The sequence below is a fragment of the Bradyrhizobium viridifuturi genome, assembly GCF_001238275.1.
Classification (GTDB): Bacteria; Pseudomonadota; Alphaproteobacteria; order Rhizobiales; family Xanthobacteraceae; genus Bradyrhizobium; species Bradyrhizobium viridifuturi.
Genome location: NZ_LGTB01000010.1, coordinates 1 through 115,343 on the forward strand (window position 1 = coordinate 1; position 115,343 = coordinate 115,343).

The window sequence follows — 115,343 nt, forward strand, 5'->3', positions numbered from 1 at the left end:
TCTCGCGGCTGGTCCAGCCCCCCTGACTTAGCGTCATTTCCCCCAGACGATCCAATCTCGTTGTTAACGTGATTCCGCGGTGCGCTCGCGATCTGGCTATCATCGCCTGTGGCAGGAGCAAGCGAGCCGTCTGCTCGGACGACCATCTTGCGAGAGAGAGGCACGTCACGCGGCGGAGCAACTGATCGCTCGACTTTCAGCGGGCAGCAGCGAGCAAACGCTGCGATCAGGCGTTGGCGCTGGCGAGCCTTCTCGACAGCCGCCTCTATAGCCGCCTCTTTGGCACGTAGCGCGGCCCGGTGTGCCCTTTGGCGCTTGCGATACCAGACCTGTACTTCAGTTATCGGCCAATGCGCATCGCCGTTCAAAGCCGTCGCACGGGGAAAATTCGGCATTTGCGCCCAACGGGCGATCGTCGCTGGCGTCCTCCTAAATTGCGCAGCGAGCTCGGTCGCTGTCATGTACCCCCCCTCCAGGTCAATTGGAGGCTGTGCAACGTTCTTAGTCTCGATCCCGTCCGTCATTATGTGGATGCCATCACGCTTAACACGATATAAGAAGATCCAAGCTTGCGACGGAATGCACCTGATCGAATGCCACTACAAAGCGAGAAATCATGCTTGCAAGCACCTGGCGTATTAATCCAGACGACGATGGGATCGCCGTGACGGCGCCAGGGCATGCGGTGCGTCTCCAGCGAAGCGATTGGCGGCGACGTCTCGCATCCGACGTCAGGCGCTTGCATTTGACAAGTTCCGTAGGTTCCGGTTGATATCGTAACGAGCGTTAACGCCGCTGCTCATGCTGCCACTTCACCGCGCAACCAACGCAGACGGCCTCAAAAGCTTAAGTTGTAGCGATCCTAGAGGTAACTGCTTGTTCTGGTAGTAGGCAAGGCAGTCATCGCTTTGACCCGGCGCTTCGAACGTATGGTTGCGCGGTTGAGGGCTCAAGCAGCGATAGACGCGCCGAGTCTTACGGCCATAGCGTCAGCCTTCACGACGCAACAGGGCGTGAACCCGCCGATCATCTTGAGCAGCTTAAGGAGCGTAAGCGTATTCTTGCGCACAAGATGCTCGCCACCGTAAATTTATCAGGACCCCGCGCTCGCGGATGGCCTCTCGAAGTTCGGCCAGCTTGGCGGGATCGGCAGATCGAATAGCGACCTCGAAAGCGGGTATAAATTTGAGCCTGTCCATTGGCTGCAGGCCTCCCTGAGTGATCGTCGGAGCCAACCGATGAAGAGAGCGTCCGTTCTGGACGCCCTTCTCGCCATAAGCTCCGCAATCGTGGTAAGTGCGATGTTCATTGCGGTCTGCCCTCAGACCATTCTCGGAGCACCGCAATGGCATTCTCGAAAGCGTGGAACAGGTCATAGCATGATCTCCACGAAGGGGAGCTTTCGCCGTGCGGCTGACTACTCGCGCTTTCAGAAAAGCGCACGGACGATGGGGAGGTGCCGTCCGTGCGAAGTCTCCGGTCGTGACTTGGCCGCCTCGGCGACGACCTCACTCAGGAAGCCAAGCCACAGATGTCCCAGCAACCCACGTGCCATTCGAACTAGAATGCAATGGAGAAAGAGAACAGCGGCTACTAATCGCAGAACTTCCGACGTGGCTATCGTTAAGCCGGCGCGGTTGAGCTGGCTTTCTGTTTTCAAGACGGGCTAGGTAGCGATATGGTGCTTTGAAGCTCTGCAAGTTTGTCAAGCGCGTCGGTCATCAAGATGTGCCATTCGTCGAGCGTCTCTTTGGCTTTCGTAGAGGCTTCATTACGACTAATCACGGCAATTCCTCCGAGGACGTACCGCTGAAAAAATGCACGGGCGGCCGCGTCGAAGAACCGCCCGTGCGAGGCTGCGCACAGAAGAGCTTGGCTGTCTCATGGGAGGTCAACGTATGAGCATTTAAACAATGCATGCCTCAGCAATAATCATGCTAAGCCATTGCAGGATGCATGCGGTAGGATGGTGCGCCTAATCCCGCGTCGGGCGCTGCTCACAGCCATTCTTTGGCGGCTCCGGACAGGCTGCCCGTCATCAGTCAGACGACTGAATGAGATCGCACGAAGGGATCGGCACTAAGCCGTCCCTCCTGGGCAGCCACGCAAGTTTGTCGAGGATGTTCTGCGGTGCTCCTTCTTTGATCTCTACGCCGTACCCGTAGACCAGCCCATCCTCGTTGGCGATCTCGTGTATAGTATACTCGATTTCATTTTGCTCATCGGGCTTGAGGTCGTAAGCGGCAAAGAGACCCCGTCGGGCGCAGGGGGTTGAGCAATCGGCTATCGGCTGCTGAGTTTGTGAGCCGATGAGCGCTTCTATGTTTACGCCTAGTTCTGGAACTAGAACCCTCCGTATGATCGAAGCGGTTGCCGACTGTCTTGAGGGAGCGCCGCGGCAGCTTCGCCGACGCTGGTCGTACGAGTTTAAGGCCCAAGTCGTGATTGAGGCGCTGGAGCCAAGCGCTAGCGTCTCGGCGATCGCCCGGCGGATCGGCATTCACCCGTGCAGCTGTTCGCCCGGCGTCGCGATGCTCGGCCCGAACGACATTATCGCTCGCGGCACTCGAGTTGCGAGGGTGTGGTGGTGTCTGCGACAGGCGCAGTGATCGAAATTGCTATTAGCGAGATGATCGTGCGCGCCGGCGCGGACGTCGACGAGACGCAGTTGCATCGGGTGATCCGGGCGGCCCGTTCGGCATGATCCCCTCCGGCGTGAAGGTGTACCTGGCCAGCCATCCAGTCGCCTTCCGCAAGGGAATCGACGGCCTTGTTGCGCGCTGGTGCGCGATGCGGGCTCAGATCCGTTCGACGGTGCGCTTTATGTGTTCCGGGCCAAAAAAAGGGCCGACAGAATCAAGATCGTATGGTGGGATGGCTCTGGCGTGTGCCTCTATTTAAAACGGCTTGAGAAGGCGAGGTTCTGCTGACCGCGGATCGGACATCATCGGGTGCAGCTGAATGCTGCGCGGTTGATGGCACTGGTGGATGGGATGGACTGGAAGCGGGTCCGGACCGCGGCGTCGAGCCGCCGGAGATTGTTGGGTAAAAGCACTGCGGCGAAGTGACCAGCGGCCTGAAAGGGCAAGAGAAGCGGAGCAAGATGTGCTCTGGTCGGGTTAATGACGCCGCCCGATCTCAGCCTCCCGAATGACCTAGAGACGCGCTGAAGGCCATGGTACTTGCCATGGCCGAGAAAGCGGCCCACGCCGCTGCTCTGGAGAACGAAGTCGCCGATCTCAAGGCCCGCAATGCCGATGTCGATACGCGCGAGCGACTGACGCAGATCCTGAAGGCTTTCGACCGCGCCCGGTTCGGCCGACGATCGGAAAAGCTCGGCGGCCACCGACGACGATGAACAACAGGCCTTCGTCTTCGAGAAGATCGAGACCGGCATCGCTGCGATCAAGGCCCAGGTCAGCAAAGGCCGTGCGCAAGCGGATAGTAAGCGTGCACCGCGTTGGCGCAAGGGCTTTGCGCTCCATCAGGAGCGGATCGAAACTGTCATTGAGCCGCAAGAGCTGGCGGAGCATGCCGGCAAGCAGAAGGTGCTGATCCGCGAGGACGTGTCGGAGCGCCTGGATGTGGTGCCGGCGAAGTGCCGAGTGATCGTCACGCGCCGTCCCAGGTATGCCTTCAAGAACGCGGACGGTGTGATCCAGGCGCCGGCCCCGGCCCACATCATCGAAGGAGGCATTCCGACGGAAGCGGTTCTGGCCCAGATCGCGGTCGCCAAACATGCCGATGGCCTGCCGCTCTATCGGCAGGAGGCTATCTACGCCCGCGACAAGATCGAGCTCGACCGCCAGCTGATGGCGCAATGGATGGGCAAGCTCGGCTTCATGGCCGACTACATCTCCAGCGAGGTCAAGAAGGCCGAAAGGTCTCTGCCGACGAAACCACCTTGCCGACGCTCGCTCCGGATCGACCAAGACGGCCTACTTATGTCGGGTGGACGCCCCGCCGACGGCATCGATGTGCCAAAGTGGAGTTGTTGAGAACCACTTAAGGGAGGCGCCCGTGTCAAAGGTTGTCACAATCGGTCTGGATATCGCCAAGCATGTTTTTCACGCTCACGGGGCGGATGGGCGGGGTTGCGCGATATTCAGCAAGCGGATCAGCCGGGGAAAGCTGCTGGATTTCTTCGCGGCGCAGCCGAGTTGCACGGTAGCGCTGGAGGCGTGTGGTGGAGCGCATCACTGGGCCCGTCAGCTTACCCAGCTTGGTCATAAAGTTCGGCCGATCCCACCCGCCTATGTAAAACCGTTCGTGAAGCGGCAAAAGAACGACGCGATCGATGCCGAGGCAATCTGCGAAGCTGCCCAGCGGCCGAGCATGCGGTTCGTGGCCGTTAAGAGCGAAGAGCAGCAGGCGGCCGGTCTAGTGTTTAGAACCCGAGACCTGTTGGTACGGCAGCGAACCCAGCTCATCAATGCGATCCGGGGGCATCTCACAGAACATGGCTGGATTGCGCCCAAAGGACCGTCGCATGTGGTGAAGCTTGCCGATTTGATCGAGGGGGAAGAGATGGCCAGTTCGCTTCCCGAAGCGGCCCTCGCCATGTTCCGATTGATGCTAGACCTGCTCGCGGGACTCATCTGCAAGGATTTTCACGGCTGCTTCTTTGGATCGCATCCACGCCGCTTCGGTGAACCTGCTCTCCGAGAAATACTCGAAACAGGTGCGAAACGTCAGAGCACGGCCGATGACCTTATGGTTTGGTAATCCCGTCTCACCGAGCCATCGGCGCAAATGGTCGCACCATTCCTTGTTGCTGAAGTCGAGAAGATTGCATTCTTCGAAAATCAAAAGCGCCGCCATGCCAGCGATTTCACATTGTACGTCCTCATTTTGTTTTTCGAACCATTCGCGGATTGCTTGCAAGGGCGTCCTCGGCATCTCGGCCGCGCCGGTCCGTTTGAACGGGACGACGTTTTCCAGTGGGGGCACGCGCGGCCAAGGCTTCCCCTTTGCGTCCCATAAGACCCAACGCTCTGCGATCGCTTTTGCTTCTTCCGGTGATCTGGTCCGCCAAAGCTCCTTGAGCGCCTCGTCGACGTAGTATGAAACATCCGTCTTCAGGCCACGTGTACGCGCGATTGCTGCTAGGCGTCCGGCGTCAAGGAGCCGGGCCGCGAAGTTGTTCTCTGCGTTCATTTTCCGAGGTCTTTCGCGCCCTCTCCAGCGCGTCCCCTTCATTCTGCTCTAACCGTACAAGCCTGCAATTCACCCCGTTGAAAGTTAGCGGCGACGTGACAAGACGCCCGCCGGTATCGGCCGAGCAGACGCCGTCTGCCTTATGTTACGCACTGCTAACTTCAGTGGCCAGCCACGGCCGCAACTTGCGATAGTAGCCATGCCCGGAAAGCCCCTGGGCATGGCTAGGGGTGTGCATTCTTTCGTGCCAAGCAATAGTCGACAGTTTGGATGACGTTTGAGTTGGGTTTGTCTGCTTCCCGACATACTAACGTCTCGATGCTAGCAGTAGAGCTTGTCCGCAGCGGGCTCATCTTGATGCTGCCGTCTTTGCAACCACGCGAGCGACGTCGCTGGTGGATCAAAAAGCCTTCTGTTTTCGCTTTTGGCGCTTTAAATCGGCACCCCTGCAACAGCGCTGGGTTCCCTCATGGTTAGTTTAGTCCGCCCAGTTCGTAAAAAATTCCTGCTCCAAGCTGGTTGCGGTCACTCTTAGCCGGAACCGCCGATCTTCCGATAACCGAGGTTTAATGAGGATCGATGGCCGTCATACGATACCTTGAGACAGCAAGTTCGTGCATTCGATGCGCTTCAGGAAAAGACGGCCAGAAACAATCTGGCCGCCTCTCACGATCGAAACCATCCGCCATGACCTGCGAAGGTGTTTGCACGGTTAAAGGATCAAGGTTTCGAAGCGCGTCCCCCTGCGCTGTTCTCTTCGTTTACCAGATGAACTTAGCGCCATCCGGCAGTTCGCAGATGAATTCGCCCTGGTTCACGAGTTCGGTGGTCCCGACGACAAGCTTCGAAGCCCGCACCGTGAGCCTGCCTTCGCGGCTCAGGCTATGGCGGATGTACTCGGTCACGGCATGCCCGGAGCTGTCCACCGTTTGGTGGGCGTTGGCGAAGCTAATGCCGTTCTGGGGGGTCACCCTGAAGGCATTGATGACCAGACCAGCCTGTGTTGCCGACGCAGCTTTGCCACCCTCCGCGGCTGTACAGTGGCTCATGTCCAGTACGAGCTTCACATTCTTGCCGGTCTGCAGGGCATGGAGCACCTCGGTGTATTTCGGCGAGGGCTCATCGGCTCTCGTCATCGTGCTCACGCCTACGGTCGAAAGCAAGGACAATACGATCGCCAGTCCTTTGCCACTACACTTCATACGCTCATCTCCCTCGATAAGTACCACAGATCGCACGTTGCAAGACGTCGTGTAAGCCGATTGGCGGATTTAAGACATCAAGCGTGCCTGCGACAAAGACAATTTGCCGCAACTAGGCGCAAGTGGTTGTAACGGCTATTCCGACGTCACAACCTCGTAGGTCAGGTTTGCTAAAGCGGCTCGCCCTCGTGCAAAATCGACTAGCTAGAACGATTCGATCGAGCGTCGGCCGCTTGGAAACTACAAAACGGTAACCGGTCGCGCTCGTCCATTGCAGGTCCGACGGCTCCGAGAGGATGCCGTTCTTGCATCTTTGTAAGCAAACGACTTGAAAAGAACACGGCGGCCCGTCGCATCCGCCAGCTTGTCCATGTGATAGCCGGGCAAGGACTGCTGCCCCAGAGGGCGTACCCGCAAAGAGGTGGTGGTGGAGCGAACCTGGCGCGGCGGTCCGAACGAGCTCAGTCAAAGGACACGATCTCGGCCCACTCGAAACAGCAACGACAGAGAGCACGAGACAGCGCCGACTTGTGATCCCTGGCTTTGCGCGTCTTCCTTCTGGCTGACGATCGCCTCACTGACCAAATCCATCCGGCTCCCCTCAAAGGCCAAGGCAAATGGCTTCCTTCCTGGTCCGTCAGCTTCTCGAAAGCTGCGCCTGCAATAGTTTGCGCCAATAGCCGGCACTCGAATGGAGACTGAAATGAATGTTGATCCCCGGAATGCCGCCGACACTCCATTCGGGGTTCACGACGTGCTGCAGCAGCCGAGCCGGATCGACAGGCAGGCTGGCATATGCGCGGCCAGACGACCACATCTGCCTTGGTATCGTTGGTCGAGGATCCGGAAACATTCGCCGTTTCGTGCGATACTTGGGCGAGAGCGATCGCCAACAATGCGGACGCGCTGCACACCTATACGGTACCGACGTCCGCGGTCTGAACGCCTGACGACGTGCTGAGCAGCATCGGTCTTGGAATGAATGCCGACGATCCGGACCACATCGACGGGGACGTCTATTTGATTTGCTCACTCGGCAGAACTCCAACCCGAGAGACTGAGCGCCTGTTCCTGGGCGGCAACTTGGAGAGCTACCGGGCCGCCAGCGAAGCAAATCCCTACAAGCGCGGGAGTAATGCATCGATACTCTGTCGACCGCGCCATTTAGTATGGTTCGTTTTGGTTCATGCACCAAGACAACCACCTCATGGTAGACCTGGAGCACGGCACACCTCACGCGTAACAGTTTGAGCAGGCGTGGCGCGACCGATGTCTGATCAACTCGCCGATCGAACGGGGCAGCCCCCTACGCAATGCGCTACGGGCGGTGAGGGCTCCGAGAGAGAAAGTCGCACTACGACGGAGGAGCTGGCCGTTCGGGGCATCTTGGTATCTTGGCTACGTTCCGACATCGCACTGCATCAATTTGTTAGTGGCCATCACGCGTGGCCGGAGGCGTGACGAAGTAAACCTCTGAACGCGAAGTATCGCCCCTTTTAGCTAGCACGACCTGACATTGAAGCGCGATCAACGCTTTGGCCGCGACCGCTTCAGCTATTCACTCGTCTGCGACAGGCGATACTGTTGCAGCAGGGCCGATCCGTCACCTGGATGTGTTCCATCAAAACAATCGATTTTGCTGATCGCACCAAAGCCCCTCATAGTCGACCGCGATCTATGGAGGCAGCATTCAAAATGACGTCTGGCAATCGATTCTCTCCTCAGTTCCTTGATGATCAAATTGGCTCGCGCGATCGCTCGTCCGCATCTCGGCTGTTAGCCCATGCCCGTCACGCGAACGCATACCCGCCCCGGTCTTCCCGCAATATTGCCACGCATGAGGCGGATCCGTCGATCGTCCGATTGTGATGCCATGGCTTTGCCCAAAGCCTGGCACGAACGACTGGCTCTTCGTGCACATCCATGGCTCTGGCGCTAAGCTTGATCGGACGGCGAAATGCTCACGACCTGGATAGCGCAAGACCGCCATGCGCAGGTCGATGGTCTGGTCTAAACTGTATCGCCGCTATCTCACGAGGCTTTCGAGCCTGATGGCGCCGCTACAAGAAGTCGTCAAAGCGCTTGAATCTCACCTAGCGTCAGATTGTAGGATTTACGACAGTCTCGCGACAGAGCCCGCTCGCGTGAACTCTTCCTGACAGGTAGCAAGAATTGCGAACGTCTCAAAAACTCAATGCACGGCCGCTCCGCCTCGTTACACTCGATGGCTTCTCTTCAGAGCGTACATCGTGCATCGCTTCTGCGCACAGCGTAGGACGACTCGCCCCACGCGTAGCCAGGCCAGGATCCAGCGGGCGAGAAGAACGCGAGCAGTCACAATTTTGTCTGCCGGTCATACGCCGAGTTCCGGATCAGATCATTGTCTCGTGGTTTAGCCGTGTGACGACACGGAGCCTGGGCAACCACCTCAGGCGATGCGCGCTCGCAACGCCGGACTCGATTCCTCCTTCGTTCGCTGCATTCGCTCCGCGGCGGCATGGGAGGACTCCGGCGCGACCGCACTTTGGACGATTGGCACCTCGCGCGGCAATCACCGGCCAACGAGAGGATGTCTATCCAGCCAACAGGCGTATTGATCTTTCGTCGTGCATCTCGGCTTCTTCCAACACATCGGCCAGATGCACAGCGCGTGAACTGTCTTAAAAAACGCGAAAAACCTTGCATTGCCGTGGCTTGACGACACTACAGGCTCAACAGCCTAGCAGGACCGACCGCGGATTAAGACGAATTGAGGGAGTTTCAAAATGTCAGCTTCGCTAGTTTGTTCGGCCAATTCAGCCGCTCTCACTTGCGATTTCGTTTCACTCGCGCGGTTTGGCGTAATCGCTCCTGCCGGCGGCGGCCTCGGCCCACAGATGCATCAGCGCGCTGCCAAGGCTTTCAACCTTGTTGGAAATAGCGGAGCTCTTGCTGACATGCAGGGTCTTTTGAACGGTGTCGCCGGCGGACGCGATGCGCGGCAAGCCGCCTATCCGATGACGATAGACCGGCAAACATTGATCGCCTGCCACTATGCTCCATCCTGGCATTTCCGACTTTTCGAATTCACGTCAAAGCGGCCGCCCACCGAGCCACATGGTCAACCGTGACACGCTCAAGTCCTGCCGAGGATGGACGAGAGGCAATGAATGCGAATTCTCCTGGTTGATCATCATGCGGACTTTGGCCGCGCCGTGAAGGAAGCGCTCTTGAATTGCGGCTTCGCCGTCGATGTGACGCGCACACTGGATGAGGCGTCGGCCGCGCTGGAATGCGCGAACTACCACATGGTCCTGCTGGAATCTGTCTTGCCCGACGGAGACGGACTGGATTGGCTGAAGCAGTTGCGGCGCGAGCGACGATCAATGCCGGCGATGATGATGAGCAGTCTCAATGATCTCAGCCGCCGAATTGCAACTTTCAATGCAGGTGCGGATGATTTCCTGCCCAAGCCCGTGTCTATCGACGAACTCATCGCCCGCATGCGGGCCATCCTGCGACGATCGACGCAAATGACGGCGCCGGTGGTGACATTCGGCAATCTGCATTTCGACCCTATCGCAAGGCAAGTCTCGGTTGGCGGCCGGATACTGAGAATTGCGCGGCGCGAAGTGTGCATTCTCGAACATCTGCTCAACCGCGCCGGCCGCACCGTGCCGCGCACATCGCTGGAAGATAGCTTGTATGCGTTTGACGACGAGGTCTCGACCAACGCGCTGGAAGTCGGGATCTATCGCTTACGCGCGCATTTGAACCAGGCCGGTGCGACGCTCAGGATCAAGACCGCGCGCGGGGTCGGCTACACCCTTGAACTCGTCGGCGCGGCATCGGCTGCCTAGCAATCTAACTTGAAAGCAACAATCCCTTGAAGGTCGTCAAGAATGCTGCCGGCGCCAATCTGCCGCTCATGGTCATGATAGCGCAACGCTCTGCCGCTCTGCCGCGCTTGTGCTATGTCCTGTGCGGACTTGCTCTGCTATTTCCGCTTGCAGGCGCAGCCGAGACAAAACGGGACAGCAAAGGAGAGCCGCCACATTCGGCGCCTGGCAGCACCACCGGCACGCTCAATCTCACCTCCTCACAGGGCAAGACGGTTCATCTGAACGCGCCGGCAGCGAGCATTTTTGTTGCCGACCCGGCGATCGCCGACTATCAGGCGCCATCGAGCAGCACGATATTCGTATTTGGCAAAAAATCCGGACGAACCAGCCTGTTCGCGTTGAACGACAACGGCGAGGCTCTCGCCGAGCTGCGCGTCGTCGTCACCCAGCCGATCGAGGACCTGCGTGCCACGCTGAAGGCTGAGATCGGCGATTATCCGATCCAGGTCAGCTATACCCCACGCGGCGCAATCCTTGGCGGCACGGCTCCCAACGCCGATATCGTCGAGACGGCCAGGAAGGTGACCGAGCAGTTTCTCGGTCCGGGTGCGCTGGTCGTCAATAAGATTCAGGTGGCAGGTTCGCTGCAGGTGAATCTGAGTGTGCGGGTGGCGGAAGTCTCCCGCAGTGCCGTCAAGGACCTCAATATCAACTTCACGGCTTCCGGTCCGAACGGCGCTTTCCTTGCCACGGGAAAAAGTGGCGGTTCCGGATCGGCCCGCGGCGGCGGCACGATCGGCATCGGGTACAGCGCTGGCAATATCAACCTGAGCGCTGTTCTCGACGCACTCGCCAGCGAGCACCTCGCCTCGATCCTGGCTGAACCGAACCTGACCGCCATGTCCGGGGAATCCGCAAGTTTTCTGGCAGGTGGCGAATTTCCGATTCCGGTGATGCAGGACAACCGGCAAGTCTCGGTCCAATTCCGACAATTCGGAATCAGCCTGGAGTTCATCCCAACCGTCCTCAGCAATAATCAGATCAATATCCATGTGAAGCCTGAAGTCAGCGAACTGTCGAAAGAAGGCGAGGTCAGCGTCAACGGAATATCGGTGCCCGGCCTCTCCACGCGTCGTGCCAGTACTGTCGTTGAGCTTGCCAGCGGTCAAAGCTTCGCCATTGGGGGGCTTATCAGGCGCAATTTCAGTACCGACATCGGCACTTTTCCTTGGTTAGGCGATGTTCCGATCCTTGGTGTGCTGTTTCGCTCCTCTTCATTTCAGAAGCAGGAGACCGAACTGGTCATCATTGTCACTCCCTACATCGTCCGACCGGGATCTAGCCCGGCCAAGATGAGCGCTCCAACTGATCGCATAGGGCCGCCTTCGGACGCAGGGCGCACCCTGACGAATACGCTGGCTGGTTCGTCGAAGGGCCATGAGGCGGCGCCCGCCACGGCCAGATCGGGTGCAACCGTCGGTGCCGGCTTTATCATAGAATGAGGACTGCCAATGACCTTGCGACACCTATGTCTTTTGATCCCAGTTGCGGCGGCCCTTGGCGGATGTGCAAATAGTGCTGCGATTTCTTCCGGACCGGCTGGACAAGCGGCTCGGGTGGAGCAGAAGACCAGTGTCCTGCTGCTTCAAAATCTTCGTCGCAACGACAAGTACGGCCTGCGGGATTTCATTGCGAATGCCAGCCGCGGCCGGCGCGATGCACTCCAACTCGACGTCGCCGGCTCACCGCGGCTCGTAGCGCAGGTTGCCCATGAGGCGCGCGCGATGGGCGTTGCCCCCTACAATATCCGCCTGTCCGCCTCTCCCGTCGATCTACCCGCACATTTCGGGGTCCGGATCGAGGCAATTACCTACGAGGCACATCCTGCCGTCTGTCCGCCGCTCGCTGTCACGGGCCCTTCTCTAGGCGACAATTCGTTTGATCCAACGCTTGGCTGCTCAGTCCGCAATAACCTCGCCGTCATGGTCAACGATCCTGGCGACCTGCTAGGCAATGGCGCCGTCATGCCGACCAGTGGTGATCGTGCAGTGCTTCCCATCACAGCTCGTGGGCCCGCGGCGACCGGCAATCGCAGCAATTTGGAGGATGGAACCCAAAACAGGGGGGCGCCAGAAACCCAATAAGCGGCTCGCAACATCCGGGCAGGACGAACGACGCTGGACACTCTGGTTTCCATATCAGTCTTGCGATGGGCCGACGAGGCTCCTGGAGTCCTGTCTTTGCTCAGCCGTCGTTTTTGGATCGCGCAGCTTGTACCAGGTTCTGCGACAATAGGGTCTTTGCGCGAAGGTCTGAGCGTATCGACACTATACAAAGCCGGCGGCAAACACCGCCTTTGCGACTCTCTCAAAACAATCCATCGGAACGGCCTTACCCATCCCACCTTTGCGGATCAGCTGCCGCGCCAACACATGATCCTCGACAATGCTCAGACGCTGGGCGCGCGCCTGCGCCAGTAACTGTGCCGCCACCGCGCCTTCACCGCGGCACACCAGAACCGGGACGCCTGTCTCGCCCCGAACGTAGCGCAGGCCAATCACCGTCGCCGGTCCACTCAATATCAATGTTGCCCGGTGGATGCCGAGCGGAGACTCGTTCGCCGACTCGCGACGGATCCTGCGGTGTTGACCCTTGATGTGCGGATTACCATCCTGTTCCTTGGACTCGCGCTTGGCCTCGCTCTGCGTCATGCGCATGTCGCGCAGGAACAACCAACGCTGAATGAGCAGATCGGCCAGCCCACCAATCAAAAAGGCGCCGGCAGCAATCGTTATCAGTACTTTCAGCTCGTTAAAGACAACACCAAGGCAGCTCAAATCGCACACCGGCAAATAGACCAGTGCCCTCCAACCTGCGAGCACAGTGAAGAGGAACGTGGCACCAAGAACCAATACTTTGACGAGGGACTTTCCAAGCTCGACAAGCGAGCGCTGGGAGACAATCCGCTTCAGCCCTTTCACCGGATCCAATTTCTCAAAACTGGGTTTCAACGGCTCGACGGAAATCGTCAACCCGCCGTTGGCCAAGACGCCGGCCAAGACGGCCGCAACCAACGCCGCACCCAGGATGGGAGCTACGGCTGCCATAGAAAGGTCCACCAATCCGACCAACGCCTGCCCGACCGCGCTGTTGAACGGCTGGCCCTGCAGCTTGTCGGTGAGCTGCACGGCTTCGCGCCATGCGTCTACGATCGGGCCCCCCCTGAGGCAAAGGCAGCCGAAACCAGCGCAAAGGCTTGCCGCGGTCACAAAATCGGCGCTGCGCGGGCTCTGCCCTTTCTTACGCGCGTCCCTCAGCTTCTTGTGGCTTGGTGGAAGCTTTTTCTCTTCACTCGTGTCGTTCATTTCAAGAACTTCTCGAGCCACTCCAGCACACCGTCGAACTGAACGATCTCGGCTCCCATATATTCGATCAGGAAGACGGCGTAGCTCACCATGATGATGCCAAAGGCGGCATTCTTGATAGTCGGAGAAAGATCGTTCAGCTTGATTTGCGGCGCAAAGCGCCCGAGCAGCATGAGGGATACGTCAATCAGAAGCAGCAGAGCCAGCACGGGCCCGGCGACCACGAGGGTCGTGTGCATGATATGGTCGAGAAGCTTGATAAACTCCATTGCCCCCTGCTCGGTCAGGGGCGGTAGCAGTCGATACACGGGCCAGATCAGATAACTTCCGTAGAGGCACCTGATCATTGTGTTCAGGCCCCCCGATACAACGAAGATCGTAACCGCCGCAGTTCCGAGAAAGAGCCCCATTGCGGAGGTTTGACTGCGCGTCGCAGGATCGTCTACGTGGCTTGAGATGCCGCGCTGGGTATCAATGATGTCACCAACTGCTTGGATGCTCCAAAGTGGTATGCTGAGCAGAAAGCCGAATAATAGGCCGATAAATATCTCCTTCACGCCGAGGAGCGCGACCGCAATCATACGGGTGCCGGGATCCAGCGTCTGCAAGCCGCTCTTGATTTGCATCAAGCAAGGCAATCCAATCACAACCGTCGCGCTTGCACGGATCATCCCGCTAATGTGCGGCCGGGTGAATACCGGATGAACCAGCATAATGCCAAGCGCCCGGGCCGCGCCAAGTCCGGCCGCAACGACGAATTCGACGGCAGTCTGAACCAGACTTTGCGTCTCGGTGGGTGACAACGCATCCATTTGAGTCCAGCTCGCCGCTCGCTTCAAGCCAATCTAATCGCCCGTGCCTCGCCATGATGCAAGGCGTCAAGCACTCTGCTGGTCATCTACCTCGTGTCCTAGCGGTTGCAGAGCGACATACCTAGCGCCAGGCCAGGTCGTGCGCTTCAACTCTCAGCATCCACGGCTGTCGCCAATAAGGTATGACCATTTCAAGATAGGACCCGCCGAATAGCGCCGCTGCAAGGCCAGCAACCCAAGCTCCTTCGGGTCTCACTGGCCGCAGGGCGGTGCTGATGATCTGGCGCTTCGGAGCTTCCATCAATTCAACAGTTTGTGGCGATCAGTCTCGGGCGGCACCTTCATCGCGGCATGATCCATCAGAACGTCAAAGCCGTGCGGCCGCTTGAGATCAAAGCGGTTCGCCTGTCTCCTAGTTGATAACTCGCCAGGTTAGACATCGAGGGCCAGGCCTTACCGCAGGTCATTCCATCGTGAGCAAGATTTGAATCGAGTGGATGTCAATTTCAGATGAGATCATTCTTCCTCCGAAGGCCCATCGAGCCGAACAGGACAGTTCGGATTCATCTGTCCCATGCTAGTGAGGCGAGCTTTCGGTAAGCTGACGAAACTCCCCTCTTCTGGTCACGGTTCACAATGAGGACAGACAAACGCGACGCCATAGCTTTAGGCTTGGTCAGCCTTGCGTTCCCGCACTAATACCTCGCTGTGAGCGCGGGGAACTCAGTGAAGATATGCTGGGCTTGTTCGATTAGCGGCGCGCTCAGCACCGGGGCAAACAGAACGAGCACCGCGACGACAACGAGGAGCTTGACTGTCAGTGGCAAGGTTTGATCCTGCAGCTGGGTTGCTGCCTGCACGATGCCGATACCCAATCCCGCCACGAGAGCTGCCAGGAGCGGCGGCAGAACCCAGATCATGAACAGGACAAGTGATCGGCTCACGTGGGTGAGGATGCTGGCTTCGTCCATCTCAACCTCCGGGCGTTGCGTAGCTTAACACCAATCCGTGCATGAGCCGCGACCAGCCGTCGATTGTGACGAACAGAAAGAGCTTGAAAGGAACGGATATCATTGTTGGTGACACCATCGACATGCCCATGGCCATCAGAATTGTCGTCACGATCAGGTCGATCGTGATGAACGGAAGATAGAGAAGGAAGCCAATCTCAAATGCACGCTTAAGTTCCGAGATCAAAAAGGACGGCACGAGAATTGCTAAATCATCGGCTGATGCGTTGCCGCGCATCTCATCCGACCAGATATGTTCCGTCGATGACAGGAAGAACGTGCGCTGTTCCTCAGTGGTGAACTTTTTGAGGTGGGCGCGCAGCGGCTCGCTGCCCTCCTTGGCGGCGATCACCCAGTCGTCGGCGGTCTGATAGCGAAGTTGCGGATCGGTCACGCGATTGTAAGTCTGCTCGAACACTGGAGCGCTTATAAACACGGTAAGAATCAATGCAGCGCCATACAGGACGATATTCGGCGGTATGGACTGAGTTCCGAGCGCGTTGCGAACCAGGAAGAGAACGACAGAAACCTTTATGAAGGCGGTCGTTGTGACGACTGCGAATGCCAGCAGGCCAAGGCCGACCGTCGCCGCGAGAAGCGCAAGGACGCTTGGTTGAATGTCAACCATTGACTGCCAACCTGCTACGTAGCCGGATCCCAAGCGCCTCACCGATGCGCACGATGTCGCCCCGGCCGATCAATTGACCGTTGGCGACAATATCGACTGGACCGTCCAGCGGCCGCCCAAGTTCGAACACGTATCCCTCGTTGATGCTTCTCAACGTACCCAGCGGGATAGGCAAGCGGCCGCATTCAAAGACAAGCGTGATCTCAACACTGTCGATGTCGGCTTCCGAGGGCAGGATTGCTTGTTCCGTTTGGGAGCGTATCGTCATATCTACATACCTTAGAGGATGGGGCTGCAGGCGGAATGGTCCGCGAAGGACAAGTCTGTCGTCTGCGGCCTGCGCCGGCGCCCACAACTTGTCCGCCGTGAGGATCAGCTGGCTATGGGCAAACGGAATGACGTCGGGCAGCAGTGCGTCGCCGGGCTGTGCTTGGCGAAGGAGCATGACAGGCGCCCGCAGCGAGCCGATCTCTCTCGCAATCACGACCGGCAATTCCGACGAAATCTTGCCTTGCTCTCGCGGTAATTGGCCAATCAACTCGCCCAACAAGCGGAACGCAGAAGGAATCAGACCGTCGAGAGGCGCGAACAAGAACAGGCGGGCTTTTCCTGCCAGCGCTCCGGTGGCAACATCGAGCTCCAGATAGGGGCCTTTCGCCGTTGCGTCTTCGATGCGGATCAGCTGCACATTCGATGCGAGCACGTTCTCTAATCCAACGATCCAGGGTGCCAGCGCAAGCTCTAGAACGAGCGAGCAGGTTGGGTCGGAGGGTAAAGTAAGGCCCTGCTGGACTGTTGAAATCAGTGTCTCGACGAGAAGGCGAGGCAAGGACAAAACAGCTGTCTCGCCTCCGGCCCGAAATACGCAGTCGACCATCGACATGGCATATGGCTCGGCCTGCCAAACAAGCCGGCTCACGCGGATGGATAGCGGCTTGTCGCCAAGGCGGCTCTGCAGGACGCTGCGCCGTGCGGAGATCTCGTTGACCCACGAGACCACTTCATGTGCCAGCTTCACCGCTGGCTGAAAGAGTGCGGGTTCAGCCACGGCACTTACCGACAGGTTGCACGGGCGCAGTTCGCGACGTCATAACTGAACCAGCCATTAGAATGCTCCGCCGATCGTCTGGCTGCGCGAACCACCCTGATATCGGAGCAAAACTTCATCGTCGGCGTCGATTTCGGCCGCAGACTCCGAACGGACGGCGGTCGCGCGCTGGATATTTCCCTCAATCTCTTGCCATTTCTGGCTCGCCGCCGAACGCCCGGCCCATAGTGCCCGCGCTTCATTCACCGCCCGCTGGGTCTCCTCGTGCGCGATGCGTGCCTGCACAAGCGCCTGACGCGCCGATTCGACCTTTGCTGCCAGTCGCCCAAGGACGAGATGACATCGTCGATCGAGTTCGGTCACGGACGTTGTCTCGAGCTGCGCCAGTTCCCAATAAAGTTCAGCTTCAACCTTGGCGCGATGCTTCTGCGTGGCTTCAAGATCCTCAGACGCCCGCTGCAGCGCGTCGGCTGCAATTCGGCGCTTGTCTTCCAAGCTCGACAATTCACGAAGCGCGCTTCGTTCCCTCATGTCTTTCACCAGCCGCAATTTCGACGCTTGCACGGGATTCAGGCCGTGAGACGCGACATCCATGAAACGGTCTCCTCAAAGCTGGACGGCTCGTCCTGGCCCTGACGCAAGAATGCGCGCAGTTCCTCGATTGACTCGATTGCCCGATCAGTCAGTGGGTCGCTGCCGGGCTTGTATTCACCGACTTTGATCAGGAACTCAGCTTCATTGTAGCGCGAGAGCAGATCGCGGAAGACGGAGGCCGCCTTGCGATGTGGCGCGGAGGCGACCGCATCCATGACACGACTCCGGCTCGACAGCACGTCGATAGCGGGAAAATGCTCGCGCGAAGCCAGTGCGCGCGAAAGAATGATATGACCATCGAGAATACCGCGCGACTCTTCGGCGATCGGATCGCCCGTACCGTCACCTTCGACAAGCACTGTATAGAATGCCGTGATGGAGCCCCGCTCTCCCATACCGGCACGTTCCAACAGACCGGGCAGCAGCGCAAAGACGGAAGGAGGAAAGCCGCGCCGGGTCGGAGGTTCTCCCGCGGCGAGGCCGATTTCGCGCATGGCACGGCTAAAGCGCGTCAGCGAGTCCATCATTAGGACGACCTGCAGTCCTTGATCACGAAAATACTCCGCGAGTGCGGTCGCCATATGAGCGCACTGCGCCCGCTCCATTGCGGATCGATCGGATGTCTCAACGACAACGATCGTGCGCGCAATAGCATCTCCAAGATGACGCTCAATGAATTCACGCACCTCACGGCCGCGCTCTCCTATGAGTGCAACTACGGTGACATCAGCGGCCGCCCCTTTTACAATTTGCGACATCAGCGTCGACTTACCGCACCCAGCATCTCCATAGATTCCGATCCGCTGACCTTCGCCACACGTCAGAAGCCCATCCAACACGCGAACGCCGAGAGGAAATGGTTGCTCGATGCCACGCCGCTTCATCGGGTTGGGTGCCCTGCCGCGGAGCGGACAAGCATGGACCGTCTTTATGGGCCCCTTGCCATCGAGTGGACGGCCGAAGCTGTCGATCACGCGACCGAGCAGGCCGGGCCCGACTGACACTTCCTGCATGCGCCCGGTTGGGACCACTTCCGCGCGGTGTGACAGGCCCACCATATCGCCGATAGGCGTCAGCAGAACCCCATCCGGCAACAAACCGATGACTTCGGCCTCAAGCGCCCATCCGGATGCGTGATCCTGCAACAGGCAAAGTTCTCCGACACGGGCCCCTGGTAATACGGCATGAAGTAACGTGCCGATCGCCCGCGTGATCCGTCCCCGCACAGCACGCGTATCGACGTCCTTTGCTGCGGACCTTACCGATGCCAGCGCCGCATGCAAATCTGCTTCTCCGGCCGCTTGATCATGGTCTGATCGTTGCATCGTCACGATTCGCCTTCCTGAGAGGACGGATCAAGCCTGAGACGTAATTTGCGGAGCTGTGCGGCAAGCCCTAAATCCACATTGCCGAACTCGCTCCACAGAACGCACTGGTCAGGCCCCATAGCCGGGTCCGGATCAATTCTGACTCTCGGCCGACCATCCGTCCCGTCGAACGCCTGGAATTCATGTCTTAGTGCATCAGCGTTCACAGGAGACACGTGAAGGCATACTTCTGCGCTGCCATATCTTTGCTCGACGGCGTGACGAACGGTTCTTACCAGCATCTCGCCGGGATCAAAGGAGCCCAGCAGGTCGGTCAATATCTCAAGGACGAGCTGTGGCAACTCCTGCTGCAGAACGGCTTTTCGCCGAGCCACATCGGAAGCAGCTCGGGCGATCAGCTGTGCCATTTCGTCCGATCCTGACCTAAGACCCTCGCTGTGGCCGCGCTCCCGCTCTTGCTGATAGGCTTTCCTTGCCCAACTGCGAACCTGCCGCAGATAGCGGTCGGCCAGCGCACGCGTCTGCACCGCATCGTACCAGATGCCCAGTTCCGCGGCTGGTATGAGTGGACCAAGCGGCCGTATCCGTGGGCTATTTGGCCGGGCTATTTCATCGGCCGTCATACCGCTGGCGCCTCGCTGGCCAAGTGGGCTACCACCGAAGACAGCAAACGACTCGCTGCGTTGTGGTGTTCGGCTCCTGGGGATTCGGCGGCGGTCCCCACAGGTAAACGGAAAAGGACCCGCACACGGTCAAGCTCTGATGCGTCCTTGAGCCAGGCACCAAGGCACGCATGTCCGTCATGTTCAATCTGGCTCGATAGTTTATGCGGATCGACAATCGATGTGGTCGCGACCGCGCCAGATAAGTGTCGGATTGAGAACGCATGCGCTTCCGCACCAATATTTTCGATCAGAATCGCCACATCATGCTTTGACACAAGCTTCAGCACCGAGCGGGCGTGCCAGATACTGCCAGCGAGCAGGGCCGCCCGACGCGGATCATGCCCGAGCAGAACGTCCCTGCCCCAGTCAGTTCCGTTCGAGGCCTCCTCACTTTTCAGCAGCAATTCGGCCAGTCTTTGCTGCAGCCTCGGAGTCTTCTGCAACTGCTGTACTGTGGCCTCCGACAGGAGCCCATCAAGATGGCCGGCCAAACGGCTGGGATGGATCACGGCGGCAAGCTCACGCAGGCGATCGGAATGCGCGTTGAGCAAATGATTTTGGTCGGGGGATACCATCGATACGGACCTGAATGCCTACCTACTTCGCATCGGAGGGGAGCTTTTTGCCAACGGACTGGACCGATGGCTTGCTTGCACCACTGCCGCGATTCATCAGCTTGCGCCAGGATTGGCGAAGTCGGCCACCACGTACGCTCAGCAGTACGCAAGATAGGATGCCCAATACACCGAGCGCACCTCCTGCGCCGATCGCAATGGGAGCCGAGACGAACCTGGTTGACTCTTGCGAAGCTGCCGCCGGCGCAACCGAGACATCATGCTGAGTCCGCTCAACGGGCACGAACACGACCGCCACCTTGTCGTATGATAGACCTTCGATGCTGTTGGCGACGAGCATCTTTATCTGCGGCAGCAAGGCTGACAGCTTCGCGTTGGAAGCATGCCGAATGAAAACCGACGCCGAGGACGGGGTTGCATCCTGCCGCAAAAGATCATTCTTCGGCAAAACGACATGAACACGGGCGGAGAGAACCCCATCAATATCGCTGATCGTGCGCGACAATTCTTCGCTGAGAGCATAGACGTAGCGGGCCCGCTCCTCGACCGGAGAGGCAACAAGCCCCGACCCCTTGAACACCTCGCCAAGGCTCTTGAAGGGCTGGCGCGGCAAGCCTGGTCATTTAGCAACTCGATGGAATAGGCGAGCTGCTTTTCTTCCACCTGAATGGTGCTCGTCCCATCCTTGCCGATAACCCGGATGGCATCGACACCCCTGCTCAGCAGCAGCCCAAGCATCTCGTTGGCGTCACGCTCCTGAACTTTGGTATACAGATCGGTTTTGCAACCGGTGAGCATCGGTAAAAGCAGCAGCAGAACAAGAGCATGAAGCCGCTTGCTCGCGGGCCGACCGTTACCGATCTTGCCTTTCGTCAAGACAGCCAACGGCTCGCTCAGCCTGCCGATAGAAGCTTATTCAGAGATGAACTGACGGCACCTGTCCCTTTGGAGATGAGCGAAACCTGGACAACACCGTTGTAAACATCGCGCAAATTCGTCAGCGCCGAATCGAAATGATCCGCGCCTTCCGGCTTGCCCGCCGAATGCACCTCGACTTGCTGCGGCCACAGGAGCGGTTGCGCGGCCGGCCCAAGCTGGACACTCTTTGCGGGCTCAGGGTCGCCGACGAGCGTCGGCGAAACTGCACCTCCAGGAAATGGTTTGCCCTGGTGGATAGCAGAAATGCCCTGAAGGACGCGATCGCCAAGCGGGCTCGCCGGCGTGACTGCGCGCTGCACTTCCGGCACCAATGACACCGGCGCGCGCTCGGTCACTGAAGAGATCCCCCCCTGTTTCAAGGCGGCCTGCGCGAGACTCTCGTGAAACTGAGCGTGTGCCAGCGAACAGCCGCTGGAGGCACACTCGACGGGGTTGGCGGAGACCGTCGCAATTCCAAGCCACATGGGAGAAATCATTTCTGTCACGTTGTGAGATTAGCCATTCGCTCGCATGAATGGGCTGGCACCCTAGAGAGGCAAGCTGACCAAAAGCTGACGAGCACCTGTCATCGAATGATCACGGTTGGCCTCCAATTTCCGGCGAAGCGTCGGCCTCCAAATTTTGGGACGAATTCCAGTGCTTAGTCTCAAGTAGAAGAAAATCGCAGAACTGCTCATCTCGTCTACAAGGCTGCATATCTTGAAGAAAGTTCTCTATGTTGGTGTTTTCATTTGCTTGGGCGCCATCAAGGCGCTCGGCGCCCCGCTGGCGTTGCCGTCGACGCCGTATAGTTACACAGTGCTGGATCAGGACCTCGCGGCCGCGCTGCAGGAGTTCGGCAACAACCTCAATATCAGAGTCGATATCAGCACCGGGGTGAAGGGACGAATTCGCGGGCGAATGCCGGATCTCCCACCGCGCGAGTTCCTCGAACGGTTGACCAATCTCTACAATCTTCAGTGGTACTACGATGGGCTGGTGCTCTACGTATCTGACGCGCATGAGGTGCAAAGCCGCCTTCTGGTCTTGAGTCCGATCAGCTTTGACGCATTCAAGGCAGCGCTCGACGCACTCAACATCTCGGACGACCGCTACCTCGTGAGAGCCGTACCGGGAGATGGCCTCGTCTTCGCGTCCGGTCCGCCTCGCTTTATCGCGCTTGTGGAGCAGACACTCAAAGGACTGGTGGCGGAGGCACAAGCGCGACGAAACCCGCATGGAGCCGAACAGCCACCGCATGAGTCGGTTTTGATGCTATTTCGCGGATCTTCCAGCGTGGTCGTTCGCGAAGGACGCCCCAATGACGTTCCTTCGCCCGCACTATCACATCAAGACGGCGCGGTTCACGCACCTGATACCGGTAAGAAATGAACGGATGATAACAGACAGGTTGGGAAGAGGTCTAATTTCTACTTATGCCCTCTGTCAGCTTTTCGAAAGCCGGTGCTGTTATGATTAGAGGGCGGCCGTCCAGCGGCGATGCCGCAGGCCAGGCAATAAACGTCCGGGCCCGCACCACGGGATGCGCGAGCCGGATCCGGGCAAGCAGTATCCGTGACCTGCTTTGCAGCCTTAGCGCTTCATGCGAAGCCTTTGAGATGCTCTACGAAGTCCGTCATGGACTTCGTCGCGTCGGTTGAGAGCCGTTTTGTTGTGCAAAAGGAGAAACAGGATGGACTTCAATGCGCTAAGCGGAGCAGACAAGAGCCCACCACCCCCACTCGGCCTCATCGCCCGCCGATCGAAGTGAGTTTGAGCGTGAGCTGATGGCGTTGCATGAGATGCCGAATACAACCAGGACCTGATTTGGCAGGAGCTGGGAGGCCAATCATCGCGCTGCGAGCCGTCATTGATCGACCGCGAGCGGTCCAATTCCCAACAAGCGGCCGCTCAAGATCGCGCGGAAGCCTCCGATTTCGGCAACGACCCTGTTTGGTAAGATCTTGCGCCTGGACTCCTACGAGTGGGGTCGCCTCACCCAGGACCGGTCCAAGCGGGACCCGCGTTGCCTGCACGCGGCGCGCCGCCGGAACTTGGCGATTTCGTCATGGCGAACGGATATTTCGCCAGGGACAACCCGTCTTCATCGGCCAAACAGCTACGCCTGCTCAGATCGAGATGCTGAGAGGCCGTGACGTCATGCCGAGCAGAAATGTCCGGAGTACAACGTTCACCATCCTGGTGTGTGCCTCACACCGCGCAATGGCGAGCAGAAGGGCTCATTCGTCTCGAACCGTCGCTGGACGCCGCCTTTGAGCCTGCTGGTTCGGACGAACACTCGCCAGGTGACCAAGCATCCGAGATCCGAGGCGTCCGCAGTACCATGCGCCGCTCAACTTTTGGGCGATGGATCAATTCGTGCGTCCACCCCGGCAATCTGATCCGATCATGCTGCATCGTCCCGATCGGGCAGATGCCAACACATTTTTTTGACACACAGGCGCGAGCTGGCTGAGCGCTGGTGAGTTGCCGAGCGATGCTGCGGAAGCGGGGATGTGTTGCATCAATCAGCACACGCGAGTCCTGCGAAGAGCGGCAGACTCGTTGACCTGGCTGTCGCAGAGGCGAGCGACCGAGCACCCATGCAAGCTGATGCTGAATTGAGGACACGTCGTCGCCTTGAGCGACGCCATTTCGCAACTCATTGTGAAATCATTTGAGCGCCGTCAGCTTCTCGAAAGCTAATCGCTCCTACCATACGGCGTGAATATCTAGACGGCGATATGCCTATAGATTGTAGCCAAACTGAGCGCTGGGAGCGCTGTGCAATCGGAAGCAAGCGGTAGGAGCCGTTGAGCGCTATTGACATTGCTTGCTCGTTGTTCGCCGCGATCTCAGGCTGCGCCACATGGCCAGCTTGTGGTGCGATCTCAAATCAGAGGACGTATGATGTCAGTCAACAATCTGCCGCTAACCACCAGCTCGAATTTGGCTTTGTCGGGGCTAGCTTCCGGGCCCTCGCCGGCGCGTGACTTTTCAAGCTTCGAGGCGGTGCTGGTCAGTTTGTCGTTGAAGGGCACGACTGACGAGCATTCCCCACCACAGGGTCCGGCGACCGAGGACTCGGCCAAGCAACTGACGGAGGAACTCACGCAAGAGGTGCGGAACATCATCCCGCCGGAGATTAAGGCCGCACTGGACGCATGTCAGGAGACCCCCGAGCCGTCCTCTGAGGAAGCCTCCTCCGCTGCGAGCGCCCCAAAGATTGCAGAAGCCCCCGTACAAAGCTCCAGACTCACGTGGAACAGCGGCACCCCGACTGAGGCCGAGCTGCAGATTGTGTCGGTGCTGATCCGACACAAGGACAAATGCCCGCTGGATTGGAAATCTCTGGGAGATTTGGCCAACGATCCCTCCACACCGCCGGATCTAAAGGCGGCGATCGAGGCACTGCAGCGAGACCCCGAGCTCTTCTACGCGATAGGTTCGCAAGGCGACGGCCGCTGCGGCGGTAAGATCAAAGCGGGTGATCTCTCCGGCTTCTCCGATCACCACCCGCAAGTTGCTGAGTTCCAGGAGCAGCGGGCAAAGAACTATACGCAAAACTATATCCCCTCCGACGGCAGCGGCAATGGCGAGCCATCGGTTATGATGCTGACCGATGCATTGCGCGAGCTCTATCGCTATTCCGACAACCTGCCCAAGAACCTAAGCCTTTCGGATTTCAAGCAGATCGTCGACGGCGAAGCCAAGACGGGCAAATGCCCGCCGCAGGTTCTCGCGGCTGCTCAATACTTCCTCGACCATCCGAATGAATGGAAGCAGTTGTATGGCGGCTCGATAGACAAGGTCCACAAAGAGGACTTCCTGCAGGTTGCTTCATCATCGGTGAATCTCACAAAAGCCGAGCTCGATACGCTCGACACGATCAGCAAGAACCAAAGCGCCTTTTTCGGGAAGGGCGACCTGACGCGGGAAAAGCTGGCGAGCATGGCCGACGACAAGAGCCTCGCGCCCGAGGTGCGAAAGGCCGCATCCCAGCTGCTGTCCGACCCTGTGCTGTTCGGGTTGATGAACAACGCGATTACGGGCTACAAAACCCACCACAAGTTCTTCGACTTCGGCGGCGGCCATACGGTCGATTCCGGTAATATCAGCAAGAGCGACTTCAACCAGTTCTTCAACAACATGTCCTGTGCGAACCGCACCGTTCAACATGTGAAGACGCATACCGCCCAAACGGCCGCCGACAAGGACGCGGTCGCGGACATGACGATGGGCGTGGCAGACCAACCCGACGTCAAGTCTCCCAAAAAGAACGGTGGCGCCTTCATGCACGCAATCAATGACGTGCTCAAGGTTGGCTCTAAGGTACTCGACTGGGCTGCGACAGCGGTCGGTGTGCTTAGCTTCATTCCAGGCTTGGGCGAATTGGCCGATCTGGCGTCAATGGTGCTCGAAGCCGAAGCGCAAGCTGCAAATCTTCTTCACACCGCCATCAGCGGTGGCAACATAAAGCAAGCGCTCGAAGAAGCCGGCCTGGGCCTTGCGGCACAGGCGGTAGGCTGCATCGGCGGCCCTGAGGTCAAATTGGCAATGCGAGAAGGCTTGGTGAAGCAGGCAATTCAAGAAGCGGCCACGGCGGGGGTCAACCTCCCGGTTTCGGTAGCCCAGTCCTACGCGGAGGACTACCTGAACAACTTGAAGGCTCGCATCGAGTCCGAGCGCATGCAAGCTGCGGGCGCTAACGCCTAGTCGGATCACACTATCCGTCAAAATAAGGCTGAAAACGCTGGTCGAGCTTGTGCGGCTTACGCGCGGTCGGGTCTCCCTGTCGAGCAGTCGGTCGCGCAAGCTCTACCATCCTCGATGCCGCGCGCCGGATCCGAGGAACTTGCTCGCTCTTCACTGCTCACAATTTATGTAGGCCGCGCCCGATCGCGCGAGGGCCGACCTCAAATCCAGTCTGCCGCTACGAAGGTCAATCGGCTGCAAATGCAGCCCAGCAAGAAGGTCGATGCATTAAAGCCGCGCGACAGAACCGGTCAGAAGTGCGGAGCCTGCCGGCTTGCGCAAGGATCAGGAGCATGCTGATCGCAGAGCGCCAGGGCGAAGGACCCCTTTTCGAGCGGCAGGCTGCTGTTCGCTCTCGTGAAGGCGGACCCCGATTGACGGATCCTTCATGAGCCCTCCAGGACCGAGGGATCATCCTTGACCGCTGACTCGCCGTCAATCTCGCTTTCTACCCCGCTCCAAACCAGGTCAAGCTCCGTCCCGCTGCGCCCGGCCGCAAGAAAATTGTCGAAAGGCCCCGCGGGCATCGAAAGCGACGTCAGCCCGGGACTGCAGCGCAGTCGACTTCAAAACGCGATCTATTAATAGTCGCGTTAACATCCGCCTGCTGAAGCTTTCGACTTGATGAGCAGCGATCCGACGCGATCGAGCTCTACAAACGAAGGTTTGTCCTGGTACATACCATCTGATCTGCAGCTTTCGCAGATCCAGCATCGGCCCATTGCATTTTATAGACCTCGTCAGCTTCTCGAAAGCTAACGTTTGCACATTGGTGGGCGGAGACTGCCTCCATTGGCACAATTGAATTGACATAGGAGAACCCGATGCGCGTTACAAGCTCCAGCCCCACTGGGCACGTTGATGCCGACCTCCATGCGGCTGGCGGCAAAAGCAGCGGCAAAAACGGATCTCATAAACCTGACGAGCGCGATGATCATGGCCGATCGCCAGACGCGAACATTCCCGTAAACGGCGGCGCGTCCACTCCAAGCGGAACCTCACGAGAAGCCGCTATGCAGCAAGCATTCAACGTCGCTCTCGGAGCTGCTGCTCTACAGATTGCAAATAGTGCAATGAGTCGTTTCCACGACGTCATGGCCGAAACAGAAGAGGATTCCTGACGTCGCATGTTGCGGCATCAGGAAAATAAGAGCCGCACGTTGCGGCGAAATTCGAGCACACAGGAGAACTATTATGAGTAATGGCGTTGGTGCGTCTCATACCTCGACGGCAGGTGGTGCAATTGGCACCGCTACTGCTGCCGCTGGCTCCACGGCGGCTGAAGTTGCCGGCGAGGCGGCATTCAACCGGCAAATGGCCGCTCTGACTGCCCAAAGCACTAAGGCTACTGAGAGGGATGTGGAACTTCGCGTCGTCTCGACCGAGCTCTCGACCGTCAAGAAAGTAGCCGACGAGCGGGTGCAGTAAGGGATGAGGCGGGGCGATGTACGTCGCCCAGTTTCCCGGGCTGCCTAGTCCGTGAAGTCGCAACGGGCCGTACGGTTCTGCCGTACGGTTCCGTTCGCTGTTCAGGAGAGCGACCGTGAATGAACCACATTGCCAGCGCTTCGAAGTGCTGCTGGGGTGCTATTCTGGGCTGACAGGCACAGTGGGGGTCGGATCGTGTCTGATCGGCAGCAGCTTCGATGCTGATTTAATCTTTGTCGAGCAAGGCCTCGAGCCGCACCATCTTCGTGTCACGCCGCATTTCAACTCGATCGAGATCGAGGCATTGGCGAGCGACGTTCGTGTCGAGGGGCGTGAGACTGTTTTGCCAAACACGCCCATCATTGTCCCTCTTCCTGCCGTCCTTCATGCCGGAGAAATGTCGATCCGGTGGTCTATCGAGGGTCTCGAAAAAGCTGGCTCTATCGATCGTCGGCGTGTATCGCTCGCCGGACTCGCCATGGTCGTTATCAGCTTTGCCGCGGTTGGCACATTCTCGACCAGTTTTGTCCAGACCGACACGGCTGCAGTGCCAAGTTCGCCTCCTGCCGCGGACGTTTCACCCAAGCTGGCGCTCAGCGCTCCTGATGCTCCGGCCACCGATACAACTGCGGAGCTGCTACAAGAGGAAGTTGACAGAGCAGGCCTTGTCGGCATCAAAGTTGGCTCCGCGCCCGGCGTTGTCACCGCCGACGGCAGCGTTACGCCCGCTGGACTTGCCACTTGGCAGAACATCCAGCAACGGTTGGATCGCGATAGCAACGGCGCTTATACGCTCGTCAATGCAGTCGTCGTCAAGGATGAGAAGACACCCTCTGCGATTGGGATCCAGGCTGTGTGGCGCGGCAGCGACCCTTATATCGTCATTGCTGGTCAAAAATACTTTGTGGGCGCGCTTTTGAGCAATGGATGGACCGTCAACGGAATTGAGGAAGGGCGTGTGTTGCTGAGCCGGAATGGCCGGCTTGCCGCTCTGTCCTATTAGCCTTTCAGGACGCAGGTAAGGAAGCAAACTGCCATGACTAGGCTGCCCCCGAATCCCGTCGAGTCTGGCACCTCTTTTCAGGGACCAAACGTTGATCATCATGCATCTGGCATCACGCCGGGCAGTTCTCGAGCAAGGTCCATCGGGATTGACCGGACGCGTGGCAATGATGACAAGAGCCGCAGCGCACTTCGCCGGCATAGTGAGGCGCCGGATCACTTGGTTGAAGCCACGATCGATAGCGCGCTCGAACTCAGCTCGATCAATGCGATTTCGCGCGTCAATCTCGACGAGGCTCGCGCCAAGCCAGGTCAGATTGAGCCAGGCTCGGAACTCGCTTGGCTTAACGGGCCTAATCTCGCGCATAGCCTGCTCTCGTTCGTGACGCCGCGCCTACGTCATTCGCACGTTCTGCGTCCCGAACAACACGGCCCTCTTTTGGAGCGTTTAGCCAATACGCTATCTGCTGCCCCGGAGGACTTGGTGGCACGTGAAGGAGCCGCCCTTCTGCAGCTGGAGCTGCAGCGGCTAATCTTGCTCCGGCAGAGCCACAACGGCTTGATCAAAGGCTAGCGATGGCCGATCCAGACAAATTGCAATACGCCGCATCTACACAGCCGCCAAACGTTTCCGAAGCCGATGCTCTCGAGCTGGTCACTGGTCCGGAGCGAGATTTGCTCTGCGTGCTTTCTTATATTTATCTATCGTGCGGGCAAAGCGCAAAGAGCCTGGCTCTGTTGCGGCTGGTTGCTCACGAACAGTCTCGAGACATCGGCCTGCTGCGGATCCTGGCCTATGCTCTCATCTCGGAGCGTCGCGGTGACGAAGCACTGTCGGTATTGGATCGGCTTGACCAACTAGATGACGAGCCATCCTCATCTATGCCCTTGATGCTAATGCGCAGCCACGCCCTACGCCACGCCGGCCGCATGACCGAAGCGCAGGCCACCTTCAAGCGTTATGTCTCATTGCGGGGCAACACTGCTGCAGCTAGGCAACAATAAGGCTTTTCATGGCCAACGTTTTACGAAATCTCATCACGCGCGCGCCCGCGCACCCGGATTTGATGGTCGCGCTGATGCTTCTTCTAGCGATCGGAATGATGATCATGCCGATCCCGATCGTCGTGATCGATATGCTGATCGGCTTCAATCTGGGCTTTGCCATATTGCTGCTGATGGTCGCCCTGTATCTCAACACGCCACTCGACTTTTCGTCGCTGCCGGGCGTCATCCTGATATCCACAGTTTTTCGCCTCGCCCTTACCGTTGCAACGACGCGGCTGATCCTGTCCGAGGGTGACGCCGGCAGCATCATCCATACGTTCGGCGATTTCGTCATATCCGGCAACATCGCCGTCGGCATTGTCATATTCCTGATCGTAACCATGGTGCAATTCATGGTTCTCGCCAAGGGCGCCGAACGAGTGGCAGAGGTGTCGGCGCGCTTCACGCTTGATGCGCTCCCGGGCAAGCAAATGGCGATCGACGCGGAACTGCGCAACGGCCATATCGACCAGCATGAAGCCCGCAGCCGGCGCGGCGTGCTGGAGCGGGAAAGCCAGCTTCACGGCGCAATGGACGGCGCCATGAAATTCGTGAAGGGCGATGCCATCGCCGGACTCGTAGTCATTTGTATCAACATGCTAGGTGGCATCACGATCGGCTCGCTCTCCAGGGGCATGTCCCTTGAGGAGGCGATGCATCAATACACTATCCTGACAATCGGTGATGCGCTCATTTCGCAGATCCCAGCGCTGCTGCTGTCAATTACAGCCGCAACCATTGTCACTCGTGTCAACGGCCCTTCCAGACTCAATCTCGGCGCTGATATCGTCAACCAGCTTACGGCCAGCACCCAAGCGCTCCGGCTGGCTGCCTGTGTCCTGCTTGTGATGGGACTCGTTCCTGGCTTCCCTTTGCCCCCCTTTGTCATACTGGCCGCGCTCTTTTCCGCCGCCAGCTTTGTCAAGGTTGGCGTGCCAGAGAGCAAGACCGCTCCCGAGGCCGGCGTCAGTCCCACCGGTTCGGCTCCCGCGGCCACGCAGAGTCAGAAGCAAACCGTGCCGGCCGAAGCACTCCCGATTACGCTGTTGCTGGCGCCGAACCTCATGCAGGCAATGGACGTGGGGGAGCTCGGGCGGTGCGTCGCACGGGTTTCGGCACTGGTCTCAGCTGATCTGGGCATCACAATTCCACGAATTCCCGCTCAAAGCGCCAACCACCTGGCCCGATCGCAATTCAGTGTGGCCGTCGAGGGCGTGCCCGTAGAAGAGGGCGCTATTGATCCGACAAAGCTCTTGCTTGATGACGATGTGGCGAACATCGAATTGAGCGGCATCCCTTTCTGGCCCGATCCAGACACGAATCGGATCTGGATCGAACAGGGCCATGCGGCTGCTCTCAAGGCGGCCGGCATAGGGCATCACGGACCGAGCGAAATCATCGCCTTGCGCGTCCGGTCTACGCTGACGCGCTATGCACAGCGCTTGGTTGGCATTCAGGAAACGCGCCAGTTGCTTGGCCGGATGGAGCAGGAATATGCCGATCTCGTGAAGGAGGTGCTGCGCACGACACCGATTCCTCGGATCGCGGATGTCCTGCGTCGTCTGCTAGACGAGGGCATCCCCATCCGGAACACCCGCTTGGTTCTGGAAGCGCTTGCGGAATGGAGCGAACGGGAGCAAAACGCTGTACTGCTCACCGAATATGTGCGCTCTGTTCTGAAGCGGCAGATCTGTCACCGCTATGCCAACGCACATCGCGTTGTGGCTGCCTTTATCGTTGAGCGCGAGACTGAGGATATCGTGCGGGGTGCCGTGCGCGAGACCGCCGTCGGCCCGTACCTCGTTTTGGAGGACCGGCAAAGCGAAATGCTGCTCTCCCAATTTCGCCAGATCCATTCGAGCATCGCGCGCAGCCAAAACCAGCCAGTTATTCTGGGTTCGATGGATATCCGACGTTTCGTTCGCGGCTTTCTCACCCGCAACGGAATCGACCTACCTGTCCTTTCTTATCAAGACCTCGCCGCAGATTTCACGGTCCAGCCGATCGGATCCGTGAAGCTAGCACCTGCCAAGGACAAGAGCCCTTCGCCGGGCGGTCTCCTGAGCGCTGCGAGTTGAGACAGCACGAGCAGGCCATGAATTCAAGTGGAACCAAACGTCGGCGGCGCTTGTGCTTCGCTAGTCCAGGCCCATGGTCGATTCTGCCTGCGATCATCACTATTATGATGCTCACCGGTTGCGCGAGCCTGTCCGATCGTCGCCAGCAGTGGTCCACGTCAGACCTAGCAGACGCCAGAGAGTTTGATCCGGCCATGCGCGACCGCATCTCGCGCGCTCTCACTGATGCTGATGAGCAGAATCTACGCGCGGCCCTGGACCAACGACCGGACAACGTCAATGCGGCAATTTCTCTTGCGCGGGCCTTGTTGGCGCGAAACTCCTCAGATCAGGCACTTCAGGTGCTCAATGAGGTACTATTGGCAGCCCCCGGCGACCTGCGCGCATTGAATGCAAAGGGCGTCGTGCTCGACCAACAGGGGCGCCACGAGGAGGCGCAAGTGCTATACCGTCAAGGCCTCGCGATCGAGCCCACAAGTTCAATGTTGCGCAACAATCTCAAGCTGTCGGCTGCACTTGAAGGCAAGACGGGCAGCCGAAACTCCAATCAAGAGTTGCAAACTGGCGACCAGCACGCGTTAGCCAGATCGAGATCTCACAGCCAACAGCGGTAAATCGCAATGCCTACCATGTCGGTCGTCTGACCGACAGACAGCTGGATAATGATCTCGTGCAGAGATTACAGGGCACATTTGATTTCGAACGATGTTGTCGCGAGGAGCCCAACCTTATCGTGTACAATCGCGAGAGCCGAGTGCCCTCTCTTGGCTGGATGGCGTGAGCCCGACACGCGCTCGCTTCGATGGAGCAGGCCTCTACCCTCAATTAGAAGCCAATAGGTTCAAACCGATCTTTCACACGACTGCCTAACCAAGTCATCCAGCCACTATTCCATATCTTGAATTTACCCATTCTCGGGCAGCGGATCCTTGAATCGTCCGACCACTTCAACGAGGACACGCAGTCGAACAATTAAAATATCTCTCAAGCTCCGCAACTGCACGGTCTTCCCAATCTGCAGCTTGCGCGAGCAATGAGCCCCCTTGGATTGGCCGAAATGCGGCAGCCTGCCGGCACAGAGACGCAATCGCGCGATAGCGGCGCACATTTTCCATAACGGCCAGTCCGATCATGTGAAGATATTTCCCCTGCGGTCCCAGGCGAGAACTTGCTGCATAACAGTTTTTGATCCGTTAGCGGCAAGGCCGAAAGGCGTGAATGGTTGGCAGATTCTTGCCGCCTTGACAGCCGAAGAACTTTTTTGAGGAGGACGTCTTCCATCAAGCGCGCCTCGGCGATGCCGGCCAAGGTCGCCATTGCTCCGCGTTTGCTCGGCAACAAACTCAGCCAGGCAAGAGCATAGATGACGAACAGGATCGAGCGCGCTTCTCGGCTTACACATCAATCAAGCGGCCTGCAATGCTGGTTGGCTTCTAATGTGAAGTCACAAGCGGCCAACGCGTTGTCAACCCCTTGATGAGGCCAAGGATTGGGATCGCCCCCGACGCAGTTTGACATCCCTTGGTGCCAGTCCGAGCCTCGGTCCCATGCCACGCGACAGGGCTAATTCTGCGCAGTCCAGGCTGACCGATCCCTAGCCCGAACCAGCGGCTCGATGGAGCTCGGGACACTAAGCGTACCTGTCAGCATGACAGCCCCGCGGGGGCTGCACTCTCGACGTCAGCGCATCAGCTTTCCCCTCCAATTGAGAGTCTGGTTTTCGATTTGCAGCCCTAGGCCACAAGTACCTGCTGCCTTTCCGGGCGGCGCTTCGGCCAAGGCAGACGTCTCCGATCTAGAATCAACTCGCCAAAGCATACAGGTGACGGTACGTGTAGTTTGCAGCAGACTGCTGTACGAGCGCACGATTTACGATGGCACGCTGGAGCGCTCGCACCGCGATTTGGGGCACTCAGATGATCACGCCTGTTCGGCGGCACTGGAGTCCAAAAGAACTATTCAATTCTCTTACGTCAAGGATGTTCAATGCTGAGCCGTCGGCTATTTGTGCGCGCTGGAACAAATTGTGGCCTGACCTATGCACGGTATATGACGCTCGGCACCTTAAATAAGAGTTAGCCGATCGAAACCTCATCGTTAGCGATGAAGCTGCGGCATTCTTCAATGCCTGGGCGATCGACGAGGAACGCCACACCGATCGCCTCATCGGCATCATTGAACTCGTCGCTAATGGGTCCGAAAAAGATCTTCGGAAGAAATTGGACGCTCGGTCGCACGATTTTGGTCCAATCGTTGAGCACCTGAAGGACGAATTCTTCCTCATGGTTATGATTGCATTTGATGAGATGTTCACTTGCCGTGCCTATGCGACAGATAAACCCTTCTATGACGCCCTCGGTAACAACACGTTTCATCACTGACTGAAGGAGGTGCCTGCTGCCGAGGCGGTTCACTCGATGAACGCCGTCGACGCTATCCGTGCGCGATACCCCCACCGCATTGGCCAAGTGGACTCAATCATCAACAATCCAATCCGCGCGACCGAACGCCTACGCTATTCCGGCATCTTCGTCCTCGACTACTTCGCCGGCAGCGTACTCTAGAGAACGCTCGCCGACTCTCGCATCCTGACCATGAGAAATATCGCCAGGCAATGTGTAGAGCAGAATGTTGACAGCGAGCCTATCGAAACTTGCGTCGACGCCACGTCGCCGCCCTTCCCCGTCAATTTCCGTTGCGCCAATCGACTCCAGCTTTTCGTTTGCGTTCGAGCGTTTCGCATTTCGGCGATCGCATCAGGAACGCCCGATCTTCTACAAGTCTGCCCAAGCTCTATAGATGCAGTTGCCGTCACGCATCGGACCGGCGCCCGGGCGATTTGCGTCGTCGCGGATTTACGAACTGACGAGACGCATCGAGCGAAAACGTCGTCACGCGTTTGGAGATACTTGATCGGGCCAACCTATGTCGAACGAGCTAGATCCGCGACTGCTCTCCAGGCCGTGCAGCACCACCTGAATCGTGTTTACATCGATGCTACAAGCTGACGCTACGTAAGGTTCACGTCCTTCATGACGATCCAGCGATCGGTAGATAGAACGCTATCGCAACGATCATCAGGCTCACGGTTGATCCTTCGACGCCCGGCCTTCCGGTTACTCACGAACCTTACGTAAATCACGAGCAGGAGCGATTACTTACTACTCCCAGCGTGCGCCGCCGTCTCAGTCAGACCGCGCAACTCTGCTCGATGTTGAAAACGTTCATCAACCTGAGGAGCTCTCGCGTCAAAAATTCAATTACTCTTCTTTCTGCCATGTTCTCACCCAAAGCAGTGACGCGCCGATTGCGCACTTCGCGCGCGGCAAGAGCGAGTGCCTCAGGAGAATTCAATGGTGAAGCCAGTTGTGATTGTGGTGGGTGCAGACAAGGGAGGAGTCGGCAAGACGACCGTATCACGAACGCTGCTGGACTACTTCAGCGTCAACAACGTGCAAACACGCGCTTTCGATACGGAGTCTCCGCGGGGAACGCTGAAGCGCTTTTATCCCGAGATCACCGAGATCGTCGACATGACGACGACCGCGGACCAGATGAAGATTTTCGATACCCTGAACTCCGGGCTATCCGTCACCGTCATCGACGCTCGCGCCGGATTGCTGTCCTCAGCGCTAGCCTCCTTGCGCGACATCGGATTTCTGGATTCGGCGCGGTCCGGCCAGGTTACGTTTGCCGTATTCCACATTCTAGGATCGTCTATCGCTTCGCTCGACGAGATCGAGGAGACCGCTAACTTCATGAGCGGAGCAAAGTACTATCTGGTCAAGAACTTCATCAATGACACTCAGTTCTTCCAGTGGGACCAGTCGACCTATAACTCCTATTTTCACCGCATCAAACAGGCCACCGAGTTGACCATCCCGAAACTTAACGAGATGGCCTTTGAGCAGGTCGAAGTCGCATCCGTCCCGTTCGTAGATTTCGTCGCAAACAAGGGCCGCAACGATGAGCCCGCGAACAACTCCTTCGTGCTACGCGGTTATGTCCGGCACTGGCTTGCAAATGTCTGGAGCGAGTTTGATCGCATCAACTTGACGGAATTGGCCGGCGCCAAGTCTGCGACGCGGAGTGGCGAGAAGTAGTCGCATATTCTTGCGGGCCAAGAGAAGGCCGACATACGAAACGAGATTGATCTGCTGGCTATGTTAGCAACCCCTATCTACATCATCTGCTCTCCTAGCCCGCAGGTCGGAAAAACCCTCATCGCTCGCGTCCTGAGCGAGTTCTTGCTGCTCAAAGACGGCACCGCCCTGTCGTTCGATGTCAATCTAAAAGAGCCATCACTGCTTGATTATCTCCCTAAGATAACCGAGACCGCGGATGTGACGGACACTTACGGCAAGATGCAGCTGATGGACCCGCTTATCTTCCACGATCGGGTACCCAAGGTGATCGATCTCGGCTTCCATGCCTTCGACGAGTTCTTCAAGATGTGCGAGGAGATCGGCTTCTTAAAGGAGACGGCGCGCCGCTATGTCGCTCCTATCATTCTCTTCATCGCAGGCGCTGACCGCATTTCCTTTCGCGGTTATGACATGCTGCGGCGTCAGATTCCGCCAGCATCGCTGGTCACCGTCCACAATGAATTTGCGCTGCGCGGCGGATTACCTGAAGTCATGGATGGCGAGCGAGTGCTCCGGATTTCCGCGCTGCCGCCATTTCTCAAGAGATACATAGACCGACTTGGCTTTTCCTTCACCGGATATCTACGGGACGAAAAGGACTGGTCCACCGAGCTGCATCAGTGGATACGACGGAACTACACAATGTTCCGCGATCTAGAATCGAGTTTGATGCTGCGAAGATCCTCTCGATCGCGGGGGACGAACATCGAGAGCCTGCGTTGCACAAAGGCAACTTGAGGCTGAGACTACTCGCCATCCATTCGTTAAGCTTATGAGCAGTCATTTGACCGGCCGCCAATAGCTTTGGCCAAAATGAAATGCACTGTGCGAATCCCCGCCTGGATTGGGTTCAATCAAGCGAACTTTTTTTGAGCTCACCCGCACCCAATCGCGCGACCGGCAACTGCCCTCTTGGGCTTTGCGGGCGACGAGACGCATCGATGATGCCAGCGGAGGAGCTCATAGCTCGAAGCCGAGCTCCCCGAGCACCCGGTCCATGACCGCGCCTTTGATCTCGCGGGCAATCTCGTTGCGTATCTGGGCGCCGAGCACTCGCTCGGCATCGGCGTCGCCTGTCAACCCATCCTCCGCCAGCCGCCGATCCAAGCGGGCTTGAAACGGCTCGCCCATCGCATCGACGAGCCGTTCCTGCATCTCAGCATAGTCTTCGGGCGCGATGCGTCTTAGCACACTTTCCCATGGCTGCCATCGGGTCGCCAGAAACTGCGCAAATTCGGTCGCTTCCTGGTTCCGCACTGCCGTCTCGGCCCTGGCGACATCGTCCCCGGTAACGTGAGAGACGCTCATGAAGCGCATATCGGGAGCGATGTGCCGCAGCTCCAGCGCATCACGCAGTTGGGTTTGGTAGGCAAGGTAGACCTCGATCTCATCGACGTCCGTGTCCGGATCGGTTCGACGAAGCGAGTTGACGGTCTCGCGCGCGATTCGGTCCAGGGCCTCCAAGCGAAACATGACGCGGCCGTGCTGGAGCAGTTCGCCAAGGCGTCCGTCATAGGCGCCGTCCTCGACATCCGCGTTCACGCGTGCGCTCTGCATGCCGTTCCAGGTCAAAGTGATGCGATCTTCGCAGCTCGCGCTCGCTCCGGAGGCTAGTTCGAAATACAGCTCGCGTAAATTCGGCCTGATGACTGCCTGCCGCAGATCTTCGACGACCGCGTGCCGGAACGCGTCGTTACCATAGTTCACGGTGCCGCGGAGCCTGTCGAGAAAGCGTGCATAATCTAAGGCACCCGGCTCTTCGGCGAAGGCCTGCCAAGTGGTTATTGCTGCCGGCTCGCCCTCGAGCCATTGCGCAACAACCTCCTGCAGCGACCGGCTCAACTTGCACCGCACCTGATGTGTTCGAGAAGAAAACCTGCGGGCCGGCATAGTCTCCGGCATGCATGGCAGTCGCCAGGCCGGCCTGCACCGCGTCGGACAGAGGATTGTTCTCCAGATCAACACTCGCGTCTCGGCTTAGCTGTGTCAGCATAGTCTCGGGCACGCTGGTTAGCTGGTTGTTGCTGGCGCCAAGCCACAGCAGCTCGGCCGGAAACGTTTCGGGCAGACTGGTTAGCCGATTATGGCTGGCACTAAGCCATTCAAGCCCGGCCGGAAGAGGCTCGGGCAAATCGGTCAGCTGGTTATAGTCGACATTCAGGTGCTCGAGCCCGGCTGGAAGCTCGGGCAGACGAGTCAGCTGATTACCCGAGACGTCCAGCTCCTGAAGCGTCGCTGGAAGGCGATCGGGGAGACTGGATAACTGATTGTTGTCGACATTCAGGCGCCGCAATCCAGGCGGTAGCTCTGCGGGCAGGCTGGACTGCCCGCTGCTAATGGCATAGAGCCGTCGCAGACCGGGCGGAAGCTCGGGCAGGGCGGTCAGCCGATTATTGTTCGCGCAGAGCCGCTGCAGACTGGCCGGAGGAGTTTCGGGAAGGCTGCTCAGTTGATTGTCGTCGATATTCAGGCGGCGCAATCCGGCCGGGATCGGGGCCGCCAAGTTGGTCAGTGACAGGGACGACAGATCTATTGGCTCATTGAGATCGCCTGTGCCCCTCCAGGCTCTCATTCGACTTACCACCCGCTGCCGATCCTCATGCTGCCCCTGCCCGTCTTCGGCAGCCCAATCCGTCAAGACCTGGTCCGGCAAGTCAGCAGACGCCTGCGCTTCCGTCGAGGCTTCGTCCCAGTGCGATGAGGCCGGTGACCCTGGTTCGGAGCTTTCCCAATCGGAAGCTTCGGAAGGAGTCCCAGCGCCAAGCTGTTCGGTATTCACAGATGTCGTCTCTTCGGTAGCTAAAGGAAGCGAATGCACCGAGGCGGCGTATCATGAAGCCGGTAGAGCCCCGCTATGGATGCGCTTCATCGCCTGACGAGAGCACATCGCGAAGCGGTCGCCACGCAGGGCTCGGTGCGATTACTCTGCGATCGATGGCGACCGAGGACCAGTCTCAAGGGGCCTCGCTCGCGGATCGGGTTGATACTGGAATCCATCTCCCCTTTCCTGCCATGCCTGAGCACATCGAGCCGGCCTTGCAGCAATTCGGGACATTCAGCCTACGGGATATAGCTGACGACAAGCTGATAGCCTCGAAGCGATGATCAATGCGCCGCCCAACATTCCTTCGATGTCTCTCGACGCTTTGGCGCAGCGCTCCGCAAAGCGTCCGACGGGAACGAAACAGTTTCCTGCTCGGTAAATTTGGTGTCCGAGCGGCGGCACGCCGGCAGCGTGATGCTGACAGGACGGCGACGTTGCCGCTCCTGTGCGGTCGAAGTCGGCTACCCCTTCCTGGGAGACGCTACCCCTTCCTGGGAGACGTTGTGTTGATCGACGAGCCGAACACTAGTAGATTTTTGCGCGTAATGCGCTCGCTCGTCACCGAGTGGCCAAGGCGCGTACCCAATCAGCAAAGCCGACCTGAATGATTGGCCTCCAGCTATCAACGACCGCGGACATGATCCTCAAACTCAACTGGCGCTTTCGCGGCTTGCGGCAAGCAAGCGGTGATTCCGCTCGCGGGTCCCTCCCGAGTCCGAACAGACACTGCCCATCACTGTCGGCATCGAGTTTCTTTACGTTGCGCTCAGTGTAGCCAACCCTCGCCGCGACCAACGAACTCGAGCACCGACTGCGCTTGGTTGATCTCGCACGACACGCGCTTCAATATCCGTATTGCGACCTCTTCCGTCGCGATCAACCCCGCTCTTTCGCAGGCCAGCCCGAAATGATACATCACCTGTTCGTCGGATGGCGCGATACGATTCTGAAACAAGCTGATCGTCAATGATGAGAGCATATGCTCGACGACGTCGTTTTCAGCCTGACTCACGAAATCCACGTCCTTCTGATTAGTCGCTCAATATTGTACAATATAGCGTCGCCGATAGAGCTATGACACCTCTCATTGTTCCGGGTTGTCGTGCCATGGCATCGCCCCATGAGTATCAAACACCGCTAGCTTGTGCTTTCTTTCTTCGATCGCCTCATCTGCTAACGTCGCTTCTCCTCTCAGGGCCTACGCAGTCTCAGCCGCGAGTTGCAGCTGCCTGATGATCTCAGTCACCCTCCCTTGCCCGGCGGCGTCGTGCGGCCACTTGCTAAAGCCGCACAGCAAATTGTCTGCCTCCAGCTTGGTAAAATTAAAGAGCCTGATACCGCGCCCAAGGATCTCATTGGCGATCGTGATCGTGGCCTGGCGAGCGACACTTTCTTGTGGCGATTTGTTGAAGCCGATCAGCAGGCCCCTGAGATCCTGGGTAGTGAAATCCGAGAGCTCCGTCCTCCGATCCGCGCGGCGAAGGACCTCGCCTGCGAGCACGACGGTCGCTTGACCGCACGGCAGTTCGTCCGGCCAGTTACTGAAGCCGCTGACCAGGTTCGCAAGTCCCTGCTGTGAGAACTCGCAAAGCTGAGCGGCGCGGCGCAGGACCTCGCGAGCGAGTGCGACCGCGGCTCGGCGAGACGCGGCCTCTTCTGGCCACTTACTAAAACCGTTCACCAGGTTTGACAGCCCCTGCTGAGTCAAATCGGGGAGCTGGGCAGCACGGCAAAATACTTCACCGGCGATCGCGACCGCAGCCCTACGACAAGTCGCATCTTCAGGCCATTTGCAGAACCCGTTCACCAGGTTCACCAATCCTTGCTGGGTATAATCCGGAAGCTGGACGGCACGGCGTAGGAGCTCACTTGCGATCGCAAATGTTGCCTGACGAGATGCATTCTCCTCTGGCCATTTGCTGAAGCCATTCACCAAATTCGCCAGATCCTGCTCGCTAAACTCGTGGAACCGCGTCGCACGTCCCAGCACTTCGGTTGCAACCGCGACGGTGACTTGACCACAGGGCAACTCCTCAGGCCACTTGCTAAAACCGTTCACAAGGATGGCCAACCCCTGCTGAGCGAAATCGGCGACCCGGCGGGGGCGCCGCAAGATTTCCAATGCAAGCGTGGCCGCGGCTTGGCGCGAGGCCGCCTCTTCTGGCCATTTGCTAAATCCGTTTACCAGGCTCACCAACCCTTGCTGTCTAAATTCAGAGAGCTGATGGTGGCGGCCCGCTCGGCGGATGACCTCGCCCGCGATTGCAACCGCGGCCTGTCGAAAGTCACTCCCTTCCGGCCACTTGCTGAAGCCGTTTATCAGCCCTGCCAGGCTGAGATTGTTCAATTCTTGAAGCGATCTGCTTTCCTCGCGACAAAATTTGGCTATTCGGACAGCCCCTTGGCGACATTCCGCTCTCCTGGCGTGCCTGCCGAAGGATGCCGCAAATATGGAAAGCGCCCTGATACCGATCTTCTTCATCAGAACATGGTCCAGCTGCGACACGCGAGAGGCTATTCTCTCGCAAGTATCCCGACCCGCCTGACCTCCAGCCCTTCGGCTCACCGCATTGCATGTCGTCGCATAGCCCCACGATTTCTCTGCACGGATGCTTTCCTCGAAACTCGGTAGAAATCTGGATTGAAACTCAACGGCTGCTTGTTGCAGAAACACTGGCAGGTCCGCCTTGCACAGTTGCTTGTCGCGCCTCACGACTGCAGTCGAGAATTCAACAATGCCGACAGCGCGATCGATTTCGCTTAACGCCGTCGTGAGACTAGTTTGAACGGACATAAGACCTTCCGAGCTTTCATCGAAGCACCCTGCGGCTATATGCAAGCAGTCATCGCCTCTGGCTGGATATTAACCGTCCATGCTCTTTGGAGCATCTGCCTGCGAGCGCCGGGCTGTTCACTCTGCGCACTTGCCCTGCGCGACTAAAAACGTGATTACAGTTGTGGCCAACCACATTTTGCTGCCCGTTTCATTTCATTGCCAGCCCTTGATACAATGGTTGGCCCAGCGCTCCCGTGGCGATGGTGCAACTGCCCTTCCCGGCCATCGCCCGAACAAGGTTGGCAATCAGCAAGCCATTCCCCTCCTCATCTCGATTTGCCAATGAGCCGTCGACGCGCGCCCCATCCTGAGCTTCGTGTTGATGCATCGGCGAGTCTACAACCTGTCGCAGCGTAAGATTCAAGCTGTAAATCGTCCTCCTGATGCGCAGGCGGATTGTATAAGGCGGATATCGATTGCAACGATTCCGGCGAAGTGGTTATTCAGCTCGACACCGCGTCCAGCCACATTTGCCGTCGATTGCTGAGATTCCACCCCTGGGCTCATGCGCTTTGTTTGATCGGTTCGCGAGCGCCGTCGTTCGCGGTCAAGCCCGCACCACCCTTCCCCATAGGGAGAACATCTCCGCCATGCCATTTCCCATGCTGTGGATGAGGGCCCTCAGGTCGCGCCCAGCCTGAACAATCAACAAAGGCACCGGACGCTTGTAGGTTTCGGTGCCATAAAGACCTTCGCGACATGCGCCATGCTTTACCAGCTCACGCTAAAGCCACCTAATGCCGGACGTGATTTAACATCTCACCATCCTTGGTATCTGATACGCACAAATACACTGTAGAGCGCAGGAATTGTGCAAGATACGCCATCAGGGCGCAGTGAAAACCCATGGAACTGCCACGATTTTTTGTCAGACGCGGGCCGCAAGGTGATATCGATTAACAGGAGCCTTGTACCAATCGAACTGCTCGTCACTATCTGCGCAGAAACGGGTGGGAAGTCGCAAGCCTCAGACGGAATTATTCGACATGAATGCGGCGGCACCGGTGCTCATGACGATCCGCGTGCGTAATGCTCCGAATGGCAAAGTGAACTACATCTGCAATGACTTCGATCGACGATAGATTGAGTGAGATCAGGTGGCTGCGGAACGAGATCTGGCGCTGCCGTCGGTTGCTTAAAACGGACCTATCTGACGCAGAGCGCAAGAGCATTGAGAAGCGCCTGCTCGAACAGCTGTCTGCCTTTGAGCGGCTTTTGTCGACGACGTTTCCTTTGGCCTTGAACCCTAAAGTCAGTTCGACCAAGAGCACCACGCCCCCGCCAAGCGGCCCCTCTGAAGCGCCCATCGAAAACGCCGCAATGGCATCGAGCAGTTCCTTCTCGAATTCGACTGGGAGCTAACCTCAGCAGTTTCTCGGCTCGATTCGCACTCTCCAGCCCAACCATAATTTAAAGGCGACAATATCTGGAAGAGCGCGATCGAATGTGCCCAACGCGGGCATTCCGGCGATCTTTTGCCAGGCATAGTCGATCTAGTCGCCTGCTGGAAATGCTAGGTCGGCGACAACAACGCCATATTAATGGACAACACGGATTCCTGAACGATGTGCGGCCTGACGACTTCCGTCGTTGAACCGGATTCGTTCGTCGGACCATTTCCAGCCAGACGGCGGCAACTTCGCGGTTGCCTTGTCCCACGAACGGACTGCAGCGCCGGCAACCACCGTAGTAACGCATCGAACCTCAGAGCGCACCATGACCTCGTAACACGCGTGGTGGCCCAGTCGATCGCCCAACGAGGTCATTCGAAGTCCAGTGCCGCAGTTGGATGAGCTCCGACTCGGCAGCGTGACGTTCCAGCACGATAGACTTTCGAACAGCAAGCTGGTCAAAGTCCGGCGCCAATCAGCCTGGAACACGGCACCGTGCGTCAACCTCTGTAACCTCTGCTCGGACGGCTCACTCTCGATGAAGGACGATCGGAACCCTATTGAGGCGTCGTTTCGGTCCGCCGTTTCTGTCCGCCGCGGTTGGCAACGCGCGGCGACATTCGACGCCCAAGCTTTTGAAATTGTCTCTAAGACAAAACATGGCTGCGTCTACATCCCTCCGTCCTGTGAAGCGCTCACAAAAGCGCATCACGTCTGGTCTGCACGACGTGAGGACTTCTTCGGCCCGCCGATCTCGCGCGCAAGCGTATCCTGTGCACCACATGGCTGCGATCGTGATCGCAGCAAGGGTAGTTGCGCAGCGGTGCGCATTGTAAGTCCACCCCATTCGTCGCTCTTGATTCACCAAACCCTTCTTAAGCCGCATATCCTTCACTATTGTTATTTTCCCAACGAGCATCATCCGTTTACCAGGAACCAGGCGGCAGCAGCCGTCGTGGCGCCGCCGCAATCATTACGGTCTCACGAATCATCGTCTCACTACGCGCAACACGTTCACTGCGAAGACCGAGAGGTCGGCTGCGCTTTGCTGCGCGCGCAATGCGCTCCAGCCTTTGTGACATTCGCGAAGCTGGTTCCCAATGTGGCGTTCCCTGGTGCGAGAGTTCTACTTCGCAATGCCTACAACCTGACGCTACGATCGATTCAAGCATTTTGAGCGTCCAGCGAGCAAAAATACGCCCTAAGACAGGCACATCCGCATTGTGGACGAACTCCCGCCAGCTGCACGCTTCACCGGTGCAGTGTACGATACGTCACTGGTGTTGGTCGGTGATCGCTCGGCTTGGTGTTGAGATTGAAGGCGCAGCAAAGGACACCCGCCGGGACGATCGGCAAGAAGTTGTCGCCGAGTCGGCTGGCTTATTCGTCGTCCGAGCCAATGATCTTACCGTGGATTCCGCAGGCTTGGATTGCTTGCTGCTATTCCAGGTTTGCAACTGCTCGACCACAGCTCAGCGGCTTCGACCTTGAGCCCCGTTGGCACGGCCGTTGCTACTCGGCGCGTGAGCTGGGCGCAGCCTAGCCGCAACGCTGAAGATATCATTCGTCGTTGATTGCTGCGAGTCGTTCTTCGGACGGACTGACTCGCGCGCACCGCTCTATGTTCGCGATTGCATGATCTACGACGAACGAGGCTTAATATGAGGAAAACAGCGGCAGACCGGCTTGACATCGTAGGCAAGCTATTTGTCGTGGCTATTGCCATTCTGGTTTCGTCAGCGGCAGGTGCCAATGATGATCTAATGAGCGCCGCCAGGCGACTATTCAAGCCGATCCCCTCAATGGTTCCAGCGGTGAAGGACAACCCGATCACTCACGAAAAGGTCATCCTTGGCAAATTCTTGTTCTTCGATCCGAGGCTTTCGGCGAGCGAGGTCATTAGCTGCAACACGTGTCATAACGTTGGGATGGGCGGGGTAGATGCCGGTCCGACTTCGATCGGTCATCGCTGGCAACAGGGTACACGTCGCGCGCCAACCGTCTTCAACGCGGTCTTCAACGTGGCACAGTTCTGGGACGGGCGCGCGGCAGACCTCAAGGCGCAGGCCGCGGGACCTATCCAGGCCGGAGTCGAAATGAATGCGACGCCCGATCGCGTGCTCAGCACGTTGAACTCAATGACGGAATATGTCGTTATGTTCAGTAAGGCGTTCCCCAACGATGCGGCGCCCGTTACCTTTGCAAATTTTGCCAAGGCCATCGAGGCCTTCGAGGCGACCTTGATCACACCCGCCGCCCCCTTCGATCAGTACCTTGAGGGCGATGGATATGCTCTCAGTGACCACCAGAAAGCCGGGCTAAAGCTATTCATCGAAAAGGGATGCTCCTCTTGCCACAACGGAATTAATGTCGGTGGACAGGATTACTTCCCGTTCGGCGTGATTGAAAGGCCCGCCGCAAACTTGCTTCCGAGAGACGATAGGGGACGTTTTGCCGTCACTAAGAATCTTAGCGATGAGTATGTTTTCCGCTCCGCGCCATTGCGTAACGTTGCATTGCGGTCTCCCTACTTCCATTCCGGTCAGGTCTGGAGCCTCAAACAAGCGGTTGGCGTAATGAGTGAGGTTCAACTCGGTATAAAGCTGAGCGACAAAGAAACTGACGAAATTGTCGCCTTTCTAAACTCGCTTACCGGGCAGTTTCCGAAGATCGACTATCCGATACTGCCCACGCGCACCAACGTCACCCCAAGGCCCTCTTTAGACAAATAGGCTGTCACGATCGCGACACTCCGTGTGATTAGCGAGAACGCAGGAGCTCGAGCACGAAAGCTTCTAGACAGCCAAGTCAAGCCCCCCAGCTTGCGAATGAGCCGACCTTCTCCTCCGGGGGATCAGGTCTGACAAACTGGATCATATCGCTTTATGCGTTATTAACGAGTTTGACGGTCGCCCGTTCGCCAACGCACCATCTCCAAAGCGCAAGCGACGATGGTACCCCGCCCAGCTTCCATCTCATCGCCCTGCATGTGCGGTTGATGACGCGAGCGTCCAAATCCCTACCATAAGATACCACCATCTTTGACGTCGGGCGGAGACCGATGCGAAGCCCCTTTGTCACGCCAGCCGCGCACCATATTCCCAGCAACGGCACGCGGATTGCTGGGCAAGGATTAACGTGCTGGCGCGAAGAAGGCGGCCGCAGCGGACGCGGAGTCAAAGATGAGGCTTATCCGGTTGATCTTGATCGATCTGACGTTGATGCTGCTCGCACCCGGGAGCGCAGAAGCCACGATTTGGGGCGCCGGCGTAGCCTTCACATCTGCTACCAAAACTATGGCGTCATGGGAGGGGATTTCGGCCGCAGAGCCAATCTTGAGCTCTGGCGCGAGCCGACAGCCTTCCCGTCAAACATCACAAGCGGCGCCAATTCAGCTTGCAACGAACACCCTCGGCCACCCGGCCAAGCCGGCTGAGCATTCCACGATGCTGGAATTTGGCTCTCCCTGCGTGATCGGCAAGCGCGCAGGGCAGCGTCCGATTGCCTCGATCATCGACGGCTCGGAGATACTCAACAAGCCGCTTATCGTGACACCATCGATCTGTAATGCCGCAGCCACGCGTTATGGCCCCCTTGGGGAGGAGACACCGCGTTGGAACGCAACAGACTGGACTCTCGGTGGCATGGTGATCGCGGCGATTCTGCTCGTGATCTTGGTAGAAAGATACATCACAGGCGCGGGCACGTGAGAGAAGCAAAACCTGGCTTTATCGAATTTTCCTTCAACGGCTCTATCGCAAACATCCCGTTAGTGGCCCAATTTAGCGTACCTGCGAAAGGCGTCACGGCAATTTTCGGCCCGCCTGGCTGCGGCAAGACCGCGGTCGCACGCTGCATCGCCGGCGTGCAATGTCTACCGGGTGGATTTTGCGCAATCGATGGCGAGATTTGGCAAGATCAAACGACGTTTCGGCCGCCTCATCTGCGTCCGGTCGCTTATGTATTCCAGCGCCCAATTCTTTTTTCTCATTTTTCCGTCAAGCGTACCCTTCTGTTCAACGCATCGAAATCGAAACCGACACTGATCGATTTTGACGGGGTGGTCGAATTGCTCGCCCTTACCCCACTGCTCGAGCGTTCGCCATCGCATCTTTCTGGCGCCGAGCGACAGCGCCTTGCCCTGGGCAGTGCGCTACTAGCACAACCTCGACTACTTTTGCTTGACGACCCGCTCACTTTGCTCGACCGCTCCGCCAAATGCGAAATTTTGACATTTCTCGATCTCATGCGGGAAAAGCTCCCATTGCCCATGATCTATGTCAGCCATGACATGGCTGACATCGAGCGCTTTGCCGATCATCTCGTCATGATGAAAGATGGCATTGTGACTGCGGCCGGGCCACTCAATGTCGTTCAGAGCGCCCCGGCGCTTGCCGCGCGCGGCGATGCGGCGGTCTGCCTTGATACCGTGGTCGGCGGCTATGACGGGCGCTATGGGCTCGTCATCCTCCGCCTCAAAGGAGCGCGCCTGTTGATCCCTGGAGCGCCTCTTAGGCCGGGCGCGCAGCTGCGGCTGCGCGTCGCAGCCGACGATGTCAGCATCGCTTGCGAGCCGCCGCGCGCCAGCTCTATGCTCAATGTTTTTCCGGCACGCATCAAGGCTTCTCTGCCGTTCGACGATGCCGAGGTCACCTTGGTCCTGGCTCTCGAAACTGGCCGTTCGGGCGTACCGCTTCTGGCCCGCATCCCGCGTCGCTCCTTTGATGCGCTACGGCTCAGCAATGGCACTGACGTATTCGCCGAGGTCGCGCGCGCCTTGCCGGTCGTAGTCCCAGAGCGGTTGCTCGTAAGGCCTTCCACATTAGCAGGAGGCGTTCGACAGACGAGCGCCGATACGAGAAACGAACAGCAATCGGAGTACGACAGTGAGCGGCAATCTTGATGAGATAGATCCGCAGCATTTTACGGCCGTGTTCGACTGGCCAGACAATGTAGATATGCAGCAGGCCAATTTGACCCAGGATCTCACGCGGCGAGGCGTACGCGTCGGCGGCATCATCCGGCGACGTTTGACGGGCGCACACGGTACGCCCTGCTTGGTCGCAGGGGACATTACGTCAGGGCAACAAATCTCAATTTGCGAGCAAGTCGGCAGCGCAGTCTTGTCTTATAAGCTCGATACAAGTGGACTTGCGAAGGCCGCAGCTATCGTTCCCCGAGCGCTTCGCCACCTGGTCAATCTCCTCGCGACGAGCACATTTTGCCGGCAGCAAGCAGCTGGCGGCAGCCTGCGCGCCGAATTCGCTAACCCAATTGGCCGTGGCGTACCACCTATGATAGCCGTTCTAGTTACATGCCTTGCCGCCCGGCGAACTTGCACAGGTGATGTTGGCACGTTGCTACTTTGCGATCGCCAAATCGTTCAGCGATGGTGGCGCGATTTCCGCTCGCCCCTAGGGCACAGCTGGGCCTTCATCCCCAGCCGCGGCTATTTAGGCACTATGATACCGGAGCGTTGATGACGACTATACGACCAGCGGATACGTCCGCTCCGAAATAGCCCGTCGGGTTCCTTCGCCGTCTCTGAAAACAGCCTTAGCTTCGGGCCTCCGCTCCTCGTTACGAAACACCATGATGCATTACGCCGATTAAACGTCCGCAATCGGAGCGTTCGCAAAGCACGCCAAATTGAACAAAAGCGACTGTCCTCGCGCTCCTCTCTGGGCACATGCATCACTCTTATCTGCCCGGCCCTGGCTGCCGCAGAGGGCACTCCGGCTTCCAAGGCAATAGGTGCTTGCTGGATACCCCCAAAACAACCCAGAGAAACGAAAGCCAGACACTTGTCATTCGAAAGGCAAGGCGTTTGGCCACCCACCCGGCTAGGGCCGCATGCGGCACATCGCGACAGGAAGCGGGCCGCGCCATTGCCGCTGGCCCCCCCCCGGATCTGCTATTGGCACTGCAGATTCTGCTTTGTCTCGACCCTTCAGTTTACGTCTCACATTAGCTACAACCAACCGGGTCGTACCTGCACAGAACATACTCCCGCGCACCATAAAAGGACCTGACATACTGAAGCCTCTCCGCGTGCTCACGAAGCCTCAGAGCCATGCCCTATGTACGATTGAAACTCTACAACCTGACGCTACGTAGACGTCATGCCTTCGTTGCCGCCGCCGCGAGCCTGGTCGGTTATCATTCCCGTTTCAGGTGCGGCAAATCCTTGCAGCTTGGTGAGCTCATGCCGTTTCGAGCGGGCTTAATGCGCGAGGGGAAATCTGCAGCCAAGCCGCTGCGCGGCGTAACTAGGGACAATCGGCTCTTGAAACTGATGGCATATCGTTTGCTTCAGCAGCGTGGTCACCATGTCCGGAAAACAAAAGTGTGAGGACCGCATGCTTGGAATTGGAAGTCAATTGCCGCCGTTCGAGATCACAGGCGTGAAGCCTGGCTTTCACGCGCACGAAGAAGATGGGCAGAGTGCATTCGAGACATTGACCCAAGCTAGCTTTCCAGAAAAATGGAAGATCATCTTCTTCTATCCTAAGGACTTTACCTTCGTCTGTCCGACCGAAATCGCCGAGTTTGCCCGGCTTTCCAAGGAATTCGTTGACCGCGATGCAGTGATACTGGGGGGCTCGACTGACAACGAGTTCTGCAAGCTTGCGTGGCGACGCTCACATGTCGACTTGCAAAATCTGCCAATCTGGCAGTTTGCCGACACGAAGGGGACCTTGGTCGATGGCCTTGGTGTGCGCTCCCCCGAAGGGGTCGCGTATCGCTACACCTATATTGTTGACCCCGCCAACACGATCCAGCACGTCTACGCGACCAATCTCAACGTCGGACGCAGCCCCAAGGACACACTGCGCGTGCTGGACGCTCTCCAAACCGACGAGCTCTGTCCCTGCAATCGCGAAATCGGCGGCGAAGTCTGAAGGTCGCTTGAGGCAGCATGTCGTCGATTGAACAGTTGAACGAAAAGATCCCCGATTTCGCCAAGGCGTCCGGCTCAATCTGACTTCCCTGATAGCCGATGAGACACTCTCGCCGCAGCGGCAATACGGGCTTCTGCTGGCGAGCGCAATTGCCACCCGCAATGCAGACGTAATTGCCGCAATGGAATCCGCCGCGGCCGCCGTCATGCGCCCGTGGCGATCGCCGCAGCGAAATCCGCCGCCGCTGTGATGGCGATGAACAATGTCTACTACCGCTTCCTTCACCTCGCCTCCAATCCGGAATACAAGACGATGCCGCCACGGCTGCGCATGAACGTGATTGGCAGTCCAGGTGTTGACAAGTCTGATTTCGAGCTATGGTCGCTTGCTGTGTCCGCCATAAACGGCTGCGGTGCTTGTATCGATGCCCACGAGAAGACACTGCGAGCTGCGGGCGTCAGCTCCGGAGTGATCCTCTCCGCCGTGCGATCTGCTGCGATCGTCCAGTCAGTGGCGACTGCAATCGAGGCCGCTCGGCCGAGCTCATCCGAGGCAACGGGCTGATTTCTCCTCTGCCATCCGATCGAAAGGGTGGGGCGCCGTTCCGCATCGCCACACCTGTTACCTTGAAACGTGCCTAGCTCGAATTGCTCCGTGACGCGCGAATATGCAAATATTCCGACGCTAAGGGGCGGTTCGTACCACGGCTTCGTTCCATCCTCACCTTACCCTCAGCCAAACTTGAACAGCACCCCATATCCGCCGCGCGGATAACTCCACTGGATATCGCCGGTGGGCTCAGCGATCACCCGACAGGTACCGCACTCGATACAGCCGTCGACAGTCACCTCGACCCGCCCCTCATCGTTCAGCTCATAGCATCGCGCGGGGCACGCTTTCAAAAGCGCGACTAGCTGCGGCGATGGGGACGTGTGTGCGCGAACCTTGACGTGCGGACGACCAACGTCGACAAGGTAGCGGTTGTAATACAGCTTGTCTTCCACGCGCACCGAGGGCTCGGCATCCATGCTTTGTCCTTCCATACTTGGAACTCACACTGTTGACAATTAGCGCCAGGCTCGCGCAAAACGACATGCATCGCCGAACAGACCGGTCCATGAGCGCGCCTTGACAAAGGATTTCAAGGTCGCATTCTCCTTCTCAACCTTGGGCGTACCATCGACCCGCACAAAGTTTTGCATTGCCTTAGAGATGAGCTGCGGATAAGTGAGAAAGAAGTTTTGTGAGTGAGTATGCATCAGGGGCGGCAAATCCTTGTACTTCTTGAGGTCCTTGATGACGAAGGACTCGTCCAACATCTTCTTGTAGAGCGACAGATTTGTCGCTGTCATCGGCTCGCCGCGCGATTTAACCAGGCCGATCGCGTCGGCCGCTATGCGACCTGAGGTCATCGCGAGATTGGACCCCTCGCGATGAACGGCATTGTTGAGTTGCGCCGCATCGCCAACGACCACCCAGCCTTCCCCGTAGAGCTGCGGGATCGATTTGTAGCCTCCTTCAGGGATGAGATGCGCCGAATATTCCTTGACTTCGGAACCTGCTAGCAGAGGCAACACAGAGGGATGCCTTTTGAATTGATCGAGCAAGCCGTAGGGCGTCAGGCCGGTGCGCTGGAAGTCCGCGACGAGACAACCGATGCCGAGCGAAATACACTCCTTGTTTGCATAGATGAAACCCATTCCGGTCATACCGCGGGAAATGGTGCCCGCCGCCTCGATTACAACGCCTTCGTCGCCCTTAAGATTGAAGCGCGCTTCGATAGTCTCGCGAGGCAAGAAGTGCATTTCCTTGACGGCGAGCGCAACGTTATCGGGTGTCGGCCGCGCGCGCAGGCCCGCGCGCGTCCCAAGCAGACCATTGACCCCTTCAGCGAGCACGACGACATCGGCATGTATTTCGCCGTCGCGGCGATCTGTACGAACGCCGACAATTCTTTCACGCTCGTCGCGTACGAGCTCCGTCACAGTCGTCTCGCAGAGCAAGGTCACGCCGGCTTCGCGCACCTTTGACGAGAACCATTTGTCAAACTGCGCGCGTATGATCGTGTAACGGTTCGGCCGCTCCTCGTTGAAGTCGTCCGAGCGGTAATGCATCCCGACATGCGAGCGGTCATCCATCATCCAGAACCGTTGTTCAACCAGATGACGTTCGAGCGGCGCCTCTTCGCGAAACTCGGGAATTATCTTTTCCATCATGTCAGCGTAGAGGATTGCGCCCTGCACATTTTTCGATCCAGGATATTCGCCCCGCTCGAGCTGCAGCACCTTTATGCCTTGCCTGGCCATGGACAGCGCCGCCGCGTTACCAGCCATACCGGCTCCTACCACGATGGCATCGAACCTCTCTTCAATCATCATCATCTCCTTTAGACCGCGATCCGGGCGCGCGAATTCGGCAAGAGCCGAGCGCGAAATGCCGCCGTCAGCGCCGGCAGCAATTGCATGGCATCACTGACGATCGCAACATGGGCGAAGTCGAAGATCGGAGCACGTTTGTCAGTATTGATGGCGACGATCAAATCCGCCCCCTCGACACCCACCCGGTGCTGGATCGCGCCGGAAATACCGGCCGCAATATAGAGCTTTGGCCGGATCGTCTTGCCGGTCTGACCGATCTGCCGATCAGACGTAACCCACCCTTCTGCACCAGAGGACGCGAGCAGCCATATTCAGCGCCAAGAAGAGTTGCGAGCTCGCGCACCAGCCGGAAGTTCTCAGGCGATCCCAGTCCCAAGCCACCCGCAACCACGACGTCGGCATAGGCTAGATTTGATGTCTCGGAATCACGATCTGGGAGGAACGACAGAACTTTCGTGACAATATCGTCTTCGACAAGGCCGAGTGGATGGACGATGATACGGGCAGCATCACGTTCGACGCGCTCCGGCATCGGCATGACCCGCGGGCGCACTGTTGCCATCTGCGGACGATAATTCAAGGTATAGATCGTGCAGAGTAACGAGCCGCCAAAGGTCGGACGCGTCGCCGCAAGAGAACCATCGGCGTCGACATCGAGCGCGGTGCAGTCGGCAGTGAGTCCCGTTGACAGAGTCGTCGCCACGGAACCCGCGAGATCGCGCCCCAGCGTTGTCGCGCCCAACAGCAGGATCTCTGGCTTGTAGATATTGACGAGTTCGGTGAGCGCTTTGGTATAGGATTCATTACGGTAATCCGCCAAAACGTTGTCGCTCACGAAATAGGCCAGATCGGCCCCATAGCAAAAGGATTCAAGCGCGGCGTTACGGGTGGACTGCCCCTCCGGGCCGACAACGACCGCGGCGAGATTCACTTTCAGCTTGTCGGCAAGCCTGCGCCCCGCTCCCATGAGCTCCCAGGAAACCGGATGCACCTGGCCGCGCTCCAGCTCGACGAAAACCCAGACATGCTTGTAGGCCTTAAAGTGCTCGGGCAGCTCCTTCTTGGCTGCTGCCCGGCCGGCCGCCGCAGGCGCTGCCGTTTTGGTGACATTGCTCATGGTTTTAAGTCCCCTCAAGAATACGCGCGCCCGCGCCACAGGTTTGTATGTAGATTCAGTTGACTGAGGATCAGTTCTGATTAGCAAGTGGCCGGCCGCTCGGCTGCCGGGCCCGCTTAGTGCAAACCGACCAGGCAGTAACACTCGTCATCGACGTAGACGCTTCGGGCGGGCCAGAGCCAGATATGTCCTCGACGGTAGTGCCTCGCGCGCTCGGTTCGACAAGCGCCACGGTGCCGACGACGCCGCTACGGCAGCTGTGCCCGGAAAAGTTGTTGCGTCCGCCTGCTCTGCAGTATCGGCGCCTCGCTTTCGGCCCAGCGCTCTGCATCGGGTGCGCCCACCAAAGCGATCGGAGCTGCGCACCTGTCAAGCACTGCGTGTTCAGCCTCCAGCCCCGGCACCTTGCATCGGCCGAGCTTGGCGCCTCCGCCGGACGCATGTTGCTATCCGCATTGCGACGAATGCCACTTTGCGCGCATCCGCGGACTCGCTCGACGCTGACGACTATGTACATGCCCTCTCCAGATGTTGCGCAACGGACGACTTAGCCACTGACCACCATCTCACGGTCGCTGTCGGCCTCGTTCGCATCAAAGGCGATATCGAACGGACCGGGCGCGAGCGTGAGCCGTGAGATCACGCCGCATTGCTCGGCAGGCGGTAGAAGCAGCGTCATAGGTGTTCCTTTTTCGTCTCGGACGACCGCCATCTGTCAGCATCGATGACGATAGGCACGACAACAGCAAGTGTCGTACCACTTACAAGAACCATCGAAAGTCAGCCGGAAGCAATGATTTGACAGAAACTTAAATGCTCGCTCAGCGCATTGGACGCGATCAGTCCGGACATGGGTCGGGAATGCGACAGCGTCGCTCGGGTCATCGCTGGCGGAGAGATGATCCGGATGAAGGAGCGTTCAGACCGCACGGCATTCGCTAGAGAACACCTCATTACGGCGGAACGCGAAGTCACTTCAGCTCGCTCAACGGAACAAAAGCTGTCGGTTTGCCTGGGCCTGCAACCGCATCCTTCAAAACCTTGAATACTCGCTGATCAATCGGCGGCGATGCCACGAAATCAGCATAAGCCTGCTCCAACATCGCTTTGCACCGAGCTCTGATTTCCGGCTCTGTGGCGCCAGAAAATTGCTCTTTGGCGAAATATTGTCCCATGCGCTTTAGGATGTGTAGGCGCGCGACATTTACAATCTTCGGATCATAATCGACGCCAAGCAACGAAAAGAACTCCTCTGCCGACGAGGCGTTGCTAAGCCGGTCCAGGATAGGGGCCGCCGGGGATGAGTTGATCATCGAAAGGTCTCCTTTGGATCAGCTCTCGGACGCCAAACAACATACTCTTAGCGCCTGATGATATTGCCGCGGTTCTACCTCGCACGGCAGGTGCGCATCGCCACGCCCGCCCCTGGAACGCCGATGCGCTCAACTTCGCTCTCCAGATCTGCAGGTTCGGCGGGCCCCGACCTCAGCCCGGATGAGGAAGGGACATGAACGGCCAAACCGCAATCGGTGCCGATGCTCGTCCGACCGGTGGTCGGGCGGAACGGCAGCCTCAAGAGAAGACGTCGCTTGGCGGTCCGCGGACCGTTCGCTGCTGGATTGCAGATCACAGCATGTATGCTGGAGTGGTCCGCAATAGATGGAGCGGAGATTTGCGGCCGGCGAACCGGCCTGAGGAGGTGGGGCATTTTCGCGCCAGTCAGTGGCATCGGATAGCCTCCTTGCGACACACTTGGTCTCTCGAATAGTCGGCGCAAACGTTGCTAAGCACGGCTCTTCACTCGCTTTAGGTGGCTGGGCATCCGCACACGTCGCGCCAGATCGCCGCCACCGTTTTGCGCTCAACTGGCAGCTTGTGCTCGATCGCATGCTTGCGAACTTGCGACAGGATCTGTCTGGCTTGATCGGCGCTGGCGGCCAGCTTGAGTTCATCGAGCAACGCCGTAATCGCCGCAAGTCCGGAATGCTTGCCGATCACAAAGCGGTTGCGGCGGCCAAGCAAAGCCGGATCAAGCGACTGATAGGTGCGCTGATCCTTCAAAAGGCCATCGACATGAATGCCGGATTCGTGCGTAAATACGTACTCTCCAACGATGGCCTTATCCAGAGGAATGGCACGCGCGGCCGCCGCAGCCACCAGTGCGGCGACGTTCTCGAGCTCCGGAAGTATGATGCCGGTCTCGCGCCCGTAGAGCTGCTTGAGTGCGACCGCGACTTCCTCGAGCGGCGCATTTCCGGCCCGCTCGCCTAACCCGATGACGGTCACCGAAGCGTGGCTCGCGCCAGCTTTGATGGCTGAGAGTGTATTGGCGGTTGCGAGTCCGAGATCGTCGTGGCCGTGAAATTCGAGTTCCAAATCGGTAGTCTGACGCAGTTTCCTGACCAGCGCGTAGGTTGCGTCGGGATCGAGCACACTGAGCGTATCTGCAACACGAAAACGACACGCGCCCGCGGCTTTTGCGACTGCAATCAGCCGGATCAGAAACTCGACGTTGGCGCGCGAAGCGTCCTCGCCGCCAACAGAAACTTGAAGCCCCTTCTCACGAGCATAGCCGACCAATTGCCTCACCTGTTCCAGTGCCAGGCTGCGATGACCACCGAGCTTGGCCGCGATCTGCACATCGGAAGTCGGGATCGACATGTTGACCATGGACACCCGGGCTTCAATCGCCGCATCGACGTCCGCTTTCCTCATCCGGCACCAGCCTATCGTCGTCAGCGGAAGATCTGCTTCGACAATGGCGCGGATTGCTGTGATTTCCTCATTGCCCATCGCAGGCGTTCCCGCCTCGATCTCCGTGACCCCGGCCCGCGCAAGCGCCCGCGCGATCGCCAGCTTTTCCTTGGTGGTGAACGCAACACCGGGCGCCTGCTCCCCGTCCCTTAGCGTCGTATCGTTAAGCACGATCGGCTTCGCGCGTTCTTGATCGAACCATGAAGGTTCTTCGCTAGAGGCGATCACGCAGGCTGGCTCCTTATCTTTGACCACATCCCCTTCAGCAATCCGCATGCCACTGCGCTATCCCTGCCAACGGATTGAAAATCTACGCTTCCTTCCTTAACCTCCTCCCGCCAATGGATTGCCGCAAGCGCGACGGACTCATGAAACGGGCGCTTTTGCCATTCCCAAGTCGAGTTCGAAAGCCAAGGCGATTGCAGCGCGCCGCGATGTTGGCGATTGGTCCCGGAGCAATTCAGGCCGGCATGTCTTAGATCCATGGTCACTTGCTCGCATTAAAGCGGCGTTTATCTGCACGATGACATGCCACGGGGATCGCCATATCCTGGAAGCGTTGTCGCGCTGCAACGCACGAGAACATTTGTGGCAAGTCAGATGGGCCAATCAGCGGTGACCTGCTGGCGAGCCGCCTCCAGCAACTGGTCGCGCCGGCGCTCGGCCATCCGGCTCTCACCGCTTTCTTCGCCGAAACAAAGGTTGAAGTCGTTACATTGCGTGCACACCGGTGTTGTGCACATCGCGAGGCCTTCATCCTCGCAAAGCATGCGATAGAAGAAGCGCTTCCAACGCATATTGTTGACATTGCGCGCGGCGAGCGGCGCGTAGTGACGGCTGAGCAGCCGAGAGAGCTCGCCACGATTGCGCAATCCGAGATCTTCCCATAAATGGTCTGGTTCGATGGCCCGTCGAGCGATCATGGCAGCCAGCCAGCGACCGAGATCTCCTTGCGTCGAGCGGTGCTTCAGGAGAAGATCGCGCACCATTGCGATTTCGTCGTTCTCGTTGCATTTGTACCTCAGGAGGTCATCGCGAAGTTCGACCTCAAGTGAGGGAAAGTACTGCGCGAGCAAAGCCGCGAGTTCATCGCCCGATAGGCCAGTCTTCGCCGGAAGAGCGCCACCATCCATCGTGGCAGCCGCCAGAATAGATGCCAAAGCATGGCGGTCGAAATGACTGTCACTGGCAATGTCGGCATCCGCAGGAAGTACGCCGGTGAGGAGGCGGTAGGCTACAATTCCGTTGGAACTGCTCGCATCAGGCTCACAAGCAGCCATAGACGGAAGGAAGTGCACTTCGGACATGATTTTGTGGGTCACTGTAGCGGCCAGGTTTGCCTCGCCGCGTCCTGGTCCGGCCGGGAGCGCTGATCAGAATGCCGGCCTCCCCGGATGGGGGGTGAGGAGGCCGGCATCCGTCGCGCGCCTTCACAAGGCCGCGACTCACGGCCTTTACGAGGCAGCGAGTTCGGCGGCAGTTTTGCCGATGATGGATTCGTCGACCGGCTTCATAATGCCATGCTCCATCAGCATGTCTTCAAGCTCGTCCATGGAGATCGGTGTCGGAATGATACCCTTGCCGCCATTGTTGTGAACCTTGGTAGCGAGATTGCGATAGTGATCGGCCTGCTTCGAATCCGGCGCATACTCGAGCACCGTCATGCGGCGGAGTTCGGCATGCTGCACCACATTGTCGCGCGGCACGAAGTAGATCAGCTGAGTGCCTAGCTTCTTGGCCAGCGCCTCCGCCAGTTCCAACTCCTTGTCCGTCTGTCGTTCATTGCAGACCAGGCCGCCCAGCCGCACACCGCCCGAGTTGGCATATTTCAGGATACCCTTCGAAATGTTGTTGGCGGCATACATGGCCATCATTTCACCGGACATCACGATGTAGATCTCCTGCGCCTTGTTTTCACGGATTGGCATCGCAAAGCCTCCGCAAACGACGTCGCCGAGCACGTCATAGGATACGTAATCAATGTTCTCATAGGCGCCGTTCTCCTCGAGGAAGTTGATCGAAGTGATGACGCCACGACCGGCGCAGCCGACGCCCGGCTCAGGACCACCGGACTCCACGCAACGGATGTCCTTGTAGCCGACCTTCATTACGTCCTCGAGTTCAAGATCCTCCACGCTGCCGGCGCTCGCCGCCAAGCTCAGAATCGTGTCCTGCGCCTTGGCGTGCAAGATCAAGCGGGTCGAGTCCGCCTTAGGATCGCACCCGACAATCAGGATTTTCTGGCCCATCTCGGCCAGCGCCGCCAACGTGTTCTGGGACGTCGTCGACTTGCCGATGCCACCTTTTCCGTAGAACGCGATTTGCCTTAGTGAAGACATGTTGCTCTCCATCAACCGATTTGCCAAAAGTTGCGCGCTTCTGACGCGCGAGCTTGTTTCTCTCTCTCAGAAACGGGGCACACGGGTTCAAGGGAAGGAGCACATCGCTCGTCTTACGCGTCGGCGTGCACTCAGCCCTCACTCAGTGTTGCTGCCCGATACTAGCAACCGCCGTGCCAATGCTCGCAAGCGCTGCCCAAGTCTTTGATTACATTTGAAAAGCCACCTGCCCGCCAGTGCGCCTGGCTGTTTTGGAATCTATCTGTCAGCGCGGCTGTCAGAAAACGAACAAGAGCGGCAACCGCTGACGCGAGGCCCATTGGCATCGGCTGTCCCATATCTTTAGCCATGGAATGGGACTTGCTACTCCTCTGGTGAACCGGCTCTCTGGGACTTGAGCGGTGCGACAATGTCGGTTGCGATCCAGACTGGCCGGACAGCGGATGCCAGCGGGGCTTAGCCAACTGGCATTGAAGATAATCGGCAAGACCATCGAATGGGCGTCGAACGCAGCAGCGACATGGCTATTGTTCACCTCAGCGCTGCCAACATAGGTATGACATGGCGACAATCACTTTTTATCAAAAGCCCGGCTGCGCGACCAATGTGCGTCAGATTCAAGCGTTCAACGCTGCCGGTCACGACATCATAGCCAAGGATATTTTGATGGAGCCGTGGACTTCAGAAGAACTGCGCCGCTTCTTCGGCAATACCCCGGTTGCCTCCTGGTTCAACCAAGCGGCCCCCCGTATCAAATCAGGCGAAGTCAATCCCGCCATAATTGACGACCAGCGCGCACTGGCGTTGATGTTAGACGATCCGCTCCTGATACGCAGACCTCTGATCGACGTCGATGGATCACGATGCGCCGGATTCGATCATGAGCTCGTGCTGTCGCTGCTTGGCCGCAAGACCCCAGATGATCTCGAGGGATGTGTGCATGACGCAAACGAGACGCGCTGTCCGCAAACGTGAGGCTAGGACAGACGGCTTTGATGCGAAGAACCATATTTTTCTGCTTCCGGCTTGGTTCGTGACCGCCAACTCGGACCCTCGCTGAGAAGGCCAACCCGGCTATTCCGTAATACGGATCTGCCGATATTGCGCCTCGGGTGAATGCTGCCTCTACCGGCCCTGCAATGTGCGGGGTTGCTGCATTGCCACTTTGATTTTGCATGGCCCAACGGGCATGGATTGGATCGGGGGCATCAAGCCAACAAACAATCTCCTGAAGAGATTAGAATCAGCACGGACTATGAATCGAATAGCTATCAAGCAAAGACAACGACGCTTCGATAGCCGTGCTTCTTGTGCAACTCACCCGCATAATTCCGGTGAGCCCGCCACTATTTTGATCCGCATCAAATCCTCCGCCGCTTGTCATGTGTGACAGAGATCTCGCGCGCCTTATCGCGCGACTTTTGGAATGGAGAATTCGATGAGAACAAGAACAATTCTGACGACGACGTCGCTCCTCACGCTCGCGATCTCGCTGGCCAGCATCTCGACACAGGCTGCAGATCTCGGTCCGGCGCCGGTTTATTACATGGCACCCCCGATCGAACCGTTTAATCCATGGATGATCCGCCTGCGAGTGCTCGGCGTTTTGCCCGATACCGCAGGCAGTTCAGTCCACGTCTCCGGGGTACCCTCGCTGTCTTCTCCCAACTCCGGTCTGTTGATCAGCGATCAAGCCATACCGGAGCTCGACATCACCTATTTCTTTACAAAGAACATCGCGGCCGAACTCATTCTCGGCGTGACCCGCCATCACATCAGCGGCACTGGCACGCTTAATGGACTCGATATCGGCAAAGCGTGGCTATTGCCACCGACGTTGACCCTGCAATATCACTTCGACGATTTCGGTCCACTCAAGCCATATATCGGCGCAGGCATCAACTACACCGCATTCTTCAATCAGTCGGCGGCCAATACGTCGCTCGCCGGCCTTACCGTGACGGATCTGCACATCAGCAACCAGTTCGGCGCGGCGGTCCAATTTGGCTTCGATTACATGCTTGACCGTCATTGGGGCCTCAACTTCGACGTGAAGAAGCTGTGGCTGCGGCCAGACTATTCTGCGACCGTAAACAATGCAATTCCCGTCTCCGGGCGCGCCAATATCGACCCATGGCTCATCAGCGGCGGCATCGCTTACAAGTTCTAACGTCAGAGCAGGATCCAGAGAAGAAGACGAGGTTGATGACTCCGGACGCGGCGAGCCACCGAGCGCGTCCTTCAACCGCACCGCAGTTCATCCCGCGAGCGAGATGGCGTGTCAAAGACGCGTCGTCTCGCGAAGAACGTGAGCGCCATGCGCACCTTGCGCTTGCGGCGTGCTGCGTAGGGACAGTATTAAGTGACGCGAACAGATTGATCGAACAGCCATCGAAAGAATAACGTTCTTGCTTTGTCAGGCGTTGCGACCATGCAAGTTGCCGATCGGGTCTGAAAATTCAAGGCGCCGCGCTGCGCCGTGAATGATAGTCTGACAAGGGAGTTGACGCTCAAGGTTCAGGGCCCGGGCACAAGCAGCTCTAATCTGGGCCCGTCTCACCGAACATCTCAAAGAGCGCCATAACGACAAGCTCCCTGACGCGCTGTTCGCACGTCCTGACGCCTGAGGGCCCGCCGGTCAGCCTGATCCGACCGACGTACCGAGGGAACAGCTCATCGAGGGAGAAGCTGTCCATGCTTGATTGCCCGGCCAAGCGGCGCGAAGAGGCGTTTAGCTGCGCTTTAGCACCATCACGAGGCGGTCGACGCGTTTACCCCGCTTGAGATGGGATTCCAGGATTTCGTCGACGTCTTCCGGCGTAGTCGCGCGGTACCAGATTCCGTCAGGATAGACGACCATCAAGGGACCGGAGTTACAATAGCCGAGGCAGCCAGCCATCGTGAAACCGATATCGTTAAGGCCTTGCGCTTCGATCGCCTTGCCCATTCGATCCCACAATGCTTGCGCGCCAGAGGCGCCGCAACTGCCGTGAGGATGGGTGGGCGGACGCTGCGTGTTGCAGGCAAAGACATGATGCCTATAAATTTGGGGGAGTTCGAATTCGGTTTCTGAGTCCATGCGCTTATCCTGTGATCAATGCGAGCGATCCGAAAGAGACATGGCCTGGGCCCGCATCGCCCTCACAGGGTCTCTTGCTGTCGAACACCGCATCGATAGATTGATGCTACTGATTTCGATGCGTGCCTGCGGACGCAGGCGAAATAAGCGAACGCAACACTAATTGTAAACGTTGAAGATCACCCACAGATCACTCACGTCTGGCACAGCTTTCCTGATTCGTTTCAACGTCTTCTCCTACCATCGCAATCTCTTCGCTCCTACATTGCTCAGCCATCCGATTGCTGCAAAGCAAGTTCCACACCAAATGCAGAATCCTCGCATTTTTATGACTATCTCTTGTTCTGCCGAGGCGCTCCTCGTCGTTGATGCTGGAGTTCCGACAATGTCGTTTCTCATCTGTTTTGGACAGGACAATCGTTGGCTTCGCGTTTGACGCCCACCATTCTGCTTCAGCCGTTCGCACGCATGATGTGCGCTCCGCTGTTTGCAATCTATTGTTTACCTCAACAGGATAGCGCCTGGCGCAAACGCCCCGACAGTCAGAGTGAACGCAGACCCGCGTTCAAGGCTATAGGTTAAGCTGCCTGGAGTTGATCGGCCGTCACGAAACCGGCAACACAGCGGTCCTGAATCGCGCCCAGCCCTCCACGATAGCGTCAAGGCGCACTTGCCGCCTCAATGCCGAGCACCGAATGCGTGTTCATTCATGCATGCGTCCGTAAACCGGCGGCTCCCAAAGATCGCGGCGGCACTCGCTGAGAGGTCGCAGTGTGGCGTTTGGCATCGCAATTGCAGCCCAGAAAATAAGTCAGCCGTCGCTGACGGCCTAGCTTCTGACACAGGATCGTCATTGTTCCTCCCAAACGATCCTGTCAGTCTGGGTCTCCCCATTCTCGCAGCCCAGACGGTGTCCTCGGCGGACTTCCAGCCGCCGAGGACATTTCTTGAACATGTTCTATCGGCCGGCAGCAAGAAGCAGGTCCCGCCTGCGAGATCCATTTGGCGAGTTGACGTAAGAGCACCTTTTGTTGGTACGGCAGAGCTCGCTGGCGCCCGGCAGCAAGGCGTTGGACTGCCTTTTGCTCTGACAAGCTAAGAGAGCATAATACCCATCTGCACCAACGCTTAGGAGCGACGATTTCGTCCTCCGATAAAATCCCTCAGCCAACTTGAACAGCAGCCAAATGATACGCCGTCAATCCGGATGGATCGTGATATCCATTGTTTCTTCGCTGTCCTCGAAGCGCTCGGAAGCCCGATCTTCCTCCAGCAGCTCGACGCCGCATAGGCAAACGTCACCTTCGATCACGGCGAGCGCTACCGGCTCAAGCGCTTGTCCATTGCAGGGACCCTCGATGCACACTCCGGTCTCGATCTCGAACCTTGCACCATGCCGGCCGCATCTGAGAAAGGTGTGGTCTGCCGAGAAAAACTCGCCGGAGCCGATGTTCAGGCAGACGCCGTCATGCGGACAACGGTTCACATAGCCAAAATAGTCGTCACCGAAGTGCGCACCACAATAATGGAAAACAACCGGCTTTCGCCGCTATCATCGATACGCGACAGGCTAAAGCCCCTGGCGCCATTCCGCTCGATGGCATCGGCCGGACAGACGGTAAAAACCTCGATCTGATCGCCCATTGGGTTCCCAATCATCGCTTGGCTCATCCAGGCCTCGCAGTTTCCCGCTTGAAGGCTTCGACCGTAGTACGGCTCAATCGGAAGATGCCGCGGCCACGTGCGAGCGGTCGATATGCCGAGCTAGCGCGGACGTGAGAACTTCAAACCATTGGTTCGGCGTGAGCTTTGCCGGGCGCTCGCTGATCTGGATCACCTTTCCATTCGGAGCGAAGCGGAGGTGAATGATGACTTCTTGTATGCTCATAGTAATCTCTGCTTGACTAACTCGAGACACCCGAGCCGAAGCCCAGGATGGCGTACTCGGGTTCGAGCATCTTGGCGCGTCGGCCTTAAACCACGGCGTGAGCACGACAGTTTGCGACGATCGGGCAGGCTTTCTGCGAGCGCGAGGCTGGAGCATTTCTCCCGCAGCTTCCCGAACAGTACATGATACAGCGGCATGCGACGTGTTTCGCATTTATGCGGATATCTATCCGCCCGCGGCGGCATCGCATGACATGCGCCCGATCGATTTCTCATCTCGCGGACGCCCAGAGCTATAATTGTGCTCAACCAATCCTCCTTTCATTTGGGGCACAAAGATCATCTCAGTAGATCGCCGCACCCGCGCCCACGTTGATCGAGGCATCTTTCATGGTCTCCACGATAAACGCGATCTGCTTGTTCGTGAGATGGGTGTGAAACGGCAGCGCTAGAGCGCGATCGGCGACCTTTTCGGTAACCAGGAAATCGCCACGGCGATAGCCGAGGTCAAAATAGTGGCGTTGCAGATGCAGCGGCTGGCTGTAGGCAGCGGACTGAATCTGCGCGGCGCGCAGATCATCGATGATGGCGTCCCGACCGGATCGCGAGAAGCGTGTCCCCAATTGAACGAGATAAAGCATCCAGTTCACATCCGTCACATCGGGGCCGACATAAGGCGGCTTGATGCCTTCAAATGACTGGATATGCGCGTTATAGAGCTGCTCGATGAGCCGACGCCGCTCCAGGATTTCATTGAGACGCTTCAGCTGCGTCAGCCCCAAGGCAGCCGTGAGATCGCTGATGCCAGCCTGGTAAGGTGCTGTGCTCGCGACGACGACTGAGAATCGCTCGTCTAGGCGGTGGGCGCGATGGCGGCGCAACCCAAGCGCAATATCCATGTCATCCGTCACCACCATTGCGCCTTCACCGCAGCTTAGGGCTACCGGCTGGGCAAAGTCGAACACGGCCAGGTCGCCAAATCGGCCGACGAGCTCCCCCTTGTAGCTCGACCCGATCGCCTCGGTAGAATCCTCCAACAGCAGCAGCCGGTGGCGCTGTGCGACCGTCCGCAGTTCTGCCCATGGCGCAGGATGACCGTTGGGATTGCCGGCGACAATCGCCCGCGTGCGGGCCGTAATGCTCTCTTCGACCTTCGCTGGAACCAATGTTCCCGACCAATAGTCGACGTCGGCAAATACCACCCGTGCGCCTGCGAGACTGATGGCATGCGCTGTTTCGCGAAATGCGTAGGGCGAGGCGATGACCTCATGTCCTGCTCCGATCCCGAGCGCCTTGAGTGCAAGCAGGAGCCCAATCGTACCACTCGAAACCGCAACGGCATGTTTGCGGCCCAGATAGACCGCGAAAGCCTGCTCGAACGCCTCAGTGATCCGCCCGCTGGAGATCTGCGACGAACACAGCAGGGTTTCAACTGCAGAGAGCTCAGCGACGGTAATATCCGGGCCCGACAGCGGGATAAAGGATGCATTGTTCTCCGCATTGTGCGCGCTATCGCACGGATGCTCTGCGAGCTCAGTGCCGCTCACTGCGCAGCGCTCCTTTTGGCCAATATGATACCGGTCGCCCGTGCCGGGTCGGCCGTAATCTGCACGCAGTGATCCGATCCATCGATCAGATGGAGATCGAAACGCACAAACTGCCGGAATGGCTGATCCGGCATATCCGACGCGTCACAGCGCACACAAGCAAGCTGCGGAAAGCGGCGCCGCAGCTCGACAAACGGCCCCTCCTCGGCCCTGTCGGTCGCAAGCAGCTGCTCAATTTCAATCAATTCCTGCGTAGTGAGCGTCATCGTGGCTCCTCTGTGCCCCCTCAAAAGCCGCCCCTCATTGCCAGAACAGACGCTCCGGATCCGCGTTCAATTCGTCGATCGCTGAAGTCAGGCGGTGATACAGGCTATAAAATTCCCAGATTCCTTGGGCGTGGTTCTTGCAAAACACCTTCCAAATTCCGCTCACGCGATCAAAAAGAATTAGCGCGACGTCGATTAGCGCGCCGTCCCTTTCAATATTGCGCGAGCAACAGGGGCTCTCGACGAGGTAGCCGCCTTTCACCGGTGTCACCTTCGGCGAGACGTAGATATAGCGCGTACGGGAGCTCAAGCTGCGCTCGATCCGCTTGCGATCAAGCTCGTTGGGGTGCGCCACCAGCCCGGTCTTGACCTTCCTCATCAGCCCGGCATTCATCGCGAAAGCCTCCCTTCAAAGACCTGTGATTTCTTCTTCAAGACAGCCGATGAGCAACCGTTCTCCAAAATCGACAGTATAGATCGGAACGTTCGCATCGGTATGGATGGCAACCCTGATGATCTCTCCGGCCACTCCGGCGCCGAGCAAGACGCCGTCAGGCTCTGCATTGGGAAAAGAGCCGTCGTTGATGATATCGACTGTGGTTTTAACCCGCTGGCCCCGCCGATATTTCAGAAAGCCGGGTTCACTCACGACACGGCCTCCACCGGCAATGGAAGATCATCAATCTCCTCGCAGGCATCCACGGGCACGAGTTCCTTGCGCTTCATGCCAACGCGGTAGCCGCTTTCCAGAAACTCGACACCATATATGTAGAACTGCTGCAGGAATGTCCCGATCGAGATGACGTAACCGACCTCTCCCTTCTTGACCAAGATGTCGCCGATCTCCTTGCCACGAAAGGTGCCATCGTTCCGGATGGTGCGACTGGCTCGTACCTTTTGGCTAAAACTGAAGACAGGCGGCTCGTCGAGCTCGACGACGTCGCTGTCGCGAACAATACCGCTCATGTAGCGCTCCTCATGCATCGTTGCTGGTAGACATCAATGGTGTTGCTGCCGGCCCGACCAGGAGACACCCTCCACAATTGTGTGCTCATCCCTCGCCGCACTCAGCCGATTCACTCACCGCAATGCGGTTCGCCAGTTCGTGTCGACGTGCTGACCAGGATGTCGCTTTAGGGCAGTTCGTGCTCTCGAGTGACAGCCGTTCTGCGATATCTAGCCGCGCTCTAGCGTATTGGCCCGTAGCTTCACCAAGTAGCCCCGCAACGGCAGCGAGACGTGGTACGATGTGACGGAACTGGACTTCCTCAGCGCAGATCGATTGATTGCGGAGCTGCGGGCCAAAGTGGCGCGTGAGCACGTCGCCAGTTCCTTGTCGGACAGCATCGGCATCATTTCCCCGTACGAAACGATGTTGCGGCTGAGGCGACGAGGCTTCTAGGGCCATCAAGCATCGACGATAAGACGACGGCATTAGCCTGCGTGGACACGATCGCTCAGACCTCAACGTCTGCGCGCCAAGTGCCGCCATTGCTGAGCGCGGGATTCCGCCGGGAGACGTGCTGGAGACGTAGCCGGCCCAATCATTTGGGCAAATAGCCGAACGCCGGCAGTCGCAGCCCCTCTTGCGCGACCGACGAGCGCAGGCCCTGTAATTGGAGTGATGCCTCAGGGCGGCGTTGCCAATATGGTCGATCTTCGGATTGGCTCCTCCGCTCCAGGACGTCCGCGCGCGATTCGGTACCGATCTTGTCAGCCGGTTCGAGTTCGAGCAGCTTGGTCGCGGCCTCGTCCCCTCTTTCCGATTGCCTGCCCATATCTGCAGGCCGGCCAGGTCCATCAACACGGCGGGATGCAACCGCGGCATGATGATATCGGCGTGATCAAGTGCAGCATCAGTCGCGTTAACCATCCGCCGGCCTTGGCCCGGGACTTCGCCGAACGAAGTGCGCGCGATCAGCGCTCCCTGACCGGCAAATGGCGACCTGGCTGCGGCCTCGAAGGTCATCGGCAGCTTCGTTCGCCCGGCGCATTCCGCGATGTTGCGGCTCGGTAAGACTGATCCCGCCGCGCATGCGCCGATCAGCGTGACCTCGTCAGTCACATAAACGATAATGGCGCGGCCCAGAAGCCTACGCTCGGAGCTGAGAGGCGCTTTTGGCCTGCCGCGCCAAATGAAATGCCTGCCAACGCTCCGCTGCCGGCGACCAGCAGCACGATCGCAGGAACATCCGGAGCAGCCGCCTTCGCGAGGGGAGGCACGAAGGTCGAGACCTGCGGTGTTGACAACGCGCCACACGAAGTTTGCAAATTTTTTAGCCCCAGCTCTTGGCATGCCGTTCATGGAAGCTCGCATCCTAAGCTGGCGCCTGATAGCGGGGTAAGGACGTGTCGATCACGCAGGTATTGTCGACCGGACAGGCCGCAACGCATTGCGGCTCGTCGAAATGGCCAATACATTCGGTGCATTTCGTCGCTTCGATGACAAAGCTTCCTCCCTTTTCCGAGATGGCAACGTTCGGGCATAAGGGTTCGCAAGCTGAGCAGCTGGTACACTGAGAGGCGATGATCTTGAATGGCATATACCCCCCTTACGCCGCGGAGATCAGAGCTCCCTGGCGGATCGCGGCGTCGCCGCGCTCCTCGTGCTGGACATCGCCGCTCTTCACCTTGTCGAGATAGGACCTGAACCAGACGATCGTCGACTTCTCGATGAACTCATGCGCGTATTGATCAACCGGCTCGATCCCGGCCTTGATCAGGTTGCTTTTTGGGCAGCCGCCGATCTTGGCCACGAACACCGCATGGCAGTCATGAATGCCACGAATGATGGTCGAAAGCCTGTCCTCCTCGCCATAACCGTCCTGGCAGTAGACGTCGACGCGACGGTGACCGATGAACTTTGCGCCGGATGTAGAAAGTTCATATACTTGGAATTCCTTTGCATGCCCAAAGTGCTCGTTGATGAGTCCCGCGCCCTTGGTTGCGACCGCCACCAGAACCTTGATCGCGCTCGTCTCGGCGGCGAACTGTGTAAGCTCTTGTTGGAGGGCCACGACGCTGACGGCCCGCTCGTCCTCCACCCTGTCTTGATAAGCCTTGCGCGTAGCAAGGTCATATTTGACGCCCATTTTCATGATCTGATCCGTACTGAACTCTGCGCTGCGATCCTCTCCGATCAGTCCGACAGCATCAGCGCGGCACTGGCGACAATGCCGCATCATGTTCATCTTCCCTTCACAAGCATCCTGCAGCGTCTTCAATTCCTGCGCCGACGGCCCGCGTTGACCGTTTAGGCCAAACACCGTGCCGTGCTCAGGCGCGGAGATCAGCGGCATGATATTGTGAAGGAAGGCACCGCGCGCCTTCACCGCCTTGTTGACCTCGACCAGGTGCTGATCGTTGATGTGGGGGATCATTACCGAGTTAACCTTGCACAGGATCCCCCGTTCGCTAAGCATCTCCAGTCCTTGCAGCTGACGGTCGGTGAGTATCCTCGCCGCATCGATGCCGGTGTAACGTTTATGGCTGAAGAAGATCCAGGGATAGATCTTGGCGCCGATTTCGGGATCGATCGCGTTGATAGTGATGGTGACGTGGTCGATTCTGGACCTGACGATCGTGTCAATATGGTCCGGCAGAGCCAGTCCGTTCGTCGACAGACACAGCTTGATGTCGGGCGCCGCCTTGGCGACCAGTTCGAACGTCTTGAACGTCTTTGCTGGATTGGCGAGAGCATCGCCGGGACCAGCGATTCCGAGCACGGTCATCTGCGGAATGGCGGTCGCGACCACGAGCACTTTTCTCACCGCCTGCTCAGGGGTGAGCTTCTCGCTCACCACGCCCGGGCGAGATTCATTGGCGCAGTCATATTTGCGATTGCAGTAATTGCACTGGATGTTACAGGCTGGCGCGACCGCCACATGCATGCGGGCGTAATGATGATGCGCCTCTTCGCTGTAGCAGGGATGTTTCTTCACCTTTTCCCAGATTTCGCTCGGCAGATCGCCTTGGCTTGTCCGTGACCCGCAGCCTGCGTGGGCGGTCTTGGCTGCGGTGCGACAGCCCTTATGCTCGGCGGCAGACTGCATCATCGTGCCGTTATCCGGCGCAGCTTTGGCGTACCCTCCGCTCCCCACCATCGCACTCATTCTCTATCTTCCCCGCGGGCACATTGGCTTCCCAGGACCATCCGTGAGCGAGCCTCAAGATGAGGCGTAGCAACTCACATGCCACGGCGCAGAAGACGATATTTGGTCAGCATGTCGTAGCGTTATCGGGTCCGACCGACGTTGAGACATGTAAGAGCGGCAATGATACGCTTGTTAAGAATGCGACAGATACGTCTCATTCTCACTCAGAACTATGCGGGCTGACGCATCAATGATGGTGCCAACGCGCGCGCCACACCCGGCTTCATCCGAACGGGCGTTTCGTGCATCGCGCCATCTCACAACTGGCGATACCAGTTGGGCTATCGAGCTTCACACATCTAACGGGTGAGCAGTATCTCAACCGCGCAAGGGAGCCGAATCGCAAGCGGCGCCAGACCTTGTTCGAGTAGAAAACGGAGCTCGTTGCGCGACAGCGTATCCGGATTGACGATCGCATAGTGGGGGCCACCCGAGCGCTTGATAATCTGCCGCGCATAGCTGCGCAACAGCTGGTCGTTAAAGCGACAGCCGATGAAGAGAAAGGTCCGTCCGCTCCGCCATTCCTTGATGATGTCCGGAATTGGCGTCTGAATGTCGATCTCGGTCAAGGCCTCGACATAGTCAGAATCGGAGATCAGGAAGTTGTTGGCCGGGTGCACGCTGCCATGCGGCTTATAGAGCACCGTCGCCCAGCTGCCGGCCACGGCACTTTCGACCTTTTGGCCAGAGGAATCATAGAAGCGATACCAACGATTCTCGCCAATGCCGGCACGGGTAATGCCCTGCACTTCACCCCATCCCTTGCGCTTGCCCAGCGCGGCGCGCATTGCGCCGTCGTACCATGCATCGACGATGACGGGCGGCGACAGGGACGCGAAATGATGATGTAACGGCGTCGGCTCCGCTGATCGAGCGAAGGCTTGCACCATCAATGTCGTCAGCGTAGAGCGATGTTTGCTGACCTCGATATGCTGCGCCGACGCCCACGCATTGCCTTTGGTCCGCCGAGGCAGCGCAATCTTGCTGGCGAAGAAGTCGGCCAGCGCCTCGGGCGTGGCCGGCGCATCGGATCTGGACAGTCCGGTGAGGCCAGGACCGAGATAGGGCACCACGCGCGCAGCCCTTAACCCGGCAGCGACGTCCGCGAGAATGGTCTTGACATCGGCTGCATCGACAAAGTCGATCCGCCGAGGCCCCTTCACGGACCCTCTCCGTCCGCGCTCCGCTTTTTAGCGTCGATTGTGATCGGTAATTTTGTATCGCTCGCCATCTTGGGCAAATCGAGTACCCACCCATTGGCTATTTTGATCCACCCGCCCCAGAGGGTCTCATATTCGGACTCGACGATCGACTCTTCGAGGTCTTTCTTTGGTACGTAGATCGACAGGCCCGCGTCCGGAGACCGGCGGATCATGATTTTCACGTTGAACTCCTTGACTGTGAATCATGGCTGGCCAAGCGGGCCGACTCCCGCGAAGTGGCGCGCAGGCGAGCCACGATGTCAGACACGGCGCACACGACCTCGTCGACCTCCGCGAATGAGGTTTCTCGCGATAGCGAGAAGCGCACCGCACCGTGCATGCTCCACGCCGGCACCCGCATGGCCCGCAAGACATGCGATGGCTCCATTGAGCCCGCGTTGCAGGCTGATCCGAGCGACACAGCAATGCCGGCCCGATTGAGATGGTGGGCGATCGCTTCGCCTTCGAGATGGTCGAAGGCAATATTGGTCGTGTTCGCTAGCCGGTTGCTGATATCGCCGAGCGCAATACACTCGCCAATGTGCAGTATTCCCTGCTCGAGGCGATCGCGCAACGCAGCAATGCGAACGCGCTCAGGTTCGAGCCGCTCCGCCGCAAGCTCTGCAGCCTTTCCAAGGCCGACGATTGCAGGAATATTCTCCGTTCCGCCGCGGCGCCGTCGTTCCTGTGATCCGCCCCAGATCAGGGGTCGGAAACTTGTCCCCTTGCGCAGATATAGCGCGCCGATGCCTTTGGGTCCGTGCAGTTTGTGCGCGGATAGCGACAGCATGTCGATCGCACTGTGCTTAAGGTCTACGCGCATCTTGCCGACGGCCTGGACAGCATCGGTGTGAAACAGCGCGCCCGCCTCATGGGTCAACCCTGCAAGGAACTCTACAGGAAATATCGTGCCGGTCTCGTTATTGGCCCACATAACGGAAGCAACCGCTGTCCGTGGCCCGAGAGCGCTGCGAAACGCCTCGATATCGAGCCGGCCGCGGGAATCTACCGATACGACATGCGTCTTGACTCCGCTTGCCCCCAATTGCTCCGTCACGGCAAGAATGGCAGAATGCTCGACCGCTGTGGTGACGATCTCGTCGCGGCCCTCTTGGGTCGCAAGCGCAGAGAGAATCGCGGCATTGTTGGCCTCGGTCCCTCCTGAGGTGAACACGATCTCATGATCGTATGCGCAGCCTAGCAACCGCCGTAAGCTACCCCGGGCCTGCTTCAAGGCGACTGCGACCTCGCCGCCAAAGACATGCGTGGATGAAGCGTTGCCGAATTGCTCGGTGAAGAACGGCAACATAGCTTGCACGACGGATGGATCGGTCCGGGTCGTTGCATTATTGTCGAGGTAAATCGGCACTTGGGTCCCACTCAATCCAGGGCCTCGCCGACAGCCGCAATCGGGACGAGACGAACGCATTCGCATATTTTGTCGATCAGCCTCGTCTGAATGCGGTCCAGCGTCAGTCTAGGACGCTTACAGAACGCGGATGCGCCGTTCAGACTGGCGATGGTCCTGTGGCTATTGGTCCGGATGAGCCGACGGTCGCCATGCAGATCCGCTCGCATCTGTCCGATTGCGTCGCGAATGCGAAGCGCTCTCGCAGCCGACGATTGCCATACTTCTTCCGGTTCGGCCAGCATGCTGCGATGTTTCCTCTTTATCAGCTGAACGATTTGCCGCAGGAGCAGCTCGCGGCGGCGTTCGGGTTTTGAAAGATGAATCCGGGACTATCCGGCGCCAGGACGAAATCAATGGTCGTGCCGATCAGATGCTCATGGCTCTTGCTGTCGACAAATACCTTCAGACCCCCGCATTCGATCACGGTGTCACCAAGCGTCGGCACCTCGGCCAAGCCCATCTTGTATTTGAACCCATTGCAGCCGCCTGCTTCGACCAAAATGCGCAAGCCACCGGTCGGGTGCATTGATGATGCCATCGCGCCTTTGATGGCACTCACTGCGCTATCTGTCAGGCTGATCATGGCTTACCCTCTCATGAGCTTAGGTCTGCCCGACAATGGCAAGTCATGTGCCAGCGTGCAAAGCTTGATCCCGCTTACTTTTTTGGTCGCATCTGTCGGCTTCATCAACGCCGGTGTCGAGTTTGTGACAACGCTGCCTGGGACGATCGCCTCTCGCACAGGCGTTTTGTTTCGCGGCACGGCTGGAGGTCGTTACAGAGGCGGCGGCAAGCAATTTGCATCGCATCTGGCATCGGCCAGCGCGCCGGTGAAAAGCTCAAATCGAGGACGAATTTAATGACTGCAATCGAGAACACCGCACTCGGTCGACTTGAGAAGGAGGGCCGCCTGCTCAATGCTGTACTCAAGGGCGGGACGACCAAGCCCGGCCGGTTTGGCTTTCGCGGCGACATAGCACTAAAATTTCAGACGCAAGTCGCGGACGAGAAGCGGCCGCCGGACTATTCGATCGAACAGGTTCTGACGATCGCGCAGGACGGAGAACGTACTATCCCGGTGCTGGCCGGCTACCTGCACTCCTTGGCCTACCTTGCTGACGTCGCGGCCGTGCTTGACGGTGCGTTAAGCCAAAAGGGCAGTTATTTCTTGTTCTGTAACAACGTCGATTTGCTGGCGAAGTACCACATCAGGCTCGGTGGCATTACCTTCCACGTCCTGCCGTGCGATGAATCCACTGTTTGGAAGGAGATGATGGACCTGGTCGGGCTCAACAAGGACGACCTCAAGAAGCTGGATGCGGGCGGCAAGCTTGATTACCTCCTCGATGCGGCAAAGGCTCTCGATCTACCCTACGACGAGATCTCCTATGAAGACGGGCTGGAGAGGATGGAGCCGGTAAAAAACCGCAACGAGAACCGGCCGGTCTGAGCGCGGACGTCATTCGTTCCGGGACGCATCATCTTCGACAAGACGCATGCCGACGACACAGATATCGCCATCCAGCACTGTCAAGGCGATTGGCGTGAGCGTTCTGCCCTTACACGGACCATCGACGCACAGCCCGGTTCCGAGCTCGAAGGTGGATCCGTGTTTGCCGCACATCAGCCGGACGCCGCTTGGATCGAGGAACTCGTTTTGTTCCCGGTCCAAAGCAACGCCATTGTGAGGGCATCTATTGAGATAGCCAAGCACCTTCCTACCCCAGCGTACCACAACGATGGGCCACGGCCGGTGATTGCCGTCGTGATCGAGGACCATAAGGTGGAATCCCATGGCCTTGCGGCTCGGAATGTCGTTAAAACCACAAATCGCGAAATAGCATCTACTTGCATTCGTTGCTCGCCTATCGCAAGGGCTCTGCAGTGTTGCTGTGCCTTGTGCTGCAAAAACCGTCGGAGCGCTGCTCGGCGTTCGCGCAGCCTTAGCGGTACCGTACAGCTTGTCCGGCTAGCAGAACCGCAAGCGCGTGCGCAACTCGTTGCTCCTGGTGTACCGGTCCATTCCGCCTCCCAGCGTACGCGCATTGGCGCTGCCGCGCGTCTCTATAGAACTGATGTTCTATTGTACCGATAATTTCGTCCATGCGCTGGAGAGCCCGACAAGACGCTCGATCGTACGCTGGAACGCCCGTTTGGTCGCACACCCGATGGCACACCTCGCGCTAGCCGTCGCAGAACGATTTTCAAGATCGCCAATTTCGCAATCCGTTCAGTGATACCAGATTCAACGGAAGTACTGACATCGTGAGCACAATCGGTTCCCGCATTTGCCTCAGATTGCCGCTCGAAAGCCGGATTAAAACAGGCCCTCTCCCAAACCGCGCACCAAGGCACTACTGGCTCGGCGAAGCAGGCCCCCGGCACGTATGACACAAGGCCGGCCAACTCCACCAACCAACTCGCGAACCGGCATCTGGCAAGGGAGCGCGACGTGGCGCGCGCTCCCTTCAAGCTACGCCTCCTGCTCATACGCGAGCCAGGGCGAAAACCCATCAGTTCCGCCGCACTCCCATTATTCCGGATCGTCTTCAACAGCCATTCGTCGAAGTTCACCCTCCAAATAAAACGAAGGATCATCGTCAGATCCGACTCAATGCTCTCTCGATGACCGCTGCGGGCTTCTTCGACCTTGGAAAGATATTTTGCAGGCTTGCCTACTCGCTGCCACTCGCTGTTCTCGTTCTTCGTCCACACTTCGGGTTTCTGATGAGGGTCGAGCACCCAGTGATTGCGACCCACGTGAACAAAACCCGTTTCAGCTAGAAGGGGCTCCATCCCCGGTCGGGCAGGACGCGACAATACCAATGGATGATCGCCGCCCAATCGCAATTGATGCTCGAGCAGGATATCGCCTGCGTTTTCGACAAACGGCTGAGTAACGCGTAGATCTACTACGGACGTGATATCGTTACGCCCGAACTGTTCTCGAAACCGGTCTCCCTTGATCCGGACCGGGCCACCCACTGCTAGCAGGCCGACACTTTCGTCACCCAGCTGACAGCTGAAGAACTTCCGGGGTTATTCGGGTCGTGGTAAGTGTTGGCATGGGCTCCAGCAACAGTTGCAGCCCACTCAGCTTTCCTCGAAACAAACTCTGAATACTCTTGTGGATTGTCGGCGATGTCCCTGATATCGCGACGCAAGTATATCTCCACGAGATTCATGAAGTCTTCTTGTTCGTCGATTTTGACAATGGTTGGATCGGAACTCAGAGAGTATGGCGCCGCTGCCCCCCCGACGATGCCCCACCTCGCTCCATGCGCGCAACTGTTTGCGCAAAACGGGGGCCATCTCCCGCCTCGCTCGAATCATCAGCCTGATAAGCGCTTGTGGACGGGCTGGATGAGCCAACGATTCTGCCATACATCCGGATCGCTATCCTATCGGCGAATTGCACGCAGTCGGGCTCGTGCCGCGCAAGCTCCGCAATGAGGATATACAATCTCTAGCTGATCACAAGCTTACCGCGCCACCGGCCCACTACGGAGTCGGCAAGGCATCCACCGGAAGACAGACAACGACTCGGCCGCCTTAAGGCTCCACTGGATAGGTGAACCGCGTGTCCCTTCTCGCTGACGGGCGGTCAACGACGTGCCGCTCGACGTTGTTGCTCTCAACCAGTACTAAAATCCCCGATGAGGTTTGAGCACGATGGCCTGATCAAAGATACGAGCTCACTGATCACGAGCGCGTCACCCGCCCAGGTAGCACATGTGATTGCACTATCCTCTGCTGCTGGACGAGGGGGTCTTCGCTCATGTGACCTCAGCTCCGACTGAGGTGTGGACCTGGCAATTGGCCGGGCACACCCTTGCGCAGGCGCCGCAGCCGATGCAGGCGCCCTGATCATTTAGAACCATGATCTTCTTTTCGATCTCATCGTCCGCGTCATCGTCTAAATCGACAAGCTCGCCCTCTTCGCTGATTCCCTTCAAAGTCATAACATCTCGACCGCACACCTTGAAACAGCGCCCACAACCGATGCACTTCTTGTCATCGATCGACGTCAAGTATTCCGGTATCCACTCGCGGCCATCGCGCGCTGCAAATGACATAAGTCAGCCCCTTTGGTTATTTTCCAGCGCCTTCAAATCATGGCTCTTGCGCTCGAGTTCGGCATAGGCATCGTACGCCTTCTCCGCCACTGTCATGATCGAGCCCCAGTTGACAGGCAATTCCTCCGACAGATCGTGCAAATCCATTTTCGCTTGCAGCGCTTTTCCTGACAGCTTCTTCAGTTCTGCTTTCAATACTTCACGATCACTCATGAGCGCCCTCAATAGTTCGCCACGTCCGGAAATCTGCGAACCATGTCGATTCCGTCGTTGACATATTTGTCGCCTTCCTGTGCAAGCTTTACGAGATTAACGAAGCCAAAACGATGCACATCGCGTAGCTGCTTGTTCACGGCGATCAGGCGCCCTGCGACCAACACCACGCGGCCGAAGCCTTCATGATGCAGCTTCATAATGGGCTGGACCATCACGCCGGTGGCCCTCTCGATCGAGAGCGCGACCGCGTCGAAGAACAACTCAAGCCGCCACAGCGTGTCGGGATCGGGATCGCCGACAATCGGCAGGGCGCGCCGCTTCTCCTTGTTCAAGACATAAGGTTCGAGTAGGTCGAGATCGCTCTTGTTCGTCCAGGCGCCGTTGGCATCCTGAGCGCGCCACATCCGGATTAGCTCGATGAGGAACGGCGCGTCGATGCTGCTACCCTGCCGCACTATTTCTTCGGTCATCTCACCTCATTCGTCGAACTCAAACGCGCGGCGCTGGTCCTTGGCCATGGCCTTGCGCAGCCAAGGAGGTGGCGTTCCCTTCAGTACTTCCTGAAGCTTTTCAAGCAGCATCAGGATGCTTTCCGGCTTGCTCACCTTGATAGGATGGATCTTGTTGGCCACCACCCTCGCGGCACCAGCACCGCCGATTGCGGCGACATAGAGAATTACACAATCCTTAATTGCATCGATCTTTGGCGCCAACTTATCGTCGTTGCCATCTTCCTTGAGATCGCCCTCAAACTCAATTGCTTTAATAAAGACGTGCCCACCCGGCGCGACATCATAGATTGCGATATTCTTCGCCCAACCAAAATGTGCATCGACCCGTCTAAGATCTTGCGTAGCGAATGCGACCTTCATGCCGTCAACCTCCCAGCTGCGCCACTCGAGCCGTGGCCGGCTCGTCGTGGCAGTGCGGCCGGAGCCCGCCAGCTATCCGGCGTAGGCTGGTGGTTCTCCTCTCGGTCAGCAATTACGAGATTGGCGATATCGAAAATCATATCGCGCGTACCACGATAGCCGACGGATAGCTGGTGTCCTGCACCAAGCCGATCGAACATCGGAAAACCCGCGCGATAGAACGGAATTTTCAAACGAGCCGCCGCTTGCCTGCCATGCGAATGCGTGACCAGCAGGTCGCATTGTTTGGTTCTGGCGAGCTCCTCGAGATCCTCGAGATCACCGATGAAGACTTCCTCGGCCTTGACTCGCTCAATAACCACCGACTGCGTGGTTGTCACTGCTGCGGTCACCTGCGCGCCCATGTCATGCAGCGTACTGGACAGGTCGAACAGGAGGTCGGGCTCGGCGGCGATCGCAACTCTGCGACCACCAATATGGAAGTGCGCGTCCAGCATTGCATCGGTGAGCTGGCCACGCTGCCGCCGATATTTCACCGGTACGGGCCGGCCGCTGATCTCGCTCAAAAAGGTGATAAATTCGTCGTTGGGATCGAGACCACAAAGCCGTTCGAACAGGCGAAATGGCACGTCGGCCTTGGCCTGCAGGACCTCCGCCGCGCGTCGCATCTGTGCGCCAATTGCGATCGTCCATTGAGCGCGTCCCATGCTCGCAATTTCGTCGACGCCGATGCCGCCTATGGTTGTCGGCGTAAACTCATCGGGGATATGCCCATCAAGCGAGCCTGCCAGATCAGGCAAAAAGGACGGCCGCAAACCGAAATCCTCCAAGATGGCCCGGAGTTCGTCTAGATCACCGGGGGTGAGGTGGCATCCTGGAAGAACATTCACCCTGGACGGGTCGCGCAGTCCACTCACGCCCGGCCCCTCGACCAACGCCTCCACAATACGCGCCACAGCCTTCTCCCAGCCATCCTGGAACGCTCCCTTGAAATCTGGTGTCGAGACATAGACCATCGGCAATTTTGCAAGTTGCGGATGCTTGTCCCGGATCAGCTTGAGGTAGGCATCGACATCGTCGCCATTGGTCTCTGTAACCCCGGTTGAGCAGATCCCCACGATCTTTGGCTTGGCTCGGCTGTGGATATTGAGTATCGCCTGCTCGAGATTCTCGTAGCCACCGAGCACGGTTGCGACCTCGCTCATAGCGGTGGTTTGCAGCGGTACTGCTTCCTTGAAATGGCGCACGAAAAGCGTGAGCCCGAAGGATGTACAGCCTTGCGAGCCGTGCAGAAGCGGCATAGCCCCACGCAACCCCATAAAGGCGAAGGCTCCGCCGATCGGCTGGCTCATCTTCAGCGGATTGACCGCACAAGATTTAGTAGACGCTTTGACGAGGGCCATAACAGGTCCTTATTCTGCGGCCTGTGGCAGGGCAGATGGTGAGGCCGCCAAGATTTCCTCGATGCGTCTGTTGCAGCAGCCGCCGACCGCATTGGTGTGCTCTCTGACAGCTTCCACGCTGATCAAGCCATGGGCGGTAATCGCATCCTCGATTGTTCCGAGATCTACCTTGTTGCAAAGGCAGATCTCCTTGGCTCGGCGCGCCGTTTCGCCGAGCGCAGGATCGCAAGCGATCTCGGCCAGCGGTGATCGCATCTGCACCATCTCCTTCGCCAAGACCTGCCATGGCGCAGGTCGACGCAGCTGCTCCCACATCGGATTGGAGAGCGACTTGTCGATCTCCTCCACCAGTTTGACCATTCCAAGATAGCCCAGATAGGCATGGCACCGCTCTTGGTTGATATCGATCCAGGGCATCGCCGCCTTCAGTGCGACAAACTGCGATTTGCCGCCCGACAGCATGATGTCTGCTTCCGCTTCTTTCAACATTCTGTACATTTCGCGCGGCGTCATCTCCTCGATCATGTGGGCATCCTGCCCCATCAGCTCCTTGATGCGTTCCTTGTCCTCCCCGGTCGATTTCTTCACGCTGGTTCCGACCAATTCGAGACCGGCTTCCTGCAGTGCCGCCACGACCGACCATGACTTGACGCCGCCGGTAATCAACAAGGCCTTCTTGCCTTTGAAACGTGGCTTGTACGGTTCGATGGCAGCCCAGGCGCGCGTTTCCTCGCGCGCGATCACCGCATCAGTGCGCCCGAGCAACTCTTGGGGGGCGCCGCGCTCGACTAATAAGCGGGCGATCTGGCGAAGCGAATCACTCGAATCCTGAATACCGTAGAACGCCCCCTCGAAGAACGGGATCCCGTAGCGTTCCTTCATTTTGCGTGCGACGTTGATCATAGATTTTGAGCAGACCAACATCGCCGCCCGCGCACGATGAGAAGAAGCGACCTCGCGATACTTTCCGTCGCCAGAGATGCATGAGAGAATCCGGACTCCGAGTTCGTCCAGCAATGGCTTCACTTGCCAGAACTCTCCTGAAAGGTTGTATTCTCCGATCAGGTTGATGTCGTACGGCGTTGTGTAGTCCGGCTCCTGCGTTCCGATGACATGTTCGAGCAGGGCCTCGCCGGCGAGCTTGTTACCCAGGTTTTTGGAGCCAACGAACCCTGGGGAATTGATCGGTATAACTGGTTTGCCGAACCTTTGAGATGCAGCCTTGCAAACCGCATCGATATCGTCGCCGATCATCGCCGGGATGCAAGTCTGATAGACGAAGATCGCGGGAGGGTCCCGCTTACTGATGATTTCTGTGATTGCCTTGCACAGCCGCTGCTCGCCTCCGAATACGATATCGGTTTCGTTCAGGTCGGTTGTGAATGCGGTTCGCCACAGATTTGAGCCAGACGACGCCGAGCCGCGATTGTCCCAGGAGTTGCCTTCGCACGCAATCGGACCGTGCACCAAGTGAGCGACATCGGTAAACGGCTGCAGCGCGATCTTGGCACCGTCGAAAGCGCAGCCGCCCGCAGCACTGCCCGGCTGCAGTTGCCTGGTGCAGCCCTTCCTGCGAGCAGCCTTCGACTTACTGCCATTCTTGGCGCAGCCCGGCTCGTCGAAGATATTCTGGACCGTGGCCGCTAGCGAACTCATCCGTTTTCCCCTCAGCAAACCAATTGAGAGATTAACCGCCGTGCATTGGTGCCGTGCCACCGCCGGGTTTGGCGATGGCACGCGCACCGTTCGTCATCAGCGAATGATGTCGAAGCTGTAGTCGGTTTTGCCAAGAAGGTTGGTCTTCTTGTCGATTTCGTCGAAGATCTTGTCGAGGATCTTGACCAGCACATTCAGGCCACCCTGATAACCCCAAACGGGCGAGCGGTGATGGTGATGCCGATCAAAGACTGGAAAGCCAATTCGGATCAGTGGCGTTCCAGTGTCACGCTCGAGGTACTTGCCGTATGTGTTGCCAATCAGAAAATCGACCGGCTCGGTAAATAGGAGCGAGCGCAAGTGCCAGAGGTCCCGGCCAGGGTAGACTTGGCAGCTCTGCCCAAACGGCGAGCCTGCAAGCAGCGCCGCCATTTTTGTCTGCCATGCCTTGTTGCCGTTGGTGGAAAGCACATGGGTTGGCTCGGCGCCCAGTTCGAGCAGAAAGGAAGCTACCCCGTAGCAGAGATCCGGATCACCATAGACCGCGAACTTCTTGCCATGGATATGCGCACTGGAATCGGCGATGGCATCGACCAAGCGGCCACGCTCTCGTGCGAGTTGCTCCGGAATGTCCTTGCCGCCGATCCGCGATAACGCCACCAGCAAGTCATCCGTTGCGGATATGCCAATCGGGTAGTTGAAGGACACGACATCCTGCCCATGCCCGGCCACGAATTGCAACGTTTTCTCCGTACACCACTCCTGCATGGAGATTGTCGCCTTGGCGTGAACGGCGTTGGCTGCGTCTTCCAGCGTGGTGCCGCCGTCATACATCCGGAACTCGCCATCTGTCGGGGTGTCGAAGACTTCGGAGTTGTCGGCGAGTATGGTGTGCTGGATTCCCATCAGTTCCAGGATGCGCCTGATCTCGCGAAGGTTTCCGACGGCATAGCCATCGAAACCGCCGATGATGTTGATGGCCTGGTTCGGCCTGCGCTCCAGCTTCGGCACCGTTCCGGCCTTGCCGTCCCAAAAATGCTCCAAGATCCCCTTGAGCGCGTTGTCGTAGCCGGTGACGTGGCTGCCGACGAAGGCCGGCGTGTGGGCGAATGGCACGTCGAACTCCGCCGGAACCGAGCCCTTCTCTTTGGACGTTTTGATGAAGGCATTCAGGTCATCGCCGATCACCTCAGCCATGCAGGTCGTGGAGACCGCAATCATCTTGGGTTTGTACATGTTGTAGCTGTTTGCGAGCCCGTCGATCATGTTGTTCAGGCCACCGAATACAGCAGCGTCCTCGGTCATCGACGAAGAGACGCAGGAACACGGCTCCTTGAAGTGTCGCGACAGATGGCTGCGATAATAGGCCACGCAGCCTTGCGAGCCGTGAACGAAAGGCAGCGTGCCTTCAAAGCCGACGGAGGCGAATACGGCGCCAAGCGGCTGGCAGGCCTTGGCCGGGTTTATCGTTAGCGCCTCCCGCGCAAAATTTTTCTCGCGGTACTCCGGCGTTTTCGTCCATTCCTTGATACGCTCGACTTCGGCGGGCTCGCGGGGATCCTCGAACATCTTCTTCTTGTCCAGCATCTGCTGGTATTCTGGACCGCGGAACAGTTCGAGATGATCGAGCACGTGCTCGGCACTTTGCGCCATTATTGAGATCCTTTTTGTTATCGAAATTGACTGCCCCGCTCTCCGCTGAGAGCGAGACTTGTTGCCCTATTCTGCAGCCAAGAGCTTGGCCCTCGGCGTTTCCTTCCAAGGCGCCTTCGTCTTTTTCCAGACAGGCGAGTTGACAGCCATGTCCATGTCGCGCGCAAAGATCGCAAAGCCGTCATAGCCGTGATATGGACCCGAATAGTCCCAGGAATGCATCTGCCTGAACGGCACACCCATCTTCTGGAACACGTATTTTTCCTTGATGCCCGAGCCGATGAGGTCAGGCTGGAGCTTTTCGACGAAGCGCTCGAACTCGTAGCCATTGACGTCGTCATAGATCAGCGTGCTGTCCTTTACGTAGTTCTGAGCTGTGCGCTGATAATCGTCGTTGTGGCCAAACTCGTATCCGGTGCCCACGACTTCCATCCCGAGGTCTTCGTAGGCGCCAATCACATGACGCGGACGAAGCCCGCCGACATACAGCATGACCGTTCGGCCCTCCAGGCGCGGGCGATACTTCGCAACCACCGCGTTGACCAGCGGCTGGTACTTTTCAATCACCCGCTCAGCCCCTTCCTTGATCTTGTCGTCGAAATAGGCCGCAATCTTCCGCAACGATTCTGCAATCTTTGAAGGTCCGAAGAAGTTGTATTCGCACCAGGGGATGCCGAATTTCTCTTCCATGTGGCGGGAGATGTAGTTCATTGAACGGTAGCAATGCAGAAGGTTGAGCTTGGCTTTCGGAGTTGCCTCGAGTTCAGCGAGTGAACCGTCCCCGGACCACTGCGCGATCACCCGCAGGCCCATTTCCTCCAGCAGAATTCGCGATGACCAGGCATCGCCGCCGATATTGTAGTCGCCGATGATTGCAACATCGTAAGGCGTCGGCTCGAACTTTGGCGCGCCGTTGGGCTCGAGCTTGTCGAAGATCCAGTCACGCACCGCGTCGTTGGCAATGTGGTGACCTAGTGACTGCGACACGCCACGAAAACCCTCGCAGCGGACCGGCACGATGGTCTTGCCTCCATACTCCTTGGATTTAGTTCTTGAGACAGCCTCGATATCGTCGCCGATCAGTCCGATCGGGCATTCCGATTGGATGGTGATGCCGTTGTTGAGGGGAAACAGCTCCTGGATTTCGTCAAGAACTTTGACCAGCTTCTTGTCGCCACCGAATACGATATCCTTTTCCTGGAAGTCGGAGGTGAATTGCAGGGTCACGAAGCTATCGATCCCCGTCGTACCAACGTAATAGTTGCGGCGCGATCCCCACGAATACTGCCCGCAGCCAACAGGACCATGGCTGATATGGACCATGTCCTTGATAGGTCCCCAAACCACGCCCTTGGATCCCGCATAGGCGCAGCCCCGGATCGTCATCACGCCGGGTATGGATTTGATGTTGGACTTCACCCCGCAGTCGGACTTGCCGGCCTGGTGAACGTTGAGGTGCTTGGCACGTCTTTTCGCGGTTTTCTCCGGATAGACCTTCAGCACCTCCTCGATCAGCTGTTTGTTGCGAGCCCTGATATCTGCGATACTCTGGGTCGTGGCGAGACTCATCTGATGTCCTCAAGGTTGGCTGTTGCAAGAGCGGCTTCTGACCAGAACTTTTGCAACCAGCATGCCAGCGCTTCGCGAACACAAAACCCATAACGATTAACGGCAGTTAGCGCGTCTCGCGCGGGGGCAACGCCGTTGTTGCGAACGCGACATCGCGCTTTGCTCGGAGGCTTCTTGGTTTGACCTGTTCGAAACGGAACAAGGGGAACTATGTGCGAAATGGCTCCGCTCAGCTATTCGCGCGTGTTTTCGTTCTAGACGTGAACCTATAAATCTGCCGGGCGGACGGCTTGCCAGAATCCGCTATGGCCCGATAGCGACCAAATTCCGCAGCGCGACGAAATAACGCGAAGGACGTCAGCTCCAGTTCACGCTAATTTATAAACTTGGCGCAATCTCAGACCTGATCCATTCCACGAAAGTCTGCAATGCGCGGCGCTGACGGCCAGCGCGCGGGAACACCAGATGATGACCAACGTAGCGGATGTCGGTGGAGCGGCCAGCCAGGGGCGCTATCAGGCGCCCCGATGCTATCTCACTTTCAGCCAACCGAGTTGATTCCAACGTCACGCCAACCCCGCCGCAAGCCATAGCTATTGCGAGGAAGCTGCGGTCGAATCGCATTCCATGGATCGCTGGAGGTTCGAGCCCGTTCGCGACGAACCATTGATACCATTGAACCTGCTTCACATCGGAGCGAATAAGAACTTGGCTCAACAAATCCTTTGGCTGGCGGATTCTCTTCGCGATCTGAGGAGCACACAGAGGGGTGACGGTTTCTTCGCCAAGCGGGATCACTTCGAGGCTCTCACCGCGAGGTGAACCGTAGACGATGTCCAGATCGAAATCGTCGTTCGTGAAGCGGGCGTACTCCGTGTTGGCGGCGAGCCGAACCTCCAGTTTCGGTTCGGCCGCGAGAAATTTGGTCAGGCGCGGGGCCAGCCATTGCGCTGCGAAACTTGGGGCACAATGCACCCTCAGGAGCTGCGGCCCGCGACCTGCGACTTCTTCGATCCCGCGCCGCAAATTGTCGAAGGCCGCACCGGCGTGACGCATCAGGTTCTCGCCAGCGGGCGTTAAACGGACGGAACGAGCACTCCGCTCGAACAGAACGGTGCTCATGGTGCTTTCCAGCTTGCGGATCGCGTGGCTGACGGCGCTCGGCGTCAAATGCAATTCGTCGGCTGCGTCGCTGAAGGAGCCACTGCGCGCAGCCGCTTCGAAGGCCCGGATGGCGGAGATCGGGATGCTCGACAGCAGCATACCCATAAGTGAACCAGATTCACACATCCAAGACAACTGCGCGTTTGTCCCGGCCGGCCCCTCGGCTCTAGCAATGGGGCAAGAGGACCGGCTGCCTGCGCGGCGTCCAAAACGACAGGGACAGGAGGATTCGAATGCTGCTTCGCGGCAAAACGGCGATTATCACAGGGGCGGCCTCGCCCCGCGGGATTGGCCTCGCAACTGCCAGACGATTTGCCGAAGAGGGCGCGCGGGTTGCCATCCTCGACATCGACGGGACCGCCGCACAAGCCGCCGCGCAAGGCCTCGGCGACGCTCATATCGGAATTGCTTGCAACGTCGCCGACCAGGCTTCGTGCCAGAAGGCAGTCGAAGCTGTCGTCGACCGTTTCGGCCAAATCGACATCCTGATCAACAATGCCGGCATCACACAGCCGGTCAAATTCCTCGACATCACGCCGGCCGACTGGGACCGTATCCAGGACGTCAACCTCAAGGGCATTCTGTTCCTGTCCCAGGCAGTGATCCCGCATATGCGGATGCGCAAGTCGGGATCGATTGCATGCATGTCGTCGGTATCGGCCCAGCGCGGCGGCGGCATTTTTGGTGGTCCGCACTACTCGGCGGCGAAGGCGGGGGTCCTTGGGCTTGCCAAGGCGATGGCTCGGGAATTTGGCGCCGATGGTATCCGCGTCAACTGCGTCACGCCGGGATTGATAGGCACCGACATCACTTCCGGCAAGCTCAACGACGAGATGAAAGCGAAGATCTTGGAAGGCATTCCGCTCGGACGGCTCGGGGAGGCCAAGGACGTTGCCGGCATCTACACATTTCTCGCATCGGACCTCTCGGCATACGTCACCGGCACCGTGATCGACGTCAACGGCGGGATGCTCATTCACTAAGAGCAGCAATGGAGAGACGGATGTCCACGAGTTCACTTGTCAACGCGCCTAGCCTTTCGCAGCGTGCGCGCAATATTCGCCGCAACGCCCTGCGCATGGGCGAAGTTCAAGGCCAGGGCTATATCGCGCAGGCGCTCGATATTTCCGACGTGTTGGCGGTCGCATATTTTCACGCGATGCGCTACCGGCCCGAAGAGCCTACCTGGGAAGATCGCGATCGTTTCCTCCTTTCCAACGGTCACTACGCGATCGCCCTTTATGCCGCACTGATCGAGGCCGGCATTATCCCCGAAGTCGAACTCGATACGTATGGCTTCGACGAAAGCCGCCTGCCGATGTCGGGCATGGCGTCCTACACGCCCGGCATGGAAATGTCCGGCGGGTCCCTGGGGCTCGGACTGAGCATCGCGGTCGGCATGGGCCTCGGGTTGAAGCGCAAGGGCTCCAAGAGCCGTGTCTTCACGCTGTTCTCGGACGGAGAACTCGACGAGGGATCGAAGTGGGAAGCGATGATGTCGGCTGCACACCACAAGCTCGACAATTTGATCGCGATCATTGACGTCAACAACCAGCAGGCCGACGGCCCTTCGAAACAGATGATGGGGTTCGAGCCGTTGGTCGACAAGCTCGAGCCTTCGGCTGGTTCGTACGTCGAGTCGACGGCAATGACCTGGACGCCGTCGTGGTAGCATTCGACGCAACGATTTCGCACCCCGAACCGCAACCGAGGATCATCGTCGCCGACACTGTCATGGGCAAGGGAGTTCCGTTCCTCGAACAGCGCGAAAAGAACCACTTCATTCGGGTCGAAGCGCACGAATGGAAGTTGGCGCTGGCAGAACTTGATGCGGGAGACAGGTCATGAAGTCGGTTACCTCAGCTTCGCCCGGGAAACCGCGGCTCACCACCTCCGCGATGATCGCGTCGATCGCCGCCGAGGGACAAAAGACGAAACCGGCGCCGTTCGGTCACGCGCTCGTCGAATTGGCCCGGAGCCGCCCCGAGGTGGTCGGCCTCACCGCCGATCTGGGCAAGTACACGGACCTGCACATTTTCGCGAAGGAGTTTCCAGACCGCTACTATCAAATGGGTATGGCGGAGCAGCTCCTCTACGGTGCGGCTTCGGGCATGGCGGCTGAAGGATTCATGCCCTTCGCTACGACTTATGCGGTGTTCGCCTCGCGGCGCGCCTACGATTTCATCCACCAGACGATTGCAGAGGAAGACCGCAACGTAAAGATCGTCTGCGCCTTGCCAGGTCTCACCTCCGGCTACGGCCCAAGCCACCAGGCGGCGGAAGACCTCGCGCTGTTCCGCGCAATGCCGAACATGACCGTGATCGATCCCTGCGACGCTCATGAGATCGAGCAGATCGTTCCGGCCATCGCGGCGCATCACGGACCCGTATATATGCGGCTCTTGCGTGGTCAGGTGCCCCTCGTCCTGGACGAGTACAACTATCAATTCAGGCTCGGCAAGGCATCCTTGATTCGAAACGGTCGGGACGTCCTGATCATCTCCTCTGGAATCATGACCATGCGGGCGCTGGAAGCCGCAAAGGAACTCGCCGGTGATAGCGTGGACGTGGCCGTGCTGCATGTACCGACAATCAAGCCGCTCGACCACGAAGCGATACTGCGCGAAGCACGGAAACCTGGCCGTCTCGTCGTGGTCGCCGAGAACCATACCATCATCGGCGGGCTCGGAGAGGCAGTTGCAGCGTTGTTGATGTGCTCCGATGTCCATCCAGTCTTCCGCCAAATCGCGTTGCCCGATGAGTTCCTTGCCGCTGGGGCGCTTCCCACGCTGCACGATCGCTACGGCATTTCGACTGCCGAAGTTGCAAGGCAGATCAAGAGGTGGCTGCGCTAAGCGCGCACCTCGATACGTCAAGTTCGACTGAGGGAAGAATCGCTTACGCGGCGTCGCCGCGAAGAACGATGGCCGCTGCCTGACGGCCGGTGCCCGAGAACCGGCCGGAGCTGCAGAAGCGTACTGCTGCCGACAACATACCGATACTCAACAAGGAGGAAGCAATGACCCAACGTAAGTCGACTGCCATCACCCGTCGCAAGTTGCTCCTGGCTGGCGCGGCCGTCCCGTTGTGCGCCATCCTCAGCCGCCCGGCCGCCGCCGCGGAGTTCACTTACAAGCTTGCGACCGGGCAGGACCCCGCGCATCCGGTGAACGCTCGGGCCAAGGAGGCCGCCGATCGCATTAAGGAAGCGACTAGCGGACGCCTGGAAATCAATCTCTTTCCGGCCAACCAGCTTGGCTCGGATACGGATCTGCTGACGCAGGTTCGCAACGGTAGCGTCGAGCTTTTCAACCTCTCCTCTCTGATTCTCGCCACCCTTGTACCCGCCGCTGGCATCGTGAATCTCGGCTTCCTCTTCCCCAACTACGATGCCGTCTGGAAGGCCATGGACGGCGAACTCGGCGCCTACATCCGCGCGCAGATCGCCAAGACGCCCGTCATGGCGGTGTCCAAACCTTGGGACAATGGCTTCCGCCACATCACGTCGTCGGGCCGTGAGATCAAGACACCGGACGACCTCAAGGGCTTCAAGCTCAGGGTACCTGCCGCACCCAATCTGACGTCGCTCTTTCTTGCGCTCGGGGCAGGACCAGCGCCGATCAACTTCAACGAGGTCTATTCCGCGCTCCAGACCAAAGTCGTGGACGGTCAGGAAAATCCCCTTCCGGTCATAGCAACGGCGCGCCTGTATGAGGTGCAGAAGACCTGCAGCCTGACGGGTCACGTCTGGGACAATTACTGGATCCTCGGCAACAAGCGCGCGTTCCAGAAACTTCCGCAGGACGCGCAAGAGATCGTGACGCGCGAACTCGATCGCTCGGCCAACGATGAACGAGCCGACATTGCAAAGCTCAGTGAATCCCTCCGCACAGATTTGTCAGCCAAGGGGATGCAATTCCTCGACGTCGACCGATCCGCCTTCCGGCAGGCGCTGGCAAAGACGAGCTTCTATGCCGACTGGAAATCCAAATTCGGCGAGGAGACCTGGGTTCAACTTGAGAAAGCCGCGGGCAAGTTGGGGTGAGTCATGGAACATGCGCACATGGACGGGGCGACACTCGCTCTTCCTGAGCCTGCCTCCGGATGGCGCAAGGCTGTGGTGAACCTGAACAAGGCACTGAAGCCCGTCGTCGCCATTCCTGCCGCAGTGCTGGTCGTTGCGGAGGTGATCGTCCTTTTCGTCGGCATCGTCTCTCGCTACGTGCTCCACACCCCGATTGTCTGGTCGGATGAGCTCGCCGGTATCCTGTTTCTATGGCTGGCGATGCTGGGATCGGTCGTCGCCTTCCAGCGGGCCGAGCATATGCGGATGACGGCCATCATTGGCATGATCCGACCGGAAGCCAGGTTGTTCCTTGACGTCTTTGCGACAGCTGCCGAGTTTGCGTTCCTGCTTCTGGTAGTTCGCCCCGCCTACGAGTTTGCGGCCGACGAAGTCTTCGTCACAACTCCGGCTCTGGGAATAGTCAACACTTGGCGCGCGGCCGCCCTGCCGGTCGGCGTCGGCTTGATGCTGGTCGTAGCCACCCTGAGGCTGGCAGCCACAGCCAATGTGAAGCACCTTGCTGCTGCAATCGTTGCGGTAGGAACGCTGATCGGGGTTCTCGCGCTGCTCGCACCAATCCTTAAACCCCTCGGTAATCTGAACCTGCTGATCTTCTTCGTGTTTATCGTTGGCGCCATGGTTTTCGCAGCGGTGCCGATCGCCTTCGCGTTCGGCCTGGCGACCATCGGCTACATAACACTGACGACCAGCACACCCGACGTGGTCGTTATCGGTCGCATGGACGAAGGCATGAGCCATCTCATCCTGCTCGCGGTGCCGATGTTCGTGTTCCTCGGCTTGTTGATCGAAATGACCGGCATGGCCCGCGCTATGGTCGGTTTCCTCGCCAGCCTGCTCGGCCACGTTCGGGGCGGCCTCCAATATGTGCTGGTCGGTGCGATGTATCTGGTCTCGGGTATTTCGGGATCCAAGGCGGCCGATATGGCAGCAATAGCGCCTGTGCTCTTCCCCGAAATGACCAGACGCGGCGCGAAGCGTGGTGACCTCGTCGCGCTCCTGGCGGCGACCGGTGCTCAGACCGAGACGATCCCCCCATCATTGGTGTTGATCACGATCGGATCGGTGACGGGTGTGTCGATCGCGGCCCTGTTCACGGGCGGGTTGTTGCCGGCGATCGTGCTCGCGGTCGGACTGTGCGCGGTGGTGTGGTGGCGGTACCGTCGAGAGGATTTGTCGCACGTTCAGCGGGCGACCAAGCGTGAAATCGGCCGTTCCTTTCTGATCGCGATTCCCGCCATTGCCCTTCCATTTGTGATCCGCGCCGCAGTGGTCGAGGGGGTAGCAACAGCCACCGAGGTCTCGACGATCGGCATCGTCTATTCCGTATTGGCCGGGCTTTTTATCTATCGCCGGTTCGACTGGCGTCGCCTCTATTCGATTTTGGTTGAGACCGCGGCTCTTTCCGGCGCGATCCTCTTCATCATCGGCGCGGCGACGGGGATGGCCTGGGCTTTGACCCAATCGGGCTTCTCGGCATCTCTTGCAAAGTTCATGACTTCCCTGCCGGGTGGTGCGCCGATATTTCTGATCGTCACCATCCTTGCGTTCGTCGTCCTGGGAAGCGTGCTCGAAGGCATCCCTGCCATCGTGCTCTTCGGTCCGCTGCTTTTCCCCATTGCCCGTCAGGTGGGAGTGCATGAGGTCCACTATGCCATGGTCGTCGTTCTGGCGATGGGGATTGGACTTTTCGCGCCGCCATTCGGCGTCGGCTACTATGCGGCGTGCGCCATCAGCCGGATTCATCCCGACGAAGGCATGGGTCCGATCCTGGCGTACATGCTGGCCCTGCTCCTCGGCACGGTCATAGTGGCTGCAGTGCCGTGGATTTCCATAGGTTTCCTTTAAAATCCGCGAAACGTCTCAGCTGCGGGGATCGTCCGCAAGGTGAGCTTCTGGCGAGCTAGACAGGTTGTTCGCACAGTTCTTTGCCCCTCGTGGAGGCAACGATCCGGGCGCGAAGCGACACACGGCGTTCAGGGGCATACCCGACTGTGGATCGCGCATCGACCAGATCACCATGCGAGTTTTCGAAAAGGCCTGACGTGAATGCAGGTCGCCCTTCGCTCGAAGCTCCGATTACTTTCACGACAGCGCGACTAGCCTCTGGAAGGCCGCTCCTACGTCACGTCCACTTAGATCATGGACGGCCGGGTCGAGCCACTAGCAAGCCCGGCCAAGTCCGCATGTCGCCGAAAGCGGAAGCGTATGCAAAGCGTTACCGGTAAGGCCGCGGGGCGTTGCCGGTTGATGGCGCGACCCGAGACATGATTCAAGCTCCGAAACCGGAGCCTCGAATCATGCGCTACGAACTCAGCGATTACGAATGGATCGCCATCAAACCGATGCTGCCGAACAAGCCGCGTGGCGTTCAGCGCGTAAATGTCCGTCGCGTGCTTAATGGCATCTTTTGGGTCCTGCGTTCAGGTGCGCCATGGCACGACCTGCCGTTAGAACTACGGACCCCGCGCTCGACGAAGGCGAACGAAGGAAAAACGGCTGCAAGGTGCCCTGGCCGACCAGGCTTGCCAATGCGAACTTTGCTTTCCGAGACCTCAGGCGTTGACCTTTTGCGATGACGATGATCAGGCACGACGTTATTCTACTTCGTAGCTCAATGCAGCCTCCCTCTCACCTTGACGCAGCACGCCCGCCAATCACGCCAATAGCTGGCGTGCCTTGATAAGTGCGCGCGCGAGCACATCAATTTCTTCACGGGCGTTGTAAAGTCCAAGGGACGCACGGCATGTTGCCAGTGTGCCGAAGCGCTTGAGCAGCGGCATCGCGCAGTGCGTCCCCGCCCGCACCGCTACGCCGGCGCGATCGACGACGGTGGCAATATCGTGCGCATGCGCACCTTTCACATCAAACGAGATGATCGGCCCCTTCTCGGCCGGCGTCCCGATCATGCGCACGAAGTTGATGTCCCCGAGCTTCTCCTGCGTGTAAGCGAGCAGTGCGCTCTCGTGCTTGCGGATCTGCACCTTGCCTATCGAATTGATGTAATCCACGGCTGCGCCCAACCCGATCGCCTCAACGATCGGCGGCGTACCCGCTTCGAACCGGTGCGGCGGATCCCCATAAATGACGCCGGAACGCGAGACCTCGCGAATCATCTCACCGCCGCCATTGTAGGGCGTCATCGATGCCAGATGCTCGGATTTTCCGTAAAGCACGCCGATCCCGGTCGGACCATAGAGTTTGTGGCCGGTCATGACGTAGAAATCGCAATCAATGTCGCAGACGTCGACGCTCAGATGGACGCATCCCTGTGAACCGTCGACCAGCACCGGGATACCACGAGCATGTGCGACCCTCACCAGGTCTTTCACCGGCAAGACCGTGCCGAGCACATTTGACATCTGTGTGATCGCAACCATCTTGGTGCGCGAGGTCAGCAGTCGTTCAAAGTCATCGAGCAAGAAGTTACCGTCATCATCCACTGGTGCCCATTTGATCACTGCACCGAGCCGTTCCCGAAGAAAATGCCACGGCACAATATTGGAGTGGTGTTCCAAGATTGACAGAACGATCTCATCACCCGGGCTGATGCGCTCACGACCAAACGTCTGCGCGACCAGATTGATTGCCTCGGTGGCGCTGCGGGTGAAGATGATCTCTTCATTCAAATGCGCGTTCACAAACCGCGCCACCTTGGCACGGGCACCTTCATACGCCTCGGTCGCCGCATTGGCCAGATAGTGCAAGCCGCGATGAACGTTGGCATATTCGCTGGAGTACACCTGCATCATGCGGTCAAGTACCGCATTTGGCTTTTGCGCGGACGCAGCGTTATCGAGGTAGACAAGCGGCTTGCCGTAAACGGTCATGGCCAGCGCCGGAAAGTCACTACGTAGACGGTCGACCTCGTAACGACCATCGCTGACCGCGGGATGTTCGCTCACAGCCGCTCCTGCAGCCAGTGTTCAGCTTGCGCGGTCACAAAATCGCGCAGGTTATCGGCGAAGATCTCTTCAATCGACTCTCCAATGAACGCTTTAATGAGCAACATCTGCGCATCCATTTCGGATAGCCCCCGCGCGCGCAGATAGAATACGAGATTATTATCCAGCGCTCCTGAGGTCGCTCCGTGGCTGCAGGTCACGTCGTCGGCCGAGATTTCAAGTTCCGGCTTATTGTCCGCCGCGGCCTGATCGGATAAGAGCAACGCTCGGGTCGACAGGCTGGCGACGGTCTTTTGGGCGACGGGACGAACAACGATTCGGCCCTGAAACACCGAGCGGCCGCAATCATCAACGACCGCGCGGAACTTCTGCCGACTGGTGCAATGCGGCACGGCGTGGTCGACCACGATTGTTGTGTCGGCGTGCAGTTTATCTTTGACGAGATTAACCCCGTTCGCAGAGAGCTTGGATCCCTCACCACCCAGCGTCACGAATCCCTGATAGCGATTGATGGAGCCGCTGCACGTCATGCTGAAGAGATCGAGCTTAGCTCTGGTGCCGACCGCGATGATCCCCGACGAGATGTTCACCGCATCAGCGGCGTCAGCCGCTATGCGGAGATGCGAAAGGCTTGCCTCGTCCCCAGCCAGGGCGATTAAGACATCGTTGGCCTGATAGCCGCTCGCGCCTTCGGCCGAGATGAAACTTTGCACCACGGTCGCATGCGCCCCTTTATCGAGCTGCAGATATGAGCGTGTAAAAGCGGACACCGACGATCCCGTTGCGACCTGAACGATTTGAATAGGGCGTCTAATCGTGTTGCCTTCGGCAATCGAAATTACCAGACCATCTGAGGCCATTGCCGCATTGAGCGCGATCACCGCATCGTCCGTCGTCGAAAGCACCAACCCAGCCATTGCGCCAGTGGCCGAGTTCTCCAACACCTCTCGCAGTGACTGCACATGGAGCTCGTTTTTCAGCTCGCCGAGATCCGATAGCTCAGGCGCGAATATGCCGTCCACCAAGACCAATTTGACCGCCTGATCGACAGCCACTCGCCTGGCCGACGCCTTTGCGCGCGCCAACGCCGCTGCATCCGGTCGCGGAGCGAGTGGCAACACCTCGCCGATCAAGGCACGCAGATCCGTGTATCTCCAGGCCTCCATGCGCCGATGCGGCAGGCCGGCGCGCGCATAGGCTTCGAATGCCCTCGCACGGATATGGGGAACGAGGCCCGCGCCAGGCAACCGTTCGAGCGCGGATGCGAGAAAATTGCTCGTTGCGCACCCGGCATCGGCCTTAGCCAATACTTGCGTCATGGGGAAATCCCTTGAGCCGTCAGGCCGCGGTTTCGAACTGGGCGTAGCCACAGGCCTCGAGTTCCAGTGCGAGTTCCTTGCTGCCACTCTTCACGACGCGGCCTTTCGACATCACATGCACATAATCGGGCACGATGTAATGAAGGAGCCGCTGGTAGTGGGTGATCACGATCATCGCCCTTTCCGGCGAACGCAGGCCGTTGATACCGCTCGCGACAATACGCAGAGCGTCGATATCCAGCCCGGAATCGATCTCGTCCAGTATGCATAGACTCGGCTCGAACAACGCCATCTGCAGTACCTCGTTGCGCTTCTTCTCGCCGCCCGAGAAGCCGACATTGACGCCGCGCTTGAGCATATCCCGGGTAATGTTCAGTGACCCGGCCACCTCACGGACCTTTTTCAGAAATTCGGGCGTGGATAATTCCCCTCGGCCGCGCGCCTTGCGCTGGGCGTTCAGCGCCGTGCGCAGGAAGTTCATGGTGGTGACGCCGGGAATCTCGACCGGGTACTGGAACGCCAGGAACACGCCCTTGGCGGCGCGCTCGTTCGGCTCCATCTCCAGGAGGTCCTCGCCCCTGAACAGGATGTGGCCGCCCGTGACTTCATAGCCCGGCTTGCCGGCGATGACGTGCGACAGCGTCGACTTGCCGGAGCCGTTCGGCCCCATGATCGCGTGCACTTCGCCCGCATTGACCATAAGATCGAGGCCGCGGATTATTTCACGACTGTCGACACCAACATTCAGATCTTGGATTTCGAGCAGCGTCATTTTTGATCTGATCCCTCAAAATGCGTCGTCCGCAACGGCAAGCCGCGTTCGGGGGCTCGCGGGACGTTTGGTTATCCGACAGATCCCTCGAGAGAGATCGAGATCAGCTTCTGCGCCTCCACTGCGAACTCCATCGGAAGCTTTTGCAGGACATCTTTCGCGAAACCGTTGACGACAAGGCCGATGGCCTGTTGCTCGCTCAAGCCTCTTTGCAAGCAGTAGAACAGCACGTCCTCGGAAATCTTCGACGTCGTCGCTTCGTGCTCGAACGTCGCCGAGGAATTCTTGGCCTCGACATAGGGCACGGTGTGCGCGCCGCACTTGTCGCCGATCAGGAGCGAGTCGCAGGCGGTGTAGTTGCGCGCGCCGGTCGCCTTGCGATGTGCGCTGACGAGGCCGCGATAGGTGTTCTGCGACTTGCCGGCAGCGATGCCCTTGGAGATGATCCGGCTCGACGTGTTCTTGCCGAGATGAATCATCTTGGTGCCGCTATCGACCTGCTGGAAACCGTTCGAGATCACGATCGAGTAGAACTCGCCGCTCGAATTGTCGCCGCGCAAGATGCAGCTCGGATACTTCCAGGTGATCGCCGAACCGGTCTCGACCTGGGTCCAGGAGATCTTGGAGTTCTTGCCGCGGCAGTCGCCACGCTTGGTGACGAAATTGTAGATGCCGCCCTTGCCCTCGGAATTGCCGGGGTACCAGTTCTGGACCGTCGAATACTTGATCTCGGCGTCGTCGAGCGTGACGAGTTCGACCACGGCGGCGTGCAGCTGATTCTCGTCGCGCTGCGGCGCGGTGCAGCCCTCGAGATAGGAAATGTAGGAGCCCTTGTCGGCGATGATCAGCGTGCGCTCGAACTGGCCGGTGTTGCGCTCGTTGATGCGGAAATAGGTCGACAGCTCCATCGGGCAGCGCACGCCCGGCGGCACGTAGACGAACGAGCCGTCCGAGAAGACAGCCGAGTTCAACGTCGCGAAGTAATTGTCCGAGGTCGGCACCACGGTTCCGAGATATTTCTGCACCAGCTCGGGATGCTCGCGGATCGCCTCGGAGATCGGCATGAAGATCACGCCGGCAGCCTTCAGCTCCTTCTGGAAGGTGGTCGCAACCGAGACCGAATCAAACACGGCGTCGACCGCGATCTTGCGGTTCGGCGTCTGCGGGCCACCCGGCGGGGGCTCGACGCCCTCGAGGATCGCGACCTCGCGCAGGGGAATGCCGAGCTTCTCGTAGGTCTTGAGGATTTCCGGATCGATCTCGTCAATCGAGGACAGCGTCTTCTTCGGCTTCGGCGCCGCGTAGTAGTAGATGTCCTGGTAGTCGATCTTCGGATAGTCGACGCGCGCCCAGGTCGGCTCGGTCATGGTCAGCCAGCGGCGATACGCCTCCAGGCGCCATTCCAGCATCCAGGCCGGTTCATTCTTCTTTGCTGAGATGAAGCGGACGGTGTCTTCCGACAGCCCCTTCGGGGCCTTGTCGGACTCGATCTGCGTCTCAAACCCATATCGATACTGGTCGACGTCGATGCGCCGGACGCGCTCGACCGTCTCTTGTACAGCTACCATTGCCCACTCCGTTCACGCATGGACGATTCCCGGCGGCAATGATCGCGTCGCCTCTCCTCCGGGCGGACCGCGCAAGTCACGGCCGACTCGAGGCCAGTTTGGGAAAGAACCAGGAGACGAACCCAAAAGGGAGCCGCCCTTGATAGGGTTTCGATCATGTTTTGCGCCGGAGTGCCACCCGTAGGCTCCTCGATCTATGCTGGCACACAGGTATCAGGCACTGGACAAACGACGGCGCATTGCGGCGCATCAAAATGCCCTTCACATTGAGTGCACTGGGCCGGATTGATCACATATATGTCGTTCTTCAGGCTGATCGCGGCGTTAGGGCATTCGTACTCACACGCACCACAGACCGTGCATTGTGACGCGATTATTTTGTAGGCCATCACTACGATTCCATAAGCAAAGGTGCGAGACTACGCCTTGCTTTCAAGTCTCATGCCAAGGAGTCATGTGCTTGATTTATCTTGGCTACTTTCGATAGCGCAAGGGCCGCCTCGACCACGTGTCGTAAACCCGACAATCGGCATCGCAGCTGCTTGATCTCGTAGCTTGCGCATCGTCGAGATTTCGCGATAGCCAGCGATCATGTGAAGGGGTTCGCCAATGAGAAGCAGCTCGGCTCGACTTGACGTGGCGGCGGAGCGCTTTTGAAGTGGTATCGATTGTAACCGTGCCACCGTCTCGGGGATCGCAGATCGCCTCTGGTGATGGTTCTGCTCACCCGGACAGCGGCAGCGAAGGCACCACGATGTCAATCGGGCGACGTCGTCATCGGCTCAAGCAACGTCTCCATATCGCAACCAGAAAAATCGTCGCGATGGCGCTAAATGGAGCCGCTCCGGTGATCGAGGGTCCCCTGGCCGAGCCGGCGCACGCAAATGTTCAAAATCTCGCAGATTACGGCCGCGCTCGGCGTCGCAAATAAATCTCCGCGGACCCCAGCAGATTGATATGCCGAAAAAAAGCCACCCCGGAGGGTGGCCCAAGTCAGGGAGGAAACACCCGTAGGGGCCTCTGGGATCAGGCTGCAGCCTGCTCGATCGGTGAGAACGGGAGCCCGAGACTGTCGGCCACCGCCTTGTAAGTCAGCCGGCCTCGATGGACGTTGAGGCCTGCACGCAAATGCGGATTTTCCAACACGGCGGAAAAACCCTTATTGGCCAGAGCCAAGCCAAACGGCAGCGTGGCGTTATTTAGTGCCTGGCTCGAGGTCAGCGGCACGGCGCCGGGCATATTGGCCACGCAATAATGAATGATGCCATCCACTTCATAGGTTGGATCGGCGTGAGTGGTTGGGTGCGAAGTCTCAAAACAGCCGCCCTGATCGATAGCGACATCCACGAGCACGGCCCTCTTACGCATCAAGCTCAGCATGCTCCGCCGGATCAGCTTGGGCGCACTCGCACCTGGAACGAGCACGGCACCAATCACAACATCGGCCGCAAATACCTCTTCCTCCACAGCTCCGATGGTCGAAAACCTGGTTCGAACGCGCCCTTCGAATAGCTCATCCAACTCGCGCAACCGAAGTATCGAGCGGTCGATGATGCTCACCTCTGCACCGAGACCGGCCGCCATCCGTGCCGCGTGCGTACCAACGACGCCACCACCGATCACCACGATTCGGGCCGGCTGAACACCGGGCACGCCGCCGATCAACAGCCCTCGTCCGCCTGCACTGCGCTTTAGCGCGCTACCCGCCGCTTCGACCGCGAGCCTGCCTGCGACCTCGCTCATCGGAGCCAGCAGCGGAAGGCCACCATGCCCATCAGTCACTGTCTCATAGGCGATTGCCGTGCATCCCGATTTTAGAAGCCCCTTGGCCTGCGCCGGGTCCGGCGCCAAATGCAGATATGTGAACAGGATCTGGCCCTCCCGCAGCTGGCTCCATTCGGACGGCTGAGGCTCCTTGACCTTCACAATCATTTCGCTCGAAGCGAATACCTCAGCTGCAGAATCCAGAATCGCTGCGCCGGCGCTGCGATAATCGTCATCGGTCGCGCCAATGCCAGCGCCGGCATTGGTCTCGATCATTACGCGGTGTCCTGCTGCCGCGTATTCGCGGACGGCTCCAGGGGTCAGGCCCACGCGATATTCGTGTGCCTTGATTTCCTTGGGAACTCCGACCTTCATTTGCAAACTCCTTGCCTAGTGCGCCTTTCTAATTGAAAGGCGCAGCGATATTGCGACGCAGCAGCCCAAATTGCGCAGGAATTCAGCGATCTTTGACCAGCCGTGCAGGTTTTCGATGCCGAATGGATTGAGCGACCGTGCTCGCTAAGCTTAACCGTCGTACTCCGCGATCGCGATGACGCGCTTAATCGGATCTCGGCTCGCGGAACAGTCAACAACGATTCCAGTCTTGCCGACCTTGTTGAAGAAGGAGCAACGTAGTCTGCCAGTGAGGCAGGATTTGCCCAGCGGCTGGATTGCTTGCCACCGCTGATGGCCAAATGACCATTGATCATCAGTCTGATTTCTGGATGCGCACGTTTAACGCCTTCACGCTCGTCGCAAATGGGCGTGGATTGTTCAACAAATCCGAGGCAACTGTTCGCCTGACAACCAATCGACGATCCGTCCGCCGCCGAAACTGGTCGCCATCTGCACAAATTTGTGATCGTCAGCTACCGTCTCGCCAATATCAGCAGCATCGCGTCCGAGCGGATGCGCCTTCATAGCTGCAAGCACTGCATCGGCCAAATGGGGCGCGACGATCGCAACGAGCTTGCCCTCATTGGCGACATGGATCGGATCAAGCCCAAAGAGTTCGCAGGTTGCCGCGACCGCTGCCTTCACCGGAATGGCTGCTTCCTGTAGACGGAAGCCAAGGCCCGATTGATGCGCAATTTCGTTGAGGGTTGCGGCAAGACCGCCGCGCGTGGGGTCGCGCATCACCCGGATGCCGGCGCCGCCCGCCGCAATCATAACGGCGACAAGGTCATGTAGCGCTGCGGAATCCGACACGATCTCGGTTTGAAACGCGACGTTGTGGCGTTTTGACATGATCGCCACGCCATGGTCGCCAAGGCTGCCGGACACCAACACACGGTCCCCGACCATAGCTTTGTCGGCGGAGAGATCGAACCCATGGGCCAGAGCCCCGATTCCGGTCGTGGAGATAAACAGACCATCAGCCTTGCCGCGCTCGACGACCTTAGTGTCCCCCGCAATGATGTAGACGCCCGCGCCGCGTGCTGCCTCGCCCATCGAATCCGCAATCGTCTTCAGATCAGACAGCTGGAACCCCTCCTCAATGATGAAGCTCGCCGACAGATAGAGAGGGCGCGCGCCGGACATCACGACGTCGTTGATCGTCCCGTGCACAGCGAGTGAGCCGATATTGCCGCCAGGAAAGAACAGCGGCGAAACCACGTAACCGTCGGTCGTCATCACCATTTTACCCGTTGCAACGTCGAAGGCCGATTGATCATTGCAGCGGGCAAGCCATTCATTGCCGAAGGCTCGGTGAAAAAGGCTGGAGATCAGCTGTGCCATGGCTCGTCCCCCGGCCCCATGGGAAAGATCAACGCGTCCGTTCTCGAGATCGAGCTTGCGTTGATAGCCCTGTACGCTCATGACGTTCGCCTCACCTGATCATCGCGAACCCGGCCATATGTCCAATACGCCGCACAGGCGCCTTCCGATGAGACCATGCAGGATCCTATGGGAGTTTCCGGCGTGCCGAGGGTTCCAAACAGCTTGCAATCGACTGGCCGCTTGGCGCCGCGCAGGATGGCGCAGCACTCGCACGCCGGATTGTCGGCGACCTGCAGTTCGTGCATCGCGAAACGCGCCTCCGCGTCGAACCGCGCGTAGGCCCGCCTCAGCTTCAGTCCACTATTTGGTACGAAACCGAGCCCGCGCCATTCGAACTGCTCACGCGGTTCGAATGCCTGCGAGACCTCGTCTTTGGCGCGCCGATTGCCTTCACGCCTCACTGCACGGCTGTATTGGTTCTCCACGTCGTAGCGGTCTTCGTTCACCTGTCGCACCAGCATCAGGATCGCCTGCATCACGTCGAGCGGTTCAAATCCCGCGATCACGATCGGCTTGCCGAATTGTTCCGCCAGGAGCTCGTAAGGCTTCGTCCCGATGATCGTGCTGACATGTGCAGGCCCGACGAAACCGTCGATTGCAGCCCCGCCGATGTTGCGGATCTTCGGGTTCTCGAGAATGCTCTGCATCGCAGAGGGTGTAAGCACGTGATTGCAGAACACGCTAAGGCTCTTCAGCCGCTTCTTCTCGGCTATCCGGATCATCACGGCCGTCGGCGGTGTCGTGGTCTCAAATCCGATGGCAAAGAACACGACCTCGCGGCTCGGCGCCTGTTCGGCGATCCGGATAACGTCGAGCGTCGAGTACACCATCCGGATGTCTGCGCCGAGCGCTTTGGCTCGCAACAGGGACTGTCCTTGCGAGCCAGGCGCCCGTATCAGATCGCCGTAGACGCAAAGGGTGACCTCCGGCCGCTCGACGAGACGAATCGCCATGTCGATCCGGCTCGCAGGTAGAACACAGACCGGACAACCGGGCCCGTGGATCATGCGCACATTCGCGGGCAGCAGATCCTCAAGGCCATAGCGTGATATGGCATGAGTGTGTCCACCGCAGAATTCCATGAACCGATAGGCTTTTTGCCGATCGGCTTCGGCGCTAATCGCAGCGGCGAGCCCCTGCGCAAGGGTCTTGTCGCGAAATTCGTCGGTATATCTCATGGCCGGAGTTCCTGCCCTGTGCTGCCTAACTCCTGCAGCAGCTCCAGCGTCCGCTTGGCTTCTATCGGATCGATCTTGGCCAGCGCATACCCAACATGGACGAGGACGTGATCACCGACGTCGAGCTCATCGATAAGAGCAATCGATATCTCCAGGCTAACACCATCGATGCACACGGCGGCCATGTGGTCAGGAAGAATTTTTACGATCTTTGCTGGAACCGAAAGGCACATATCAGCCTCTCCCTTCGCTGGCGGACGACTGTTCAGCAATCTGCAAAGCGGCAATCCAGGCTTGGCCAAAGCTCAAACCACCGTCGTTGGGCGGCACCCGCTGTGGCACCAGCGGGGTCAGGCCGGCAGCGCAGCACCCGCGCCAGATCTCATCCATCAGTATCGCGTTCTGAAAGCAGCCTCCGCTCAGAACGACGGTATTGACGCCGGTTGTCCGCGCGGAGCGCATGACCAAGTCAACGCAGGCAGCGGCGAAGGTGCCATGAAACAGGCCGGCTCCGCCCGCAGCGTCAATGTCGTCCGCAATCAACCGCGCAAACAGCGGCCGAAGCGACAGCACGCCACCATCGATCGTCCACCCGGCCTCTAGAATCGCCGTCCGCCGCACTAGCGCCTCGAGCTTGATCGCGGCTTCTCCTTCATAGCTCTGCCAACTCACAATCCCCAGCAGCGCCGCCACCGCGTCGAATAGCCGGCCCGCGCTGGTCGTGGTGGCCCCGCCCGACTGATCGAGCAAGGCCGAGATATATTGAGCTTGCTGTTGCGCTGCAAAGCGCCGCGCGATTTCGTTACCTCGTCCGAGCAAGTGTAGTATCGCGCTCGCCATGCGCCACGGCTCACGGGCTGCGCGATCACCACCAGGCATTTGCAGCGGCGCGAGATGCCCGATGCGTCTGCACATCGCTCCTTCGCACAACAATAGCTCGCCACCCCAGTTACCAGCATCCGAGCCAACGCCATGGCCGTCGAGCACCAGAGCTAGCGCCGGTCCCGCATGGCCATGTTCAGCGATCACGGCGGCGGCGTGTGCGTGGTGGTGCTGGATTGCAATCAGCGCGCGGCCGCCTGCTTGCGCAAAGCGGGTGGATGCCATGTCAGGATGCAGATCATGAGCGATGACGACAGGCTCTACGTCAAGGATCGATGTAAGGTGTTGGATCGTCCCCTCGAACACACGGATGCCTTCGGGCGTATTGAGATCGCCAATATGTTGCGAAACGAACGCTTGGTTGTCGCGCGTGATGGTGACGGTCGATTTCAGCGCGCCGCCGACAGCGAGCACGGGCGGCACAGATTGCGCAAGCTGGATCGGTTCGGGAGCATAGCCACGAGCGCGCCGAATGAATTGGGAGCGGCCAGCCACCACCGCGACTACGGAGTCATCAGCACGCGTTACAATATCCCGATCATGGGTCACGACAAGGTCGGCGATCGCCTCAAGCCGTCGCAGCGCCTGCGTGTTGTCGATCAGGAGCGGCTCGCCGCAAGGATTGGCACTGGTGACGACGATGACCGGGCTTGGTTCCGCAATCCACGCTCCTGTCGAGCGAAGCGCATGAAAGATTAGATGATGCAGCGGGGCCACAGGCAACATGACGCCAACGCGAGACAAGCCGGGCGCTATGGCGGGCGCCAGACATTTGCGCGAAGTTAAAAGCACAATGGGCCGCGCTGCGGATTCGAGTAGCGCGAGCTCGAGAGCGTTCGCTTCCGCGATCTCGTTGACGCACTCTATGGAACCGAGCATAACTGCAAACGGCTTTTGACGGCGCTGCTTTCTGCTGCGCAGGCGCTGCACAGCGTCCTGATTACGGGCATCGCAGAGGAGCTGGTAGCCGCCGAGACCCTTTATGGCTACGACTTGACCGCCTGCGATTGCAGCGACAATGGCGTTGATCCCATGGCTAAGCCGAGGGCCGCATTCTGGACACGCGATCGCCTCCGCATGAAACCTGCGGCTCGCCGGATCCGCGTATTCGGCCGTGCAGGCGGCGCACAGCCTAAACGCCTTCATAACCGTGTTGTGGCGATCGTATGGGAGCCGCCCGGCAATGGTGTAGCGTGGACCACAATGGGAGCAACTAATGAAGGGATAAAGGTAATGGCGATTCTCTGGATCGAATAGCTCGCTGAGGCATTGTCCGCAGGTCGCGGCGTCGGCGATGATGTGCGTTGACAATTTTCCGCCTTCGCTCGCGCCGATCGAAAAGTTTTCTGTCGCGAGCGCCGCCGTCTCTTGAACGCAGATGTGGTCGATGCGCGCCAACGGAGGCGCCTCTAGCGGCAATGTGGCAAGAAATTCTGACGCACGACCACCTTCGACTTCGATTGTGACGCCCTCCGGGCCGTTGGCGACAAATCCGGCCAATCCGTACCGCGTAGCGAGGCCATAGACGTAAGGACGAAAGCCGACCCCTTGCACCGCTCCGCTCACGCGCACGCGCAGTCGTGTTCGGTCGCAAATGGTTGCGGCGCTCATCGCCTTGCGTCCTCTACGGCCTGCCTTTGGTGGGCCACCTGTCTATCGATCCAAGCGTAGAGCGCGCCAAAACCTTCGCCGGTACGGGCCGAGACCGTAAGCACTTCGATCTTTGGATTGGCGCGTCTGGCATATCCAATGGTCTTGTCCAGATCGCACTCAAGCAGTGAGGCCAGATCGATCTTGTTGATCACCATGAGTGAAGAAGCCGCGAACATATCGGGATATTTCAGCGGCTTGTCTTCACCTTCGGTCATTGACAACACAACGATCTTGCAGGCCTCGCCAAGGTCGAAGGCCGCGGGACAGACTAGGTTACCGACGTTCTCGATGAAGAGGATACCGCGCGTGAGCCGCGGCAAGCGGCGATAAGCCTCGGCAATCATTGCAGCATCGAGATGGCACCCTTTACCCGTATTGACTTGAATAGCTGGCACACCGGCCGCTCGAATCCGTTCGGCATCGTTTGAGGTCTGCTGATCGCCCTCGATGACTCCGGTCGGATAGCTGAGCTTGAGCTCGGATACGGCGCGCACGAGCAGCGAGGTTTTGCCTGCACCGGGACTCGACATAAGATTAAATACCAGCAGCTCATCGGCCGCAAAGCGCGTCCGGTTGTCGGCCGCGATCGCATTGTTCTTGCCGAGGATGTCACGCTCGACCCAAATGATGCGTTCGCGGCTCGTGCCCTTGACCTTCAATCCAACTGGGGGGGCGCCGCAGCCCAGAAGCGCTTGCCGACCATCATTCTGATAATGTTCGTGATCATGACTGTGGCGGGCATCGGACGAATGCTGCACCCTCTCGTCGCCGTGAAAATGCGCGTCATGGCGCTCGCCATCGTTCTGCCTATGAGGACGGCAACGGCCTTGGCTCTCCGGATCACGCCCTCTGGCAAGTTCGATCGAAGACGTCGCTTGGCTGCAACCGCAAACGGTACACATCAATCGATCTCCAGTTTTTTCACTCGCATCTGTTCGCCGCCGGTTACTTGCAACTGATAGCTCCCGCAGCAAGGACAGGGGTCGCCGCGGCGAGCAATTTCGACAGTGCGAGAACAGCTCATGCACCAGGCGATCCCCGGGAGTTCGAGGATCTCAAGAGCTGCCCCCTCGGCAATCGTTCGCGTTGCAACGACAGCAAAGCAGAACCTGATCGCATCAGGCGCGACATGGCTGAGCGCCCCGATTTCGAGACAGATGCTCCGCACCCGCGACAACGATCGGTGACGCACCTCCTCCTCGACGATTTGGATGATGCCCAGACAAACCGCCATTTCATGCATCTTCAACTTTGCGAAACCTGAGTGTGAATCCGACACATGGGTCGAGCGATTCAATCACCGCACGAACCGCTTTCTGATGCCGTCTCGCCGTCAGCACCGCGCCCTGCAGGTTCCGGACAACCGGTCCGCTCCTATGGAAATTCCATTCCGTCGGAGCAAGAAATTCGAAGCGGTATATCTGGCCCTGAGGATCAAGCTCAACCGCGTGATAGAGCCTGCCCCTGGCGCATTCGACGGCGGTCGCGGCGCGTCCCGAACCCAACCGGTAGCTTTCGATGATCCCAGGCTCCGCTGAGTCGATATGAGCGCCTGACTTGAGCCAATCGCAGAGCCGAACGATCTCTGCAATTCTGGCCTTCAGCCGCTCGGCCGCACCCGACCGACCCAGCCAGAGCCGATCACGCGTCATTTGGCGTGCCCATGGACCCGTCTCGGGCGCACGCCCCCCAAGGTCGGGACAAAGACAAAATGTCGGATCATCGCCGAGCAGCCGTTCAATGATGTTTCGGTCGTCGGCAACGGACAGGAACGAGTGCGCGATCCGGATCGATTTCAAGTCGACCTCGTCCAGCGCGGCTATTCGAATTGCCAATGGGCTGCCGGGCCTGGGCGCGCCGTCTCCGTCCGGCATCCCGATAGTGGCCAGTCCAGCCACAATTCCTGCCGTCGCTTCGCGTCGAGCAGCACCGCATGCCGGTTGTCCGCTACCGATAAGTGCGGACACTCCCTGCATCACGGAACGAATCGCGGCGGCACCGGCGATGTCCTGCGAAAGGTGTCCGACCAAGAGGCCCCGCAGCAATTCTGCGATGCGCTCGGCAACGACCAGCGCAATACGATGCTGTTTCGTCGTGCGGGTAATCGCTTCGTCACGCGCCGTCTCGATCGCAGACAGCAGCGCGGTTTGCTGCGCAACAGCACACAATGCGAAGAGCCGTGGGATGTGTTTGAGCAGCGACGAAGCCGGTCTGCCGGCGAACAGCCGCGCCAGCAGTGGCCGGGCTCGTGGCAGGATCTCGACCGCGGCAATTACGTCGGCAGCAAGCCAGACCGTGACATCGATTTTGTTGCGGATCGCGAAACTCATATGCACCGCTGCGTCATTAGCTTGCGCGGAACGGCAGCCGCGCTGCCTGCGCTGTCTGCGATATGCCACTGGATTTCGAGTATCTTTAAGTTCTTCATGTGAGGTACGCCTCCATAATTTCCTGCAGGCGCCCGGCGGAGTCCTCGAAATCCTCGTCAGCAGCCAAGGCTACGATCGGCACGCCTCCCACCTCCACCGTATCGAGGATGACGTCGTCCAAAGAATTGAAGTACTGTACCGACCAGACGTTTCTCACCTCGGTCGCCTGCACGCGGCATGTGCCGTAACCGCGGAAGATGAGCTGGACCGGACCATTGCCCAAACTTTGCTGCAGGAACGCCATGTCCACAGCACTCATCGGCAGCAACGTCAGATTGATAACATGCGCCCGCATGCCAGACCGCCAGACACGCGCCCGCTCGCGTATTTCCGCAAGTACCGCGAGCACGTTCATGGCGCCGTCCGGCGCCGCGCCGATCAGAAAGTCGGCAGACGTCAACTCAGTTGCGGCGCGCTGCACAATCTGCGGGATTGCCCCAACCTCGACATATTCGTACGTCGGCTCGGCCCCGATACGCACGCGCCAGATTCCTGCAAGGACCGACTCCCGGAGTTGCGCAAAAGAGCCATCTGGCAGCGCAACCACGCCGGCGACCTCGCCTTCCCCGAGCACCTCGCCAATCAGCTTGCGCTCGAGCTCGCTGAGATTGGCGAGTCCGTACGGCTGCGACCGAGTGCTCTGGCTCTGGCCGCGAGCGGCAGCGGCGACATTCGACAACAGCACCGTGACATTCGGATAGTTCCTTGCAAGCTCGTTGCCGTCGCGCCGGGCGCGCTTGGCTACCGCCTCCATAGTCGTCAGCCCGCTATGGAATACATCGAGACTTTCGGTGCCCGTGGCAGACTTGCTCACCATCTGCTCGACGTCACCGGATACGACGCGGACCGCTGTCGTCATGATACGATGTCCCGGGAGGCATAGCCGGCACAAATGCTACCCGCGTACAGCCAAACGATCGGTACGACGATGCGGTCGATCTTGACCAAACGGACCAGGCGCCTGCCGATCAGGCAGAGCGTACCGTGCCGATGGCACAAAATTGCCGTCGATCGACGACGCGGGCCGAGTCTTCCGACCAGCTTTCCAGCCAACGCATGCGCAGGCCCTGCGCCTTGCACGCAACGCCGAAAAGCCTTGATCAATTCAGGAAAGGATAATGCGACATGGACGGCCCGGAGCGAATGCATGGCAGCGACCGCCAGCACCACTTCGGGCGCGCTCGCGGAAGCGTGCGTGGCCAGGCGTGCATGCGCGTTGATGCTCTCCACCTCGGACGGACAGGGTGCGAGATCATGCCGCGCCGGCTGGAACTTCATCAGACTCCCTTCAGATCGTCCTCGGTTTGAGCTAGGTGAGATGTAGCAAGGCACGTGCCAATCATCGTCGCGCTGTGAGGGAGACTGGAATCATCACTCGAAGCATTGACCTTTCCATGCGGAAGGTGCGCGCGATTGATCGATTTGCGAGCAGGCTGGTCACTGCAACATCCGCAGCAGAACCGCTAACGTAGATGCTCAGGCAATTGCGGCTCACGACCGACCAGGTCCGCAAAGAAGGGGCCGCAGTCCTGGCCGTTACGGCTGGCGTCAAGCCCGTCGAGTGCTTCCGAGATCAGTCTTGCTTCATCCTCATCCAAGAGTCGCACGGCGGTGTCGATATGAACGAGCACCCTGGCGCCGACCGGGGCGCAGTAGAGCAGCATGACCGAGACACGCCGCTGTTCGTTGCGATACTCACAAAGTGCCGTGATGTCGTCCGTCTCAACAATCATCATTGGTAAGCCAAGGCACATGATCAATCGCGGGCCGCTAGATCGGCTGCGCTCCCATCTCATAACTTGCATGGTCGATACTGTTCGCCAACAGCCGTTCTGATGCAGGCAGCGGCGCCGTTCGCGGTGCAGCCGGCGAGCCCCACTGCGTCAGGAGTTTGCAAGCCAACTCGATTGCCGGCGCAATCTGGAAGCGCACCGGAGCTGTCAGCGGACCACCCCAGTGCTGCAGGTCCAGCGCCTGACATCCGATGAGAGCGAGTTCTCGCGGGCAGCGGCCGAGCAGATCGGCCGCACTCAAGACCTCCTGAAAGCCGGTCTGATGTAGCTTATCTTCTTGGCGCCAGCAAATTTTGGCACCTCGGCATCCCGCATGAGCTTCAACTCTCCGGGCGGGAGTGCAAAGTCGATAGCATCGAACACGATCAGGCAATCGGCCTGCTCAAGATAGCTCACGAGGTAGAGCCCCTGCGTGCCGCCATCAAGGATGGTGACGTTGTCAGCGACTACATAGCGGCGATGGAACTCCTCTACCGCCCGCACGCCGAACCCCTCATCGGCCCACAGGATATTGCCGATGCCAAGTACAAGGATCCGTTGCTTGTTCTCCGGAACTGGTAACCGCGTGCCATTCAATCGCGAAACTCGCGCTCACCCGAAATCATGGAGGAGATGCTCCGGCGCGACATGATGTCCTCCCGGATCACTGCGTAGATGTGAACCAGAACAAAGACCAAGATCACCCACAGGCCGAGATGATGCCAGGTATGGACGTCCTGGCTATTCGGCCAGATTGAAAACACCCAGCCGAACAGCCTGTCCTGCCAACTGTCGCTACCGGCGCCCTGCCCATAAAGTGCAAAGCCTGTGACGATCATGAACGTGATGGTTTGCGTAAACATAAGAAACATTGCGAGCTGAGCCAGGGGGTTGTGCCCGACGCTTCTGTCGGGCTCAACTGCAAGGAACCCGTACCGGCGAATCTCTTGGTGCACCTCGTGCCAAAAGCACCCGCGCCAGAGCGGAACACAAAAGATCTGCGCGGCATGTCGATTTCCAATCAGGGCCGAGTAAATGCGCAGAACAAAGCCGACGCTAAGGACATATCCCGCAGAGAAATGCGCAAGTCGGATATAGCCGAACAGGAAATTGCCGCTTGCTTGTCCCGACATCGCCGGTGTGCCCGTTCCAATCAGATAGCCGGTTAAGGCCAGCATCAGAATGGCCGCCGCATTGACCCAGTGCCACAGTCGCACCGGCGCGTCATAAACGTAGGCGCCGCGATGGCCGATGCCGCGCTCGGTCAGTGCCGCATCGACGGCAGCGGGGGGCTGCCGAGCCTCGTTTCGCATGTCCCTAACGAACATTGACTAAAGCCATTTCTTGGCCGTCAAGACTCATCACATGGGTCGAGCACGCCAGGCACGGATCAAAGGAATGGATCGTACGCAAGATCTCCAGGGGTCGCAGCGGATCGGCCAACGGGGTGCCGATCAGCGAGGCTTCAAAGGCGCCAATATTACCCTTGGGATCACGAGGAGATCCGTTCCATGTCGTCGGCACGACACATTGATAGTTGTCGATCTTTGTGTCCTTGATCTTGATCCAGTGTCCAAGCGCACCGCGCGGCGCCTCAGCAAAACCGTAGCCCATGGCCTCCTTGGGCCAGCTTTCCGGCTTCCATCTTGTGACATTGGCAGTTGCCGTATTGCCTGCCTTAATGTGGAGGACCAACTTATCCTGGAAATAACGCAGCTGATGCGCCGCCCACTGACATTCGAGTGCCCGCGCCGCGGTACGGCCGAGTGTCGAGAACATCGCCGTCAGGGGAAGATTCAGTCCCTTGAGCAGTCTGTCGGCCGGCTCCTTGAACTCGGCTTTGCCCTGCGCATAACCGATGATGTATCGCGCTAAAGGCCCGACCTCGACGGCGTGGCCGCGCCAGCGCGGCGCTTTGATCCACGAATACTTGCCGCCTTCGTCGAGTTCCTTGATATTAGTCTGACTGCCCTTGACTCTTGGCCCGAGCTCGAAACTCGGTTCGGTGATGCCATCCCATGGATGCAGTCCACAGCAATCGCGCGGGTATTTATACCACGAATGCGTGACGAACTCCTGGATCTGCTCCGGATCACTATGGTCGATCGGCAATATCTCCGTGAGGTTGCCATCAAGGATCACGCCGCGCGGCAGCTTGAGATTGTTCGAAGAACAGTCGTTGGCGTTTTCGAGGATGTCGCCATAGGACATTACGCTTTTGCTTGAAAGTCCGCCGCCATGGAGCCAATCTTTATAGAACGAGCCGATCATTGCGACGTCGGGCAGATAGACCTGCTCGACAAACTCGATCGAACGGTCGATGATCGAGGATACGAGATTAAGGCGCTCCATGTTGATCGCACCCACCGCACCAGTTCCGTCGATGTTGATTGCGCAGGGCACGCCGCCGACCAGCCAGTTCGGATGCGGATTCTTGCCCCCATAGACGGCTTGGATTTTGACGATCTCCTTCTGGAAGTCGAGCGCTTCCAGATAATGCGCCAGGGCCATCAGGTTCGCCTCCGCTGGAAGCTTGTAGGCCGGATGCCCCCAATAACCGTTCTTGAAGGGACCTAATTGCCCTGATTCGAAGAATTTAGTCAGCCTGATCTGCAGATCCTTAAAATAGCCAGGAGACGACAACGGCCACGGCGAGATGGACTGCGCCAGCGCGGAGGTCGACTTGGGGACGGCCTGGAGCGCAGAGACCACGTCGACCCAATCGAGTGCGTGCAGATGGTAGAAGTGTACGAGATGATCATGCACGAGCAAGCATAGCTGCATGATGTTTCGGATCGAATTGGCATTCTCCGGAATCGTGATCCCTAGCGCATTCTCAACCGCGCGCACGGAGGTCAGCGCATGGGTGCCGGTACAGACACCGCAAATCCGCTCAGTAAACGCCCAGGCGTCGCGTGGATCGCGCCCGCGCAGGATGACTTCGATGCCACGCCACATCGTCCCGCTCGAAACCGCATTGCGGATTACGTTGTCGGCATCGACATTGGCTTCGACACGCAGGTGGCCTTCGATGCGCGTCAACGGATCGATGACAATTCGCTTGCCGGAGCGATCGAGATTGAACCCATTTGGTATCTGTCCGGCCACCGTCGCCCTCTTCTCAATTCCGTTTACTTGGTCGAGCTGTGCGATCCGGCTTGTTGGTCAACCGCTTCACGGCGGTGACGGCCGCATGGGCGGCGACGGTCAGCCCAACCACCCCGGCAGCAGCCATACCAATCTGATCGGCGTTCTTCTCAATGCCGAACTGCTTGATGGTCGTGAGTCGGTCGTAAAATGAACCCTTGTCCCAAAAGCCGTCTTCGGAGCAGCTGAGGCAGCCGTGGCCGGATTGAATCGGAAATGAAACACCGCCGTTCCACCGAAGGGCCGAACAGGCATTGTAGGTGGTCGGCCCCTTGCAGCCCATCTTGTAGAGGCAATAACCCTTGCGCGCGCACTCATCGTCCCACTCTTCGACGAATTGGCCGGCGTCGAAATGGGAACGTCGATAGCATTTGTCGTGAATGCGCTCGGAATAAAACATCTTTGGGCGCCCTTGGCGATCGAGCTCCGGAAGCTTTCCGAACGTGGTGATGAAAGTCACCAAGCCGCTCATGACCTCTGCGATAGGCGGACACCCGGGCACCTTGATGATCGGCTTGTTCTTGATCACCTGATCGATCGGCGCAGCGCCAGTCGGATTGGGCTTGGCCGCCTGGACGCATCCCCAGGAGGCACACGTGCCCCAAGCGATGATCGCCATCGACTCTTCCGCCATCGACCTAAGCTTTTCAACGAACGGCTTGCCGCCGTCAATGCAGAACATGCCCCCCTGCTTCAGCGGCGGATTACCTTCGACCGCAAGCACATACTTGCCTTTATACTTGGCGCGGGCTTCCTCCAGGATGGCTTCAGCCTGCTCTCCTGCCGCCGCCATGATCGTATCATCATAGTCGAGCGAAATCATCGACAGCAGCGTGTCTTTGATCAGCGGATGGGCCGAGCGGATGAAGCTTTCCGAGCAGCAGGTGCACTCGAGCCCGTGCAGCCAGATCACGGGTACGCGCGGCTTGGTCTCCAGGGCGTCGGCAATAGTGCTTGCGGCAAGCGAACCAAGTCCCAAGCTTGCGGCAGTCAAACTGCAGAATTTGTGGAAACTACGACGCGTGATGCCCTGACGTCTGATCACGCTGTAAAGCGTCTCCGTTGCCCCACTCATGAACCCTTCCATGTAAGTCGTCGCCGGCAGTAACGAACCGCTGACGCAGCAGCAAGAAACAGGCCATCGGAGCGCAACACTTGACTGGGTGCCAAGCCAGCCTTTCGACTCTTGTCCTATCGGCGAGCCGGCCAGCAAGCCCCAAGCTCGCGCCGTTGAGCCCTGTCACGCCAGTGATGTCGGGCTTTGAACGTCGATGTGAGAACTTCAACAGAGCAGCACGATGATTTGCCAATCCAGGGCGACCACGTCATACCCGCTTTTGCACGATCGGAACACGCGCGCGCATACCGGTCGTTGAACGAGTTGGTGCAGTTGACGAGCACCGTCCATCTCAATCAGACTTGCTCTCTGCGGGCCAAATGGGGTTCGATCCGCGTCATAGTCCGACTGCGGAAACACGCCAAAGTGGCCGGCCGGCACCGAACAGAACGCAATGCCGAGCCGCGCAGCGCACATGCTTTGATCTGCAAGGCGGATCGGTCCGATCTGTCTGTCATTCAATGTGGCTGCCGCACCGCATTACCAAGGGATCGGACGCCACGGTCTGATGTTCTAAAGCGATCATCTAGGAGAGCATCGCCCGGGCCAATCGACGGCAAGCAGCGGTCCTCTTAGCATATCACGACACCGCACACGCCTGCGAGCGTCTCTTCGCGATGCCGGAAGCGTCACGTTCGCTCCGAGCACCGGCGCAATCCGGCCGACGATAGCAGCTCCGGCGCTGAGTTCAGTCATCGGTGTCCAGCGGCAACGCCGGTTTCCAACCACCCAAAACTATCGTCGGGTTCTTTCAACGCCGGGCGAATTATCGAATTAGTCCAGCATAGACGATGTACTGGACTTGTTCGCGATAGTACTTGCGGATTTCTCCGGGCGCGGCCGTTCCGACCACCACGATCAGACGCTCCTTCGGGTCGCAGAAAAATTGCGTTCCGTAAGCGCCGGTCCAGGTGAACTCACCTGGATTGCCCGGAACCGCCGAGATACCCTCGCTTATGCGCACAGCCACCCCGAGTCCAAAGCCGAAGCCGGCACGATGCGCCTCCACATTGGCGACCTTATTCTTGATCTCCGGCCCGAGGTGGTTGGAGATCATGTGGCGCACCGTCTTCGGGCCAAGAATGCGCTGCCCATCGAGCTCCCCGCCGTTTAGCAGCATTTGCCCAAAGCGCACATAGTCACCGACTGTCGCAAACGCGCAGGCTCCTCCGCAGTCAAACATTGTCCGACTTTCGAGGAGCTCGATCTCTTGAGGCTTTCCAGTCAGCGGGTCGTCTGGAAACGGACGCGCGAGGCGCTCGCGTTGTGATGTGGATAAATGGAAAGTGGCATCCTGCATCCCGATCGGCTTCCACAGGTTGCTGGCAAGATAGTCGCCCAATCGTTGTCCGCTGACCTGTTCCACAATAGCTCCGAGCACGTCGGTCGAGAAGCCGTATTCGAATTCCGTCCCCGGTTGGTGCGCTAGCGGCAACTTGGTAATGGCCTGGATGAAAGCCTGCTTGTCACCCTTTAGCGGCGGGGCTGCAAAATCCGGGTAGAGACGCGCCACTTGGTCTGGACTATCTGGAGGCGCGCCATAGGTGAGGCCTGATGTGTGCCGATAAAGATCGTGGATGTAGATCGGAGAACTCTGCGCTTGATACTTCAACGAACCGTCAGGCCGTGGCACCGCGACCTTCATGTTTGCGAATTCCGGGTAATAATCCGTGAGCCTGCTCCGTAGAGGCAGGCGACCTTGCTCCATGAGGGTGAGCCCGGCAACGGCCACCATCGGCTTGGTCATAGATGCAAGCGCGAACATCGCATCGAGCCGCATCGACGATCCTTTTGCAGGATCAAGTTGGCCATACGCCTTGTAATGGATCAGCTTGCCATCTCGGGCGATTGCAACCACCGCGCCCGGCACGCGCTTGCTTTCGATCTCACGATCGAAGAACTCGTCTAGCTTGGCAAGGCGTTGCTGAGAAACTCCCACGTCATCGGCCATGGCCTCGGGCAGAGGCGCTGAATGCACCGAATTGAAGCTGATTCCAGCAACCGCTGCGGCCATAACAAGCTTGTTCATTCTATCCTCGCCAATAGACGGAGCTGGCTTGCGCTGCTCCAGCTCTGGCATGTCTGGTCTGACAAGCCGAAAGCCACTCGATCCGGTCTGGCGCGCCTGCGCTCATGTGCTTCTCGTGGCACCGCGTCTGTCTAGGAGAGCTAAGGTGAAGATGACCGCAAGAGCGAACATCACCATACCGCCCGCAACCACACTCGCCTCGCGCCAGCGTGATGCTTGGACGTAGTCTATGACGTAAGCTGATAACACCTTGGTGCGCCCAGGAATATTGCCGCCGATCATCATCACGACGCCGAATGTGCCGATCGTATGAGCAAAGCCAATCACAGCGGCTTTGACAAACTCCAATCGCGCCAGCGGCAAACCGATGGTAACGAAGGCATGCAACGGAGAAACCCGCGCCGCGGCTTCCAGCGGAGGGTCGCCCATCGCAACAAAGGCGTTGCGGATCGGCTGCACCACCAAAGGCAGCGCCGAGAGCACCGATCCGACTACGATCCTGCGAAGGTAAAGGCGAGCGAGCGCTCGCCCCAGAAAGAAGCGAGAAGCCCCCCAGGTCCGCCGGGCCCGAGCAGCACGAGAACACAGAAACCGAGTGCCGTCGGCGGGAGCACCAGCAGAAGGGTGATGATCGCTGCCACCGCCTCGCGCAGAACAGTATGTGAACGCGCTAGCCACCACGCGAGCGGCGCACCAATCGCCAAGAGGATGATGGTCGTCACGCTGGCGAGCTCGATTGTAAGCGCAACGGATTGCCAAATCTCTGCCGAAAACGCATCCATAGGCGTCAGCCCCCCGGTGAGAGACGGTCGCCGTCTCGGGACAGTGATCGCCAACACATCCGGCGCGCCGAGGCATGGGGCGCGCAACGCCTCTTCGTGGTGCGGACCTTCGCAGCGGCCACTACTTTGACGCGCGTCGTTTTCGCGAGCAAGAGCAGCGTCGCAAACTTCATAGGAAACTCCTGTCACGGGGCCGACTTCGACCGGTCTTGAAGGCGGCAGCTCCTCGCTCGTCACCCAGCAATCCCCGTGCCGCTCAGCAATCCCTGTGCCGCTTGCGCAATGTGGTGCGTTCTTGTCTCAACGTGAGAAAATACGCACAGACGACGAGTTCGCTGTGGAGTGGATCTTGCGCTCTGTCAGGTTTCCGGCATCTTCGTTCCCGAGCAGACAGCGACGGCACAATGATGCGGCAGAGTTTGACGCCCGCAGGTTTATTATTGGATCTTACGGCACTCGACGCGATCCTTAAGTGGATTCTGTTTCGAAAATTGCCCCGGGCGTTAGAGTTCGCTCGAACGCGGGCGCGGCTGAGCGCAAGCACGACCCGCCACAGTCCCATTTACGACAATGGACGCGGCTGGTAGCAAGGGTATCGGAATTCATACCTTGCTGGACGTTGCCGCAAAGGACCTCCAAGCAGCGACGCCTTCATCCGGTAATCATGTGCGCACCGTGATAAACGAGCGCAAAACCTTGCGACATGCAGCTTGTTGTGCCGGAGGCAGGACTTGCCGCCGAAAACGGTTTGCAGCGACCTACAGAGCGTCCGGGCGGTGCCGCATATCGACCGTGATAGTGCCCCGGGCGCGAGACACACATGCACAGATCTTTTCGTTCGCGCGTTTCTGCGGCTCGCTGAAGAAGACGTCACGGTGATTAAGCT

At 58.6% G+C, this 115,343-nt stretch carries 106 protein-coding genes and 11 pseudogenes (1 of these 117 running past the window's edge); 37 read left to right on the forward strand and 80 right to left on the reverse strand.

Translation table 11 applies throughout. The annotated features are described in order from the left end of the window. The coding region (locus tag ALC15_RS45435) for a hypothetical protein (protein WP_210168585.1) at positions 1-461 on the reverse strand (461 nt) is incomplete at its 3' end. A 1,896-nt stretch (positions 462-2,357) separates the two neighbouring features. Here ALC15_RS45435 and ALC15_RS47865 point away from each other — a divergent pair. From ALC15_RS47865 to ALC15_RS10830, 5 genes and pseudogenes are all read left to right on the forward strand, one after another. Next, a pseudogene (locus ALC15_RS47865) lies at positions 2,358-2,459 on the forward strand (transposase); the annotation flags it as partial. 47 nt (positions 2,460-2,506) lie between these two features. Then, complete coding sequence (locus tag ALC15_RS46055) at positions 2,507-2,704, forward strand: hypothetical protein (RefSeq protein WP_244486018.1); 198 nt, start codon at positions 2,507-2,509, stop codon at positions 2,702-2,704. A 79-nt stretch (positions 2,705-2,783) separates the two neighbouring features. Next, entirely contained in the window at positions 2,784-2,930 is a 147-nt protein-coding gene (gene tnpB / locus ALC15_RS47870; RefSeq protein WP_157860898.1) for an IS66 family insertion sequence element accessory protein TnpB, read from the forward strand. A gap of 192 nt (positions 2,931-3,122) precedes the next feature. Further along, positions 3,123-3,976 (forward strand): annotated as a pseudogene (locus tag ALC15_RS10825) (IS66 family transposase); the annotation flags it as partial. Positions 3,977-4,020: 44 nt separating this feature from the next. Continuing rightward, positions 4,021-4,596: pseudogene (locus tag ALC15_RS10830) on the forward strand (IS110 family RNA-guided transposase); the annotation flags it as partial. Here the strand turns inward: ALC15_RS10830 and ALC15_RS41770 are convergent. The 3 genes from ALC15_RS41770 to ALC15_RS44120 form a co-directional block, all read right to left on the reverse strand. Continuing rightward, a complete protein-coding gene (locus ALC15_RS41770) occupies positions 4,576-5,157 on the reverse strand; it encodes a hypothetical protein (protein ID WP_198960925.1) in 582 nt (193 codons plus the stop codon). The pseudogene ALC15_RS10830 and the gene ALC15_RS41770 overlap by 21 nt on opposite strands. 761 nt (positions 5,158-5,918) lie before the next feature. Then, entirely contained in the window at positions 5,919-6,293 is a 375-nt protein-coding gene (locus ALC15_RS10835) for a VirK family protein (RefSeq protein ID WP_244486019.1), read from the reverse strand. Positions 6,294-9,181: 2,888 nt separating this feature from the next. Then, complete coding sequence (locus ALC15_RS44120; protein WP_157860899.1) at positions 9,182-9,343, reverse strand: hypothetical protein; 162 nt, start codon at positions 9,341-9,343, stop codon at positions 9,182-9,184. A gap of 165 nt (positions 9,344-9,508) precedes the next feature. Here ALC15_RS44120 and ALC15_RS10845 point away from each other — a divergent pair, with 165 nt between their 5' ends. The 3 genes from ALC15_RS10845 to ALC15_RS10855 are packed head-to-tail and all read left to right on the forward strand — an operon-like array spanning position 9,509 to position 12,324. Beyond that, complete coding sequence (locus ALC15_RS10845) at positions 9,509-10,198, forward strand: response regulator (RefSeq protein WP_050403022.1); 690 nt, start codon at positions 9,509-9,511, stop codon at positions 10,196-10,198. A gap of 26 nt (positions 10,199-10,224) precedes the next feature. Beyond that, positions 10,225-11,682 carry a type II and III secretion system protein family protein gene (locus ALC15_RS10850; RefSeq protein ID WP_050627250.1) on the forward strand — a complete coding sequence of 486 codons (1,458 nt, stop codon included), beginning with the start codon at positions 10,225-10,227 and terminating at the stop codon, positions 11,680-11,682. Positions 11,683-11,691: 9 nt separating this feature from the next. After that, positions 11,692-12,324 (forward strand): CpaD family pilus assembly lipoprotein, encoded by a 633-nt coding sequence (locus ALC15_RS10855; protein ID WP_050627251.1) that lies wholly within the window; start codon positions 11,692-11,694, stop codon positions 12,322-12,324. Between the two features lie 183 nt (positions 12,325-12,507). Here ALC15_RS10855 and ALC15_RS10860 read toward each other — a convergent pair whose 3' ends face one another. From ALC15_RS10860 to ALC15_RS41785, 11 genes and pseudogenes are all read right to left on the reverse strand, one after another. Further along, positions 12,508-13,545 (reverse strand): EscU/YscU/HrcU family type III secretion system export apparatus switch protein, encoded by a 1,038-nt coding sequence (locus ALC15_RS10860; protein WP_050403019.1) that lies wholly within the window; start codon positions 13,543-13,545, stop codon positions 12,508-12,510. After that, complete coding sequence (sctT, locus tag ALC15_RS10865) at positions 13,542-14,357, reverse strand: type III secretion system export apparatus subunit SctT (protein WP_050403017.1); 816 nt, start codon at positions 14,355-14,357, stop codon at positions 13,542-13,544. The genes ALC15_RS10860 and sctT overlap by 4 nt, the downstream gene beginning before the upstream one ends. 695 nt (positions 14,358-15,052) lie before the next feature. Further along, positions 15,053-15,328, reverse strand: a complete 276-nt coding sequence (locus ALC15_RS10870) for an EscS/YscS/HrcS family type III secretion system export apparatus protein (protein ID WP_050403016.1) — start codon at positions 15,326-15,328, stop codon at positions 15,053-15,055. Between the two features lies 1 nt (position 15,329). Continuing rightward, positions 15,330-15,995 carry a type III secretion system export apparatus subunit SctR gene (gene sctR / locus ALC15_RS10875; protein ID WP_050403015.1) on the reverse strand — a complete coding sequence of 222 codons (666 nt, stop codon included), beginning with the start codon at positions 15,993-15,995 and terminating at the stop codon, positions 15,330-15,332. Then, complete coding sequence (sctQ, locus tag ALC15_RS10880; RefSeq protein ID WP_050627252.1) at positions 15,988-17,043, reverse strand: type III secretion system cytoplasmic ring protein SctQ; 1,056 nt, start codon at positions 17,041-17,043, stop codon at positions 15,988-15,990. The genes sctR and sctQ overlap by 8 nt, the downstream gene beginning before the upstream one ends. A gap of 57 nt (positions 17,044-17,100) precedes the next feature. Continuing rightward, positions 17,101-17,637 carry a hypothetical protein gene (locus ALC15_RS10885; protein WP_050403012.1) on the reverse strand — a complete coding sequence of 179 codons (537 nt, stop codon included), beginning with the start codon at positions 17,635-17,637 and terminating at the stop codon, positions 17,101-17,103. Further along, complete coding sequence (gene sctN / locus ALC15_RS10890; protein WP_050627253.1) at positions 17,613-18,968, reverse strand: type III secretion system ATPase SctN; 1,356 nt, start codon at positions 18,966-18,968, stop codon at positions 17,613-17,615. The genes ALC15_RS10885 and sctN overlap by 25 nt, the downstream gene beginning before the upstream one ends. After that, positions 18,965-19,588, reverse strand: coding sequence for a type III secretion system stator protein SctL (gene sctL, locus ALC15_RS41780; RefSeq protein ID WP_083992228.1), 624 nt, complete (start codon positions 19,586-19,588; stop codon positions 18,965-18,967). Before sctL ends, sctN begins: the two co-directional genes overlap by 4 nt. After that, positions 19,585-20,205, reverse strand: a complete 621-nt coding sequence (locus tag ALC15_RS10900; RefSeq protein WP_050403010.1) for a hypothetical protein — start codon at positions 20,203-20,205, stop codon at positions 19,585-19,587. Before ALC15_RS10900 ends, sctL begins: the two co-directional genes overlap by 4 nt. A gap of 22 nt (positions 20,206-20,227) precedes the next feature. Next, positions 20,228-21,003: pseudogene (sctJ, locus tag ALC15_RS10905) on the reverse strand (type III secretion system inner membrane ring lipoprotein SctJ). A gap of 95 nt (positions 21,004-21,098) precedes the next feature. Beyond that, entirely contained in the window at positions 21,099-21,620 is a 522-nt protein-coding gene (locus ALC15_RS41785; RefSeq protein ID WP_244486031.1) for a nodulation protein NolB, read from the reverse strand. A gap of 223 nt (positions 21,621-21,843) precedes the next feature. Here ALC15_RS41785 and ALC15_RS10915 point away from each other — a divergent pair, with 223 nt between their 5' ends. The 9 genes from ALC15_RS10915 to ALC15_RS10945 all read left to right on the forward strand — a co-directional run bounded on the left by ALC15_RS10915 (position 21,844) and on the right by ALC15_RS10945 (position 32,047). Beyond that, positions 21,844-22,515, forward strand: a complete 672-nt coding sequence (locus ALC15_RS10915; protein WP_050627256.1) for a secretin N-terminal domain-containing protein — start codon at positions 21,844-21,846, stop codon at positions 22,513-22,515. A 1,518-nt stretch (positions 22,516-24,033) separates the two neighbouring features. Next, positions 24,034-25,839 carry an HrpF/NolX family T3SS translocon protein gene (locus ALC15_RS10920; RefSeq protein WP_050627317.1) on the forward strand — a complete coding sequence of 602 codons (1,806 nt, stop codon included), beginning with the start codon at positions 24,034-24,036 and terminating at the stop codon, positions 25,837-25,839. 863 nt (positions 25,840-26,702) lie between these two features. Then, entirely contained in the window at positions 26,703-26,999 is a 297-nt protein-coding gene (locus ALC15_RS43255; protein WP_128089486.1) for a hypothetical protein, read from the forward strand. 73 nt (positions 27,000-27,072) lie between these two features. Next, on the forward strand, positions 27,073-27,306 hold the full coding sequence (locus tag ALC15_RS41790; RefSeq protein ID WP_050403006.1) for a hypothetical protein: 234 nt from the start codon (positions 27,073-27,075) through the stop codon (positions 27,304-27,306). A gap of 115 nt (positions 27,307-27,421) precedes the next feature. Beyond that, positions 27,422-28,309 (forward strand): SctD/MshK family protein, encoded by an 888-nt coding sequence (locus ALC15_RS10925; RefSeq protein WP_050403005.1) that lies wholly within the window; start codon positions 27,422-27,424, stop codon positions 28,307-28,309. A gap of 33 nt (positions 28,310-28,342) precedes the next feature. Then, entirely contained in the window at positions 28,343-28,882 is a 540-nt protein-coding gene (locus ALC15_RS10930; RefSeq protein ID WP_050403004.1) for a hypothetical protein, read from the forward strand. 2 nt (positions 28,883-28,884) lie between these two features. After that, positions 28,885-29,313 (forward strand): type III secretion apparatus assembly chaperone SctY, encoded by a 429-nt coding sequence (sctY, locus tag ALC15_RS10935; RefSeq protein WP_050627257.1) that lies wholly within the window; start codon positions 28,885-28,887, stop codon positions 29,311-29,313. Positions 29,314-29,321: 8 nt separating this feature from the next. Next, positions 29,322-31,433, forward strand: a complete 2,112-nt coding sequence (gene sctV / locus ALC15_RS10940; RefSeq protein ID WP_050627258.1) for a type III secretion system export apparatus subunit SctV — start codon at positions 29,322-29,324, stop codon at positions 31,431-31,433. 17 nt (positions 31,434-31,450) lie between these two features. Beyond that, a complete protein-coding gene (locus ALC15_RS10945; protein ID WP_050403059.1) occupies positions 31,451-32,047 on the forward strand; it encodes a tetratricopeptide repeat protein in 597 nt (198 codons plus the stop codon). A gap of 333 nt (positions 32,048-32,380) precedes the next feature. On the opposite strand, the gene ALC15_RS46060 is transcribed toward ALC15_RS10945, so the two are convergent. Then, a complete protein-coding gene (locus ALC15_RS46060; protein WP_083992230.1) occupies positions 32,381-32,566 on the reverse strand; it encodes a hypothetical protein in 186 nt (61 codons plus the stop codon). A 942-nt stretch (positions 32,567-33,508) separates the two neighbouring features. Next, the gene (locus ALC15_RS46065) at positions 33,509-33,901 is read right to left on the reverse strand and encodes a hypothetical protein (RefSeq protein WP_244486020.1); all 393 of its coding nucleotides are present in this window, start codon (positions 33,899-33,901) and stop codon (positions 33,509-33,511) included. An 885-nt stretch (positions 33,902-34,786) separates the two neighbouring features. Between ALC15_RS46065 and ALC15_RS10955 the strand changes: the two genes are divergently transcribed. Together ALC15_RS10955 and ALC15_RS10960 are read left to right on the forward strand one after the other, a co-directional pair. After that, complete coding sequence (locus ALC15_RS10955; RefSeq protein ID WP_050402998.1) at positions 34,787-35,536, forward strand: P-loop NTPase family protein; 750 nt, start codon at positions 34,787-34,789, stop codon at positions 35,534-35,536. A 60-nt stretch (positions 35,537-35,596) separates the two neighbouring features. Next, the gene (locus ALC15_RS10960) at positions 35,597-36,316 is read left to right on the forward strand and encodes a hypothetical protein (RefSeq protein ID WP_050627259.1); all 720 of its coding nucleotides are present in this window, start codon (positions 35,597-35,599) and stop codon (positions 36,314-36,316) included. Between the two features lie 222 nt (positions 36,317-36,538). Here ALC15_RS10960 and ALC15_RS46070 read toward each other — a convergent pair whose 3' ends face one another. The 5 genes from ALC15_RS46070 to ALC15_RS45440 all read right to left on the reverse strand — a co-directional run bounded on the left by ALC15_RS46070 (position 36,539) and on the right by ALC15_RS45440 (position 41,602). After that, the gene (locus tag ALC15_RS46070; RefSeq protein WP_244486032.1) at positions 36,539-37,363 is read right to left on the reverse strand and encodes an NEL domain-containing protein; all 825 of its coding nucleotides are present in this window, start codon (positions 37,361-37,363) and stop codon (positions 36,539-36,541) included. Beyond that, positions 37,272-38,357 carry a leucine-rich repeat domain-containing protein gene (locus ALC15_RS46075; protein WP_244486036.1) on the reverse strand — a complete coding sequence of 362 codons (1,086 nt, stop codon included), beginning with the start codon at positions 38,355-38,357 and terminating at the stop codon, positions 37,272-37,274. Before ALC15_RS46075 ends, ALC15_RS46070 begins: the two co-directional genes overlap by 92 nt. An 811-nt stretch (positions 38,358-39,168) precedes the next feature. After that, positions 39,169-39,414 carry a hypothetical protein gene (locus ALC15_RS10970; RefSeq protein WP_244486021.1) on the reverse strand — a complete coding sequence of 82 codons (246 nt, stop codon included), beginning with the start codon at positions 39,412-39,414 and terminating at the stop codon, positions 39,169-39,171. 186 nt (positions 39,415-39,600) lie between these two features. Further along, on the reverse strand, positions 39,601-40,884 hold the full coding sequence (locus ALC15_RS10975) for a hypothetical protein (RefSeq protein ID WP_128089487.1): 1,284 nt from the start codon (positions 40,882-40,884) through the stop codon (positions 39,601-39,603). A 502-nt stretch (positions 40,885-41,386) separates the two neighbouring features. Then, positions 41,387-41,602: a hypothetical protein gene (locus ALC15_RS45440; RefSeq protein ID WP_128089488.1), complete on the reverse strand. Its 216-nt coding sequence runs from the start codon at positions 41,600-41,602 to the stop codon at positions 41,387-41,389. Between the two features lie 2,688 nt (positions 41,603-44,290). Between ALC15_RS45440 and ALC15_RS10990 the strand changes: the two genes are divergently transcribed. From ALC15_RS10990 to ahpD, 7 genes and pseudogenes are all read left to right on the forward strand, one after another. Further along, positions 44,291-45,361 carry a cytochrome-c peroxidase gene (locus ALC15_RS10990; protein WP_094193814.1) on the forward strand — a complete coding sequence of 357 codons (1,071 nt, stop codon included), beginning with the start codon at positions 44,291-44,293 and terminating at the stop codon, positions 45,359-45,361. A 450-nt stretch (positions 45,362-45,811) separates the two neighbouring features. Next, positions 45,812-46,339 (forward strand): hypothetical protein, encoded by a 528-nt coding sequence (locus ALC15_RS46080; RefSeq protein ID WP_244486022.1) that lies wholly within the window; start codon positions 45,812-45,814, stop codon positions 46,337-46,339. After that, positions 46,336-47,532 (forward strand): molybdenum ABC transporter ATP-binding protein, encoded by a 1,197-nt coding sequence (gene modC, locus ALC15_RS11000; RefSeq protein WP_200914661.1) that lies wholly within the window; start codon positions 46,336-46,338, stop codon positions 47,530-47,532. Before ALC15_RS46080 ends, modC begins: the two co-directional genes overlap by 4 nt. After that, positions 47,516-48,109, forward strand: coding sequence for a DUF2478 domain-containing protein (locus ALC15_RS41810; RefSeq protein ID WP_128089489.1), 594 nt, complete (start codon positions 47,516-47,518; stop codon positions 48,107-48,109). The genes modC and ALC15_RS41810 overlap by 17 nt, the downstream gene beginning before the upstream one ends. Before the next feature lie 593 nt (positions 48,110-48,702). Continuing rightward, entirely contained in the window at positions 48,703-48,981 is a 279-nt protein-coding gene (locus ALC15_RS43260; RefSeq protein ID WP_128089490.1) for a hypothetical protein, read from the forward strand. A 7-nt stretch (positions 48,982-48,988) separates the two neighbouring features. Then, positions 48,989-49,531: a peroxiredoxin gene (locus ALC15_RS11005; RefSeq protein ID WP_050627319.1), complete on the forward strand. Its 543-nt coding sequence runs from the start codon at positions 48,989-48,991 to the stop codon at positions 49,529-49,531. A gap of 17 nt (positions 49,532-49,548) precedes the next feature. After that, positions 49,549-50,095 (forward strand): annotated as a pseudogene (gene ahpD / locus ALC15_RS11010) (alkylhydroperoxidase, AhpD family). A 167-nt stretch (positions 50,096-50,262) separates the two neighbouring features. On the opposite strand, the gene ALC15_RS11015 reads toward ahpD, so the two are convergent. The 8 genes and pseudogenes from ALC15_RS11015 to nifH form a co-directional block, all read right to left on the reverse strand. Further along, positions 50,263-50,559: a ferredoxin family protein gene (locus ALC15_RS11015; protein ID WP_050403054.1), complete on the reverse strand. Its 297-nt coding sequence runs from the start codon at positions 50,557-50,559 to the stop codon at positions 50,263-50,265. 39 nt (positions 50,560-50,598) lie between these two features. Then, entirely contained in the window at positions 50,599-51,906 is a 1,308-nt protein-coding gene (locus ALC15_RS11020) for an FAD-dependent oxidoreductase (protein ID WP_050627320.1), read from the reverse strand. Positions 51,907-51,917: 11 nt separating this feature from the next. Beyond that, positions 51,918-53,026: pseudogene (locus tag ALC15_RS11025) on the reverse strand (electron transfer flavoprotein subunit alpha/FixB family protein). Between the two features lie 547 nt (positions 53,027-53,573). Beyond that, entirely contained in the window at positions 53,574-53,705 is a 132-nt protein-coding gene (locus ALC15_RS47155; protein WP_283806263.1) for a hypothetical protein, read from the reverse strand. Between the two features lie 292 nt (positions 53,706-53,997). Continuing rightward, complete coding sequence (gene nifW / locus ALC15_RS11030) at positions 53,998-54,339, reverse strand: nitrogenase stabilizing/protective protein NifW (RefSeq protein WP_050402987.1); 342 nt, start codon at positions 54,337-54,339, stop codon at positions 53,998-54,000. Positions 54,340-54,832: 493 nt separating this feature from the next. After that, positions 54,833-56,056 (reverse strand): homocitrate synthase, encoded by a 1,224-nt coding sequence (gene nifV / locus ALC15_RS11035; RefSeq protein ID WP_094193816.1) that lies wholly within the window; start codon positions 56,054-56,056, stop codon positions 54,833-54,835. A 320-nt stretch (positions 56,057-56,376) separates the two neighbouring features. Beyond that, on the reverse strand, positions 56,377-57,087 hold the full coding sequence (locus tag ALC15_RS11040) for a nitrogen fixation protein NifQ (RefSeq protein ID WP_083992234.1): 711 nt from the start codon (positions 57,085-57,087) through the stop codon (positions 56,377-56,379). 147 nt (positions 57,088-57,234) lie between these two features. After that, entirely contained in the window at positions 57,235-58,119 is an 885-nt protein-coding gene (gene nifH, locus ALC15_RS11045) for a nitrogenase iron protein (protein ID WP_050403050.1), read from the reverse strand. Positions 58,120-58,680: 561 nt separating this feature from the next. Between nifH and ALC15_RS11050 the strand changes: the two genes are divergently transcribed. After that, on the forward strand, positions 58,681-59,094 hold the full coding sequence (locus ALC15_RS11050) for an ArsC/Spx/MgsR family protein (RefSeq protein ID WP_050627263.1): 414 nt from the start codon (positions 58,681-58,683) through the stop codon (positions 59,092-59,094). Between the two features lie 451 nt (positions 59,095-59,545). Then, positions 59,546-60,289 (forward strand): OmpW/AlkL family protein, encoded by a 744-nt coding sequence (locus ALC15_RS11055; protein ID WP_050627264.1) that lies wholly within the window; start codon positions 59,546-59,548, stop codon positions 60,287-60,289. A gap of 561 nt (positions 60,290-60,850) precedes the next feature. On the opposite strand, the gene ALC15_RS11060 is transcribed toward ALC15_RS11055, so the two are convergent. The 7 genes and pseudogenes from ALC15_RS11060 to ALC15_RS11095 form a co-directional block, all read right to left on the reverse strand. After that, complete coding sequence (locus ALC15_RS11060) at positions 60,851-61,198, reverse strand: (2Fe-2S) ferredoxin domain-containing protein (protein WP_050402983.1); 348 nt, start codon at positions 61,196-61,198, stop codon at positions 60,851-60,853. A 1,198-nt stretch (positions 61,199-62,396) separates the two neighbouring features. Further along, positions 62,397-62,857, reverse strand: a pseudogene (locus tag ALC15_RS11065) (Rieske (2Fe-2S) protein). 572 nt (positions 62,858-63,429) lie between these two features. Further along, on the reverse strand, positions 63,430-64,632 hold the full coding sequence (locus tag ALC15_RS11075; protein ID WP_050627265.1) for a DegT/DnrJ/EryC1/StrS family aminotransferase: 1,203 nt from the start codon (positions 64,630-64,632) through the stop codon (positions 63,430-63,432). Then, a complete protein-coding gene (locus tag ALC15_RS11080; RefSeq protein ID WP_050403049.1) occupies positions 64,629-64,898 on the reverse strand; it encodes a DUF6129 family protein in 270 nt (89 codons plus the stop codon). The genes ALC15_RS11075 and ALC15_RS11080 overlap by 4 nt, the downstream gene beginning before the upstream one ends. Positions 64,899-64,932: 34 nt before the next feature. Continuing rightward, entirely contained in the window at positions 64,933-65,292 is a 360-nt protein-coding gene (locus ALC15_RS11085) for a DUF3024 domain-containing protein (protein ID WP_050627266.1), read from the reverse strand. Between the two features lie 15 nt (positions 65,293-65,307). Then, positions 65,308-65,547, reverse strand: coding sequence for a nitrogen fixation protein NifZ (locus tag ALC15_RS11090; protein ID WP_050402976.1), 240 nt, complete (start codon positions 65,545-65,547; stop codon positions 65,308-65,310). Then, positions 65,544-65,864: a nitrogen fixation protein NifZ gene (locus ALC15_RS11095; RefSeq protein WP_050627322.1), complete on the reverse strand. Its 321-nt coding sequence runs from the start codon at positions 65,862-65,864 to the stop codon at positions 65,544-65,546. Before ALC15_RS11095 ends, ALC15_RS11090 begins: the two co-directional genes overlap by 4 nt. A 283-nt stretch (positions 65,865-66,147) precedes the next feature. Between ALC15_RS11095 and ALC15_RS45445 the strand changes: the two genes are divergently transcribed. Continuing rightward, the gene (locus ALC15_RS45445) at positions 66,148-66,300 is read left to right on the forward strand and encodes a hypothetical protein (RefSeq protein WP_210168586.1); all 153 of its coding nucleotides are present in this window, start codon (positions 66,148-66,150) and stop codon (positions 66,298-66,300) included. A gap of 916 nt (positions 66,301-67,216) precedes the next feature. On the opposite strand, the gene ALC15_RS41815 is transcribed toward ALC15_RS45445, so the two are convergent. From ALC15_RS41815 to ALC15_RS11125, 7 genes are all read right to left on the reverse strand, one after another. Continuing rightward, positions 67,217-67,441 carry a 4Fe-4S binding protein gene (locus tag ALC15_RS41815; RefSeq protein ID WP_083992236.1) on the reverse strand — a complete coding sequence of 75 codons (225 nt, stop codon included), beginning with the start codon at positions 67,439-67,441 and terminating at the stop codon, positions 67,217-67,219. A 9-nt stretch (positions 67,442-67,450) separates the two neighbouring features. Beyond that, the gene (gene nifB / locus ALC15_RS11105; protein WP_162240486.1) at positions 67,451-69,010 is read right to left on the reverse strand and encodes a nitrogenase cofactor biosynthesis protein NifB; all 1,560 of its coding nucleotides are present in this window, start codon (positions 69,008-69,010) and stop codon (positions 67,451-67,453) included. A 341-nt stretch (positions 69,011-69,351) separates the two neighbouring features. Next, positions 69,352-70,215, reverse strand: a complete 864-nt coding sequence (locus tag ALC15_RS11110) for an SIR2 family NAD-dependent protein deacylase (protein ID WP_050627268.1) — start codon at positions 70,213-70,215, stop codon at positions 69,352-69,354. Beyond that, a complete protein-coding gene (nifT, locus tag ALC15_RS11115) occupies positions 70,212-70,436 on the reverse strand; it encodes a putative nitrogen fixation protein NifT (RefSeq protein ID WP_050402971.1) in 225 nt (74 codons plus the stop codon). Before nifT ends, ALC15_RS11110 begins: the two co-directional genes overlap by 4 nt. Further along, positions 70,433-71,683 carry a cysteine desulfurase NifS gene (gene nifS, locus ALC15_RS11120; protein ID WP_050402970.1) on the reverse strand — a complete coding sequence of 417 codons (1,251 nt, stop codon included), beginning with the start codon at positions 71,681-71,683 and terminating at the stop codon, positions 70,433-70,435. The genes nifT and nifS overlap by 4 nt, the downstream gene beginning before the upstream one ends. Next, positions 71,635-71,907: a hypothetical protein gene (locus ALC15_RS41130; protein WP_063695527.1), complete on the reverse strand. Its 273-nt coding sequence runs from the start codon at positions 71,905-71,907 to the stop codon at positions 71,635-71,637. Before ALC15_RS41130 ends, nifS begins: the two co-directional genes overlap by 49 nt. A gap of 20 nt (positions 71,908-71,927) precedes the next feature. Beyond that, positions 71,928-72,248, reverse strand: a complete 321-nt coding sequence (locus ALC15_RS11125) for a HesB/IscA family protein (RefSeq protein ID WP_050402968.1) — start codon at positions 72,246-72,248, stop codon at positions 71,928-71,930. Between the two features lie 13 nt (positions 72,249-72,261). On the opposite strand from ALC15_RS11125, the gene ALC15_RS43270 reads away from it, so the two are divergent. Further along, a complete protein-coding gene (locus tag ALC15_RS43270; RefSeq protein ID WP_143278325.1) occupies positions 72,262-72,525 on the forward strand; it encodes a hypothetical protein in 264 nt (87 codons plus the stop codon). Next, the gene (locus ALC15_RS11130) at positions 72,525-73,115 is read left to right on the forward strand and encodes a hypothetical protein (protein ID WP_050402967.1); all 591 of its coding nucleotides are present in this window, start codon (positions 72,525-72,527) and stop codon (positions 73,113-73,115) included. Before ALC15_RS43270 ends, ALC15_RS11130 begins: the two co-directional genes overlap by 1 nt. A 9-nt stretch (positions 73,116-73,124) precedes the next feature. Here the strand turns inward: ALC15_RS11130 and ALC15_RS11135 are convergent, their stop codons facing one another. From ALC15_RS11135 to ALC15_RS11180, 12 genes are all read right to left on the reverse strand, one after another. Next, positions 73,125-73,460 (reverse strand): Rieske (2Fe-2S) protein, encoded by a 336-nt coding sequence (locus ALC15_RS11135; protein WP_050402966.1) that lies wholly within the window; start codon positions 73,458-73,460, stop codon positions 73,125-73,127. A 269-nt stretch (positions 73,461-73,729) separates the two neighbouring features. Next, entirely contained in the window at positions 73,730-74,650 is a 921-nt protein-coding gene (locus ALC15_RS48160; RefSeq protein WP_488240841.1) for a hypothetical protein, read from the reverse strand. A gap of 2 nt (positions 74,651-74,652) precedes the next feature. After that, the gene (locus ALC15_RS48165) at positions 74,653-74,850 is read right to left on the reverse strand and encodes a hypothetical protein (RefSeq protein WP_488240842.1); all 198 of its coding nucleotides are present in this window, start codon (positions 74,848-74,850) and stop codon (positions 74,653-74,655) included. A 591-nt stretch (positions 74,851-75,441) separates the two neighbouring features. After that, positions 75,442-75,741 carry a ferredoxin III, nif-specific gene (gene fdxB / locus ALC15_RS11140; RefSeq protein ID WP_050627269.1) on the reverse strand — a complete coding sequence of 100 codons (300 nt, stop codon included), beginning with the start codon at positions 75,739-75,741 and terminating at the stop codon, positions 75,442-75,444. Between the two features lie 3 nt (positions 75,742-75,744). Then, entirely contained in the window at positions 75,745-75,954 is a 210-nt protein-coding gene (locus ALC15_RS11145) for a CCE_0567 family metalloprotein (RefSeq protein WP_050402963.1), read from the reverse strand. 8 nt (positions 75,955-75,962) lie between these two features. Next, positions 75,963-76,427 carry a NifX-associated nitrogen fixation protein gene (locus ALC15_RS11150; RefSeq protein ID WP_050402962.1) on the reverse strand — a complete coding sequence of 155 codons (465 nt, stop codon included), beginning with the start codon at positions 76,425-76,427 and terminating at the stop codon, positions 75,963-75,965. A 6-nt stretch (positions 76,428-76,433) separates the two neighbouring features. After that, positions 76,434-76,829, reverse strand: a complete 396-nt coding sequence (gene nifX, locus ALC15_RS11155) for a nitrogen fixation protein NifX (protein WP_050402961.1) — start codon at positions 76,827-76,829, stop codon at positions 76,434-76,436. After that, positions 76,826-78,232, reverse strand: a complete 1,407-nt coding sequence (gene nifN / locus ALC15_RS11160) for a nitrogenase iron-molybdenum cofactor biosynthesis protein NifN (protein ID WP_050402959.1) — start codon at positions 78,230-78,232, stop codon at positions 76,826-76,828. The genes nifX and nifN overlap by 4 nt, the downstream gene beginning before the upstream one ends. A 9-nt stretch (positions 78,233-78,241) precedes the next feature. Continuing rightward, entirely contained in the window at positions 78,242-79,888 is a 1,647-nt protein-coding gene (gene nifE, locus ALC15_RS11165; protein ID WP_050402958.1) for a nitrogenase iron-molybdenum cofactor biosynthesis protein NifE, read from the reverse strand. Positions 79,889-79,984: 96 nt separating this feature from the next. After that, a complete protein-coding gene (nifK, locus tag ALC15_RS11170; protein WP_050402957.1) occupies positions 79,985-81,541 on the reverse strand; it encodes a nitrogenase molybdenum-iron protein subunit beta in 1,557 nt (518 codons plus the stop codon). Between the two features lie 66 nt (positions 81,542-81,607). Then, a complete protein-coding gene (gene nifD / locus ALC15_RS11175) occupies positions 81,608-83,110 on the reverse strand; it encodes a nitrogenase molybdenum-iron protein alpha chain (RefSeq protein ID WP_050627270.1) in 1,503 nt (500 codons plus the stop codon). 378 nt (positions 83,111-83,488) lie between these two features. Continuing rightward, positions 83,489-84,370 carry a LysR substrate-binding domain-containing protein gene (locus ALC15_RS11180; protein WP_050627323.1) on the reverse strand — a complete coding sequence of 294 codons (882 nt, stop codon included), beginning with the start codon at positions 84,368-84,370 and terminating at the stop codon, positions 83,489-83,491. 137 nt (positions 84,371-84,507) lie between these two features. Here ALC15_RS11180 and ALC15_RS11185 point away from each other — a divergent pair, with 137 nt between their 5' ends. From ALC15_RS11185 to ALC15_RS41825, 6 genes and pseudogenes are all read left to right on the forward strand, one after another. After that, positions 84,508-85,257 carry an SDR family NAD(P)-dependent oxidoreductase gene (locus tag ALC15_RS11185; RefSeq protein ID WP_050402954.1) on the forward strand — a complete coding sequence of 250 codons (750 nt, stop codon included), beginning with the start codon at positions 84,508-84,510 and terminating at the stop codon, positions 85,255-85,257. 20 nt (positions 85,258-85,277) lie between these two features. Beyond that, positions 85,278-86,122 (forward strand): annotated as a pseudogene (locus tag ALC15_RS11190) (transketolase). Then, positions 86,119-87,129 carry a transketolase family protein gene (locus ALC15_RS11195; protein WP_050627271.1) on the forward strand — a complete coding sequence of 337 codons (1,011 nt, stop codon included), beginning with the start codon at positions 86,119-86,121 and terminating at the stop codon, positions 87,127-87,129. Before ALC15_RS11190 ends, ALC15_RS11195 begins: the two are co-directional and overlap by 4 nt. Positions 87,130-87,293: 164 nt before the next feature. Next, on the forward strand, positions 87,294-88,319 hold the full coding sequence (locus ALC15_RS11200; protein ID WP_050627324.1) for a TRAP transporter substrate-binding protein: 1,026 nt from the start codon (positions 87,294-87,296) through the stop codon (positions 88,317-88,319). A 3-nt stretch (positions 88,320-88,322) separates the two neighbouring features. Next, on the forward strand, positions 88,323-90,206 hold the full coding sequence (locus ALC15_RS11205) for a TRAP transporter large permease (protein WP_050627272.1): 1,884 nt from the start codon (positions 88,323-88,325) through the stop codon (positions 90,204-90,206). A 452-nt stretch (positions 90,207-90,658) separates the two neighbouring features. After that, positions 90,659-90,844, forward strand: a pseudogene (locus tag ALC15_RS41825) (transposase); the annotation flags it as partial. A 171-nt stretch (positions 90,845-91,015) separates the two neighbouring features. Here ALC15_RS41825 and ALC15_RS11210 read toward each other — a convergent pair. From ALC15_RS11210 to ALC15_RS47875, 24 genes and pseudogenes are all read right to left on the reverse strand, one after another. Next, complete coding sequence (locus ALC15_RS11210) at positions 91,016-92,263, reverse strand: cysteine desulfurase (protein ID WP_094193818.1); 1,248 nt, start codon at positions 92,261-92,263, stop codon at positions 91,016-91,018. Beyond that, positions 92,260-93,582 (reverse strand): Fe-S cluster assembly protein SufD, encoded by a 1,323-nt coding sequence (sufD, locus tag ALC15_RS11215; protein ID WP_050627274.1) that lies wholly within the window; start codon positions 93,580-93,582, stop codon positions 92,260-92,262. Before sufD ends, ALC15_RS11210 begins: the two co-directional genes overlap by 4 nt. 19 nt (positions 93,583-93,601) lie before the next feature. Then, complete coding sequence (gene sufC, locus ALC15_RS11220) at positions 93,602-94,354, reverse strand: Fe-S cluster assembly ATPase SufC (protein ID WP_050627275.1); 753 nt, start codon at positions 94,352-94,354, stop codon at positions 93,602-93,604. 71 nt (positions 94,355-94,425) lie between these two features. Beyond that, positions 94,426-95,922: a Fe-S cluster assembly protein SufB gene (gene sufB, locus ALC15_RS11225; RefSeq protein WP_050627276.1), complete on the reverse strand. Its 1,497-nt coding sequence runs from the start codon at positions 95,920-95,922 to the stop codon at positions 94,426-94,428. A gap of 194 nt (positions 95,923-96,116) precedes the next feature. Then, the gene (locus tag ALC15_RS41830; RefSeq protein ID WP_083992237.1) at positions 96,117-96,311 is read right to left on the reverse strand and encodes a 4Fe-4S dicluster domain-containing protein; all 195 of its coding nucleotides are present in this window, start codon (positions 96,309-96,311) and stop codon (positions 96,117-96,119) included. A 637-nt stretch (positions 96,312-96,948) separates the two neighbouring features. After that, positions 96,949-98,061, reverse strand: coding sequence for an alanine dehydrogenase (ald, locus tag ALC15_RS11230; RefSeq protein ID WP_050627277.1), 1,113 nt, complete (start codon positions 98,059-98,061; stop codon positions 96,949-96,951). A 399-nt stretch (positions 98,062-98,460) separates the two neighbouring features. After that, entirely contained in the window at positions 98,461-99,507 is a 1,047-nt protein-coding gene (gene hypE / locus ALC15_RS11235; RefSeq protein ID WP_050627278.1) for a hydrogenase expression/formation protein HypE, read from the reverse strand. Further along, positions 99,504-100,646 carry a hydrogenase formation protein HypD gene (hypD, locus tag ALC15_RS11240; RefSeq protein WP_050627279.1) on the reverse strand — a complete coding sequence of 381 codons (1,143 nt, stop codon included), beginning with the start codon at positions 100,644-100,646 and terminating at the stop codon, positions 99,504-99,506. The genes hypE and hypD overlap by 4 nt, the downstream gene beginning before the upstream one ends. Next, the gene (locus tag ALC15_RS11245) at positions 100,643-100,879 is read right to left on the reverse strand and encodes a HypC/HybG/HupF family hydrogenase formation chaperone (RefSeq protein ID WP_094193819.1); all 237 of its coding nucleotides are present in this window, start codon (positions 100,877-100,879) and stop codon (positions 100,643-100,645) included. The genes hypD and ALC15_RS11245 overlap by 4 nt, the downstream gene beginning before the upstream one ends. 1 nt (position 100,880) lies before the next feature. Next, positions 100,881-103,139, reverse strand: a complete 2,259-nt coding sequence (gene hypF, locus ALC15_RS11250) for a carbamoyltransferase HypF (RefSeq protein ID WP_050627280.1) — start codon at positions 103,137-103,139, stop codon at positions 100,881-100,883. Continuing rightward, positions 103,136-104,083 (reverse strand): hydrogenase nickel incorporation protein HypB, encoded by a 948-nt coding sequence (gene hypB, locus ALC15_RS11255; RefSeq protein ID WP_050627281.1) that lies wholly within the window; start codon positions 104,081-104,083, stop codon positions 103,136-103,138. Before hypB ends, hypF begins: the two co-directional genes overlap by 4 nt. Further along, positions 104,083-104,424 (reverse strand): hydrogenase maturation nickel metallochaperone HypA, encoded by a 342-nt coding sequence (gene hypA / locus ALC15_RS11260; RefSeq protein ID WP_050627282.1) that lies wholly within the window; start codon positions 104,422-104,424, stop codon positions 104,083-104,085. The genes hypB and hypA overlap by 1 nt, the downstream gene beginning before the upstream one ends. Next, positions 104,417-105,511: a hypothetical protein gene (locus ALC15_RS11265; RefSeq protein ID WP_050627283.1), complete on the reverse strand. Its 1,095-nt coding sequence runs from the start codon at positions 105,509-105,511 to the stop codon at positions 104,417-104,419. The genes hypA and ALC15_RS11265 overlap by 8 nt, the downstream gene beginning before the upstream one ends. Before the next feature lie 94 nt (positions 105,512-105,605). Beyond that, complete coding sequence (locus tag ALC15_RS43275) at positions 105,606-106,469, reverse strand: hydrogenase expression/formation protein (RefSeq protein WP_050627284.1); 864 nt, start codon at positions 106,467-106,469, stop codon at positions 105,606-105,608. Continuing rightward, positions 106,466-106,888: a hypothetical protein gene (locus tag ALC15_RS11275; protein ID WP_050627285.1), complete on the reverse strand. Its 423-nt coding sequence runs from the start codon at positions 106,886-106,888 to the stop codon at positions 106,466-106,468. Before ALC15_RS11275 ends, ALC15_RS43275 begins: the two co-directional genes overlap by 4 nt. A gap of 185 nt (positions 106,889-107,073) precedes the next feature. Next, on the reverse strand, positions 107,074-107,364 hold the full coding sequence (locus ALC15_RS11280; RefSeq protein WP_050402936.1) for a HypC/HybG/HupF family hydrogenase formation chaperone: 291 nt from the start codon (positions 107,362-107,364) through the stop codon (positions 107,074-107,076). Between the two features lie 16 nt (positions 107,365-107,380). Continuing rightward, positions 107,381-107,979, reverse strand: a pseudogene (locus ALC15_RS11285) (HyaD/HybD family hydrogenase maturation endopeptidase). Beyond that, on the reverse strand, positions 107,976-108,710 hold the full coding sequence (gene cybH / locus ALC15_RS11290) for a Ni/Fe-hydrogenase, b-type cytochrome subunit (RefSeq protein WP_430649155.1): 735 nt from the start codon (positions 108,708-108,710) through the stop codon (positions 107,976-107,978). The pseudogene ALC15_RS11285 and the gene cybH overlap by 4 nt, the downstream one beginning before the upstream one ends. After that, positions 108,700-110,490: a nickel-dependent hydrogenase large subunit gene (locus ALC15_RS11295; RefSeq protein WP_050627286.1), complete on the reverse strand. Its 1,791-nt coding sequence runs from the start codon at positions 110,488-110,490 to the stop codon at positions 108,700-108,702. The genes cybH and ALC15_RS11295 overlap by 11 nt, the downstream gene beginning before the upstream one ends. A 13-nt stretch (positions 110,491-110,503) precedes the next feature. Continuing rightward, complete coding sequence (locus ALC15_RS11300; RefSeq protein ID WP_050627326.1) at positions 110,504-111,604, reverse strand: hydrogenase small subunit; 1,101 nt, start codon at positions 111,602-111,604, stop codon at positions 110,504-110,506. A 207-nt stretch (positions 111,605-111,811) separates the two neighbouring features. Then, complete coding sequence (locus tag ALC15_RS43280; protein WP_128089493.1) at positions 111,812-112,108, reverse strand: hypothetical protein; 297 nt, start codon at positions 112,106-112,108, stop codon at positions 111,812-111,814. 304 nt (positions 112,109-112,412) lie between these two features. Beyond that, positions 112,413-113,675 (reverse strand): serine hydrolase domain-containing protein, encoded by a 1,263-nt coding sequence (locus ALC15_RS11305; RefSeq protein WP_050627327.1) that lies wholly within the window; start codon positions 113,673-113,675, stop codon positions 112,413-112,415. 102 nt (positions 113,676-113,777) lie between these two features. Further along, positions 113,778-114,457 (reverse strand): annotated as a pseudogene (locus tag ALC15_RS11310) (molybdate ABC transporter permease subunit). A 758-nt stretch (positions 114,458-115,215) separates the two neighbouring features. Then, positions 115,216-115,343 carry the 3' portion of a hypothetical protein gene (locus tag ALC15_RS47875; protein WP_430649157.1) on the reverse strand. It continues 25 nt past the right edge of the window, so 128 of the gene's 153 nt are visible here — the last part of the coding sequence; the start codon falls outside the window, past its right edge; its stop codon occupies positions 115,216-115,218.

Bases quoted from the DNA above. Each gene is read 5' to 3' on its own strand.
- ALC15_RS41770 (WP_198960925.1), bottom strand. From the start codon at position 5,157: ATGAACGCAGAGAACAACTTCGCGGCCCGGCTCCTTGACGCCGGACGC.
- ALC15_RS10835 (WP_244486019.1), bottom strand. From the start codon at position 6,293: ATGACGAGAGCCGATGAGCCCTCGCCGAAATACACCGAGGTGCTCCAT.
- ALC15_RS10845 (WP_050403022.1), top strand. From the start codon at position 9,509: ATGCGAATTCTCCTGGTTGATCATCATGCGGACTTTGGCCGCGCCGTG.
- ALC15_RS10855 (WP_050627251.1), top strand. From the start codon at position 11,692: ATGACCTTGCGACACCTATGTCTTTTGATCCCAGTTGCGGCGGCCCTT.
- ALC15_RS10860 (WP_050403019.1), bottom strand. From the start codon at position 13,545: ATGAACGACACGAGTGAAGAGAAAAAGCTTCCACCAAGCCACAAGAAG.
- sctT (WP_050403017.1), bottom strand. From the start codon at position 14,357: ATGGATGCGTTGTCACCCACCGAGACGCAAAGTCTGGTTCAGACTGCC.
- ALC15_RS10870 (WP_050403016.1), bottom strand. From the start codon at position 15,328: ATGGACGAAGCCAGCATCCTCACCCACGTGAGCCGATCACTTGTCCTG.
- sctR (WP_050403015.1), bottom strand. From the start codon at position 15,995: ATGGTTGACATTCAACCAAGCGTCCTTGCGCTTCTCGCGGCGACGGTC.
- ALC15_RS10885 (WP_050403012.1), bottom strand. From the start codon at position 17,637: ATGGATGTCGCGTCTCACGGCCTGAATCCCGTGCAAGCGTCGAAATTG.
- sctL (WP_083992228.1), bottom strand. From the start codon at position 19,588: ATGACGGCCGATGAAATAGCCCGGCCAAATAGCCCACGGATACGGCCG.
- ALC15_RS10900 (WP_050403010.1), bottom strand. From the start codon at position 20,205: ATGGTATCCCCCGACCAAAATCATTTGCTCAACGCGCATTCCGATCGC.
- ALC15_RS41785 (WP_244486031.1), bottom strand. From the start codon at position 21,620: ATGATTTCTCCCATGTGGCTTGGAATTGCGACGGTCTCCGCCAACCCC.
- ALC15_RS10920 (WP_050627317.1), top strand. From the start codon at position 24,034: ATGTCAGTCAACAATCTGCCGCTAACCACCAGCTCGAATTTGGCTTTG.
- ALC15_RS43255 (WP_128089486.1), top strand. From the start codon at position 26,703: ATGCGCGTTACAAGCTCCAGCCCCACTGGGCACGTTGATGCCGACCTC.
- ALC15_RS41790 (WP_050403006.1), top strand. From the start codon at position 27,073: ATGAGTAATGGCGTTGGTGCGTCTCATACCTCGACGGCAGGTGGTGCA.
- ALC15_RS10930 (WP_050403004.1), top strand. From the start codon at position 28,343: ATGACTAGGCTGCCCCCGAATCCCGTCGAGTCTGGCACCTCTTTTCAG.
- sctY (WP_050627257.1), top strand. From the start codon at position 28,885: ATGGCCGATCCAGACAAATTGCAATACGCCGCATCTACACAGCCGCCA.
- sctV (WP_050627258.1), top strand. From the start codon at position 29,322: ATGGCCAACGTTTTACGAAATCTCATCACGCGCGCGCCCGCGCACCCG.
- ALC15_RS10945 (WP_050403059.1), top strand. From the start codon at position 31,451: ATGAATTCAAGTGGAACCAAACGTCGGCGGCGCTTGTGCTTCGCTAGT.
- ALC15_RS46060 (WP_083992230.1), bottom strand. From the start codon at position 32,566: ATGATCGGACTGGCCGTTATGGAAAATGTGCGCCGCTATCGCGCGATT.
- ALC15_RS10955 (WP_050402998.1), top strand. From the start codon at position 34,787: ATGGTGAAGCCAGTTGTGATTGTGGTGGGTGCAGACAAGGGAGGAGTC.
- ALC15_RS10960 (WP_050627259.1), top strand. From the start codon at position 35,597: ATGTTAGCAACCCCTATCTACATCATCTGCTCTCCTAGCCCGCAGGTC.
- ALC15_RS10975 (WP_128089487.1), bottom strand. From the start codon at position 40,884: ATGAAGAAGATCGGTATCAGGGCGCTTTCCATATTTGCGGCATCCTTC.
- ALC15_RS10990 (WP_094193814.1), top strand. From the start codon at position 44,291: ATGAGGAAAACAGCGGCAGACCGGCTTGACATCGTAGGCAAGCTATTT.
- ALC15_RS46080 (WP_244486022.1), top strand. From the start codon at position 45,812: ATGAGGCTTATCCGGTTGATCTTGATCGATCTGACGTTGATGCTGCTC.
- ALC15_RS43260 (WP_128089490.1), top strand. From the start codon at position 48,703: ATGCCCTATGTACGATTGAAACTCTACAACCTGACGCTACGTAGACGT.
- ALC15_RS11005 (WP_050627319.1), top strand. From the start codon at position 48,989: ATGCTTGGAATTGGAAGTCAATTGCCGCCGTTCGAGATCACAGGCGTG.
- ALC15_RS11015 (WP_050403054.1), bottom strand. From the start codon at position 50,559: ATGGATGCCGAGCCCTCGGTGCGCGTGGAAGACAAGCTGTATTACAAC.
- ALC15_RS11020 (WP_050627320.1), bottom strand. From the start codon at position 51,906: ATGATTGAAGAGAGGTTCGATGCCATCGTGGTAGGAGCCGGTATGGCT.
- ALC15_RS47155 (WP_283806263.1), bottom strand. From the start codon at position 53,705: ATGACGCTGCTTCTACCGCCTGCCGAGCAATGCGGCGTGATCTCACGG.
- nifW (WP_050402987.1), bottom strand. From the start codon at position 54,339: ATGATCAACTCATCCCCGGCGGCCCCTATCCTGGACCGGCTTAGCAAC.
- nifV (WP_094193816.1), bottom strand. From the start codon at position 56,056: ATGCGGATTGCTGAAGGGGATGTGGTCAAAGATAAGGAGCCAGCCTGC.
- ALC15_RS11040 (WP_083992234.1), bottom strand. From the start codon at position 57,087: ATGTCCGAAGTGCACTTCCTTCCGTCTATGGCTGCTTGTGAGCCTGAT.
- nifH (WP_050403050.1), bottom strand. From the start codon at position 58,119: ATGTCTTCACTAAGGCAAATCGCGTTCTACGGAAAAGGTGGCATCGGC.
- ALC15_RS11050 (WP_050627263.1), top strand. From the start codon at position 58,681: ATGGCGACAATCACTTTTTATCAAAAGCCCGGCTGCGCGACCAATGTG.
- ALC15_RS11055 (WP_050627264.1), top strand. From the start codon at position 59,546: ATGGAGAATTCGATGAGAACAAGAACAATTCTGACGACGACGTCGCTC.
- ALC15_RS11060 (WP_050402983.1), bottom strand. From the start codon at position 61,198: ATGGACTCAGAAACCGAATTCGAACTCCCCCAAATTTATAGGCATCAT.
- ALC15_RS11080 (WP_050403049.1), bottom strand. From the start codon at position 64,898: ATGACGCTCACTACGCAGGAATTGATTGAAATTGAGCAGCTGCTTGCG.
- ALC15_RS11085 (WP_050627266.1), bottom strand. From the start codon at position 65,292: ATGAATGCCGGGCTGATGAGGAAGGTCAAGACCGGGCTGGTGGCGCAC.
- ALC15_RS11095 (WP_050627322.1), bottom strand. From the start codon at position 65,864: ATGAGCGGTATTGTTCGCGACAGCGACGTCGTCGAGCTCGACGAGCCG.
- ALC15_RS41815 (WP_083992236.1), bottom strand. From the start codon at position 67,441: ATGCCATTCAAGATCATCGCCTCTCAGTGTACCAGCTGCTCAGCTTGC.
- nifB (WP_162240486.1), bottom strand. From the start codon at position 69,010: ATGAGTGCGATGGTGGGGAGCGGAGGGTACGCCAAAGCTGCGCCGGAT.
- nifS (WP_050402970.1), bottom strand. From the start codon at position 71,683: ATGCGTTCGTCTCGTCCCGATTGCGGCTGTCGGCGAGGCCCTGGATTG.
- ALC15_RS41130 (WP_063695527.1), bottom strand. From the start codon at position 71,907: ATGCTGGCCGAACCGGAAGAAGTATGGCAATCGTCGGCTGCGAGAGCG.
- ALC15_RS11125 (WP_050402968.1), bottom strand. From the start codon at position 72,248: ATGATCAGCCTGACAGATAGCGCAGTGAGTGCCATCAAAGGCGCGATG.
- ALC15_RS43270 (WP_143278325.1), top strand. From the start codon at position 72,262: ATGAGCTTAGGTCTGCCCGACAATGGCAAGTCATGTGCCAGCGTGCAA.
- ALC15_RS11130 (WP_050402967.1), top strand. From the start codon at position 72,525: ATGACTGCAATCGAGAACACCGCACTCGGTCGACTTGAGAAGGAGGGC.
- ALC15_RS11135 (WP_050402966.1), bottom strand. From the start codon at position 73,460: ATGGGATTCCACCTTATGGTCCTCGATCACGACGGCAATCACCGGCCG.
- ALC15_RS48165 (WP_488240842.1), bottom strand. From the start codon at position 74,850: ATGAATCTCGTGGAGATATACTTGCGTCGCGATATCAGGGACATCGCC.
- fdxB (WP_050627269.1), bottom strand. From the start codon at position 75,741: ATGTCATTTGCAGCGCGCGATGGCCGCGAGTGGATACCGGAATACTTG.
- ALC15_RS11145 (WP_050402963.1), bottom strand. From the start codon at position 75,954: ATGAGTGATCGTGAAGTATTGAAAGCAGAACTGAAGAAGCTGTCAGGA.
- ALC15_RS11150 (WP_050402962.1), bottom strand. From the start codon at position 76,427: ATGACCGAAGAAATAGTGCGGCAGGGTAGCAGCATCGACGCGCCGTTC.
- nifX (WP_050402961.1), bottom strand. From the start codon at position 76,829: ATGAAGGTCGCATTCGCTACGCAAGATCTTAGACGGGTCGATGCACAT.
- nifN (WP_050402959.1), bottom strand. From the start codon at position 78,232: ATGGCCCTCGTCAAAGCGTCTACTAAATCTTGTGCGGTCAATCCGCTG.
- nifE (WP_050402958.1), bottom strand. From the start codon at position 79,888: ATGAGTTCGCTAGCGGCCACGGTCCAGAATATCTTCGACGAGCCGGGC.
- nifK (WP_050402957.1), bottom strand. From the start codon at position 81,541: ATGGCGCAAAGTGCCGAGCACGTGCTCGATCATCTCGAACTGTTCCGC.
- nifD (WP_050627270.1), bottom strand. From the start codon at position 83,110: ATGAGTCTCGCCACGACCCAGAGTATCGCAGATATCAGGGCTCGCAAC.
- ALC15_RS11185 (WP_050402954.1), top strand. From the start codon at position 84,508: ATGCTGCTTCGCGGCAAAACGGCGATTATCACAGGGGCGGCCTCGCCC.
- ALC15_RS11195 (WP_050627271.1), top strand. From the start codon at position 86,119: ATGAAGTCGGTTACCTCAGCTTCGCCCGGGAAACCGCGGCTCACCACC.
- ALC15_RS11200 (WP_050627324.1), top strand. From the start codon at position 87,294: ATGACCCAACGTAAGTCGACTGCCATCACCCGTCGCAAGTTGCTCCTG.
- ALC15_RS11205 (WP_050627272.1), top strand. From the start codon at position 88,323: ATGGAACATGCGCACATGGACGGGGCGACACTCGCTCTTCCTGAGCCT.
- sufD (WP_050627274.1), bottom strand. From the start codon at position 93,582: ATGACGCAAGTATTGGCTAAGGCCGATGCCGGGTGCGCAACGAGCAAT.
- sufC (WP_050627275.1), bottom strand. From the start codon at position 94,354: ATGACGCTGCTCGAAATCCAAGATCTGAATGTTGGTGTCGACAGTCGT.
- sufB (WP_050627276.1), bottom strand. From the start codon at position 95,922: ATGGTAGCTGTACAAGAGACGGTCGAGCGCGTCCGGCGCATCGACGTC.
- ALC15_RS41830 (WP_083992237.1), bottom strand. From the start codon at position 96,311: ATGGCCTACAAAATAATCGCGTCACAATGCACGGTCTGTGGTGCGTGT.
- ald (WP_050627277.1), bottom strand. From the start codon at position 98,061: ATGAAGGTCGGAGTTCCCAAGGAAATCAAGGCACACGAATATCGCGTG.
- hypE (WP_050627278.1), bottom strand. From the start codon at position 99,507: ATGAGCGTACAGGGCTATCAACGCAAGCTCGATCTCGAGAACGGACGC.
- hypD (WP_050627279.1), bottom strand. From the start codon at position 100,646: ATGAGATATACCGACGAATTTCGCGACAAGACCCTTGCGCAGGGGCTC.
- ALC15_RS11245 (WP_094193819.1), bottom strand. From the start codon at position 100,879: ATGTGCCTTTCGGTTCCAGCAAAGATCGTAAAAATTCTTCCTGACCAC.
- hypF (WP_050627280.1), bottom strand. From the start codon at position 103,139: ATGAGCGCCGCAACCATTTGCGACCGAACACGACTGCGCGTGCGCGTG.
- hypB (WP_050627281.1), bottom strand. From the start codon at position 104,083: ATGTGTACCGTTTGCGGTTGCAGCCAAGCGACGTCTTCGATCGAACTT.
- hypA (WP_050627282.1), bottom strand. From the start codon at position 104,424: ATGCATGAAATGGCGGTTTGTCTGGGCATCATCCAAATCGTCGAGGAG.
- ALC15_RS11265 (WP_050627283.1), bottom strand. From the start codon at position 105,511: ATGAGTTTCGCGATCCGCAACAAAATCGATGTCACGGTCTGGCTTGCT.
- ALC15_RS43275 (WP_050627284.1), bottom strand. From the start codon at position 106,469: ATGACGACAGCGGTCCGCGTCGTATCCGGTGACGTCGAGCAGATGGTG.
- ALC15_RS11275 (WP_050627285.1), bottom strand. From the start codon at position 106,888: ATGAAGTTCCAGCCGGCGCGGCATGATCTCGCACCCTGTCCGTCCGAG.
- ALC15_RS11280 (WP_050402936.1), bottom strand. From the start codon at position 107,364: ATGTGCCTTGGCTTACCAATGATGATTGTTGAGACGGACGACATCACG.
- cybH (WP_430649155.1), bottom strand. From the start codon at position 108,710: ATGTTCGTTAGGGACATGCGAAACGAGGCTCGGCAGCCCCCCGCTGCC.
- ALC15_RS11300 (WP_050627326.1), bottom strand. From the start codon at position 111,604: ATGAGTGGGGCAACGGAGACGCTTTACAGCGTGATCAGACGTCAGGGC.
- ALC15_RS11305 (WP_050627327.1), bottom strand. From the start codon at position 113,675: ATGAACAAGCTTGTTATGGCCGCAGCGGTTGCTGGAATCAGCTTCAAT.